Origin of the sequence: Lichenicoccus sp. (genome assembly GCF_965277665.1) — a bacterium.
In the GTDB taxonomy this organism is placed as follows: domain Bacteria; phylum Pseudomonadota; class Alphaproteobacteria; order Acetobacterales; family Acetobacteraceae; genus Lichenicoccus.
The window spans coordinates 1,656,974-1,769,086 of the sequence record NZ_OZ255835.1 but is presented as its reverse complement, the minus strand read 5'-3'; the positions used below and the strand labels follow the sequence as shown (position 1 = coordinate 1,769,086).

106 protein-coding genes, 1 tRNA gene, 1 other RNA gene and 3 pseudogenes (2 of these 111 only partly in view) are annotated in these 112,113 nt (G+C 68.8%); 35 read left to right on the top strand and 76 right to left on the bottom strand.

Going from position 1 to position 112,113, the window contains the following annotated elements; genetic code table 11:
• Window positions 1-27: the 5' end (the start) of a diaminopimelate decarboxylase gene (gene lysA / locus ACQY4O_RS08125; protein ID WP_428378143.1), read on the bottom strand. Its footprint begins 1,287 nt before the window's first position; the window shows 27 of its 1,314 coding nt (coding positions 1-27); its start codon is at window positions 25-27; its stop codon lies beyond the left edge, outside the window.
• A gap of 123 nt (window positions 28-150) precedes the next feature.
• Between lysA and ACQY4O_RS08120 the strand changes: the two genes are divergently transcribed.
• Window positions 151-549: a cytidine deaminase gene (locus ACQY4O_RS08120; protein WP_428375676.1), complete on the top strand. Its 399-nt coding sequence runs from the start codon at window positions 151-153 to the stop codon at window positions 547-549.
• Between the two features lie 133 nt (window positions 550-682).
• A complete protein-coding gene (locus tag ACQY4O_RS08115) occupies window positions 683-1,510 on the top strand; it encodes an alpha/beta fold hydrolase (RefSeq protein WP_428375675.1) in 828 nt (275 codons plus the stop codon).
• 103 nt (window positions 1,511-1,613) lie between these two features.
• Here ACQY4O_RS08115 and ACQY4O_RS08110 read toward each other — a convergent pair whose 3' ends face one another.
• On the bottom strand, window positions 1,614-1,781 hold the full coding sequence (locus tag ACQY4O_RS08110) for a hypothetical protein (RefSeq protein ID WP_428375674.1): 168 nt from the start codon (window positions 1,779-1,781) through the stop codon (window positions 1,614-1,616).
• A gap of 299 nt (window positions 1,782-2,080) precedes the next feature.
• On the opposite strand from ACQY4O_RS08110, the gene ACQY4O_RS08105 reads away from it, so the two are divergent.
• Window positions 2,081-2,860: a trypsin-like serine peptidase gene (locus ACQY4O_RS08105; protein ID WP_428375673.1), complete on the top strand. Its 780-nt coding sequence runs from the start codon at window positions 2,081-2,083 to the stop codon at window positions 2,858-2,860.
• Here ACQY4O_RS08105 and ACQY4O_RS08100 read toward each other — a convergent pair.
• A complete protein-coding gene (locus tag ACQY4O_RS08100; protein WP_428375672.1) occupies window positions 2,829-2,966 on the bottom strand; it encodes a hypothetical protein in 138 nt (45 codons plus the stop codon). The two genes, ACQY4O_RS08105 and ACQY4O_RS08100, sit on opposite strands and share 32 nt — an antisense overlap.
• Window positions 2,963-4,495: an argininosuccinate lyase gene (gene argH / locus ACQY4O_RS08095; protein WP_428375671.1), complete on the bottom strand. Its 1,533-nt coding sequence runs from the start codon at window positions 4,493-4,495 to the stop codon at window positions 2,963-2,965. The genes ACQY4O_RS08100 and argH overlap by 4 nt, the downstream gene beginning before the upstream one ends.
• Here argH and ACQY4O_RS08090 point away from each other — a divergent pair.
• Complete coding sequence (locus tag ACQY4O_RS08090; protein ID WP_428375670.1) at window positions 4,470-5,084, top strand: TlpA family protein disulfide reductase; 615 nt, start codon at window positions 4,470-4,472, stop codon at window positions 5,082-5,084. The genes argH and ACQY4O_RS08090 overlap by 26 nt on opposite strands.
• Window positions 5,085-5,097: 13 nt before the next feature.
• Here ACQY4O_RS08090 and ACQY4O_RS08085 read toward each other — a convergent pair whose 3' ends face one another.
• Complete coding sequence (locus tag ACQY4O_RS08085; protein ID WP_428375669.1) at window positions 5,098-5,934, bottom strand: transglutaminase-like domain-containing protein; 837 nt, start codon at window positions 5,932-5,934, stop codon at window positions 5,098-5,100.
• Window positions 5,935-5,968: 34 nt separating this feature from the next.
• Complete coding sequence (locus ACQY4O_RS08080) at window positions 5,969-7,006, bottom strand: transglutaminase family protein (protein WP_428375668.1); 1,038 nt, start codon at window positions 7,004-7,006, stop codon at window positions 5,969-5,971.
• A gap of 220 nt (window positions 7,007-7,226) precedes the next feature.
• On the opposite strand from ACQY4O_RS08080, the gene ACQY4O_RS08075 reads away from it, so the two are divergent.
• From ACQY4O_RS08075 to ACQY4O_RS08045, 7 genes and pseudogenes are all read left to right on the top strand, one after another.
• Complete coding sequence (locus tag ACQY4O_RS08075) at window positions 7,227-8,024, top strand: N-formylglutamate amidohydrolase (RefSeq protein WP_428375667.1); 798 nt, start codon at window positions 7,227-7,229, stop codon at window positions 8,022-8,024.
• A gap of 40 nt (window positions 8,025-8,064) precedes the next feature.
• Complete coding sequence (locus ACQY4O_RS08070) at window positions 8,065-8,973, top strand: shikimate dehydrogenase (RefSeq protein ID WP_428375666.1); 909 nt, start codon at window positions 8,065-8,067, stop codon at window positions 8,971-8,973.
• Window positions 8,970-9,566: a dephospho-CoA kinase gene (coaE, locus tag ACQY4O_RS08065; protein WP_428375665.1), complete on the top strand. Its 597-nt coding sequence runs from the start codon at window positions 8,970-8,972 to the stop codon at window positions 9,564-9,566. The genes ACQY4O_RS08070 and coaE overlap by 4 nt, the downstream gene beginning before the upstream one ends.
• The gene (dnaQ, locus tag ACQY4O_RS08060; RefSeq protein ID WP_428375664.1) at window positions 9,563-10,246 is read left to right on the top strand and encodes a DNA polymerase III subunit epsilon; all 684 of its coding nucleotides are present in this window, start codon (window positions 9,563-9,565) and stop codon (window positions 10,244-10,246) included. The genes coaE and dnaQ overlap by 4 nt, the downstream gene beginning before the upstream one ends.
• Window positions 10,194-10,674: pseudogene (locus ACQY4O_RS08055) on the top strand (DUF2721 domain-containing protein). Before dnaQ ends, ACQY4O_RS08055 begins: the two are co-directional and overlap by 53 nt.
• Entirely contained in the window at window positions 10,671-11,330 is a 660-nt protein-coding gene (locus ACQY4O_RS08050; protein WP_428375663.1) for a YoaK family protein, read from the top strand. Before ACQY4O_RS08055 ends, ACQY4O_RS08050 begins: the two are co-directional and overlap by 4 nt.
• A gap of 26 nt (window positions 11,331-11,356) precedes the next feature.
• The gene (locus ACQY4O_RS08045; RefSeq protein ID WP_428375662.1) at window positions 11,357-12,484 is read left to right on the top strand and encodes a carboxylate-amine ligase; all 1,128 of its coding nucleotides are present in this window, start codon (window positions 11,357-11,359) and stop codon (window positions 12,482-12,484) included.
• Between the two features lie 88 nt (window positions 12,485-12,572).
• Here ACQY4O_RS08045 and ACQY4O_RS08040 read toward each other — a convergent pair whose 3' ends face one another.
• The 9 genes from ACQY4O_RS08040 to ACQY4O_RS08000 form a co-directional block, all read right to left on the bottom strand.
• Entirely contained in the window at window positions 12,573-13,721 is a 1,149-nt protein-coding gene (locus tag ACQY4O_RS08040; protein ID WP_428375661.1) for a ferritin-like domain-containing protein, read from the bottom strand.
• 189 nt (window positions 13,722-13,910) lie between these two features.
• Entirely contained in the window at window positions 13,911-15,182 is a 1,272-nt protein-coding gene (locus ACQY4O_RS08035) for an MSMEG_0569 family flavin-dependent oxidoreductase (protein ID WP_428375660.1), read from the bottom strand.
• Window positions 15,179-15,460, bottom strand: a complete 282-nt coding sequence (locus tag ACQY4O_RS08030; protein WP_428375659.1) for an MSMEG_0570 family nitrogen starvation response protein — start codon at window positions 15,458-15,460, stop codon at window positions 15,179-15,181. Before ACQY4O_RS08030 ends, ACQY4O_RS08035 begins: the two co-directional genes overlap by 4 nt.
• Complete coding sequence (locus ACQY4O_RS08025) at window positions 15,453-16,604, bottom strand: MSMEG_0565 family glycosyltransferase (protein ID WP_428375658.1); 1,152 nt, start codon at window positions 16,602-16,604, stop codon at window positions 15,453-15,455. Before ACQY4O_RS08025 ends, ACQY4O_RS08030 begins: the two co-directional genes overlap by 8 nt.
• Complete coding sequence (locus ACQY4O_RS08020; protein ID WP_428375657.1) at window positions 16,601-17,560, bottom strand: sll0787 family AIR synthase-like protein; 960 nt, start codon at window positions 17,558-17,560, stop codon at window positions 16,601-16,603. The genes ACQY4O_RS08025 and ACQY4O_RS08020 overlap by 4 nt, the downstream gene beginning before the upstream one ends.
• On the bottom strand, window positions 17,557-18,120 hold the full coding sequence (locus tag ACQY4O_RS08015; RefSeq protein WP_428375656.1) for an MSMEG_0567/Sll0786 family nitrogen starvation N-acetyltransferase: 564 nt from the start codon (window positions 18,118-18,120) through the stop codon (window positions 17,557-17,559). Before ACQY4O_RS08015 ends, ACQY4O_RS08020 begins: the two co-directional genes overlap by 4 nt.
• Window position 18,121: 1 nt before the next feature.
• Window positions 18,122-19,228, bottom strand: a complete 1,107-nt coding sequence (locus tag ACQY4O_RS08010) for an MSMEG_0568 family radical SAM protein (RefSeq protein WP_428375655.1) — start codon at window positions 19,226-19,228, stop codon at window positions 18,122-18,124.
• Complete coding sequence (locus ACQY4O_RS08005; protein WP_428375654.1) at window positions 19,173-20,204, bottom strand: Nit6803 family nitrilase; 1,032 nt, start codon at window positions 20,202-20,204, stop codon at window positions 19,173-19,175. The genes ACQY4O_RS08010 and ACQY4O_RS08005 overlap by 56 nt, the downstream gene beginning before the upstream one ends.
• A gap of 5 nt (window positions 20,205-20,209) precedes the next feature.
• Window positions 20,210-20,692, bottom strand: a complete 483-nt coding sequence (locus ACQY4O_RS08000; protein WP_428375653.1) for an MSMEG_0572/Sll0783 family nitrogen starvation response protein — start codon at window positions 20,690-20,692, stop codon at window positions 20,210-20,212.
• A 270-nt stretch (window positions 20,693-20,962) separates the two neighbouring features.
• Between ACQY4O_RS08000 and ACQY4O_RS07995 the strand changes: the two genes are divergently transcribed.
• From ACQY4O_RS07995 to ACQY4O_RS07980, 4 genes are all read left to right on the top strand, one after another.
• Window positions 20,963-21,307: a hypothetical protein gene (locus tag ACQY4O_RS07995; RefSeq protein ID WP_428375652.1), complete on the top strand. Its 345-nt coding sequence runs from the start codon at window positions 20,963-20,965 to the stop codon at window positions 21,305-21,307.
• 31 nt (window positions 21,308-21,338) lie between these two features.
• Window positions 21,339-21,938, top strand: a complete 600-nt coding sequence (locus ACQY4O_RS07990; RefSeq protein ID WP_428375651.1) for a sigma-70 family RNA polymerase sigma factor — start codon at window positions 21,339-21,341, stop codon at window positions 21,936-21,938.
• Window positions 21,931-22,578: an NrsF family protein gene (locus ACQY4O_RS07985; RefSeq protein WP_428375650.1), complete on the top strand. Its 648-nt coding sequence runs from the start codon at window positions 21,931-21,933 to the stop codon at window positions 22,576-22,578. Before ACQY4O_RS07990 ends, ACQY4O_RS07985 begins: the two co-directional genes overlap by 8 nt.
• A gap of 85 nt (window positions 22,579-22,663) precedes the next feature.
• Complete coding sequence (locus ACQY4O_RS07980; RefSeq protein WP_428375649.1) at window positions 22,664-23,107, top strand: DMT family transporter; 444 nt, start codon at window positions 22,664-22,666, stop codon at window positions 23,105-23,107.
• Between the two features lie 12 nt (window positions 23,108-23,119).
• Here ACQY4O_RS07980 and ACQY4O_RS07975 read toward each other — a convergent pair whose 3' ends face one another.
• From ACQY4O_RS07975 to ACQY4O_RS07830, 30 genes are all read right to left on the bottom strand, one after another.
• Window positions 23,120-23,461 carry a DUF1488 family protein gene (locus tag ACQY4O_RS07975; protein WP_428375648.1) on the bottom strand — a complete coding sequence of 114 codons (342 nt, stop codon included), beginning with the start codon at window positions 23,459-23,461 and terminating at the stop codon, window positions 23,120-23,122.
• A gap of 28 nt (window positions 23,462-23,489) precedes the next feature.
• Window positions 23,490-23,624 carry a hypothetical protein gene (locus ACQY4O_RS07970; protein WP_428375647.1) on the bottom strand — a complete coding sequence of 45 codons (135 nt, stop codon included), beginning with the start codon at window positions 23,622-23,624 and terminating at the stop codon, window positions 23,490-23,492.
• 260 nt (window positions 23,625-23,884) lie between these two features.
• Window positions 23,885-25,972, bottom strand: coding sequence for an NAD-dependent DNA ligase LigA (gene ligA / locus ACQY4O_RS07965; protein WP_428378142.1), 2,088 nt, complete (start codon window positions 25,970-25,972; stop codon window positions 23,885-23,887).
• An 83-nt stretch (window positions 25,973-26,055) separates the two neighbouring features.
• Entirely contained in the window at window positions 26,056-27,786 is a 1,731-nt protein-coding gene (gene recN / locus ACQY4O_RS07960) for a DNA repair protein RecN (RefSeq protein ID WP_428375646.1), read from the bottom strand.
• A 30-nt stretch (window positions 27,787-27,816) separates the two neighbouring features.
• A complete protein-coding gene (locus ACQY4O_RS07955) occupies window positions 27,817-28,737 on the bottom strand; it encodes an outer membrane protein assembly factor BamD (protein WP_428375645.1) in 921 nt (306 codons plus the stop codon).
• Window positions 28,738-28,835: 98 nt separating this feature from the next.
• Complete coding sequence (gene lpxC, locus ACQY4O_RS07950) at window positions 28,836-29,969, bottom strand: UDP-3-O-acyl-N-acetylglucosamine deacetylase (protein WP_428375644.1); 1,134 nt, start codon at window positions 29,967-29,969, stop codon at window positions 28,836-28,838.
• Between the two features lie 217 nt (window positions 29,970-30,186).
• Window positions 30,187-31,899 (bottom strand): cell division protein FtsZ, encoded by a 1,713-nt coding sequence (ftsZ, locus tag ACQY4O_RS07945; RefSeq protein WP_428375643.1) that lies wholly within the window; start codon window positions 31,897-31,899, stop codon window positions 30,187-30,189.
• A gap of 142 nt (window positions 31,900-32,041) precedes the next feature.
• Window positions 32,042-33,580 (bottom strand): cell division protein FtsA, encoded by a 1,539-nt coding sequence (ftsA, locus tag ACQY4O_RS07940; protein ID WP_428375642.1) that lies wholly within the window; start codon window positions 33,578-33,580, stop codon window positions 32,042-32,044.
• Window positions 33,577-34,563: a cell division protein FtsQ/DivIB gene (locus ACQY4O_RS07935; protein ID WP_428375641.1), complete on the bottom strand. Its 987-nt coding sequence runs from the start codon at window positions 34,561-34,563 to the stop codon at window positions 33,577-33,579. Before ACQY4O_RS07935 ends, ftsA begins: the two co-directional genes overlap by 4 nt.
• Window positions 34,551-35,528 (bottom strand): D-alanine--D-alanine ligase, encoded by a 978-nt coding sequence (locus ACQY4O_RS07930; protein WP_428375640.1) that lies wholly within the window; start codon window positions 35,526-35,528, stop codon window positions 34,551-34,553. The genes ACQY4O_RS07935 and ACQY4O_RS07930 overlap by 13 nt, the downstream gene beginning before the upstream one ends.
• Window positions 35,525-36,457, bottom strand: a complete 933-nt coding sequence (murB, locus tag ACQY4O_RS07925; RefSeq protein ID WP_428375639.1) for a UDP-N-acetylmuramate dehydrogenase — start codon at window positions 36,455-36,457, stop codon at window positions 35,525-35,527. Before murB ends, ACQY4O_RS07930 begins: the two co-directional genes overlap by 4 nt.
• 5 nt (window positions 36,458-36,462) lie before the next feature.
• Window positions 36,463-37,893, bottom strand: coding sequence for a UDP-N-acetylmuramate--L-alanine ligase (gene murC / locus ACQY4O_RS07920; protein WP_428375638.1), 1,431 nt, complete (start codon window positions 37,891-37,893; stop codon window positions 36,463-36,465).
• On the bottom strand, window positions 37,890-39,047 hold the full coding sequence (locus ACQY4O_RS07915) for a UDP-N-acetylglucosamine--N-acetylmuramyl-(pentapeptide) pyrophosphoryl-undecaprenol N-acetylglucosamine transferase (protein ID WP_428375637.1): 1,158 nt from the start codon (window positions 39,045-39,047) through the stop codon (window positions 37,890-37,892). Before ACQY4O_RS07915 ends, murC begins: the two co-directional genes overlap by 4 nt.
• On the bottom strand, window positions 39,044-40,210 hold the full coding sequence (locus ACQY4O_RS07910; protein WP_428375636.1) for an FtsW/RodA/SpoVE family cell cycle protein: 1,167 nt from the start codon (window positions 40,208-40,210) through the stop codon (window positions 39,044-39,046). Before ACQY4O_RS07910 ends, ACQY4O_RS07915 begins: the two co-directional genes overlap by 4 nt.
• The gene (gene murD / locus ACQY4O_RS07905; protein ID WP_428375635.1) at window positions 40,210-41,547 is read right to left on the bottom strand and encodes a UDP-N-acetylmuramoyl-L-alanine--D-glutamate ligase; all 1,338 of its coding nucleotides are present in this window, start codon (window positions 41,545-41,547) and stop codon (window positions 40,210-40,212) included. The genes ACQY4O_RS07910 and murD overlap by 1 nt, the downstream gene beginning before the upstream one ends.
• Complete coding sequence (gene mraY / locus ACQY4O_RS07900; RefSeq protein ID WP_428375634.1) at window positions 41,544-42,632, bottom strand: phospho-N-acetylmuramoyl-pentapeptide-transferase; 1,089 nt, start codon at window positions 42,630-42,632, stop codon at window positions 41,544-41,546. Before mraY ends, murD begins: the two co-directional genes overlap by 4 nt.
• The gene (locus ACQY4O_RS07895) at window positions 42,632-44,053 is read right to left on the bottom strand and encodes a UDP-N-acetylmuramoyl-tripeptide--D-alanyl-D-alanine ligase (RefSeq protein WP_428375633.1); all 1,422 of its coding nucleotides are present in this window, start codon (window positions 44,051-44,053) and stop codon (window positions 42,632-42,634) included. Before ACQY4O_RS07895 ends, mraY begins: the two co-directional genes overlap by 1 nt.
• A complete protein-coding gene (locus tag ACQY4O_RS07890) occupies window positions 44,050-45,582 on the bottom strand; it encodes a UDP-N-acetylmuramoyl-L-alanyl-D-glutamate--2,6-diaminopimelate ligase (protein WP_428375632.1) in 1,533 nt (510 codons plus the stop codon). The genes ACQY4O_RS07895 and ACQY4O_RS07890 overlap by 4 nt, the downstream gene beginning before the upstream one ends.
• Window positions 45,569-47,671, bottom strand: a complete 2,103-nt coding sequence (locus ACQY4O_RS07885; protein WP_428375631.1) for a peptidoglycan D,D-transpeptidase FtsI family protein — start codon at window positions 47,669-47,671, stop codon at window positions 45,569-45,571. Before ACQY4O_RS07885 ends, ACQY4O_RS07890 begins: the two co-directional genes overlap by 14 nt.
• 61 nt (window positions 47,672-47,732) lie before the next feature.
• Window positions 47,733-48,584: a cell division protein FtsL gene (gene ftsL / locus ACQY4O_RS07880; protein ID WP_428375630.1), complete on the bottom strand. Its 852-nt coding sequence runs from the start codon at window positions 48,582-48,584 to the stop codon at window positions 47,733-47,735.
• Complete coding sequence (gene rsmH / locus ACQY4O_RS07875; protein ID WP_428378141.1) at window positions 48,581-49,567, bottom strand: 16S rRNA (cytosine(1402)-N(4))-methyltransferase RsmH; 987 nt, start codon at window positions 49,565-49,567, stop codon at window positions 48,581-48,583. The genes ftsL and rsmH overlap by 4 nt, the downstream gene beginning before the upstream one ends.
• A gap of 77 nt (window positions 49,568-49,644) precedes the next feature.
• A complete protein-coding gene (mraZ, locus tag ACQY4O_RS07870) occupies window positions 49,645-50,178 on the bottom strand; it encodes a division/cell wall cluster transcriptional repressor MraZ (RefSeq protein ID WP_428375629.1) in 534 nt (177 codons plus the stop codon).
• Window positions 50,179-50,574: 396 nt separating this feature from the next.
• An RNA gene (gene rnpB / locus ACQY4O_RS07865) (RNase P RNA component class A) lies at window positions 50,575-51,017 on the bottom strand.
• A 32-nt stretch (window positions 51,018-51,049) separates the two neighbouring features.
• Entirely contained in the window at window positions 51,050-53,131 is a 2,082-nt protein-coding gene (locus ACQY4O_RS07860; RefSeq protein ID WP_428375628.1) for a Hint domain-containing protein, read from the bottom strand.
• A 258-nt stretch (window positions 53,132-53,389) separates the two neighbouring features.
• Window positions 53,390-55,000, bottom strand: coding sequence for a SulP family inorganic anion transporter (locus ACQY4O_RS07855; protein WP_428375627.1), 1,611 nt, complete (start codon window positions 54,998-55,000; stop codon window positions 53,390-53,392).
• Window positions 55,001-55,055: 55 nt separating this feature from the next.
• Window positions 55,056-55,727: a ubiquinol-cytochrome c reductase iron-sulfur subunit gene (gene petA / locus ACQY4O_RS07850; RefSeq protein WP_428375626.1), complete on the bottom strand. Its 672-nt coding sequence runs from the start codon at window positions 55,725-55,727 to the stop codon at window positions 55,056-55,058.
• A gap of 66 nt (window positions 55,728-55,793) precedes the next feature.
• On the bottom strand, window positions 55,794-56,642 hold the full coding sequence (locus ACQY4O_RS07845) for a carbohydrate ABC transporter permease (protein WP_428375625.1): 849 nt from the start codon (window positions 56,640-56,642) through the stop codon (window positions 55,794-55,796).
• Window positions 56,639-57,547: a carbohydrate ABC transporter permease gene (locus ACQY4O_RS07840; protein ID WP_428375624.1), complete on the bottom strand. Its 909-nt coding sequence runs from the start codon at window positions 57,545-57,547 to the stop codon at window positions 56,639-56,641. Before ACQY4O_RS07840 ends, ACQY4O_RS07845 begins: the two co-directional genes overlap by 4 nt.
• Before the next feature lie 49 nt (window positions 57,548-57,596).
• A complete protein-coding gene (locus tag ACQY4O_RS07835) occupies window positions 57,597-58,895 on the bottom strand; it encodes an ABC transporter substrate-binding protein (protein WP_428375623.1) in 1,299 nt (432 codons plus the stop codon).
• 55 nt (window positions 58,896-58,950) lie between these two features.
• Complete coding sequence (locus ACQY4O_RS07830) at window positions 58,951-60,435, bottom strand: alpha-glucosidase/alpha-galactosidase (RefSeq protein ID WP_428375622.1); 1,485 nt, start codon at window positions 60,433-60,435, stop codon at window positions 58,951-58,953.
• A 107-nt stretch (window positions 60,436-60,542) separates the two neighbouring features.
• Between ACQY4O_RS07830 and ACQY4O_RS07825 the strand changes: the two genes are divergently transcribed.
• The 6 genes from ACQY4O_RS07825 (at window position 60,543) to ACQY4O_RS07800 (ending at window position 63,889) form a co-directional block, all read left to right on the top strand.
• Window positions 60,543-61,454 (top strand): AraC family transcriptional regulator, encoded by a 912-nt coding sequence (locus tag ACQY4O_RS07825; RefSeq protein WP_428375621.1) that lies wholly within the window; start codon window positions 60,543-60,545, stop codon window positions 61,452-61,454.
• A 169-nt stretch (window positions 61,455-61,623) separates the two neighbouring features.
• Entirely contained in the window at window positions 61,624-62,193 is a 570-nt protein-coding gene (locus ACQY4O_RS07820; protein WP_428375620.1) for an RNA polymerase sigma factor, read from the top strand.
• Between the two features lie 2 nt (window positions 62,194-62,195).
• A complete protein-coding gene (locus ACQY4O_RS07815; protein WP_428375619.1) occupies window positions 62,196-62,624 on the top strand; it encodes a hypothetical protein in 429 nt (142 codons plus the stop codon).
• Complete coding sequence (locus ACQY4O_RS07810) at window positions 62,621-63,121, top strand: periplasmic heavy metal sensor (protein WP_428375618.1); 501 nt, start codon at window positions 62,621-62,623, stop codon at window positions 63,119-63,121. The genes ACQY4O_RS07815 and ACQY4O_RS07810 overlap by 4 nt, the downstream gene beginning before the upstream one ends.
• Before the next feature lie 117 nt (window positions 63,122-63,238).
• Window positions 63,239-63,373 carry a hypothetical protein gene (locus ACQY4O_RS07805; RefSeq protein WP_428375617.1) on the top strand — a complete coding sequence of 45 codons (135 nt, stop codon included), beginning with the start codon at window positions 63,239-63,241 and terminating at the stop codon, window positions 63,371-63,373.
• A gap of 225 nt (window positions 63,374-63,598) precedes the next feature.
• Window positions 63,599-63,889 (top strand): hypothetical protein, encoded by a 291-nt coding sequence (locus ACQY4O_RS07800; RefSeq protein ID WP_428375616.1) that lies wholly within the window; start codon window positions 63,599-63,601, stop codon window positions 63,887-63,889.
• Between the two features lie 6 nt (window positions 63,890-63,895).
• Here ACQY4O_RS07800 and ACQY4O_RS07795 read toward each other — a convergent pair whose 3' ends face one another.
• Entirely contained in the window at window positions 63,896-64,342 is a 447-nt protein-coding gene (locus ACQY4O_RS07795) for a hypothetical protein (RefSeq protein WP_428375615.1), read from the bottom strand.
• Window positions 64,343-64,367: 25 nt separating this feature from the next.
• Complete coding sequence (gene zwf / locus ACQY4O_RS07790) at window positions 64,368-65,846, bottom strand: glucose-6-phosphate dehydrogenase (RefSeq protein ID WP_428375614.1); 1,479 nt, start codon at window positions 65,844-65,846, stop codon at window positions 64,368-64,370.
• Window positions 65,847-66,110: 264 nt separating this feature from the next.
• Here zwf and ACQY4O_RS07785 point away from each other — a divergent pair, with 264 nt between their 5' ends.
• Together ACQY4O_RS07785 and ACQY4O_RS07780 are read left to right on the top strand one after the other, a co-directional pair.
• Window positions 66,111-66,434: a DUF2312 domain-containing protein gene (locus ACQY4O_RS07785; protein WP_428378140.1), complete on the top strand. Its 324-nt coding sequence runs from the start codon at window positions 66,111-66,113 to the stop codon at window positions 66,432-66,434.
• A gap of 12 nt (window positions 66,435-66,446) precedes the next feature.
• Window positions 66,447-66,863 (top strand): hypothetical protein, encoded by a 417-nt coding sequence (locus ACQY4O_RS07780; RefSeq protein WP_428375613.1) that lies wholly within the window; start codon window positions 66,447-66,449, stop codon window positions 66,861-66,863.
• 157 nt (window positions 66,864-67,020) lie between these two features.
• Here ACQY4O_RS07780 and proB read toward each other — a convergent pair whose 3' ends face one another.
• From proB to rplU, 4 genes are all read right to left on the bottom strand, one after another.
• Window positions 67,021-68,175: a glutamate 5-kinase gene (gene proB / locus ACQY4O_RS07775; RefSeq protein WP_428375612.1), complete on the bottom strand. Its 1,155-nt coding sequence runs from the start codon at window positions 68,173-68,175 to the stop codon at window positions 67,021-67,023.
• Entirely contained in the window at window positions 68,172-69,176 is a 1,005-nt protein-coding gene (obgE, locus tag ACQY4O_RS07770; protein WP_428375611.1) for a GTPase ObgE, read from the bottom strand. The genes proB and obgE overlap by 4 nt, the downstream gene beginning before the upstream one ends.
• Window positions 69,177-69,288: 112 nt before the next feature.
• Window positions 69,289-69,558, bottom strand: a complete 270-nt coding sequence (gene rpmA / locus ACQY4O_RS07765; protein WP_428375610.1) for a 50S ribosomal protein L27 — start codon at window positions 69,556-69,558, stop codon at window positions 69,289-69,291.
• A 17-nt stretch (window positions 69,559-69,575) separates the two neighbouring features.
• Window positions 69,576-69,890: a 50S ribosomal protein L21 gene (gene rplU / locus ACQY4O_RS07760; protein WP_428375609.1), complete on the bottom strand. Its 315-nt coding sequence runs from the start codon at window positions 69,888-69,890 to the stop codon at window positions 69,576-69,578.
• Window positions 69,891-70,090: 200 nt separating this feature from the next.
• Between rplU and ACQY4O_RS07755 the strand changes: the two genes are divergently transcribed.
• The 4 genes and pseudogenes from ACQY4O_RS07755 to ACQY4O_RS07740 all read left to right on the top strand — a co-directional run bounded on the left by ACQY4O_RS07755 (window position 70,091) and on the right by ACQY4O_RS07740 (window position 71,499).
• Window positions 70,091-70,180, top strand: a tRNA-Ser gene (locus tag ACQY4O_RS07755).
• Window positions 70,181-70,407: 227 nt separating this feature from the next.
• Window positions 70,408-70,593, top strand: a pseudogene (locus ACQY4O_RS07750) (hypothetical protein); the annotation flags it as partial.
• On the top strand, window positions 70,567-71,094 hold the full coding sequence (locus tag ACQY4O_RS07745; RefSeq protein ID WP_428378139.1) for a tyrosine-type recombinase/integrase: 528 nt from the start codon (window positions 70,567-70,569) through the stop codon (window positions 71,092-71,094). The pseudogene ACQY4O_RS07750 and the gene ACQY4O_RS07745, both read left to right, overlap by 27 nt.
• Before the next feature lie 18 nt (window positions 71,095-71,112).
• A complete protein-coding gene (locus ACQY4O_RS07740; protein ID WP_428375608.1) occupies window positions 71,113-71,499 on the top strand; it encodes a tyrosine-type recombinase/integrase in 387 nt (128 codons plus the stop codon).
• Window positions 71,500-71,752: 253 nt separating this feature from the next.
• On the opposite strand, the gene ACQY4O_RS07735 is transcribed toward ACQY4O_RS07740, so the two are convergent.
• From ACQY4O_RS07735 to ACQY4O_RS07705, 7 genes are all read right to left on the bottom strand, one after another.
• Window positions 71,753-74,530 carry a TonB-dependent receptor gene (locus ACQY4O_RS07735; protein ID WP_428375607.1) on the bottom strand — a complete coding sequence of 926 codons (2,778 nt, stop codon included), beginning with the start codon at window positions 74,528-74,530 and terminating at the stop codon, window positions 71,753-71,755.
• Window positions 74,531-74,778: 248 nt separating this feature from the next.
• The gene (locus ACQY4O_RS07730; RefSeq protein WP_428375606.1) at window positions 74,779-75,705 is read right to left on the bottom strand and encodes an ATP-binding cassette domain-containing protein; all 927 of its coding nucleotides are present in this window, start codon (window positions 75,703-75,705) and stop codon (window positions 74,779-74,781) included.
• Window positions 75,702-76,715, bottom strand: a complete 1,014-nt coding sequence (locus ACQY4O_RS07725) for an ABC transporter ATP-binding protein (RefSeq protein WP_428375605.1) — start codon at window positions 76,713-76,715, stop codon at window positions 75,702-75,704. Before ACQY4O_RS07725 ends, ACQY4O_RS07730 begins: the two co-directional genes overlap by 4 nt.
• On the bottom strand, window positions 76,712-78,340 hold the full coding sequence (locus tag ACQY4O_RS07720; RefSeq protein WP_428375604.1) for a DUF885 family protein: 1,629 nt from the start codon (window positions 78,338-78,340) through the stop codon (window positions 76,712-76,714). Before ACQY4O_RS07720 ends, ACQY4O_RS07725 begins: the two co-directional genes overlap by 4 nt.
• Window positions 78,337-79,461: a Gfo/Idh/MocA family protein gene (locus ACQY4O_RS07715; RefSeq protein WP_428375603.1), complete on the bottom strand. Its 1,125-nt coding sequence runs from the start codon at window positions 79,459-79,461 to the stop codon at window positions 78,337-78,339. Before ACQY4O_RS07715 ends, ACQY4O_RS07720 begins: the two co-directional genes overlap by 4 nt.
• Window positions 79,458-80,561 carry a ketopantoate reductase family protein gene (locus tag ACQY4O_RS07710; RefSeq protein WP_428375602.1) on the bottom strand — a complete coding sequence of 368 codons (1,104 nt, stop codon included), beginning with the start codon at window positions 80,559-80,561 and terminating at the stop codon, window positions 79,458-79,460. Before ACQY4O_RS07710 ends, ACQY4O_RS07715 begins: the two co-directional genes overlap by 4 nt.
• Complete coding sequence (locus ACQY4O_RS07705) at window positions 80,558-81,709, bottom strand: hypothetical protein (protein WP_428375601.1); 1,152 nt, start codon at window positions 81,707-81,709, stop codon at window positions 80,558-80,560. The genes ACQY4O_RS07710 and ACQY4O_RS07705 overlap by 4 nt, the downstream gene beginning before the upstream one ends.
• A 232-nt stretch (window positions 81,710-81,941) precedes the next feature.
• Here ACQY4O_RS07705 and gcvA point away from each other — a divergent pair, with 232 nt between their 5' ends.
• Entirely contained in the window at window positions 81,942-82,865 is a 924-nt protein-coding gene (gene gcvA / locus ACQY4O_RS07700) for a transcriptional regulator GcvA (protein WP_428375600.1), read from the top strand.
• 92 nt (window positions 82,866-82,957) lie between these two features.
• On the opposite strand, the gene ACQY4O_RS07695 is transcribed toward gcvA, so the two are convergent.
• The 4 genes from ACQY4O_RS07695 to ACQY4O_RS07680 form a co-directional block, all read right to left on the bottom strand.
• The gene (locus ACQY4O_RS07695; RefSeq protein ID WP_428378138.1) at window positions 82,958-83,737 is read right to left on the bottom strand and encodes an ABC transporter permease; all 780 of its coding nucleotides are present in this window, start codon (window positions 83,735-83,737) and stop codon (window positions 82,958-82,960) included.
• A 91-nt stretch (window positions 83,738-83,828) separates the two neighbouring features.
• Window positions 83,829-84,782, bottom strand: coding sequence for an ABC transporter permease (locus tag ACQY4O_RS07690; protein ID WP_428375599.1), 954 nt, complete (start codon window positions 84,780-84,782; stop codon window positions 83,829-83,831).
• Window positions 84,779-86,401: a peptide ABC transporter substrate-binding protein gene (locus tag ACQY4O_RS07685; RefSeq protein ID WP_428375598.1), complete on the bottom strand. Its 1,623-nt coding sequence runs from the start codon at window positions 86,399-86,401 to the stop codon at window positions 84,779-84,781. Before ACQY4O_RS07685 ends, ACQY4O_RS07690 begins: the two co-directional genes overlap by 4 nt.
• A gap of 46 nt (window positions 86,402-86,447) precedes the next feature.
• Window positions 86,448-87,374 (bottom strand): 2-hydroxyacid dehydrogenase, encoded by a 927-nt coding sequence (locus ACQY4O_RS07680; protein WP_428375597.1) that lies wholly within the window; start codon window positions 87,372-87,374, stop codon window positions 86,448-86,450.
• Window positions 87,375-88,202: 828 nt separating this feature from the next.
• Here ACQY4O_RS07680 and ACQY4O_RS07675 point away from each other — a divergent pair.
• Together ACQY4O_RS07675 and ACQY4O_RS07670 are read left to right on the top strand one after the other, a co-directional pair.
• Window positions 88,203-88,315 (top strand): annotated as a pseudogene (locus tag ACQY4O_RS07675) (IS3 family transposase); the annotation flags it as partial.
• Window positions 88,316-88,331: 16 nt separating this feature from the next.
• Window positions 88,332-89,075 (top strand): dienelactone hydrolase family protein, encoded by a 744-nt coding sequence (locus tag ACQY4O_RS07670; protein WP_428375596.1) that lies wholly within the window; start codon window positions 88,332-88,334, stop codon window positions 89,073-89,075.
• A 35-nt stretch (window positions 89,076-89,110) separates the two neighbouring features.
• Here ACQY4O_RS07670 and ACQY4O_RS07665 read toward each other — a convergent pair whose 3' ends face one another.
• The 5 genes from ACQY4O_RS07665 to ACQY4O_RS07645 form a co-directional block, all read right to left on the bottom strand.
• Window positions 89,111-92,287: an efflux RND transporter permease subunit gene (locus ACQY4O_RS07665; RefSeq protein ID WP_428375595.1), complete on the bottom strand. Its 3,177-nt coding sequence runs from the start codon at window positions 92,285-92,287 to the stop codon at window positions 89,111-89,113.
• Window positions 92,284-93,609, bottom strand: coding sequence for an efflux RND transporter periplasmic adaptor subunit (locus ACQY4O_RS07660; RefSeq protein ID WP_428375594.1), 1,326 nt, complete (start codon window positions 93,607-93,609; stop codon window positions 92,284-92,286). The genes ACQY4O_RS07665 and ACQY4O_RS07660 overlap by 4 nt, the downstream gene beginning before the upstream one ends.
• Before the next feature lie 26 nt (window positions 93,610-93,635).
• Window positions 93,636-94,865, bottom strand: a complete 1,230-nt coding sequence (locus ACQY4O_RS07655) for a TolC family protein (protein WP_428378137.1) — start codon at window positions 94,863-94,865, stop codon at window positions 93,636-93,638.
• 37 nt (window positions 94,866-94,902) lie between these two features.
• Window positions 94,903-95,301, bottom strand: a complete 399-nt coding sequence (locus tag ACQY4O_RS07650; RefSeq protein WP_428375593.1) for a FixH family protein — start codon at window positions 95,299-95,301, stop codon at window positions 94,903-94,905.
• Window positions 95,302-95,401: 100 nt separating this feature from the next.
• Window positions 95,402-95,761, bottom strand: coding sequence for a hypothetical protein (locus ACQY4O_RS07645; protein ID WP_428375592.1), 360 nt, complete (start codon window positions 95,759-95,761; stop codon window positions 95,402-95,404).
• Window positions 95,762-95,986: 225 nt separating this feature from the next.
• Here ACQY4O_RS07645 and ACQY4O_RS07640 point away from each other — a divergent pair, with 225 nt between their 5' ends.
• Window positions 95,987-96,538 (top strand): hypothetical protein, encoded by a 552-nt coding sequence (locus ACQY4O_RS07640; RefSeq protein ID WP_428375591.1) that lies wholly within the window; start codon window positions 95,987-95,989, stop codon window positions 96,536-96,538.
• Window positions 96,539-96,996: 458 nt separating this feature from the next.
• Here the strand turns inward: ACQY4O_RS07640 and ACQY4O_RS07635 are convergent, their stop codons facing one another.
• From ACQY4O_RS07635 to ACQY4O_RS07610, 6 genes are all read right to left on the bottom strand, one after another.
• Window positions 96,997-98,115: an ABC transporter ATP-binding protein gene (locus ACQY4O_RS07635; protein ID WP_428375590.1), complete on the bottom strand. Its 1,119-nt coding sequence runs from the start codon at window positions 98,113-98,115 to the stop codon at window positions 96,997-96,999.
• A gap of 26 nt (window positions 98,116-98,141) precedes the next feature.
• Window positions 98,142-98,960 (bottom strand): carbohydrate ABC transporter permease, encoded by an 819-nt coding sequence (locus ACQY4O_RS07630; protein ID WP_428375589.1) that lies wholly within the window; start codon window positions 98,958-98,960, stop codon window positions 98,142-98,144.
• The gene (locus ACQY4O_RS07625) at window positions 98,951-99,886 is read right to left on the bottom strand and encodes a carbohydrate ABC transporter permease (protein ID WP_428375588.1); all 936 of its coding nucleotides are present in this window, start codon (window positions 99,884-99,886) and stop codon (window positions 98,951-98,953) included. The genes ACQY4O_RS07630 and ACQY4O_RS07625 overlap by 10 nt, the downstream gene beginning before the upstream one ends.
• A gap of 47 nt (window positions 99,887-99,933) precedes the next feature.
• Window positions 99,934-101,169: an extracellular solute-binding protein gene (locus tag ACQY4O_RS07620; RefSeq protein ID WP_428375587.1), complete on the bottom strand. Its 1,236-nt coding sequence runs from the start codon at window positions 101,167-101,169 to the stop codon at window positions 99,934-99,936.
• Window positions 101,170-101,258: 89 nt separating this feature from the next.
• Complete coding sequence (locus ACQY4O_RS07615; protein ID WP_428375586.1) at window positions 101,259-102,788, bottom strand: FGGY-family carbohydrate kinase; 1,530 nt, start codon at window positions 102,786-102,788, stop codon at window positions 101,259-101,261.
• Window positions 102,789-102,790: 2 nt separating this feature from the next.
• On the bottom strand, window positions 102,791-104,557 hold the full coding sequence (locus ACQY4O_RS07610; RefSeq protein WP_428375585.1) for a glycerol-3-phosphate dehydrogenase/oxidase: 1,767 nt from the start codon (window positions 104,555-104,557) through the stop codon (window positions 102,791-102,793).
• Between the two features lie 194 nt (window positions 104,558-104,751).
• Between ACQY4O_RS07610 and ACQY4O_RS07605 the strand changes: the two genes are divergently transcribed.
• On the top strand, window positions 104,752-105,573 hold the full coding sequence (locus ACQY4O_RS07605) for a DeoR/GlpR family DNA-binding transcription regulator (RefSeq protein WP_428375584.1): 822 nt from the start codon (window positions 104,752-104,754) through the stop codon (window positions 105,571-105,573).
• A 9-nt stretch (window positions 105,574-105,582) separates the two neighbouring features.
• On the opposite strand, the gene ACQY4O_RS07600 is transcribed toward ACQY4O_RS07605, so the two are convergent.
• Window positions 105,583-105,963 carry a hypothetical protein gene (locus ACQY4O_RS07600; protein ID WP_428375583.1) on the bottom strand — a complete coding sequence of 127 codons (381 nt, stop codon included), beginning with the start codon at window positions 105,961-105,963 and terminating at the stop codon, window positions 105,583-105,585.
• Entirely contained in the window at window positions 105,960-106,904 is a 945-nt protein-coding gene (locus tag ACQY4O_RS07595; RefSeq protein ID WP_428375582.1) for a VOC family protein, read from the bottom strand. The genes ACQY4O_RS07600 and ACQY4O_RS07595 overlap by 4 nt, the downstream gene beginning before the upstream one ends.
• A 189-nt stretch (window positions 106,905-107,093) precedes the next feature.
• On the opposite strand from ACQY4O_RS07595, the gene ACQY4O_RS07590 reads away from it, so the two are divergent.
• Together ACQY4O_RS07590 and ACQY4O_RS07585 are read left to right on the top strand one after the other, a co-directional pair.
• Window positions 107,094-109,511, top strand: coding sequence for a diguanylate cyclase (locus ACQY4O_RS07590; RefSeq protein WP_428375581.1), 2,418 nt, complete (start codon window positions 107,094-107,096; stop codon window positions 109,509-109,511).
• 98 nt (window positions 109,512-109,609) lie between these two features.
• Window positions 109,610-109,948 (top strand): DoxX family protein, encoded by a 339-nt coding sequence (locus ACQY4O_RS07585; protein ID WP_428375580.1) that lies wholly within the window; start codon window positions 109,610-109,612, stop codon window positions 109,946-109,948.
• Between the two features lie 53 nt (window positions 109,949-110,001).
• Here the strand turns inward: ACQY4O_RS07585 and ACQY4O_RS07580 are convergent, their stop codons facing one another.
• Window positions 110,002-110,283, bottom strand: coding sequence for a DUF3253 domain-containing protein (locus ACQY4O_RS07580; RefSeq protein WP_428375579.1), 282 nt, complete (start codon window positions 110,281-110,283; stop codon window positions 110,002-110,004).
• Between the two features lie 93 nt (window positions 110,284-110,376).
• Between ACQY4O_RS07580 and ACQY4O_RS07575 the strand changes: the two genes are divergently transcribed.
• Window positions 110,377-112,113, top strand: partial view of an ABC transporter transmembrane domain-containing protein gene (locus tag ACQY4O_RS07575; protein WP_428375578.1) — the 5' portion only. 36 nt of this gene lie beyond the right edge of the window; the window shows 1,737 of its 1,773 coding nt (coding positions 1-1,737); it begins with the start codon at window positions 110,377-110,379; its stop codon lies off the right edge, out of view.

The window sequence follows — 112,113 nt, the reverse complement described above, 5'->3', positions numbered from 1 at the left end:
CTCGTCGAGCGTCGGGTCCGGGTGCATCTGGACGAGCGGGGCGGCGCTGTGCATTCGCACGACGATACCGGCGCCTAGCCGCGCCACCAAGCGTCCTTTCCGTCATCCGGCAGCTTGGCTAGCCTGGCGGTTCATCGATGGGGGGACGCTGTGACCGATCCGCTGGTCAACGCCGCCGTGGCCGCGCGGCTGCGGGCGCATGCCCCGTATTCCCGGTTCCTGGTAGGAGCGGCGCTGCGCTGTGACGACGGCAGCGTGCATGCCGGGTGCAACGTGGAGAATGCCGCCTACCCGCAGGGTGTCTGCGCGGAAGCCGGCGCGATCTCGGCGATGGTGCTGGCCGGCCCCCGCCGCATCGCCGAGATCGTGATCGCGGCGCGCGGCAGCCGACCCTGCACACCGTGCGGCGGCTGCCGCCAGAAGCTGCGCGAGTTCGCCGGGCCTGAAGCCCGTGTCCGGATGGTCGACGAGCACGGGCAGGTCCTGATGCAGAGCACCCTGGACGAGCTGCTGCCGCACTCGTTCGGGCCGGAGGCTCTCGGGTTCTAGTGGCTGTCCGGGGGGCGTCCATCACGCCCCGGTGCGCCGGCCGCCCCGGCTGCAACCGGCTGTCGATGCCGCCGTTTCCGTGGAACGCAAGATCGGGCGCGCAAGGCCGGGAACGGCCAATGGGAGGATGGACATGCCGCACATCAAGACGCCGGACGGGATCAGCCTGTTCTACAAGGACTGGGGTGCGGCCACGGCCAAGCCGGTGGTGTTCATCCATGGTTGGCCGCTCGACGCCGACATGTGGGAGTACCAGATGACGCCGCTGGCCCGGCAGGGACTGCGCACCATCGCCTATGATCGCCGCGGGTTCGGCCGCTCCGACCAGCCGCTCGGCGCGTACGACTATGACGTGTTCGCCGACGACCTGAAGGCGGTGCTGGACGCGCTCGACCTGCAGGACACAACGCTGGTCGGCTTCTCGATGGGCGGCGGCGAGATCGCCCGCTACCTGTCGCGGCACGGCGGTGCGCGGGTCGGCCGCGTGGCGCTGGTCTCCACCGTCGTGCCGTTCCTGCTCAAGACGCCCGACCATCCGGACGGTGTCGATCGCGGCGTCTTCGACCAGATGGTCGGCGGCCTGGAGGAGGACCGGCCGCAGTTCCTGACCGATTTCGGCAAGCTGTTCTTCGGCGCCGGCCTGCTCGGCTCGCCGGTCTCCGCGGGGATCATGCAGTGGACCCTGTACATGGCGCTGCAGGCATCGCCGGTCGCCACCATCGACTGCGTGCGGGCGTTCTCGGAGACCGATTTCCGCCCGGACCTGGCGGCCTTCAAGGTGCCGACCCTGATCATCCACGGCACCGGGGACAAGACGGTGCCGGCCAACATCACTGCCGCCGCCGCCGCGGCCGCCCTGCCGGAAGCGACGTACCTGCGCTACGACAACGCGCCGCACGGTCTCTTCATCACCGACAAGGACCGCCTGACCGAGGATCTGTCCCGCTTCATCCGGTCGTAGCCGAAACCCAAGGCCCCAAACCCAAACTCGTAAGTTTCAGGATCTCAAAGGCTCCGCCTTTGATGGGGTCCAGGGGCAAAGCCCCTGGCCTTATTCCGTGCTGCTACTCGCTCAGGCGCACCGCATCGACGATGCGCCAGCCTTGGCCGTCGGCCACGAGTTGTTCGATCTCCTCCGGGTCGTCCACGAAGTCGGCTTCGTGATAGTGCGCGAAGGCATGCACGATGATGACGCCGTGCTGGCCGTCGGGCGACCTAATCGGCGCTCTCATCACACGGGCCCCCACAGATGTGCTGCGGGAACATGCGCTCGTAGAGTCGGTCGCGGGCCTGCTGCGTCATCGAGGGTGCGGCGCCTCGCGAGCCGAGAAGGCCGAGGGCCCGGTGCGCCAATCTCTCTTCCACCGGCGCCTGCCAAGGCTCCGGTCTGTCCTGTCTGCACACGAGATTCTCCTCGGACCGGGCTCTGCACCCTCGCTGGCCGATCTTCATGGGCTTCGTGGCAGGTTGATGGCACGATCATGTCGATCTCAGGCCTTGATGCTCCAAGCTAAGACAGTTTGAATACGGAATGATTAAGCCGGCGGGCATTTTCCTCCTGGCTGCGGCTTTCGCGCCATGCGCCCGGCCATTCCCGGCGCTGGCGCAAGCGCGATTCGGGCTGCCCGGAGAGGATGGCCGCCCGGCTGTTGCGGTGGCACTCGGGCAGGCGCCGTGGCGGGCACTGCTGCGCGTGCAGACCCGCTACGGCGTTCGCTGCACCGGCTTCCTGATCGCGCCGGCGATTGCGATGACCGCCGCGCACTGCGTCTTCGCCGCCCGCACCGGACGCGTGCTGCAACCCGGTTCGGTGCATGTGCTGCTGCGCTATCGTGCGGGGAGCTTTGCCGCGCACGCACAGGCTGCGCGCATCGTGCTGCCCGCCGGCTACGACCCGGCGCATGAGGCCACCGATGCGGGCCTGGACCGGGCGCTGCTGCTGCTTGATCACCCGATCGCGGCGCCGTCGGAGGTGCTGCGGGTCGCATCTCGGCTGCCGACGCCCGGTACTGCGCTGGCACTCGCCGGCTATGGTCAGGATCGCGAGGAGATCGCGGTGCAGGGTCCGCCCTGCCGCCTGCTGGGCATCATCCGGGACGGGAGTGAAGCGGTGCTGGAGCATGATTGCGCCGGCACACGCGGCACCAGCGGCGCACCGCTGCTGGCGCGGGACGGCAGCGGGCGCTGGGTGGTCATCGGCGTCCAGATCGAGGCGCGCCTCGGCGGCGCCGGCGGCCGCGCCTCGGCGCTGTCGGTGTCGCTGCCGGACCCTGCGCCCGCTATTCGGTCGGGTAGGCCTTCGGGTAAATGATGTGATCCGCCGGGCCCGGAGCATGCGGCGCGCCCTTGCGTCCGCAGGCCCCGAGCGGCAGGCAGAGCAGCAGGGCGGCCAGCGCCAGCAAGACGGTCCGGCTCATGCGCTGTTCTCCGACGATCGCTGGTCCGCCACGGCAGCATCCAGTTGCGCGATCCAGGCCCGTGCCGCGCGGCCGACATTGTTTGGAGCGGTGCCGCCTTCGCTGGTGCGCGAGGCGACCGACGCCGCGACCGTCAGCACCGAGAACACGTCCGCGGTGATGCGTGGCTCCTCGGCCTGCATCTCGGCGAGGTCGAGCCCGGCGAGGTCGGTGGCGTTCGCCGCCGCGCGTCCCACCAGCCGCCCGGTGACATGGTGCGCGGTCCGGAACGGCAGCTTCAGCACCCGCACCAGCCAGTCGGCGAGGTCGGTCGCGGTGGAGAACCCCGATCCCGCCAGCGCCTGCATGCGCGCGGTGTCGGCGGCGAGGTCACGCACCATGCCGTCGATGGCGGCGAGCGACAGGCTGGCGCTCTCGGTCGCCTGGAACACCGGCTCCTTGTCCTCCTGCATGTCCTTGGCATAGGCCAGCGGCAGCCCCTTCATCACCGTCAGGAGTGCGACCAGCGCGCCGGTGATGCGCCCGGTCTTGGCCCGGGTCAGTTCGGCGGCATCCGGGTTGCGCTTCTGCGGCATGATCGAGGAGCCGGTGGTGAAGGCGTCCGACAGCCGGATGAAGCCGAACGGCGACGAGCACCAGGTGACGATCTCCTCGGCGAGGCGCGACAGGTGCATCGCCAGGATCGCCAGCGCCGAGAGATATTCCAGCGCGAAGTCGCGGTCGGACACCGCATCCAGCGAGTTCGCACACGGACGGTCGAAGCCGAGGGCGGCGGCCGTCATGCGGCGGTCGATCGGGAACGACGTGCCGGCCAGCGCCGCGGCACCCAGCGGGCACTCGTTCAGACGCCGGCGGGCGTCGGCGAGGCGCCCGCGATCCCGCGCGAGCATCTCGACATAGGCCAGCAGGTGGTGGCCGAAGGTGACCGGCTGCGCGGTCTGCAGGTGGGTGAAGCCGGGCATCGTATCCGCGGCGTGCTCCAGCGCGCGGCGCGACAGGCTCAGCATCAGGGCCGCCGCCTGTGCATCGAGGCCGTCGATGGCGTCGCGCACCCAGAGCCGGAAGTCGGTGGCGACCTGGTCGTTGCGGCTGCGCGCGGTGTGCAGCCGGCGGCCGGCGTCGCCGATCCGCTCGGACAGCCGCGCCTCGATGTTCATGTGGATGTCCTCGAGTGCGGCGTCGAAGGTGAAGCGCCCGGCCGCGATCTCGCCTGCGATGCGCTCCAGGCCGCCCCGGATCGCCTGCTCGTCGGCGGCCTCGATGATGCCGGTGCGGGCCAGCATGGCGGCGTGCGCGAGCGAGCCGCGTATGTCCTGCCGCCACAGCGCCCGGTCGAAGCCGATCGAGGCGTTGATCTCCTGCATGATCGCCGACGGGCCGCCGGCGAACCGGCCGCCCCATTGCGTATTGGCCCCGACGCCGGATTGGGCGTCCGCCTGGACGTTCGACCGGGGTTTGGCGCCGGGCTTCCCCTGGCTGCTGCCCTCTTCTAAAGACATCGCCATGCCCCTGATAACGCCGACCGTCATGCGCCGCGGCCTGCTGGCGGCCGGCGGGACCCTACTGGCCGCGGTGGTCGCGCGCAATTCCTGGCACTCGCCGGCGCCGTCCTCGCAGGCCCCCGATCAAGGCGCGGACGTGCCGGCGGGACCGGCGCCGCGCGCGATCGCGGACCTTGCCGCGCATCCGCCGACGGCGCTGCCGACCCTCGCCTTTGCCACCGCGAACGGCAGCAGGCTGACGCTTGCGGACTATGCCGGCCGTGGCGTGGTGCTGAACTTCTGGGCGACCTGGTGCACGCCCTGCGTCTCCGAGATGCCGGCGCTCGATGCGCTCGCGCGCGCCCTGGCCGGCGCCACACCCGCGATGACGGTGCTGGCGGTGTCGCTGGATCGTGGCGGCGCCGGGGCGGTGGTGCCGTTCTATGCCGCGCACGGCATACGCAGCCTGCCGGTGCTGCTCGATCCGCACAGCGAGACGATGCTGGCGCTCAGGCTCGACGGCATCCCGACCACGCTGGTGATCGACCGCAACGGCCGCGAGGTGGCTCGCATCCAGGGACCGGTGCAATGGGATGCCGGGGCGGCGGTCGCCACGCTGCGACGGCTGGCCGCCTGAAGGCCAAGCTGCGTCAGGCGGTCGCGGCTGCGCTGTGCACGTCGCCGGTCTGCTCGTAGGTGATCACCTCGAAGCCGGCGAGCCAGGCGCTGCCGAAGGCGGTCGAGATCGCGACATCGGTCGCATCGCGGCCGCGCGCCATCAGCAGCCGCCCAATCCGCTGACGGTTGTGCCGGGCGTCGCAGGTGTACCACTGGCCGCCCAGATAGACGTCGAACCAGGCGGAGAAATCCATCGGGTTCTCGTCGAGCGGGACGCCGATATCGCCCAGGTAGCCGGTGCAGTAGCGCGCCGGGATGTTCATGCAGCGGCACAGCGTGACGGCCAGGTGCGCGAAGTCGCGACACACGCCCTGGCGCTCCATGAACGCCTCGTGCGCGGTGCGCGTCGAGCGGGCGAACTCGTAGCCGAAGGTGATGCGGTCGTGCGTGTAGTCGAGGATCGCCTGCACCCGGGCCCAGCCCGGCGCGGTCTGGCCGAACAGCGACCATGCGGTATCCGATAGCCGGTCGGTCTCGCAGTAGCGGCTGCCGAGCAGATAGACCAGCACGTCGGAGGGCAGGTCCTCCACCGGCACCTGCCTGGCATCGGGGGCGGTCGCGTCCGGCAGGCCGCTATCGGTGATGGTGAACTGGTTGGTGATGCGCAGCAGGCCCGGCGGCGCCACGACACGGGTGCAGATGTTGCCGAAGCCGTCGGTGTAGTCGCTGGCCGGCACCGGCGGATCGAACACCAGCGCGTGCGGCGTCTGCAGGTCGGGCAGGCGGCTCGGGTGCAGGCTGAGCATGAGCAGCAGGGGCGTCGGAACCGGGGCGTTGAAGGCAATGTCGAATCCGGCGCGGATCAGCATGGGGTCGTTCTCGCTTTCTCAGATGGGGCCTGCTTCAAATGGGAGCGGCGTAGTTCCGGTCGCGGCGGCGCTCGAACTGCTCGCTGTCGGGCAGCCCGGCCGGCGGCTTCTCGCGGTCGAGCAGCCGCACCACCGACCGCTCCGGCGCACCATCGCGCCGGCTGTCCGATGCCGCCGCGCTCGGCTGCGCTGCGTTGATGTCACCCGCGCCGACATGCACCGAGACGGTCATGCCGAGGCTGTCGGCCGGAAATCCGGTCCAGGTCCCGGCCAGCGGCACCGCCTGGCGCGGCTCGCGGACGCTGGCGATACGGATCAGGTCGCGCGAGCCGACGATGCCGTTGGTCGGGTCGAAATCCACCCAGCCGCAGCCCGGCACGAACACCTCGACCCAGGCGTGCGTGGCGCCGCCGCCCTGGTTCACGCGTCCCTCCACCGCCGGGGAATAGATGTAGCCGGTGACGAAGCGCGACGCCATGCCGAGGGCGCGCACCGCCTCCATCATCAGCACCGCATAGTCGCGGCAGGTGCCGGCCTGCAGCGCCAGCGTGCGCGCCGGGTCCTGCACGCCCTCCTCGTGGCGCGCGCAATAGGTGAAGTCGTGCTTGATCGCGCGGGTCATCGCCATCAGTACATCCAGCGTCGAGCCGGTGCGGCTCTCCGGCAGCAGGCTGCGCGCCCAGGCATCCACGCGATGCTCCGGGTCGGGATAATGCCGCTCCATCACCCGGGCGAGATCGATCACGTCGTCCATGTCGTAGGTGAACGGCCAGAGGCGGGCATACGGCGCCACCTGGGCGGCATCGAGCCAGGTCTCGGTGTGGTCCACCACCAGGCGGTTCTCGACTCGCAGCTCGCGCGCCCGGCGGGTGAAGCCGGCGAGCGTGATGACGTTGCCGAAGGCGTCCGGCACCGAGCGCAACAAAGCCGGTTCCGGCGAGATCTCGACCATCCAGGAGACCAGCCGCTGGTCGACGCAGTCGCGCGGCCGGAACATCATCCGGTGCTCGCCAAACCCGACCGGGCGGCGGTATCGGTAGGTCGTGACATGCTGGACAGACAGAACCGGCATGGAGATCCTTCTCCGGAGGTTTGGCCCGGACTTCGAACCCCGGGGGCCCCAGACCGGGGAGCAAGAACCCGGGACCAAGAACCGGGGGTGCGGCCCGGTTGGCTCGCGGGCCGCGCGTCGGCGGCGTTGGTATGGACGGGCGACATGATCGGATACGACCAGGGTGCTTGATAAGAACACGGTGCAAGATCACGGCCAAAACAAATCGGACCGGCCGGCGGTGTTGATCGGCCCGGACGATCCGCCGCCGGTGACGGTGCTGCGCGCCGGCTCCACTTCGCCGTTCGTGCTCGCCTCCGACCATGCCGGCCGCGCCATCCCGGCGGCACTGGGCGATCTCGGTGTCGCCCCGCGCGACCTCGACCGGCATATCGCATGGGATATCGGGGTTGCCGGAACCGGCGTGCGGCTCAGCGCGGCGCTCGATGCGCCGCTCGTGGCCCAGGCCTATTCGCGCCTGGTGATCGACTGCAACCGCCGGCCGGGCCATGTGTCGTCCATCCCGCTGACGAGCGATGGCACGCCGGTGCCGGGCAATCACGATCTTTCCAGCGGGCAGCGCGCGGCACGCGAACGCGAGATTTTTGCGCCCTACCACGCACGACTCGCTGCCGTGCTGGACCACCGCCGGGCCGTGCTGCTGCCGAGCGTGCTGGTGGCGCTGCACAGCTTCACGCCGCAGCTGGGATCGCCGGACCGTCCGACGCCTGGGGGCACCGCGCCGCGTCCCTGGCATGTCGGCCTGCTGCACAACCACGATCCGCGTTTCGCGCTGATCCTGCGCGACCTGCTGCGCGACGAGGGGGATCTGGTCGTCGGCGACAACGAGCCGTACGAGCTGTCGGATCTCGACGACTACACCGTGCCGGTGCATGGCGAGCAGCGCGGGCTGCCGCAGGTCGAGATCGAGATCCGGCAGGACCTGATCGGCGATGCGGCCGGCGAGGCAGCCTGGGCCGCCCGACTCGCGCGCCTGCTGCCGCTCGCCTGGGCGCGCACCCGGACCGCTGTCTCGTGATCCTCCCTGCATGAAGGCGGGCCTGCATGCAGGCGGGGCGATGATCTCAGGGTCTGCCCGCCTTGCCGGGGTGATCGGCCATCCGGTGTCGCACTCCCGCTCGCCGCTGCTGCACAACCACTGGCTGGCCCGGCACGGCATCGACGGCGCCTACGTGCCGCTGCCGGTGCCGCCCGAGCGGCTGGAAACCGCCTTGCGCGGCCTGCGGGCGGCGGGTTTCGCCGGGCTCAACGTCACCGTGCCGCACAAGCAGGCGGTGGCGGCGTTCTGCGACGAGCTCGACGAGGCCGCTTCGCGGACCGGCAGCGTCAACACGCTGGTGTTCACGGCAGATGGACGCTGTCTCGGAAGCAGCACCGACGGCGCCGGCTTCCTGGCCAGCCTGCGGGCCGCCGGCGTCGATGCGCGCACCGGCCCGGTGCTGCTGCTCGGCGCCGGCGGTGCCGCCCTCGCGCTGGCCGCGTCCCTGCTCGCGCACGGCATCCCGGTGCTGGTGGCCAACCGGACGCGCGAGCGCAGCGAGGCGCTGGCGCGGCGCCTCGCCACGGCAGCGGGTCCCGCGCCACGGCACGCGGTGCCGGGCCCCGGCGTGAGGGTACTGGATTGGGCGGCCTGGCCGGCGGCGCTCGCGGATGTGGCGCTGCTGGTCAACACCACCTCGCTCGGCATGCGGGGCCAGCCGGCCCTGCCGACGGACCTGTCGCGCGCCGGCGCGCGCCTGGTGGTGGCCGACATCGTCTATGTGCCGCTGGAGACCGCCCTGCTGGCCGCGGCCCGCGCGCGCGGGCTGCGCACGGTGGGCGGCCTCGGCATGCTGCTGCACCAGGCGGTGCCGGGATTTGCCGCCTGGTTCGGGGTGACGCCGGAGGTCGATGACGAGGTCACGGCGTTGCTGGCGTCCAGCGTCGCGGCATCGGGCCAGCCTGCCGCAACGGATGCATCTGGTTGAAGGTCATCGGCCTGACCGGCGGCATCGGCATGGGCAAGTCCACCGCGGCGCGGGCGCTGCGCCGGGCCGGCCTGCCGGTGTTCGACGCCGACCGCGAGGTGCACCGGCTGCAGGCGCGTGGCGGCGCCGCGGTGCCGGCGATCGCGGCCCTGGTGCCCGACGCGGTGCATGAAGGCTGCATCGATCGCGGCGTGCTGCGGGCGGCGGCGATCGCCAGCCCCGAGATCTTCACCGCGCTCGAGCGGATCATGCATCCGATGGTGCGCGCGGCGCAGCGGCGGTTCCTGCGCCGCGCGCGGTCGCGCGGCGCCCGCTTCGCGGTGCTGGACATCCCGCTGCTGTTCGAGCGCGGCGGCTGGCGCGCCTGCGATACGGTGGTGGTGGTGTCGGCGCCCCCCGCGACCCAGATCCGCCGCATTCGCCACCGTCGCGGCATGAGCGAGAGCGAGGCGCTGTCGCTGATCGCGCGGCAGATGCCGGATGCCGAGAAGCGGCGCGGCGCCGATGTGGTGATACGCACCGGCTTGTCGCGCTGGCACAGCCTGCGGCAGATCAGGCGCATGCTGGTGCGACTGCGGGAGACTCCACCATGAAACGAGCCGTGCTGTTCGATACCGAGACCACCGGGCTGGATCCGCGTACCGGCGACCGCGTCATCGAGATCGCTGCGGTCGAGCTGATCGACGATCTGCCGACCGGTCGGCACTACCATGTGCTGCTCGATCCCGAGCGTGACGTGCCGGAGGAGGCCTCGCGCGTGCATGGCTACACGCGCGCGCACCTCGTCGGCCAGCCGAAGTTCGCCGGCGTGGTCGATGCTTTTCTCGCCTTCGTCGGCGATGCGCCGCTGATCGCGCACAATGCGCCGTTCGATTTCGGCTTCCTCGACGCCGAGCTCGCGAAGCTCGACCTGGCAGCGCTCGACCGGGGCCGCATGGTCGATACGCTGGAGCTGGCGCGCGCGCGCTTCCCGGGGCTGCCGAACAGCCTCGACAGCCTGTGCCGGCGCTACGGCATCGACCTTGCCGAGCGCACCACGCACAACGCGCTGCTCGATTGCCGGCTGCTGGCGCAGGTCTATCTGGAGCTGATGGGCGGCCGGCAGCGCGGCCTGGCGCTGGCGGTCGAGGAGGGTGGCGGCCTGGCCGGCGTCTCGTACGCCGCGAGCGTCGACCGCCGTCCACGGCTGCTGGTGCCTGACGCGCAGGCCCTGCAGGCGCATGCCGCCTTCGTGGCGAAACTCAAGGATGCGGTCTGGCTCCAGGCCGGGTGACCGCCTGATGGCTTTTCCCTTCCCGACGCCGCTGGCGAGCCAGTCCGTCGACGATGTCGCCCACATCATCCAGGTGGCACTCACGCCGGTGTTCATGCTGTCGGGCATCGGCACGCTGCTGAACCTGTTCAACACGCGGCTGGCGCGCGTCTCGGACCACCTGGAGACGATCGCGGATCAGCAGTCCGGCGAGGCTCACGACGCCGCACGAGCCGTGTTGCGCCGCCACCTGCGGGGCGGCTCTCGTGCTGTTCCTCGGCAGCCTGCGCAACTCGGGCGCCGGTTCCTGGCTGGTGCTGCTGTTCGGTGTCGCCCTGCTCTGCACGATGGGGGCGCTTGCGGCCTTCATCGGCGACAGCGCGCTGGCCTGGCACGGGCTGCGCATGGAAGGGCCGTTGCCGAAGCCCACGCCAACGGCGGCGAAGTGACGCATCCTGGGCTCGTGGCGCTGCGCCATCCGGCCTCCCGCGCCTCCTGGCTCGCCCTGATCGCCGGTCTCTGCGACGGCCTCGGCTGGCTGCAGACCGGGCTGTTCGCGGCCCAGATGACCGGGAACACCGCACTCCTCGGCGTGGCACTCGCCCAGGGCCATTGGCGCGGCGCCGCCCAGAAGGCGACGGCGATCCTCTGCTTCCTGGCAGGCTCCCTGGCCGCCCGGCTGCTGCTGCGTTCCGAGAAGGAACCAGGCCGGGGCAGGGTGCTCGTCGTGCTGGTGGCCAGTCTCGTCATCCTGGTGGCGGCGTTCCTGCCCAAGCCGGTCAACGTCCTGGTCCTGGGGGCAGCACTCGGTGGCCAGAACGCCGTCTTCACCCGCTTCGGCGGCCAGAGCATCAATACCAGCTTCGTCTCCGGCGACCTGCAGAAGCTCGCCCAGGCGCTTGCCAGACGGATCACCCGGGGCGCCGCGCTCGATGACGGCGACCGGATCGTCCTGGTGACCGTGCCGTCGCTGTGGTCGACCTATGTGGCGGGCGCGGCAGTCGGCGTGTTTTGTGCGCGTGGCCTGGCATTGCCGCTGCTGGTTCCGGCGGCGATGCTGCCGCTCGTCCTGCTGCTGCCGAAGGATAGGAGCCAGGCCGGCTGAGCCCTGAGAATGACAGGAGGCGTGCGTTGGACAGCCGCTATCGTTTCGGGATCGAAGAAGAATATTTCCTCGCCGATGCCTTGAGCCGCGGCACGCCGTCTTCGGACGCGGCCAGGGCCTTCCATGTCGCCGCGAACGACAGGCTGCCGGGGTGCGGACGGGAAGTCCTGCAGAGCCAGGTCGAGGTTTCGACCTCGCCTGGAACCGATTTTGCCGAGGCGCATGATCGGCTGCGGTTCCTGCGCTCGGAACTCGCCGCGATCGGCCGCGAGCGCGGGCTGCTGGTGTTCGCGTCCGGCACGCATCCGCTCGCCGCATGGCCGGAGCAGGCGCAGAGCGAAGGCGAACGCTACGACCGGATGGTGGCCGAATACGGCATCCTGGCGACGCGCAACATGGTCTGCGCCCTGCACGTCCATGTCGAGGTGCCGGATCCCGCGCGCCGGGCCGAACTCATGCGGCGCATGGTCCCGTATGTGCCGATGTTCCTCGCACTTTCGGTCTCGTCGCCGTTCTGGGAGGGACGGCAGACCGGTCTCGCCGGCTACCGGATGGCGGCCTATCGCGAGTGGCCGCGATCGGGACTGCCGGACCTGATGGATGGTGCCGCCGACTACGAGCACTACCTGCAGGTGATGACGCAGTCGGGCGCGATACCGGATGCGAGCTACCTGTGGTGGGCGTTGCGGCCCTCGATGCATTATCCGACACTGGAACTGCGTGTCTGCGACAGCTGCGTCCGGGTGGGCGACAGTGTCGCGATCGCGGCGCTGTATCGCTGCGTCGTGCGTATGCTTGACCGTCGGTCGGATATCCACGCCAGGCTGACCGGAGCTTCGAGAGCGATCGCCAGCGAGAACTTCTGGCGCGTGCAGCGCGACGGGGTGCACGCCTCACTGATCGACGAGGCATCGCGCACGATGGTTTCCCTCAAGGACAACATGGAGACGTTGATCGCGTTGCTACGGGAAGATGCAGCGGCATTCGGCTGCGAGCGGGAACTGGAGGCGGCTCGCGGGATCGTGCGTCGCGGGACAGGATCCGACCGCCAGGTCGAAACATATGAACGCGGGCTTCGGGCGGGCCTGGAGAACGACGCCGCCCTGCATGGAGTGGTGGATTGGCTCGCGGCCGAGAGTAAGCGGCCAGGCTGATGCGTCAGGACCTCCTCACGCGTCCGAACGACCCGCCATGCCCACGAGCCGGGACTGTCGCGGAAGACAGTCCCGGCTTCAAACAGTTCTACGAGTTGATTGTGCCGTTCACGAGGTTCGGGAAGAAGCCGTAGTTCGCCGCAGCACCTCCGCCATAGGCGATGTTCAGCACCTGGGACGGCGTGCGGCGGAATGCCAGGCCGTTGATATCGTTCGGAACGAAGTTGTACGCGTTACCCGGGATCGTGGTTCCGAAATCGTCGGCGACGTCGGAGAGTGAGGCGCGCAGTGCAGAGATCGCATCGGTGGCCTGCCCGGCACCAAGATCCGACAGCAATGTGCGGATCATGCCGGCCTGGTAGCCTTCGGTGCCGAGAAGTCCAGCGGCGGCCGCGACGTTGGTCTTGCTCGTCAGCAGGGCAGCGGCTCCGGCAAGCGCGGTGACACAGACATCCTCGATCACGTAGGCGCCGAGCAGGAATGAGATCGGGTCGGCAAACGGGTTGAAGGTCTGGCCGGGAGCGATTAGGCCTGCCGCGATGGCGAGCGTGGTCCACGACGTGGACAGGTTGATCGACGGCTCGGCGATCGCAGCGGTCCCGTTCACGGCACGTAGGAACTCGACATGGGCGAGCTCGTCGACGGCGAGCCGCTGCGCATAATACTGGATCGCCGACCCGTTCCAGGGCACCACGCTGCCGCCCGTCACGGTGCCCTGGGTTCCGGTGCCGGTCAGCAGGGTCGCGGCGAGCCCCTGTCCGGTGATTGCGCGCAGATAGTATTCGGCCCCGAGATACTCGAAGTTCAAGGCAAAGTTGATGATGTCGGTGTCGGTGATGGCAGCGGCCTTCGCCGTGTCGCTGCCAAGCACGACGCCGGCTGCCGAAGCCATCACGGCGCCACCGACCACGCCTGCACCCATCCGCCGTATCAATCGTCTGCGGCCGCCCCCGGCGGGGGCTGCAGGACCCGGGCTCTCGCCGGAAGCGGGCTCGATAGCGACTTCATCAACCATGTTCTGTGCCTCGGATACACTGTCGGTCTTGTTTCCGGAGCAGCAACATCGAGGACGGGCCGCAGGTTCGGCAGCCCGATGCCGCCGGCGCATCACGTTTCGGATAACCGCTTCAGACGATCGAGGCGTAGGCGACCGGCAGGTGATGGGCCAGCGCTCCGGATGGTTGCCGAGCACGGTATCCTGGCGACGCGCACCATTGTCTGCGCCCTGCACGTCCATGTCGAGGTGCCGGATCCGGGGCGTAGGGCGGACCTCATGCCGCCTATGATTTCTGCAAACGCTCTCATGATGCGATTGCAGTATGGCTTATCACCACCAGATCAACACCAGAAGGGGTGGCGCGCGATAGGATATTTGGGAGGGAAACCTCGATGCTGCCTCTGTTGCGCTTAAGCGGATATGGTTGGATCACCGCCGGACGCGTCGCGCGATCTGATCGGCCAGGTGTTCGGAATCCCGCGCGATTCCCGAGAAGCGGCCGGAGCCCCAGCTATGCAGCCAGGGCAGGCCCAGGAAATAGAGGCCCTCCTGGTCGGTGACGCCGCGCCGGTGGCGCGGTGCGCCGCGCTCGTCGAACACCGGCAGCTCGACCCAGGAGAAATTCATCCTGAAGCCGATGCACCAGATCACGCTGGTGATCCCGAGTGCGGCGGTATCGATCGGCGTGCGCTCGGTCCCAGGACCAGATGGGGGGCGCCAGGGTGGCGTGTAGGCGGCCTCGACCGGCGCCTCGATCGCAGACTTGGCAATCCAGCCATCGATGCTGCGCTTGATGCTCTCGCCGACCTCGTCGGCGGCATCGAGGTTGTGCGCCAGATCGGGCGCCACCGCGACGCGGCCGCCGTGCATGCCGGTGAGCTTGCCGTAGAGCTGCATGCCTTCGGTGGCGCGCAGGCGTAGGTCGATGTCGCGGCCGCCATCGCGCCCGGTGACGTAGTGGTTGGTCTTGTCGCGCACGCCCTCGCGCAGCGGATGCTCGTCGACCGGGATGTCGTAGTAGCCCATCAGGTGCAGCCATTCGACGACATCGCGGCCGCGATAGCGCCGGGCCACGCGCGGCGCCTCGCCGACGCACAGATGCACCGCGCGGCCGGCCAGATGCAGGTCCTCGGCGATCTGGCAGCCGGACTGGCCGGTGCCGACCACCAGGACGGCGCCCTCGGGCATGCTGTCCGGGGAGCGGTACTCCGAGGAGTGGATCTGCAGGATCGTCGGATCCAGCGCACTCGCATAGGACGGCACGATCGGATCGTGGTAGCCGCCGGTGGCAACGATCACCTGGCCGGCGAGCATTTCGCCAGCCTCACTGCATACACGATACCCGGCATCGTTGCGCTGCAGCGCGACCACCTTCGCGCCCTTGCGAACCGGAGCGCCAAAGGAGGCGGCATAGCCCTCGACATAGGCCACGATCTCGTCGCGGAGCATGAAGCCGTGCGGGTCGCGCCCGGCATAGGGATAGCCGGGCAGGGTGCATTGCCAGTTCGGCGTCACCAGGCAGAAACTGTCCCAGCGCTCGTGGCGCCAGGCATGCGCGGTCGCGTGCTGCTCGAGCACGACATGGTCGATGCCGCGTTGGGTCAGCTGCCAGCTGGCGGACAGGCCGGCCTGTCCGCCGCCGATGATCACGACGTCATGCATCGCGGCTGGCGTGTCGCCCACGATCGGCCTGTCCTTCATAGGATGAATTCCGTCACTGCAACGGCGGTGTCCGGGGCGTACTGCGAGGCCAGCCTCTCGATGGCCCTGAGCTGCCCGATGGCGCGCGAGCAGGGCATGCCGTATTTTTGCTGCACGCGGTCACTCGCGATCCGCAGCGCCGTGCGGGCGCGGTCCAGGAAATCCGGCAGCGGGTAGGTGCCCCCGGCCGCAAGATGCTCGCGAATGACCAGGGATGGCGAATAGCACAGCGTCTCGCCGCCATCCGGCCAGCGCACCCTGAACCGCATCTCAGGCATCGGCCAGCTCCCGGTGGTGGTAGTAGCCGGCGAGATGCGCCGTCGCGACCTCGTCCCAGGCGAAGCGCGCCGCCCGCACCGGGCCATGCCGGTAGGCGCGCTGCGCGCATGGCGGCTGCAAGGCGCGCAGGATCGCCGACGCGATTTCCGCATCGTTGCGCGGATCGACACGCAGCGCATCCGGCGGGTCCAGATATTCGTCGAAGGGTGCCCCGTGCGGCGCGACCACCGGAATGCCGCAGGCCAGCGCCTCGAGGATGCAGAGCCCGTAGCCTTCCTGCAGGGACGCAAAGCACAACAGGGCGGCGGACCGGTACAGCGCCGGCATGTCCGCATCCTCGATCACGCCCGCCAGGATGACGCGATCCGCGTAGCCCGAACGGTCCAGCACGGCCGCGAATTCGCGTCGGTAGGCGCTGTGGTCGAGCAGGCTCGCGCCCCCCGCGATCACCAGCCGCAGGCCGGGATGGGTCTGCGCGCGCATGATGCGCAGGAAGGCGCGCAGCGTGCCGAGCGTGTTCTTGCGTTCCTCGATGCCGCCGATCGCCAGCACGAACCGTTCGCCGCCTGGCAGCAAGCGCGTCCGCAGCGCCGCATCGCGATGGTCCGGACGGGGCGTGAAGCGCCGTGTCTCGACGCCGTTGCCGACCACGACGCTGCGTCGCCCGTAACGCGCGGCGATGATCTCGCGCCACATCCTGCTGACACAGAACAGGCCACGCGCCCGTTGCACCGCCATGTCCTGCCATCGTGCCAGCACCGGATTGCGGAACGGATCGAGATGATGCACCGTGCGCACGAAGCTCCTGATGTGGCCGGCACCTTCCAGGTCCGACAGGGCCAGTGCGGAGATCGGATCCTGGGCGTGCAGCAGGTCGTAGTGCCGCGTGCCCAGGAAGTTCGTGATCTCGGCGCGCCGTGTGCGCACCAGCGTCTCGGTTCCGGCCTGGGCGACCGGGGCCGCGGGGATCAGCAGCGTCCGGCATTGCGGTGCGCGGAACAGCGACGCGCCGGGTGTCGCGGGCGCCAGCAGTGTCGCCTCGATGCCTCGCGCGGTCAGCGCCTCGGCGAGATTGAGCGCGTGCACGACGCCGCCGCGAGGATTGGTGGAATGCGCCAGGATGCCGACCCGCAGCCCGCTCATGCCGCGCCCACACAGCCGGTCAGCGGAGACCGCGCGAGGTCCCACACCGTGGCGCGGGCGCCGTGGCGCCGCAGGTCGACGCGCGAGCCGGCCTCGCAATGCCCGATCGCGGTGCAGGCGATGCCGCGTTGCCCGAAGCGTGCGATGATCGGCCCGGCATTGTCCGCCGTGCAGCTCAGCAGGAAACCGAACGAGGGAAAGGCGGTGAGCCAGCGTTCGAGGTCGGCGCCGTCCGGGCGTGGCACCGCATCGACCTCGATGGCAAGGCCGATCCCGGAACCCTCCGCCAGCATGATCGCGGTGCCGACCAGGCCGCCCATGCTGATATCCTTTGCAACCCGGCTCAGTCCGGCTTCGGCGATGGCCGGGAGCAGGTCGAGATCCTGGCGCAGGCGTGCGGCATCGGGACAGTCCGAGCTCGCGTCCCACCAGGCGAATGGCTCATGGTAGCGCCCGCGCAAGTCGATGGCGGCGAGCAGCGTCTCGCCCGGCCTGGCATCGAAGGAGGTCAGCAGCGCGCGCGCACGTCCGAGCACGGCAACGCTGAGCTGCTCATCGGCGGCGCGGGTGTTGCTGTGGCCGCCGACGATGGGCACGCCGTAGCAGGCGCCGGCATCGCGCAGGCCGTGCAGGATCGGCACGGCGTGCTCGCCGTCGCGCGCGAACAGCGCGTCCACCACGGCGAGTGGCCGGCCGCCCATGGCGGCGATGTCCGACAGGTTGACCATGACGCCGCACCAGCCGGCGAAATACGGCTCGCGCGCGATAACGGCCGGCAAGAATCCCTCGATGGCGAGCAGCAACCAGCCATCGCCGTCGGGAATGGCGGCGCAGTCATCGCCGACGCGCACGGCATTCTCGGCAAGCCCGAGGGACGCCACCACCGGCGCGATATCCTGCTTGTGCAGCAGCCCGATCCCTGCGCGCAGCGCGGTGGCAAGCGCCTGCAGGCTCACGCGGCAATCCGGCGCTGCGGGCGCACGAAGCCGAGCGTCTCGCGGCCATGCGGCAGATACCGGACAAGGTCGGCCTGCATGAGATGATGCGGGCGGCCGTGCAGCATGACCGCGTCCAGCGAGTGCCAGTGCAGCCGCTCGAAGAACGCGACATTCTGTGTCTGCACATGGGCGAGGAAGCGCTCGCAGCCGCGCGCGCTCGCGGTGCAGACCGCGAGCCGCACCAGCTCGGCGCCGATGCTGCCGATGCGCCGGAAATGCCGGTGTACACCCAGGCGCGAGCCCCACCACAGGCCCGGTTCCGGCTGGTGGATGCGCACCACGCCGACCACCCCGTCGGCGGCCCCGGCGATGCAGCTCAACGCCACGATCGGCGTGGCAACCTCGTCGATGCCATCCCGATCGTCACCCGCGAAGATGCCCTGCTCGTCGCAGAAGATCGCGCGGCGCAGCCGGTCGTGCCCATGCCGCTCCCACGCCTCGCAGGCGAGCTTGACGCGATACTCGCCCGGCACGAAGGGCAGGATCGCGTCCTCGTACAGGGTGAGACCGGGCGCCATCTCAGGCGGCGCTCTCGTATGCAGCCCTCTCGTAGGCGGACTGGGAGGAGCAGGCGCCGCAGCGGCTGCACCCGGCCTTCACGTCCGTCGAGAGCAGGTGCCCGTCGCGCAGCATCCGGCCGAGCGGCGCCAGCACCGAGCGCATGAAGGCCGGGCTCGGTGGTGCATGGGCTTCGAGCGGCGTGCCGCTGATCGGCACGAACGGCACCACGAACGGATGCACGCCGATGCCGACCAGGGTCTCGCACAAGGCGAGGATTTCCGCCGCGGTGTCGCCGAGGCCCGCGAGCAGGTAGGTGCTGACCTGGCCGCGCCCGAACACCGGCACCGCGTCGCGGAACGCATCGAGATAGCGCGCGACGCTGACCGTGGCCTTGCCCGGCATGATGCGTGCACGCACCGCCTGCGTCGCCGCCTCGAGATGCATGCCGAGGCTGTCGACGCCGGCGTCGCGCAGGCGCGAATACCACGCGGCATCGCGCGGAGGCTCGCACTGTGCCTGTACCGGGAGCGCCACCGCCGCCTTGATCGCGTGCGTGCTCTCGCACAGCAAGGCGGCGCCGCGATCGACGAGGTTCGGCGTGCCGGTGGTCAGCACCATGTGCCGGACGCCGTCGAGCAGTACCGCGGCGCGCGCGACCTCCGCCAGTTGCGCCGGCGTCTTGTGGGCGATGGTGCGGCCGGCTGCGAGCGACTGGCCGATGGCGCAGAACTGACAGGCGGTGCGGCGGTCGGCGGTGCGGATGCAGGTCTGCAGCACCGTGGTCGCCAGCACGTCGGTGCCGTGCAGCAGGGCGATCTTCCAGTACGGCACGCCGTCCGAGGTCTGCAGCCCGTAATATCGCGGCTGCGGCGGGAAGCTGATGCGGCCGACCGGGGCGCCGTCCCGCAGCAGCATCACGGCGCCGTCCTCACCGGGCGGCGAGGCGCTGAACGGCGAGCGGTGCGACGAGGCCGTATGGATCGGCACCATGACGGTCTGGCCGGCGAGCTGGATCGCCTTGTGGTCGGACGGTCCGGCGCCGCCGCGCCGTGACGCGGCCCCGTCGGTGTCAGTCAGCCGCATCCCGAGTGACTGCAGCTCGGTCAGCAGGCGGCTCGCTGGCATGGTCGACGAGGGTCGCGTGGCGGGCAGCAGCATGGTCGCTCCTCATCTCCTGGGTGGTGTGCGTCTCGCCCCTCGCATGCAGCAGCGAGAGCAGCTCGGGACGCGCATAGTGGCCGACGCTGTCCATCATCCGCTTGCGCTTGGTGATCAGCGCCATGTCGAGGTCGGCGATCACCATCCCCTCGCCTTCGCGCAACGGAGGTGCCAGATGGTCCCCTTCCGGCGAGATGATCGCGGAGAGGGTGCCGCCGCGCAGCGCCTTGTGCATCGCGATGTCGGGCGTGATGGCGTGCAGCTGCTCGGGGTCGAGCCAGCCGGTTGCATTGATGACGAAGCAGCCGGCTTCCAGGGCGTGGTGCCGGATGGTGACTTCCATCTGGTCGGCGAAGATCTGCCCGACCATCGAGCCCGGGAACTGCGCGCAGTGGATCTCCTCGTGCTGGGTCATCAGCGCGTAGCGGGCGAGGGGATTGTAGTGCTCCCAGCAGGCGAGCGCGCCGACGCGGCCGACCCTGGTCTCCACCACGCGCAGCCCGGCGCCGTCGCCCTGGCCCCAGATCATCCGCTCGTGGTAGCTCGGCGTGATCTTGCGGCGGTGGAGCAGCAGGCTGCCGTCGGCGTCGAAGACCAGCTGCGCGTTGTACAGCGAGCCGTGGTCGCGCTCGTTGATGCCGAGCACCACCACCATGCCGGCCTCGCGCGCGGCGTCGGCAACCGCGTCGGTGAACGGGCCCGGCACGCCGGGCGCGTTCTCGTACAGGCGAAGATGGTCGGGCCCGATCAGCACCGGCGCCTTCACGAACGAGAAATATGGATAGTACGGCACGAAGGTTTCCGGGAACACCGCGATCTGGACGCCCTCGCGCGCTGCGTCGCGGATCGCGGCCAGCACCTTCTCCTCGGTACCGGTGCCATCGTCCAGCACCGGCACCAGCTGGATGGCGGCGGCCCGGACCGTGCGCCTTGGAGCCGCCATCCGCGTCAGACCGTCCAGGTATCGATGATGACGGCGTTGTCGCGCTTGTGGATCAGCATGCAGTCGAGCACGTCGAGCGGGTTGATCGGGCGGATGCCTTCCATCAGCGACGGTTCGCCATGGCCGTACAGCGCCTGCAGCGAGAACCGGCAAGCATACACCTTGCCGCCTTCGTCCATGAACTTGCGGAGCTGGTTGTTGAAGTTCTGGTGGCCCGGGAAGGCCTCGTCGCCGAGACGCGGGAAGCCGCGCAGCACGCCCAGGGTGACGCCGGGGCCATACAGCAGGATGGAGGTCTCGTAGCCCTTGCGCTGCAGGCGGGTCGCCTGCAGCAGGTTCACCAGGCCGATCGAGCCCTCGAAGGCGACGGTGTGGAAGGTCACCAGCGCCTTTTCGCCGGGCTTCGCCTTCACGTCCTCGAAGACCTTCTCCTCGTAATCGACGAGGGCGTCGCCCAGCTCGTGACGCTTTGCTTCTACTGCCGGCATGTCTCGAAGCCTTTCGTTGCAATCACGGCATGGCCAGCAAGCGTTGTGCCAGGGCCGTCCTGGCGCACGGATCCCGGCAGTTTCCCCGCATTGCCCATATAAAGCTGTGGCTGCTGGGCGACCCTGCACCCGGATCCGGCAGATCCTGGCGTTGGCGGAGGCAACTGCTCCGCCCTCGGGCATATTTCTGCGATCAGGTAACCGAGGTGCGGCGCGGGACGTAGAAGGAGTGCGACTGTAACAAGGCGGGGCTGCGGCCCGGAGGCTTCGATGTTGAGATCCTTGCTGGCTGCGTCTGCATTCCTGGTCATCGCGGGCGCAGGCATCACACAAGCGAGAGCGCAGGCCGGCAGCATGGCGGCCCCGAATGCGACAAGTTCACCGAATGCGATCCAGCCATCGCCGAATGCGATGCAGCCGTCGCCGAACGCCATGGCCCCCGCACCGAATGCGGCTCCGAATGCCATGGCCCCCAACAGCATGTCGTCGGGCGGCATGTCGCCGGGCGGCATGTCTGCGAACACCATGGCGCCCAACACCATGGCGCCCAACACTATGGCGGCGCCGCGTGCCGCAGCCCCTGGCAACACGATGGCGGCTCCCCCGCACCAGTAGCCGGCGGCGCCTCTGCTGCTATGCTGGGGGAATGGAGACGCGCTTCGGGGCGGCGGTGACCGGCCAGGTCCCGGACGAGCAGATGCTTTCGCATCGCATGACGGCGGCGATCGGCGGCGACGCTGCCGCCTACCGCACCCTGTTGCGTGACTGCGTGCCGCTCATCGCCGGCATCGCCCGCTCGCAGGGCGTCGGGCGGGACCTGATGGACGACGCCATCCAGGAGACCCTGCTCACCCTGCACCGGGCCCGGGCAACGTATGATCCGGCGCGCCCCTTCCTGCCCTGGCTGCGCGCGATCGCCCGGCATCGAGCGGTCGACGTGCTCCGCCGGCAGGGGCGCGCCCGGTCGCGCGAGGTGCATGACCAGGCAGCCTACGAGGTGCAGCAGGACCCGGCGCCGCCGGCAAGCGAGATGATCGCGCGCCGGCAGGAAGGCCACGTCTTGCGCGGCATGATCGACCAGCTCCCCGCCGGGCAGCGTCAGGCGGTCGAGCATCTCGGGCTGGCCGAGCGGTCGCTCGAGGAGACGGCGCGCCTGACCGGGCGCAGCAAGGGCGCGCTGAAGGTGAATTTCCACCGGGCACTCGCGGCGCTGCGGCGGCGGTCGGGGAGCGGCCCTGATGTCTGACACGCACATGGCCGACCGGCTCATCGATCGCCTGTCGCTCGACCTGCGCCCGGTGCGGCCACTGCCCGGCCCGGGACGACGCGCGGCGCTCTGGCTGGCTGCGGTCTGCCTCATCGGCCTGGTGCTCGCGGGTTTTTCCGATCTCGGCCGGATGTGGGCCAGGCTGACCGCGACTCCGGACATGGCGATGGCCGCCGCCGGCGCCGCCGCTTCGGCCGCGCTGGCGGCAGTGGCGGCGTTCATGTCCAGCCTGCCCGATCGTTCCAGGCTGTGGTCATTGCTGCCGCTGCCGACGGTGGCCCTCTGGGTCGGCGCCAGCGGCCTTGGCTGCCTGCGCGGCTACGCCCTGCCTGGCACGATCGTCGAGCCGCCAGGCGACGGCATGTCCTGCCTCGTCTTCATCCTGGGTTTCTCGGTGCCGCTCTCGGCGCTGCTGGTGCTGATGCTGCGGCGCGCCTGCCCGTTGAACCCGAGCCTGACCGCGGGGCTGACCGGCCTTGCCGCCGCCGCCGCTGCCGCCACGCTGCTCAACCTGTTCCATCCGTTCGACGCAGCGGCCACCGATCTCGCGGTGCACGGGGTCGCGGTGGCGCTGGTGATCCTGCTCAACCGGGTCCTGGGCGGCCGGCTGCTGAATTAGGCAAGCATCCGCAAAGGGTGTTCGATCTTCCGGACGAGGCTGCCTGAGCCAGCCCGTCGTCCCATCCAGAGCCGGAGCCGGAACCATGCAGATCGCGCTCTACGCCTTTCCCGTCCTTGCCGGCGTGCTGAACGCGATCCATTCCGGCACCAACGCCCAGCTGACCAACAGCATGGGACGGCCCTGGTGGGCGGCGGCGTTCGTCTGCCTGGTGGCCGGGATCGCCATCCTGCCCGGCGTGCTGATCAGCCGGGAGACCCTGCCCTCGATGGCCAGCATCGCCGGCACGCCCTGGTGGGCCTGGCTCGGCACGGTGATCGCCGCGGTGCCGGTGATCACCACCCTGCTGTTCGCAGGGCGCCTGGGCGGGGCGGCGTTCAACGGCCTCGTGGTCACCTCGACCATCGTGACCTCGATCCTGCTCGACCATTACGGCCTGCTCGGCTTCAAGACCCACCTGGTCAACATCTGGCGCATCGTCGGCGCGGTGACGATGATCGCAGGCCTGACGCTGGTCTGTGTGTTCTGAGGCTTCAGGTTGTCAGGCGGCGACGGCCGGGTCGGGCGCGCGTCGGCCGAGGCTGCCATAGACCGGAACCCCGGCCACCGGCGGCACCAGCCGCAGGTCGCGGCTCGACAGCACCAGACGGCCGTCGAAGTCTGCAGGCATCGTGGCGAGCTTCAGCTTGGCCGCCGCCTCGATCAGCATGCGGAAACGGTCGAACGACCGGCGGCGCAGGCTCATGCTCGATGCGGCGTCGAGACAGGCCACCGCCTCGAGCGCCTCGTCGGACACGTTGCAGGTGATCAGGTGGATGCCGTTCCTCACCTGGAACCAGACCAGTTCCGGATCGAGCGGCGCGGGAACGGCTCGGGCTGCCATCAGGACCGGACTTTCATGGGCCAGGCTCTCATTTGCCGGAGTTCTTGGCGGGCAGCGGCCGCACGGTCTTGCTCTGGATGAAGGCCGAGGGCGGGACGACGACAGTCTTGGCAGCCTTGGGCTTCTTGATCTCGCGGTTGCCGCGCTTCTGTCCTTTAGCCATGAAACTCTCCTGCAATGGTATGCCACATGATCTAATCGATCACGATTTGCGTACCGTCCGACACAGGCAGCGCCGGCTGCGGCGCCGGAAGCAAGGCGCGCGTGATCGAACCGTGGCACGTTTCCGTGGAGGACTGAGACTGCGACGTTCCGGTACAGCGGATTGTATCGACTGCCGCATTGCCACAAGGCGCGATCAGGCGAATCCGTTGATCTGACACAATAGCGACACGGGCGACATATTACAATGCCAAAACATCGTCAGTTCGTGGCGCGCGGTCCGGCTGCGGGCAGGCCGGCGAGTTGCCGCCAGCCATCCTCGTCGAGGCTGGCGATCCCGAGTTCGGCCGCTTTTCTCGCCTTCGAACCGGCGTCGGCGCCCAGCACCACGATGTCGGTTTGCTTCGAGACGCTGTCCGTGACCTTGGCACCCAGCCGCTCGGCCATCGCGCGCGCCTCCGGGCGGGTCATGCTCGTGAGCGTTCCGGTGAAGACGATGGTCTTGCCGGCGAGCGCACCGCCTGCCACCGGCTTCTCGCTCTGGATCGTCAGCAGCCCGGCCAGTTCGTCGACGCCGTCGCGGTTGTGCGGCTCGGCGAAGAACGCCGCCAGCTCGTCGGCGATGCCGCCGCCGATGCCGGTGATCGAGCCGAGTGCGAGGCGCGCATCCGAGCCAATGACCGTCGCCTCCTGCATCTGCGCGCGCCATGCCGGATAGGCGACATAGTGCCGCGCCAGCAGGCGGGCGTTGGTCTCGCCGATGCGGCGGATGCCGAGACCGAAGATGAAGCGGGCGAGCGGGATCGTGCGGCGCGCCGCGATGGCGCGTGTCAGGTTGGCCGCCGAGATCGCACCCCAGCCCTCGCGGGCGGCGATCGCCTCCTGGTGCCCAGCCAACCGGAAGATGTCGGCCGGACGCCGGATCAGCCCCTCGGCATGGAACTCCTCGATGGTCTTCTGGCCGAGCCCGTCGATATCGAAGGCCGCGCGCGAGACCAGGTGGATCAGCCGCTCGACCGCCTGCGCCGGGCAGACCAGGCCGCCGGTGCAGCGCCGCACCACCTCGCCGGGCCGCCGCTCGGCGCGGCTGCCGCAGGCGGGGCAGGTTTCGGGAAACACGTAGGCCGGACCACGCGGCGGATCGTCCGCACCGGCTGGCATCACGCCCAGGATCTGCGGGATCACGTCGCCGGCGCGGGCAACCTGCACGCGGTCGCCCGGGCGCACATCCTTGCGCGCGATCTCGTCCTCGTTGTGCAGGGTCGCACGCGTCACCAGCACGCCGCCGACATTGACCGGCTGCAGCACCGCGACCGGTGTCAGCGCGCCGGTGCGGCCGACCTGGATGCGTATCTCCTCGAGCCTGGCGATCGCCTGCTCGGCGGGGAACTTCCAGGCGGTCGCCCAGCGCGGCGCGCGGCCGGCGAAGCCGAGCCGGGCCTGCAGCGCGAGGTCGTCGATCTTGTAAACCACGCCGTCGATGTCGTAGCCGAGCCCGGAGCGGTCGCGCGCCATGCGCTCCTGGAACGCCTCCGCCGCCGCCGCATCCTCCAGCCGCTCGGACAGCGGATTGACCGAGAAGCCCCAGGCCTCGAGCTGCCTGAGGAAGTCCCAGTGGCTGGCCGCGACCGGCTCGCCGGAGCGACGCCCCTCCTGGAAGCCACTTGCGTAGGCGAACAGCGACAGCGGGCGCGCCGCCGTGATGCGCATATCCAGCTGCCGCAGCGACCCCGCGGCGGCATTGCGCGGGTTGGCGAACAGGCGCTGGCCTGCGGCAGCCTGCGCCTCGTTCAGCGCCAGGAAGTCGGCCTTGGCCAGGAACACCTCGCCGCGTATCTCGATCAGCTCCGGACCGCCGCCATGCAGCCGTGACGGGACCGAGCGCATGCTGCGCACATTGGCCGTGACGTCCTCGCCGGTGGCGCCGTCGCCGCGGGTGGCCGCACGCACCAGGCGGCCGCGTTCGTAGGTGAGGCTGATCGACAGGCCATCGATCTTGGGTTCCGCGACCAGCGGCAATGGCTCCTGCGTCATGCCGAGAAAACGACGCGCCCGCGCGATGAAGCCGTCGAAGTCGGCGCGGTCGAACACGTTGTCCAGCGACAGCATCGGCACCAGGTGCGCGTGCTTCGCGAACCCCGCCTCGGGTGCCGCGCCTACACGCACCGATGGGCTGTCGGCACGCACCAGCGCCGGATGCAGCCGTTCGATCGCATCATTGCGCCGTCTCCGCGCGTCGTAGCCGGCATCGTCGATACTCGGCGCGTCGCCTCCATGATAGGCGCGGTCGTGCCATGCGATTTCGGCGGCGAGACGTTCCAGTTCGGCTGCTGCCTCGACTTCGGTCAACGCGTCCGGCGCCACCTCCGGCAGCGCCCCCCCGGTCTTCAAGCGGGCCGTCTTCAAGCGGGGCGCCTTCAAGCGGCCCGGCTTCAAGCGGCCCCCAGCAGGCTGTCGGCAGCGGCGCGGGCGGCCTCGGTGATGGTCTCGCCGGCCAGCATGCGCGCGATCTCCTCGCGGCGGGCACGGCCGTCGAGCGGCTCGGCGCGGGTCTCGGTCCTCTCGCGCGCCATGTGCTTGCTGATGCGCAGATGCTGATCGCCGCGTGCCGCCACCTGCGGGCTGTGCGTCACCACCAGCACCTGCACGTCGCACGCGATCGCCGCCAGCCGCTCGCCGACCGCCGCTGCCGTCGCGCCGCCTACGCCCGCGTCGACCTCATCAAAGATCAGCGTCGGCACCGCCGACCGCCCCGCCAGCACCACCTTCATCGCCAGCATCAGCCGCGAGAGCTCGCCGCCGGAGGCAACCCGCGCCAGCGGTCCGGGCTCCTGGCCGGGATTGGCGGCGATCAGGAAGCTCGCCTGCTCGGCGCCGCGCAGGTTCCAGGCCTCGGGGGCGAGTTTCGGCAGCGCGACCCTGAAGCGCGCCCGCTCGAGGCGCAGCGGCCGCAACTCGGCGGTCAGTGCCGCCTCCAGACGCCGGGCTGCCGCGGTGCGGGCGGCGGTCAGGCTGGCGCAGGCGGTCTCGTAGCCGGCGCGCGCCGCCCGGACCGCGCCGTCGAGCGCCTCGAGCTGCGCGTTGCCATCGTCGAGCGACGCCAGCCGCGCCTGCAGCTCGGCAAGCAAGCCCGGCAGCTCGACCACGGCAACGCCATGCTTGCGCCCGGCAGCCCGCAGCGCGAACAGCCGCTCCTCGGTCTGCTCCAGCAGTCCTGGGTCGGCCTCGTGGTCGCTGGCGAGCCGGTCGAGCAGCGTCTCGGCCTCGGCCAGCGCCTCCTCGGCATGGTCGAGGGCTGCCAGGGCGGCGTGCAAAAGCCCCTGCGGCGAGGCCGGATCGGCCTGGTCCGGCGGCGGATCGGACGGCGCGGGCAGCAATCGCTGCAGGGCGCGGCTGGCGGCTCGCAAGGCAGCCGCCGGCCCGTGGTCGCGGCGGTCGCGCGGCGTGATCTCGGCAAGTGCCGCCGCGATCGCCTCGGCGCGCCGTTCGCCCCGCTGCAGCGACTGGCGGGTGCCGGCGAGCGCCGCCTCCTCGTCCTCCTGCGGTGCCAGGTTCGCGAGATCCTGCAAGGCGTTGCGCAGCCAGTCCTCCTCGCGCGCGGCCTCGTCGAGCCGGGCGCGGGCGGCGGCCAGCGCCGCGGTGGCCTCGATCCAGACCCGGTAGTGCCGGGCGACCGTCTCGCGCAGCTTCGCGTGCGTGCCGTAGGCGTCGAGCAGGTCGAGATGCGTCGCGGCGTCGGCCAGACCCATCTGCTCGTGCTGGCCCTGTATTTCGATGAGCAGGGCGGCCGCGCGGCGCAGCAGCCCGACGCCCACCGGCTGGTCGTTGATATAGGCGCGCGAGCGTCCGTCCGGCATCACGATCCGGCGCAGCACCAGCGGCTCGCCGGCCTCCTCGGCGGCCAGCGCCATGCCCTGCTCGGCCAGCAGGGCGTGCAGCGGGTGGTCCGGCCCGATCTCGAAGCAGGCGGTCACGCTGGCCTGCGCCGCACCGTTGCGCACCAGCGAGGCGGCCGAGCGCTCGCCGAGGGCAAGGCCGAGACTGTCCAGCAGGATCGACTTGCCGGCTCCGGTCTCCCCGGTCAGCACGGTCAGTCCCGGATGCAGCACCAGGTCGAGCTTCTCGATGAGCACAACGTCACGGATCGAGAGCAGGGTCAGCATGCGGGTGCCGGTCTGACCGTCCCTTTTCCCTCAGAAAACGGAGTTCCAGGCGCGGCTGAGGAACCCCGGATGCGTGGCCCGGGTCGCCGTCGGCATCGGGCCGTTGCTGCCGGGCGCCGGCATGTTGGCAGCCAGCGCCTTCGCCGAGCGCAGCTCGCGATAGCTAGTCTGGTACCAGGGGCTGCCGGGGTAATTGTAGCCGAGCACGCTGGCGGTGCGCCGTGCCTGGTCGGTCAGCCCGAGCTTGAGGTAGAGTTCGACCAGCCGGGACAGCGCCTCGGCGGTATGGTTCGTGGTCTGGAAGTCCTGCACCACGCGCTGGTAGCGGTTGATCGCGGCCTCGTAGTAGTGCTGGCTCTCGTAGTAGCGGCCGACCAGCATCTCCTTGCCGGCGATATGGTCGCGGCACAGGTCGATCTTCAGCCGGGCGTCGCGCGCGTAGGCACTGTCGGGAAACCGGGTCACCACTTCCTGCAGCGCCGACAACGCTTCCACGGTGCCCTGCTGGTCGCGGCTCACATCGGCGATCTGCTCGTAGTAGCACAGCGACCGCAGGTAGTAGGCGTAGGCGGCGTCCTTGCTGGTGGGATGCAGCTGCAGGAAGCGGTCGAGCTGCGACACCGCATCCGGATAGCTGTTCTGCAGGTAGTAGGCGTAGCCCTCCATGAGCTGCGCGTTCGAGGTCCAGGCGGAATACGGGAAGTTCTGCTGGATGGCCTCGAACTGCGCCTGCGCCAGCTGGTAGCGCCCGCCGTGCAGGGCGTCGATGCCGTTATTGTACAATGTCTCCGGGCTCTGGTTCGGCTGGACCGCGATGTCCTTCTGGGAGTGCGAGCTGCTGAACGGGTTGATCGCGTTCAGCGTCGAGCAGCCGGTCAGCAACAGCGCCAGGGCGGCGGCCGGCACCGCCCTGGTGGCAAGTGTAGCGGAGGGTCGGGGGATGCGCGACATGCCGGCTCTTCCAAAAGGGCCCGCCTTATATCATGCAGCGCCCAAGCGAGAAGAGCCGGTCCGCCGTCAGCCAGGCTCTTTGGAGGAGAGGCGGTCAGTCAGGCGGCCAGGCTTACGTCCGGAAGAACCCCGCGGCCGCTGAGGCGCCACGCCGAGCTATCCGACAGCAGGGCGTGCAGCAGGCGGTTGTTCAGGCCGTGCCCGGACCGGTGGCCGATGAAGGCGCCGCGGATCGGCTGGCCGGCGAGGGCAAGATCGCCGATCGCGTCGAGCAGCTTGTGGCGGACGAACTCGTCGCGCCGACGCAGGCCGGCCGGATTGAGCACGCGGGCATCGTCCACGACCACGGCATTGTCCAGCGATCCGCCCCGCGCGAGCCCCGATGCGCGCAAGGCCTCGATCTCGCCGAGCATGGTGAAGGTGCGGCAGTCGGCCACTTCGTTGCGGAAGGCGCGGTCGGTCAGCGTCATGCTGCAGGCCTGCCGGCCGATCGCCCGTGCCGGGAAGGCGATCGAGAGTGACAGCGAGAGACAGGGCTGGGTCGCCGGGCGCAGCTCGGCGAAGGCCGCGCCGTCCTCGACCCGGATCCGCCGCAACACCTCGATCATGCTGCGCGCGCCCTGCTGCTCCTGGCGCCCGGCGCAGTCGAGCAGGAACACGAAGGGCGCCGCCGAGCCGTCCAGCACCGGGATCTCGGGTCCGTCGACCTCGATGATGGCGTTGTCGATCAGGCAGCCGGCCAGGGCGGCCATGACATGCTCGACGGTCGCGATCCGGGCCTCGGGCTGTTCGCGGCTGGCGATCACCGTGCTGAGGCGCGTGTCGATCACCATGTCGTGCCGGGCCGGCATGCGGATGCCGAGATCGACGCGGTGGAAGACGATCCCGCTATCGACCGGCGCCGGCCGCAAGGTCAGGCGGATGGTCCGCCCGGTATGCAGGCCGACACCGACACAGGAAATCGGATTGCGCAGCGTGTGCTGCCGGACCCGCCCGAAACGGATCGGCATGTCGGCGGCAAGCGACGGGAACGCCTCGGCGGAGCCTCCGAGTGCGGACTGTCCCGCCAGGTCCAGTCCCGCCAGGTCCAGTCCCGCCAGGTCCAGTCCCGCCAGGTCCGACCCCGCCAGGTCCGACCCCGCCAGGTCCAGCCCTGACCGGGCCAGGATGGTCTCCACGCCGTCGTCGCTGCCAGTCGGCTGCAGGCTCTCGAGCGTGGCCAGACCATCCATCAGCAAACCTCGTTTCCCGTGCATCGGTCCCGGGCCGCAGCGCGGCAGAAGGGTCCAATATCGTTGAGTCTATGTCTAGACGCAGCGACCAGCCGGTGACGAGTCAACGATTATTGCCGACTATTTCGTCCTAACCCGATGAACGCGAACGGTTTTTTGTATCAAAAACAGATCGGCCGGCTGGTTGCCCAGCCGGCCGGTTGTCCGGTGGCGCTGATCAGGATTGGCGACGCAGGAAGGCCGGGATATCGAGGCCGGCCTCCTCGGCTGCGACCGGGCGCACCGTCGCCGTCGGGGCCTCGGCGCGGTCCGGGCCTGCCTCGTGATGATAGGGATCGTTCAGCTGCGGCTCGGCGCGGCGTGGATCGTGCGTCATCTGCGGCGAAGCTCCCGGCATCGGTGCGGCGCCCCGGCGCAGCGCGCCGGTCACGATGCCGAACAGGCTCCGGCTCGGCGCCGGCGCCGGCGCCGGCTCGGTGTGGCCGCGCGGCGGCTCGGAGAACAGCCCCGAGCGTGGCGATGCGGCGCGCAGGCCCGAGGCAAGCTGGCCCGCTGCCTGCTGCGACGGCAGCGGGTTTGGCAGGGCGCTCGGCGAGGGTGCCTGCGCGTAGTCCTGCTCGTCATGCCGCGACCCGGCGCTGGCATAACCGCCATGCGACGACTGCGACGGGGCGGCGTAGTTCGGCGTCGGCGCCGGGGCTTCCGCCGCGGCCGCGAACTGCGACCAGTTGTCGCTGGCATGACCCGGTGCATGCCCCGGACGCGGACCCTGCTGGGTCAGCACCGGCGCACCGATCGGCCCGGTCGCCGGCACCGCCTTGCGCGCGGGACCGCCGAAGCGCGAACCGCCATAGGCAGGCTGCGGCGCGCCATGCCCGATCGCTCCCGGCGTCGGGTACGGGATCGGCTGGCTGATCTGGGCGGCGTCGTTCATGCGCGGCCGGTCGGCATGCACCACCGGCGTGTCGATGCCGGTCGCCACCACCGAGACGCGTATGCGCCCGGTCAGGCTCTCGTCGATCGCCGAGCCGAAGATGATGTTGGCGTCCTCGGCGACTTCCTCGCGTATGCGGTTGGCGGCCTGGTCCACCTCGAACAGCGTCATGTCGTCGCCGCCGGTGATGTTGATCAGCAAGCCCCGCGCGCCCGCCATCGAGGTGTCCTCGAGCAGCGGGTTGGAGATCGCGGCCTCGGCGGCGCGGATCGCGCGGTTCTCGCCGTCGCTCTCGCCGGTGCCCATCATCGCCTTGCCCATCTCGGCCATGACGGTGCGGATGTCGGCGAAGTCGAGATTGACCAGCCCGGGCGCCACCATCAGGTCGGTGACGCCGCGCACGCCCATGTACAGGACGTGGTCGGCCATCTTGAACGCCTCCTTCCAGCCGGTGCGCTCGTTGGCCAGGCGGAACAGGTTCTGGTTCGGGATGACGATCAGCGTGTCGACGAACTGCTGCAGCTCGGAGATGCCGGTCTCGGCCGCCTTGCCGCGGCGCACCCCCTCGAAGGTGAACGGCTTGGTCACCACGCCCACCGTCAGGATGCCGCGCTCGCGCGCCATCCGGGCGATCACCGGCGCCGCCCCGGTGCCGGTGCCGCCGCCCATGCCGGCGGTGATGAACACCATGTGCGCGCCGTCGAGATGGCGGGCGAGCTCGTCGGCAGCCTCCTCGGCGGCGGCGCGGCCGATCTCAGGTTTTGCACCGGCCCCCAGGCCCTGGGTCAGATGCGGCCCGAGCTGGATGCGGCGGTCGGCGCGGCTGTGGGTGAGCTGCTGGGCGTCGGTGTTCGCCACCACGAACTCGACCCCCTGCAACTGCAGCGCGATCATGTTGTCGACGGCATTGGTGCCGCCGCCGCCGACGCCGATCACGGTGATGCGTGGCGTGAAGTCCGAATAGGTCTGCTGCGGCAAGGTCAGGTTGAGGGTCATGAAGGCGTCACTCCGGGCTTGAGGACCCTGGGGTATTCTGGGGGGGCACCCTGGGGGTCAGTGTAGGGAGGCGTCCGTCTCGGGTCACCCGATTCGGTTGATGGCGCGGCGATGCTGCCGTCGGTCTGTGCGGCCGCGCGCATCAGACGTACTCGCGCAGCAGGTCGACCAGCCGGCGCAACAGGCCGGAGGGTCGCGGTTCGCTCAGGTCGATGTCGTGCAACGTGCGACCGCTGCCGGCGGCAAAGGCGAGCAGCCCGCTCGCGGTGGCAAAGCCGGGTCCGCCCGCGTCCGCCGGCAGGCCGCGTATGTTGGTGGGCACCCCCAGCCGTACCTTGCGGTCGAGCACCCGGCTGGCCAGCCGCTGCACGCCGTCGAGCTGGCTGGCGCCACCGGTCAGGACGACGCGCTCGGCCGCGGCGCGTCCGACGCCAGCGCTGTCGAGACGATCCCGCAGCAGTTCGAACGTCTCCTCCAGGCGAGGCCGGATCGCCCTGACAACCTTCGAGCGCGGCATGCGATTGAAGCTGTGCTCGTCGACGCCGATCTGCTGCACCTGCAGGATCTCGCGCTCGTCCTCGCTGCTGACCTCGGCGTTGCCGAACACCACCTTGAGCCGTTCGGCGCTGCCCAGCGGCGTGGACAGCATATGGGCGATGTCCTTGGTGACGTGCAGGCCGCCGACCGGGAGCTGCGCGGTGTGCAGCAGCTGGTTCTCGGCGAACATCGCAAGCTGCGTGGTGCCGCCCCCCATGTCGATGACCGAACAGCCGAGTTCGCGCTCGTCATCGGCCAGCACCGACAGGCCGGACGCGAACGGCGCCGCGACCAGCTCGGTGATGCCGAGGTCGCAGCGCGCGATCACCGCAGCGAGGTTGCGCAGCGCCATCGCGCCGGCGTCGATGACATGCAGCCTGGCCGCGAGCTGGTCGCAATGATGCCCTCTGGGATCCTCGACGCCGCCGACCTCGTCGACGATGAAGCCGAGCGGCAAGGCGTGGATGATTTCGCGTCCGTCGGTGGCGGCGCGATGGCGGCCCTCCGAGACGATCCGGCGTATGTCCGCGTCGGCGATGACGCGGCCGCCGACCGGCCAGCGCACGTTGAACAGCCGACTCTCCGGCTGGCCGCAGGTCAGGCTCACGGTGACGCTGCGCAGATGATGGTCGGCGGCCTCCTCGGCCTGGCCGACGGCGGCGCGTATGGCGCGCTCGGCCTCGCGCAGGTCGGTGATGCCGCCGAGCCGCACGCCGCGGCTGCGCTGCCAGCCGCAGCCCATGACCCTGAGCGTGCCGTCCGGCTCGCCGCGGCCGATCAGGCAGGTGACCTTGCTGGTGCCGATATCGAGCACGCCGAACATCCCCGGCCGCCAGTCGCGATGGCGACGCGGGTCGGGTGGCGACAAGGCGAGGGACCGCCGGCCACCGTCCTGGCCGCCGGCGCGCGCATCGGCCAGCGCCAGCGCGCGGGTCTGCGTCGCCTCGGCCGCCTCGGCCTTGCGGGCCAGCGCCTTGCGCGCCCGCCGCGTGCGGCCCTTGGGCGCCATCGGCTCCTGCGGGACGTGCACCTGCAGTTGCGTCCCGGGCTGGTCGCGGCTCTGGTGTGGCGGGACCTGGTCCTGCGGCGCCCGGTCCTGCGGCGCCCGGTCCTGCGGCGCAGGGGGGCGGGTGAGCTCGTTCAAGCCGGCCTCCTCAAGGTCGTGGCGCTGTCCGGCGCGGCCCGGTCCCGAGCCGGTGCAGGCCCGGGCTCCTGTTCGCCGGGCTCCTGCGCGTGGTCGAGCGGCGGCCGCCCGGCTTCCGGCATTCCAGGCGGCGTGTCGGTCGCCGGCGGCAGGCGGACGCGAAGCTGCAGCCGGTCCGGCAGGCGCAGGTCGATGTTCACCAGCGGGCGCTCGAGCAGGTGCAGGTGCGCCTCGAGCAGGGCCAGCCGGGCCAGCGCCGGCACCTCCTCGCCTTCCGGCAGCAGCACGTCGGCGCCGCTGCGCAGGGTCAGGTTCCAGCGGCGCTGCCCGACCCGCACCGCGGCCACGACGCGGCTGCGCACCGCCGGCTGCCCGTCGAGCGCGTCGATCAGATCGGCCGCAGCCGCAGGCGCGCCAGATCCGACCACCAGCGGCAGCTGCGCGAACGCCTCGGCATCCTTGCCGTTCATGCCCTGCTGCGCCACCACCTGGCCGCCGCGGTCGATCAGCACGAAGCGGCCCTGGTTCTGCCAGACCGCGAACGGCCGGCGCTCGACCAGCTGCACCAGCACGGTGCCCGGCAGCCGGCGCTCCACCGTCGCATGCTCGACAAAGGCGAGCCGGTCGATGCGGCGGCGCGCTTGCTCGACCGAGAAGCCGAGCAGCGGATCGCCGCGGGTCACGCCGAGGGCTTCGAGCACCGAGGCCTCGGGCTGCATGTTGCGGCCCAGCACCACGATCTCGTTGACGCGCAGCCCGCTGACCCGCCCCAGCTCTGCCCGCATCGGCGCGAAACTCTGCTCGCTGCGCATGGCATGCTCGACATGCACGGCAGCGCCGCCGGCCGCCAGAGCCAGTATGGCGAGCAGCGCCGGCTTGATCAGGCGGCGCTGGCGCCGGGCAAAGATGAGCAGCCGGGACGGGCGGTCCATCGCACCCGCGGCAGGGCCGTAGCCGGAGCGGACCCGCCTCACGCGCGGCATGCGGCGTGCTCCACCATCCACGCACAGAGCGCCGCGAAGTCCATGCCGCAGAACGCGGCCTGCTCGGGGAGCAGCGAGGTCGGCGTCAGGCCGGGCTGGGTGTTGACCTCGAGGATCACCAGCCGGCCCGGCGCCCCGTCGCCTGCTCCCGCTTTGTCAGACCGGGTGTCGTCGTAGCGGAAGTCGGTGCGGGTGGCGCCGGTGCAGCCGAGCGCGCGGTGTGCCGCCAGCGCGATCTCCAGCGCCTGCTCGAACGCCACCGGATGGATCACGGCCGGCAACTGGTGCTGCGAGCCGCCGTCGGCATATTTCGCGTCATAGTCGTAGAAGCCGTGGCTCATCGCCGGGTTGGGCGTGATGTCGGTGACGGTGAGCGCGCGGTCGCCGATCACCGCCACCGTCAGCTCGCGGCCGGGGATGAACTCCTCGACCAGCGCGTTCGGCCCGTAGCGCCAGCCGGCGGCGATCGCGGCGCGCGAGTTCGAGCCCTCGCGGATGATCTCGACACCGACCGAGGAGCCTTCGTTGACCGGCTTGATGACGAACGGCCGCGGCAGCGGGTCGGCGCTCGCGAGATCGGCGATTGCCACCAGGCCACCACGGGCGACCGGCAGCCCGGCGGCGGCGAACACCGCACGGGCCGCGTGCTTGTCCATGGCCATCGCGGAGGCCCGGATGCCGGAATGGGTGTATGGAATGCCAATCCAGTCGAGCACGCCCTGGATCGCGCCGTCCTCGCCGAAGCGGCCGTGCAGGGCGTTGAACACCACGTCCGGACGGTCGGCGTCGAGTTCGGCCAGCAGGCGGCGCAGGTCGGGTCCGGCGTCCAGCGCGCGCGCGTCATAGCCGCTCTCGTTCAGGGCGCGCAGCACCTGAGCGCCGCTCGACAGGCTCACCGCCCGCTCGGCCGACAGGCCGCCCATCAGCACGGTCACCTTGCGGCTCCGCAGCGCGGCGTGGCTCATGGCGGGACTCCGATGCGCTTGATCTCCCAGGCCAGTTCGACCCCGGACGTCGCCTGCACCCGCTCGCGCACCTGCTCGCCGAGGGCTTCCAGGTCGGCAGCGGTGGCGCGGCCGGTGTTGAGCAGGAAGTTGCAGTGCTTCTCGCTGACCTGCGCGCCGCCGAGCACGAGGCCACGGCAGCCGGCGAGGTCGATCAGTTCCCAGGCGCGGCGGTCGCTCTCCCTCGGGTCGGGATTGCGGAAGGTCGAGCCGCCGGTGCGCGCGCGCACCGGCTGGGTCGTCTCGCGCGCGGCGCGGATCTCGGCGATTCGGGCCGTGACCAGCGCCCGGTCGGCGGCCTCGGCGCGGAACCGTGCGCGCACCACGATGGCGCCGTCCGGCAGTGCCGAATGCCGGTACGAGAAGCCGAGCTGCTGCACCGGCAGCCGCAGCAGGTCGCCGCCGCGGGTCACGATCTCGGCCCAGTCGAGCACGTCGGTGATCTCGCTGCCGTAGGCGCCGGCATTCATCGCCACCGCGCCGCCGACCGAGCCCGGGATGCCGGCCAGGAACTCCAGGCCGCGCAGCCCGGCGGCCGCGGCATGCTCGGCGATCGTCATGTCGAGGCAGGCGCTGCCGGCGACGATGCCGTCCGGCTCCACGACAACGTCCGAAAAACCACGCGCGAGCTTGACCACGATGCCGCGCAGGCCGCCGTCGCGGATGATCAGGTTCGAGCTGGCGCCGATGGTCATCACCGGCAGCTCCGGCGACAGGTCCGCCATGAAGCCCGCGAGGTCGTCGGCATCCTCCGGGCGCACCAGCACCTCGGCCGGCCCGCCGACCCGGAACCAGCTCTGCGCCCCGAGCGGGGCGTTCGCGGTCACCCGGCCGCGCAGCGGCGGCAGCAGCGCGAGCAGGCCGTCCCCGGAGCGGTCGTGTGGCCGCATCGCGTTCATGCGGCGTGGCCGCCGCGCTGCTTCTGCAGCACCGCGAGTTGTCCAGGCAAGGCCTGGGCCCAGGCGGTGATGTTGCCCGCACCCAGGCAGATCACGAAGTCGCCGGGACGCGCGATGGCGTGCACCATCTCGGCCAGGTGCTCCGGGCCCGGCAGCGGCACCACGCTGCGATGCCCGCGCGCGCGCAGCCCGTCGACCAGGGCGTCGCGATCGATGCCCGCGATCGGGGTCTCGCCGGCGGCATAGACATCGGCGATGATCACCGTGCCGGCATCGTTCATGCAGGTGCAGAACTCCTCGAACAGCGCGCTCAGCCGCGAGTACCGGTGCGGCTGCACCACGGCGACCACGTCGCGCGCGCCGGCCTGCCGCGCCGCCTTCAGCACGGCGGCGATCTCCACCGGATGATGGCCGTAATCGTCGACGATGCTGATGCCGCCGGCTTCCCCGGTGCGGGTGAAGCGGCGCTTGACGCCCTTGAAGCCGGCGAAGGCCGAACGCATGGTGCCGTCATCGATCTCCATCTCGACGGCGACGGCGATCGCAGCCAGCGCGTTCGAGACGTTGTGGCTGCCCAGCATCGGCAGCCGGAACGGCCCCAGCCGCCGGTTGCGGCGGCGCGCGCGGTCGGTGACGGCGACCTCGAAGGTGGCGCCGCGCTTGTCGGCGACCAGCCTTTCCGCACGGATGTCGGCCTGCGGGCTGAAGCCGTAGGTGACGATGCGATGGTCCGACAGGCGCGGGATCATCTGCTGCACCGCCGGATGGTCCACGCACAGCACCGCGAAGCCGTAGAACGGGATGTTGGAGACGAACTGGTCGTACGCCGCCTGCATGGCTTCCGCCGTGCCCCAATGGTCCAGATGCTCGGGATCCATGTTGGTGACGACCGCGATGGTGGCGGGCAGGCGCAGGAACGAGCCGTCGCTCTCGTCGGCCTCGACCACCATCCAGTCGCCGGAGCCCATCCTCGTATTGGTGCCGTATGCCTCGATGATGCCGCCATTGATCACGGTGGGATCGAGCCTTGCCGCTTCCAGCACGGCGGCGATCAGGCTGGTGGTGGTGGTCTTGCCGTGCGTGCCGCCGACCGCGATCGACCAGCGCAGCCGCATCAGTTCGGCGAGCATCTCGGCCCGGCGCACCACCGGGATCAGCCGGGCGCGGGCGGCGGCGACCTCGGGATTGTCGCGCTTCACCGCGGTCGAGATCACCACCACCTGGGCGGTGCCGAGATTGGCCGCGTCGTGGCCGATCAGCACCGGGATGCCGGCCGCGCGCAGCCGCAGCACGTTGCCGCTCTCGGCGATGTCGCTGCCCTGCACCGCATAGCCGAGCGTGTGCAGCACCTCGGCGATGCCCGACATGCCGATGCCGCCGATCCCCACGAAGTGGATCATGCCGATATTGAGCGGAAGCGCCCTCATGCCGTCGTCTTCTCTCTGGAGGCAGGTGGCCTGGAAGCGGACCGGATGGCCGAGGATGCAGGCCGGCGCAAGGCCGCCTCCACCAGATCCGCGAGACGACGCGCCGCATCGGGTCGGCCAAGGCGGGCGCTGGCGGCGGCGGCGGAGGGCAGCGCCAGCGGATCGGTCAGCAGCGTCGGCAGCAGGGTGGACAGTCCGGCGGCATTGAAGTGCGGCTGCGCCACCAGCCAGCCGCCCCCCGCCGCGACCAGGGCGGTCGCATTCGCGGTCTGCTCGTCGCCGGCCGCGATCGGCAGCGGCACCAGCAGCGCAGGCCGTCCGGCCACGGTGATCTCGGCGACACTGGAGCCGCCGGCGCGGCCGATCACCAGATGCGCCGCGGCGAGCAGGCTGGGGATGTCGCGCAGGAACGGCGCCACCTCGGCCGGGATTTTTGCCTGCCCGTAGGCGCCCCGGACCCGGTCCACATCCTCGGCGCGGGCCTGCTGGGTGACGCGCAGCCGGGCGCGCAGCCCCGGCTCGAAGTTTCCCAGCACGTCGGGCATGATGTCGGCGAACACCCGCGCCCCGAGCGAGCCGCCCCAGATCAGCAGGTTGATGGTCTCTCCCGCAGGCTCGTAGGGCTGGCCGGCGAGAGCGGCGATGTCCGGGCGCACCGGCATGCCCGTGAGCGTGACCTCAGCTCCCATCGGCAGCCGCGCGGTGTTGGCAAAGCTGGTCGCCACCGTGTCGGCGAAGCGGGCGAGCTGGGCGTTGGCCATCCCGAGCACCGCATTGCCCTCGTGCAGCACGATCGCCGGCCGCCGCGCGCCGAGCAGCCTCGCCGCGAGCAGCGGCGGCACCGACGGGTAGCCGCCGAAGCCGACCACGGCGGCGGGGTTGAGGCGCCGCAGGATGCCGCGCGCCTCGAGCACGCCGGCGCCGATCGCGGCGAGGGAGCGCACCCGGCCACCGAGGCCGCGGCCGGCGATGCCGGCGCCGGGCAGCACGTGCTGCGCTCCCCTGGTGAACACGCCGGCCTCGCGCTGGCCGCCGCGCCGGTCGGTCATCAGCACCAGCCGGTGGCCGCGCGCCAGCAGTTCCGCGCCGAGCGCCTCGGCGGGGAAGAAGTGCCCGCCGGTGCCGCCGGCGGCGATCACGATGGCCTCGCTCATGCCGCGCGACCCTGGTGCAGCGAGACGTGACGTCCCCGCCCCTGCAGCACGCGCACGCGCGGGCGCCGGCGTGTCAATGCCAGCACCATGCCGATGGTCAGCGCCACCGACAGCGCCGAGGAGCCGCCATAGGAGATGAAGGGCAGCGTCATGCCCTTGGTCGGGATCAGGTGCAGCGTCGAGCCCATGTTGACGAAGGCCTGCAGGCCGAAGCCGGTCACCAGCCCGCAGCTGGCCAGCACGATGAACGGGTCATCCTCGGCGAGCAGCTTGAGCAGCGTGCGGATCACGATGAAGCAGAACACGCCGATGATGAACAGGCAGACCAGCAGCCCGAATTCCTCGCCCGCGACCGCGAACACAAAGTCCGCATGCGCGTCGGGCAGCAGGTCCTTGACCCGGCCCTCGCCCGGTCCGCGGCCGAGCAGGCCGCCATTGCCGAAGGCCTGCAGCGCGGTGTCGATCTGGTAGTGGTCGCCGACATTGGGATGCAGGAAACGCTCGACTCGGCTGCGCACATGCGGGAAGGCGAAATAGGCGCCGATGAAGGCGCTCACCATCGCGCTGCAGCCGACGCCGACGAAGAACAAGTTGAGTCCGTCGATGAACAGCTGCGCCATGAACACAAGGGTGATCACGGTCAGCATGCCGATGTCGGGCTGCGACTGCAGCAGCATCAGGATCACCCCGAACACTGCAAAGGCGATCGCCATGCCTGGAAACAGCCGCAGCCGCCGGCGCTCGGTGAGCAGCCAGGCGGTCACCACCGCAAAGCACGGCTTGAGGAACTCGCTGGGCTGCACCGACATCATCGGCAGCGCGATCCAGCGGCGCGCGCCCTTGATCTCGATGCCGTGCACCAGGGTGAGCGCGGTGGCGGCGATCGCGATCAGGCAGCCGGCGAGCGACAGCCGGCGCACCCCCTTCGGCGGCAGCATCGATACCGCCATCACGATGGCGCCGGCGATCGCCAGGAAGATCACCTGCTTGAGGATGAACATGTCGCGGGACGCGCCGATGCGGGCCGCCACCGCCGGGCTCGCCGCCAGCATCAGCACGTAGCCGAAGCCGATCAGCACGCCGATGCAGCCGAGCGTCCAGCGATCCACGGTCAGCCACCAGCGGCCGATGAGGGAGTTGTCGATCCGCGACAGGCTGCGCATCAGGCGGCGCTCCCTGGCCGCTGCGACAGGCTTTGCACCAGGGTGCCGAAGGCCTGGCCGCGCACCTCGAAATTCGGGAACTGGTCGAAGCTGGCGCAAGCCGGCGACAGCAGCACCACCGGTGCCGCCTGGGATCGGGCCGCCGCGAAGGCGGCCGGCACGGCTGCCTCGAGCGTGTCCACGATCCGGTGGCGGACGCCGTTGGCAGCCAGGGTGCTCGCCAGCATGGGGGCGTCGCGCCCGATCAGCAGGACCTCGGCGATACGAGGGAAATGCTCCGAGAGCGTTTCGATCCCGCCCGACTTGGCGATGCCGCCGGCGATCCAGACGATCCGGTCGTAACAGGCGAGGGCGCGGGCGGCCGCGTCGGCATTGGTCGCCTTGCTGTCGTCGATGAAGTCGATGCCGTCGATCGTGGCGATGCGGCGCTGGCGGTGCGCAAGGCCCGGGAAGCTTGCCAGCGCCGGCGCGATCGCCGCCTCCGGCACCCCGAGATGCCGCGCCATGGCGATCGCGGCGCGGGCGTTCTGGGCGTTGTGCGGGCCGGGCAGCGCGGGCGCAGGAGCGGGCAGGCCGTCCTCGCCGCTGACGGTGACCAGGACCGCCGGCCCATCCTGCAGGTGCTGCTCCTGTTCACAGCACCAGGCATCGTCGAGCCCCAGCACCGCAAGATCGGACCCGGTCTGGCGCTCGAAGATGTGCCGCTTGACGTCGCCGTAGGCTTCCAGATCGCCGTGCCGGTCGAGATGGTCGGGGGCGAGGTTGAGCAGGGCGGCCGCATCGAAGCGCAGCGCTGCGAGCCGCTCCAGCATGTAGCTCGACATCTCGAGCACATAGACGCCACCGTCGCCGAGCAGCGGCAGCGACAGCGCGGCCGGCCCGAGATTGCCGCCGGCCGCATTCGGGATGCCGGCCTCGGCCAGCAGGTGGGCGAGCAGGGCGGTCGTGGTGGACTTGCCGTTGGTCCCGGTGATGCCGGCGAACCGCGCCCGGCTGCCGGTGCGCCGCACCGCCTCGAACAGCAGCTCCGCGTCCGAGAGCACCGGCACGCCGGCGGCGAGCGCCCGGGCCGCGACCGGGTGCGGCACCGGCAGGCGGTGCGGAATGCCCGGCGACAGCACGAGTGCCGCGAGGCCGTCCATGCTCGTGATCGGCTCGACGCTTATGCCGGGGGCGGGGTCGGCGAGCGACGCGCGCGCGGCCTCGCCATCATCCCAGGCGATCACCTCGGCGCCCATTCCGGCCAGGGCGCGCGCGGCGGCGGCCCCGTTGCGGCCGAGGCCGAGCACCGCATAGCGGCGCCCCGCGAACAGGTCCGGAGGAAATGCCCCGCTCATCGTATCTTCAGCGTCGCCAGCCCGGCGAGGCCGAGCATGATGGAGACGATCCAGAAGCGGATGACGATCTTCGGCTCCTGCCAGCCCTTCTTCTCGAAATGATGGTGCAGCGGCGCCATCAGGAACACCCGCCGCTTGGTGCGCTTGTACCAGAAGACCTGGATGATGACGGACAGCGTCTCGACCACGAACAGGCCGCCGACGATGCACAGGACGATCTCGTGCTTCACCGCCACCGCCACCGCGCCCAGCGCCGCACCCAGCGCCAGCGAGCCGGTATCGCCCATGAACACCTCGGCCGGCGGCGCGTTGAACCACAGGAAGCCCAGCCCGGCGCCGATCAGCGCGGCGCAGAACACGCCCAGCTCGCCCGCCCCCGGCACCGGATGCAGCTGCAGGTAGTCGGCAAAGATGCGGTTGCCGACGAGATAGGAAATCAGCGCGAACACCAGGGCGGCGATCACCACCGGCACGATCGCCAGCCCGTCCAGCCCGTCGGTGAAGTTCACCGCATTGCCGAAGCCGGTGATCACCAGCATGGCGAAGATCGGAAAGGCGTAGCCCAGCGGCAGCAGCAGTTCCTTGACGAACGGGAACGCCACCGTGCCCTCGAGCGGCACCGGCATCAGGCTGTTCAGCCACCAGCCACCGAGCAGGGACGCCGCGAACTCGCAGCCGAGACGCATGCGCTTGCTGACGCCCGCGGTGTTGCGGCGCGACAGCTTGAGGTAGTCGTCCGCGAAGCCGACCGCACCGAACGCGGCGGTGATCGCCAGCACCGCCCAGACGAAGCGGTTCGACAGGTCCGCCCAGAGCAGGGTCGAGAGGAACAGCGACAGCAGGATCAGCACGCCGCCCATGGTCGGCGTGCCGGCCTTTTCCAGGATGTGCCGCTCCGGGCCCAGGGCGCGTATCGGCTGGCCGTCGCGCTGCACCCGGCGCAGCCGGGCGATCACGCGGGGGCCCAGCCAGAGCGACAGGAACAGCGCCGTCAGGCAGGCGGCCCCCGACCGGAAGGTGATGTAGCGGAACAGGTTGAACAGCGCGAACTGCTCGGCAAACGGACGCGCCAGGTTGTAGAGCATCAGCGCGCCGCATCGCCGGATACCACACTCGCCGAAGGCATGGGACGTGCCGAAGGCATGGGCGCAAGGGCGGCCACGATCTCGCGCATGCGGCTGCCGTAGCTGCCCTTGACCAGGATCACGTCGCCCGGCCGCATCGCCCGGGCCACCACCGGCGCCAGAGTCGCCGCATCCGCTTCGCACGCGCCTTGCAGATCCTGCGGCAAGGCCTTGTAGAGTTTGGTCATCATCTCGCCGCAGCAATAAACGATGTCCGCCGAGTCGCGCACGAACGGCAACAACGATAAATGCTCGGAAACCGCGAAATCGCCGAGTTCCAGCATGTCGCCCAGGACCGCCACGTGGCGCTCCGCCGGCACCAGCGCCAGCAGCTCGAGGGCGGCGCGCACCGAGGCGCTCGAGGCATTGTAGCTTTCGTCCAGCAGCGCGGCGCCGCCTGCGAGCCGCCGCAAGGCGCCGCGGCCGTCGCCGGGCGTGAAGCCGGCGAGTGCTGCGGCAGACGCGGCCAAGTCGGCGTCGATGGCATGCACCACGGCAAGGCAGGCCAGCGCGTTCATCGCCATGTGCCGGCCCGGCGCCAGCAGGGTCACGGGCAGAAACTTTCCTGCAAAATCAGCTACAAAGGCCGTTTCGTTCGCGTGCAATTGCAGGTTCCGGAGGCTGGCATCGCCCGTCTCGCCGAACCGCAGCAAGCGAATGCCGGCCTCGCGGGCGCGGCCGGCCGCCGCATCGAGGCCGGTGGCGTCGGCCGGGATCACCGCGACACCGCCCGGCTGGAGTACCGCGAGCAGCGCGGCCTTCTCGGCAGCGATGGCGTCGAGGCTGCCCATATGGCCGATATGGCTGGCGCCGATGGTGGTGATGACCGCGATGTCGGGACTGACGAGGGCGGCGAGCGGGGCGATCTCGCCCGGATGGTTCATGCCGATCTCGCAGACGCAGAACGCCATTGAAGGATCGAGCCGGGCCAGGGTCAGCGGCACCCCCCAGTGGTTGTTGTGCGAGGCGCTGGCCGCATGCGTCGCCCCGAGCGCCGACAGGGCGGTGCGCAGCATCTCCTTCGTCGTGGTCTTGCCGACGCTGCCGGTGACGGCCACCATCCGGCCCTGGAAGCGCGCGCGCGCAAACCGGCCCAGATCGGTGAGTGCCGACTGGGTGTCGCGCACGTGCAGCAGGCGCGGATCCCGCGCGAGGCCGGCCGGCAGTGCCGACGCGTCATGCAGCACGGCTGCGGCGGCGCCGAGCCGCAGCGCCTGTTCGACATGCGCATGGCCATCGTCGTGCTCGCCGCGCAGGGCGATGAACAGGTCGCCCGGCTGCAGGCTGCGGGTGTCGATCGACACGCCGGTCGCCGCGATCGGCCCGCCGGCGATGCCGCCGGTCGCCTGCTCCAGCGTCTGCCGGGTCCAGAGCAGGCTCACGGCGTGCGCTCCGGCTCGGGTGATTCCGACAGGCCGGCCAGACGGCGGATCACCCCGCGATCGTCGAACGGCAGCGTCTCGTCGCCGATGGTCTGGCCCTGCTCGTGGCCCTTGCCGGCGACCACCAGCACGTCGCCGGGGCGCAGCGCCTGCAGCGCCGCCGCGATCGCCCGCTCGCGTCCGCCGACCGCGACGCCGTTGCCGCAGGCGGCCATGATCTCGGCGCGTATCGCGGTCGGCGCCTCGCTGCGCGGATTGTCATCGGTGATGATGGCGACATCCGCCAGCCGCTGCGCCACCGCGCCCATCATCGGCCTTTTGCCGCGGTCGCGATCGCCGCCGGCGCCGAACACCACCACCAGATGGCCACCGGCCGCGTGCGGTCGCAGTCCGTGCAGCAGTCGCTCCAGCGCGTCCGGCGTATGCGCATAGTCGACGTAGGCCGCCGCTCCGTTCGGCAGGGTCGCGGCCAGCTCCATGCGGCCGCGCACGCCGGCGAGGGCGGCCGCATGCGGCAGCAGGCGGGTCAGCGACGCCTCGTCGGGATCGGCGAGTGCCAGTGCCAGCAGCACGTTGTCGGCCTGGGTGCGGCCCGGCAGATTGAGGGCGATTTCGTGCCGCTGGCCGTGGATTTCGAGCTCCAGGACCTGTCCGTTCGCCTGCGGGGTCGCGCGCAGCAGCCGGATGGCGGTGCCGCGCTCGCCCACGGTCCGCTGCTGATGGCGGCGCGTCCCGGCGATGGCGGTGAGCCGTTCCAGGGTCTGCGCGTCCATGTCGGCATTGACCACGGCCAGGCCGCCCTCGGGCAGCAGCGTGTCGAACAGGCGCAGCTTGGCGCGGCGGTACTCCGACAGGGTGCCGTGATAGTCGAGATGGTCGCGTGTCAGGTTGGAGAAGCCGGCGGCGGTGATCGCCACCCCGTCGAGCCGGTACTGGTCGAGCCCGTGCGAGGAGGCCTCGAGCGCCACCGCGCCGATGCCGTCTTGGCGCAGCTCGGCCAGGATACGGGCGAGCGCGATGCTGTCCGGGGTGGTCATGGACGGACCAGTGACCTGCGGCGTGCCCCCCTGTTGAGACGCCGCCTGTTTAGAGGGGGGCGCGATCACGCCAAGCGTGCCGAGGCTGGCCGCGGCCACGCCGTCCAGCGTCCAGAGCTGGCGCAGGAACTCCGCCGTGCTGGTCTTGCCGTTGGTGCCGGTGATCGCCGCGATCCGCTCCGGCTGGGGTCCTGCGAGGCGGGCGGCCAGCAGCGCCACGGTGTAGCGCGGCTCGCTGTCCAGCAGCAGCGGCCGCTGCGGCACGCCTTCGGGCCAGAGGGTGCCTGTCGGTGCCAGGACGGCGGCGGCGCCGGCGGCGACCGCGTCGGCGATGTAGCGCCGTCCGTCGCTGCTGCGGCCGGGCACGGCAACGAACAGGGTGCCGGCGCCGACCTGCCGGCTGTCCAGGGTGAGGGCGGCTATCTCGGTGCTGCCGGTGCCGGGTGGGACCGATAACCCGATCTCGCCACCGGCCAGTTCATCGAGACGCATCTCGACTCTCCGGGGCCGCATCATGATAGGCGATCGTCTGGCGCAGGCGGTCGAGGTCCGGCTTCGTTGCATGGCGCGCCGCCTCGTGCGTGCGCGAGCGCTCCTCGTCGTGCCTGTCGCCGGGATCGTTGCCCGGGCCGAGCTCGCGGGCGCCCGCAGGGGCGGCCGGCTGCATCGGGATGTCGAGTTCCGCGTCGATCCGCGCCGCGTCGACGGTGTTCGGGAACAGGCCCAGCATCGGCCCGATGCGGGCCACGATCTTCGACACCGTGGGCGCCGCATTCCACGACGCGGTGGTCCAGCCATGCGTCGCCTTGGTCGCCTTCGGACTGTCCAGCATGACATAGACCGCAAAGCGCGGCGTGTTCATCGGAAAGATGCCGGTGAAGGCGGCGACGTTGATGTGCTTGAGGTAGCCGCCGTGCGGGCCGATCTTCTCGGCGGTGCCGGTCTTGCCGCCGACGAAGTAGCCAGGCACCTCGGCGCTCTTGCCGATCCCCTTGGTGACCACCAGGCGCAGCATCTTGCGCAGCAGCAGCGAGTTCGCGTCCGACAGCAGCTTCGGCCCCTCGGGCACGATCTCGGCGTCGCCGCCGACCACATCGGCATTGTCGTCGGACGCAATCTCGCCGGCAGCGGGAGGACCGTCGCTCACCGGCAGGTTTGCCGAGACATCCTGCAGGTTGGCAGCCCCGTTGGTGGAGAACATGCCGCCAGCCTGGCTGCCGGCCTGGCGCTCCGGCTCGGGACGCGCCTGCAGGGTCGGCGTGACCAGCACGCCGCCATTCGCCGCCGCCGCGGTGCCGCGCACGATCGCCAGCGGCGGCTCGGCGACGCCATGGCCGAAGCCCACCGTCATCACCGTCGACTGCCCCCAGCGCGCCAGGCCCGGGATGATCGGGTGGCCGGCCTCGGGCAGCTCGATCGGCACGCGCGAGAAGAAGCCCATGCGGCGCAGCCAGTCCTGCTGGCGCTTGGCACCGACATCGAGCGCGATATGGGCCGCCGCCGGATTGGACGAATACGCCATCACCTCGGGCATCGACAGCCAGGGCGCGAAATGGTCGGTCTTCATGTCGGAGATGGTGTAGCGGCCGACATGGATCGGGATCGTCGAGAAGCGGTCCCAGACATGCGCCACATCGTCCTGCAGCGCCATCGCCGCGGTCTGCAGCTTGAAGGTGGAGCCGGGCTCGTACATGCCGGTGACCGCGCGGTTGAAGCGTTGGTCGTCGGTGGCGTGGCTGAACAGGTTGGAATCGTAGTCCGGCAGGCTGACCATGGCGATGACCTCGCCGGTGCGCACGTCCATCACGATGGCGCAGGCGCCGATCGCCTGGAACTCGGCGCGGGCGGCGGCCAGTTCGTCGCGCACCACCGCCTGCACCCGCACATCGAGCGAGAGCCGCAGCGGCGTGGCGTCGCCGGTCAGGCGGCGGTCGAAATAGCGCTCGACGCCGGCGACGCCGTGATCGTCGACATCGACCGCGCCCATGATCTGCGCCGCGGTGCGGCCGAGCGGATAGCGCCGCTTCTCGCCGGGCTGGAAATAGATGCCGGGAATGCCGAGATCGTTGATCGCGATCTCCTGGTCCGGCGGGATCTCGCGGGCGATATAGACGAACTGCTTCTTCTCGGAGAGCCGCCGCACGACGTCGTCGACATCGAGCGCCGGCAGGATCGCGCGGAGCTTCGCAGCCGCCTCCCTCGGGTCCATCAGCTCGAGCGGATTGGCGAACACGGTGGCCATCGGCAGCGAGATCGCCAGGATCTGGCCGTTGCGGTCGGTGATGGTGGCGCGCTTGACATGCGACAGGCTGAGATCGTCCGCCATCAGCCCCTTGGGGTCGGCGCCGGTGGTCGGCAGCTTCGGTACCTGCGGCGCGATCTGCCGAGGGGCCGGCGCCATCGGATGCAGCACCGTGGCCAGCGTCAGCTTGAGCCCGACCGCGCCGAACAGCACGCCGAAGCCGCCGGCGACGCTGAGCAGGCGCACGCGCATGCGCTCCATCAGCGCGCGGTGCGCAAGATCGCCCTGGGTCACGCGGACGACGGTCTCGCCGCCAGGCGGGGGCGTTGCCTCGGTCACGTCTCGGTCTTGTGCAGGGGGCCGGTCTTGCGCAGGGGGCGGGTCTCGGTCGGAACCATGCCTAGTTGCCGTCCTGCACCGGCACCGGCGGCGGCAGGGCCGCGTGCGAGAAGCCGAGCGACGAGCCGATGCCGTAGCTGGAGGCCTGGTAGGCGGGAACCTGGGCCGAGGCGTAGCGCTGGGCCGGGCGCCAGGCCGCGATCGGCAGCGGCGCCGGATGGGTCATGCCGGCGTTCGGGATCAGGCGGCGCAGCGGCGGTGGCGAATACTCCGCCATCTGCACCAGGGGCGCGGTCCGGGTCGGGCGTGCGGTCGTGCGCGCTGCCGGACGCGCCGGCTGCGTCGCCGCCAGCACCACCGGGTGCTGCGTGCGCAGGTGCGTGACCGTGCGATGCGGCTGGGCCGGCGTCGCGGCGGCGTAGAGCGGCGCGTGCGACACCGGCTCCTGCACGGCGCGCGCGTCGGCCGCCGCGTCCCCGGCGGCCGCGCTGTCGGCGGTCCGGACCTCGGGCGCACGCGGCGCATCGGACAGGGTGTCGGGTTCCGGCGCCAGCGTGGCCCGCGCCATGACCTGCACCGGGGCAAGCTCGGCGGGCTGGACCGCGGCGGCGGCCACCGGCGGGGCCTCGTCGGGCAGGCGATGCTCGACGGCGGCGAGCTGGACGAACTGCGTCGGGTCCAGCGGATGCAATTGCGGCAGGAAGCGCTGCGCCAGCGACTGCAGCCGGTCCGGCTGGTTCAGCAGCGCCCACTCCGCGCGCAGCATCGAGGTGCGCTCGCGGATCTGCTGGGTCTCCTGCACGACCTTGGAGATCTTCTGGTCGAGCACCGTGGTCTGGTGCTTCTCGGTGTACACGTACAGGCCGGAGGTGCCGGCGAGCACGACACAGAAAAAGGTCAGGGGACGGATCATGCGGGGCTTCCTGCCGGCAGGGTCGGTGGTGCGGACGGTATGGTCGAGGCGCTGTCGAGGCGTTCGAGCCCGCGCAGCCTGGCGCTGCGGGCGCGCGGATTGCGGCCTTCCTCCTGCTCGCCGGGACGAGCGGCCCGGTTGGCGAGGAGCCGGTAGCGGGGCGGTGCGAGGTGCCCACCGAGTCCCCGCGGGTCGTGCCGCGATGGCAGCGGCAGGCGGCCGGCGGCCTCGATCATGAAGCGCTTGACGATGCGGTCCTCGAGCGAATGGAACGCGACCACGACCAGCCGGCCGCCCGGCGCCAGCAGCTCGGCGGCCTGGGCGAGGCCGCGCTGGATCTCGCCGAGCTCGTCATTGACGCGCAGGCGCAGGGCCTGGAACGAGCGGGTCGCCGGGTCCAGGCGACCGGAGCGATCCGGCGGCACCACCGCGCGGATGATGGCGGCGAGCTGCAGCGTGGTCTCGATCGGCGCCTCGGCCCGGGCTGTCACGATGGCGCGTGCCACGCGGCGGGACAGCCGTTCCTCGCCAAGAGCGTAGAGCGTGTCGGCAAGGTCTGCTTCCGGCAGGGTGCGGATCAGGTCGGCGGCGGTCTCGCCGTGGCGGCTCATGCGCATGTCGAGCGGTCCGTCGGCGCGGAACGAGAAGCCGCGCCCGGGATCGTCGAGCTGGAACGACGACACGCCGAGATCGAGCACCACGCCATCGAGCTGATGCACCCGGCACTCGGCCAGCAGCGCCATCATGCTGCCGAAACTGCCTTCGATCAGATGCAGGCGGGCCGCCCGGTCGCCATCGTGCAGCGCGACCTCATGCATGATTGCGGCGCCGCGCTCGATCGCCTGCGGGTCGCGATCGATCGCCCACAGGGTGCAATGTGCTGCCGCCAGGATGCCGCGCGCGTAGCCGCCGCCGCCGAAGGTGCCGTCGAGATAGACGCCGCCATCGCGCGGCCTGAGCATCCCGATGACCTCGGGCAGCATCACCGGCGCATGGCCGGCGGCGTTTCCTGCAGTCCGGGCCAACGATTTTGCCGTCCGAGGGCGAGTCCGGCGCGCGTTCACGACTGATCTCTCGACGACTGATCTCTCGACGACTGGCCGGCCCCCCCGGCGCGCGCGCCCGGCAGGCTGACCGCCCGTGCCCGCACGCGGGCCTCGTTGCGCCGGGCCTCGGCCGCTTTCGGTTCCCAGATCTGGAAGATGTGGCCTAGCCCCATGAATGCGACCGAATCGATCAATCCCGCATGCGCGGACAGGATCTCTGGAAGCATGATTCGCCCCTCCTTGTCCGCATCGATAGGATAAGCATCCGCATAAATCGCAGCGGCGAGGTCGTCATGGTCTTCCGAGAACATGTCGAGCTGGTCGAGCGGGCTCGCGAGCGATGCGAATGCTGCGGGCGGCCAGGCCTCTATGCAGGGATGCTTGTGCGACGGGCGGAGAACGATCTGCACCGGGCCCGGCACGTCGTCGATCGCAATCCCCTGCTGACGTGCGGCACGCTCGCGCAGCGCGTTGCGAAATCCGGCGGGCACCGAAACCCGGCCCTTGGCATCGAGGCGATTCTGGTGGGTGCCGAGGAACACGCTCATACTGTGCGACGCCCCCCTGACACCCCGCGCCCGTCATGCGGCGCAGCTCCTGCCCACGGACGCTGCATTTCGCGAATTCCCGCGAACCGGCGCATCCGGTCCGAGCATTCGCTGAAACGCTCTGTATCGTGGGCATCCTTGGGATATCATGGGCCAACATGGGCGGTCAAACAAGAAAGCATGTTCTTTCCACGACTTGTGCGGTTTTGCGTGGGTGTCGGAAGAACAGCAGGTTGGGCGTCCAACTGTTGCGGAACCGCTATAAAACGAGATGTCTGTTCTTGAATCGTTCTGGTTATGCGGCGGTCTGTGCCGCATGTGTGAACCGCGCCTAGTCGAATCGACGCCGTAAGGAGAACCCAGACTGTCTTCGAACAGGCGGGGGGCGTTGGAAAAGGTGCCAGACGGCCTGTAAGCCGGGTTCTGTCCGCACCCGAAGCTGCGGGACGGTCATTCCTCTGGGACACGCATTGCTGCGTGCCTCGCGCGACCAACCCGGGCGGCGAGGCGAAAGACCTCCGGAGCCGGTTCGCGACCGTGATCGCGAACCGGTCCCGCCGCCCCTATTCGGTCTTGCTCCCGGTGGGGTTTGCCCTGCCGCCGCCGTTGCCGGAAGCGCGGTGCGCTCTTGCCGCACCGTTTCACCCTTGCCTGCAGGCGGCCCCGGTTGCCCGGGTCGGCGTGCAGGCGGTCTGTTCTCTGTGGCACTTTCCCTGGGGTCGCCCCCGCCGGCCGTTAGCCGGCACCGTTCCTTCGTGGAGCCCGGACTTTCCTCCACCGACCCTGGCGCCGTCCTTGCGGGCGGCGCAGAGCGCGGCAGCGACCGTCCGGCCGTCTGGCGGGCGGACCCTGGGGCCGGGCGGGTGCTACGTCAAGCAGCAGGGCGCGATGCGTGGTGATGCGGCGCATAAAACGCGATGCCGGCGAGTTCGATCTCCAGGATCGCCGGTCGCTGCAAGATCGCCGGCAGCCCAAGCTCCGCCTGCCCGTCGGTCCAGCGCGCCGTGGCGGCCGTCTCGCTGGCGTGCCAGCCACGCCGCCTGCCATCGGCGAGCGGCAGGCTCTGCGTCGCAAGTCCGGTCCAGAGCAGGGCGCGGGTGACCTGCACGCCGAGCTGGCGGCGGTCATCGACGAACGGCCCCTCGATCTCGGCGGGCACCCCGGATCGTGACAGCAGCGTGGTCGAGGCGGTGCCGGCCGGCAGCACGAAGAAGTGCCGCGGCCCGCGTCGGTTGCGCGCGCGCACGACGCTGCCGTCCTGCAGGCGCAGGCGCAGGTCCGGATCATCGGCGTGGTCGACCGCGCGCACCGGCGACGCGGCGCCGGCGCGTTCGCACAGCCGGCGCCAGATCGGCTCGACGATCGCGCGCGCGGTGGTCAGGGGTGCCGCGGCGTCGGCCGTCCAGTCGGCGGCGGCGCGGTCTTGGGTGCCGAAGTTGCCGCTGGTCCCGGTATCGAGATAGCTCTCGGTGGTGAGACCGTCGGCGAACAGGATGACATGCCGCTCGCACTCGACATGATGCACCTCGTAGCGTCCGAGACCCGGCTCGCGCAGGATGCTGGCGCCGTTCACCAGCATGCGGGCCGGGATCAGGCCGCCTTCGACCAGGATGCAGTGCTCCGGCGTCACCAGCAGGTCGCGCCGTGGCTGGTCGGGGGCGAAGGCGTGCGCGCGTATGCGGATCGGCGCCGCCTGCTCGCCGCCGACGGCGGCGTCGATGACGCTGTGCCCCAACCACCGCACGCGCGAGGACCCGCGCATCCCCGCTTCGAGCGTCACCACCTCGTCGCCCTCGGCCAGCGCCTCGATGGCGATCTCGCCGCGCCTGGTCTCGATGCGGGTGCCGGCCAAGAAGCAGCTCACGGTCACCGTCGTGCCGCCGTCGGCCGCCGTGCTCAGGCTGAACGAGGCGCTCGTCAGGGCGGTGCCGGTGACGTTGCCGAGCGTCAATGTCTGGCCTGGGCCGGTGAGGGTGAGAACATGGCCGGCATAGCTCGCGGAGGTGTATTTCTGGGTGCCGACCTCGAAGCTGTCCCCGGCCATGACGCCGGTGATCGCGTAGCCGAACGTGCTAGCCGTGCCGGTACCGGTGATGGCGGCGTTGCCGAGCCAGAACGATCCGCCTCCGTAGGTCACGCTGGACCCGAAATTGAAGGTGGCAGCGAGCGCGTTCGCCAGCGACACGGTGGCGTCCAGCTTCACCGTGCCGCCATCGATGTTGAAGGTGCTCGGCCCGTCATTGGCGGTAAGGCTGTTGATGGCGCCGGTTATTTCGAGACTGCCGCCTTTGTTGATGGCGAAGATGTCGGTCCCGCTATAGGCGATCTTGGTCTGGCCGGTGATGGCAAGGCTGCCGCTCTTGAGTTCAAGCGTTCCGATGTTCGCCGTTCCGGCAATGCTGAGAGTATCGCCGTTCAAGGTCAGGATGCCGGTCTCGACGAGACTGCCGCCGGCCTGGATGGTGGTGCCGGCAACGCCACTCAGGTCGAGGCTGGCAGCGGTCAGCGTGCCGCCGCTATTCACCGTGATGTTGGAGGCGGTGCCGGTCTGGGTCGCGAAACTGAGCGCACTGGCGGTCAGGGTGCCGCTGACATTGACCGTGTTGGTGAGGCCGAATTCGGTCGTGGCCCCGGTAAAGTCCAGGCTGCCACCGGCGGCGACCGTCGTGGTGACGTTGGCGGCCAGGGTCGCGAGCGTGGTGGCGGTCAGGGAGCCGCCGATCAGCAGCGTACTCGGGCTGCCGCCATTGTTATAGGTCAGCGTGCCCATGACGGCGGCATCGTCCACCGCAATGGTGCTGCCCGACAGCAGGTTCAGGGTCACGGCCGTCGTGGAGCTGTTCGGCGCCGCACCGCCGGACCAGTCCGTCAGGGTCGAGAACAGGTAGTCCCCGGCATACGGACCAGTCGTCGTCCTGGTGGTCTCGGTGTAAATATCCGATGCCAACGGCATGCCGCGCCCGCTTCCATTGCTGATCAATAACGAGCACCCACAACCGGACCAGTGGGAAAATCTGACGGAACAGTTCGTCAGGTTTTACCACTGGCCTTTGATTTGATGGACCGATTGAACCTGCCGCTCGGGTAGTGAGCGTCAGGATCGGACCACTAGGTCGGGCATCAGGCGAAGTTTCGGCGCGAGACCTGTCCCTTGTGCGGATCTCTGTTGCAAAAAGCAATCGAATACGCCGCCATTACATGCCCAGCGTGTTCATCCCGCGCGTTCGAGCGCGATTGCCAGCGTCGAGCAGTAGCGGCGCGGGCCGCCGCGCGGCAACAGGCCGGCGCGCAGCAGCTTGCGCAGCACCCGCATGTTGGCCTCGCAGAACACCACCTTGACGCCGCGTCGTTCCAGGTTCCCGGCTGCCTCCTGCAGCGCCTGGAGGCCGGTGATGTCCATGAACGGCACATGGCCGAGCCGCAGGATCAGGCAGCGCGGATCGGTGCGGGTGTGGCCCAGTGCGCGCTCCAGCGTGTCCACCGCGCCGAAGAAGAACGGGCCCTCGATCGCATAGACCAGCACGCCGGGCGGCAGCGGCACCGACAGCGTGGCCGCGTCCTGCGCCACTATCTCGACGCTCGACGCCATCCGGCGCAGGAACTGCAGCATTGCCAGGATCACGCCGATATTCACCGCGATCACCAGGTCGGTCATCACCGTGAGCCCGAAGGTGATCAGCAGGATCCCCGCATCCGCCCGCGGCGCGGTGCGCAGCATGCGCACGCAGTGCGCGGCCCCGCTCATGTTCCAGGCCACCACGAACAGGATCGCCGCCAGCGCGCAGAGCGGGATCATGCCGGCGAGCGGGGCTGCCACCAGCAGCACCGCCACCAGGGTCAGCGCGTGCACGATGCCGGCCAGCGGCCCGGTGCCGCCGTTGCGGAAGTTCGTGGCCGTCCGCGCGATCGCCCCGGTGGCGGCGATGCCGCCGAACAGGGGGCTGATTATGTTGGCGAGGCCCTGGCCGATCAGCTCCTGGTTGGAGTTGTGCCGGGTGCCCGCCAGGCCGTCGGCCACCACCGCCGACAGCAGGCTCTCGATGGCGCCCAGCATGGCGATGGTGAAGGCGGACGGCAGCAGCGACATCACCTGGTCGAAGCCCATCGCGGGCAGGGTGAGGTGCGGCAACCCGCGTGGAATGCCGCCGAAGGCGCTGCCGATGGTGGCGACGCCCGGCCAGCGGAACGCCGCCTGCAGCCCGGTCGCCACCACCAGCGCGATCAGCGGCCCCGGCAGGCGCGCGAGGCCGGGGATGCGCGGCCCGAACAGCAGCAGCGCCATGCTTGCCAGCGCCAGCGCCGTGGTCGCCGGATGCAGGTGCGGCAGCACGCGCAGCAGCTGGCCGAGCTTTTCGTAGAAATGCTCGCCCCCGGTGTGCGGCAGGCCGAAGAAGTCGTGCCACTGTCCGACCCAGATGATCACCGCGATGCCGGCGGTGAAGCCGCTGATCACCGGATCCGGGATGAAGCGGATGGCGGCGCCGAAGCGGGCGAACCCCATCGCCAGCAGCATCACGCCGGCCATCAGGGTCGCCACCAGCAGGCCGCCCGCACCGTGCCGCGCCACCACGCCGGCCAGGATGACGATGAAGGCGCCGGTGGGACCCGCGATCTGGATCCGGCTGCCGCCGAACAGCGACACCACGAGGCCGCCGATGATCGAGGTGTAGAGGCCCTGCTCGGGCCGCACCCCGGAGGCGATGGCAAAGGCGAGGCCCAGCGGCAGCGCCACGACGCCGACGATCAGGCCGGAGACGATGTTGGGCACCCATTGCGAGCGGGCGAACAGCCCGGCCCGCCAACCCTCGACGACCGCGATCATGCCCGGTCCGCAAGCCTCGGGTCAGCGGCGGCTCCGGACGTGGCGGCGTTCCCTTCTAGAGCTGGCGGATGGTGTCGAAGTCGAAGTCGAGATCGTCCGGGCTGAGGCCGATGCGCAGGCTGGTCTTGGTGGGCATGGAATAGGGTGGCACCGGCAGGTTGTACTGCGCCGGCGCTCCCTCGAAGACCCGGCCGGCGAGGTCGAACTTGGAGCCGTGGCAAGGGCAGGCATAGCCGCCCGGCCAGTTCGCGACCGGCTCGGTCGGCGACGGGTTCGGCACGTAGCCGGGCACACAGCCGAGATGCGTGCAGATGCCGACCATGACGCCGTATTCCGGGGCGAGCGAGCGGTGCCAGTTGACCACGTAGTCCGGTTGCTGCAGCTCGCGCGAGGCCCAGTCGCGCAGCCGGTTGGTGAGGTTGGTGTCCTGCAGGGCAAGCAGCGCCGCAGGCGTGCGGTGCACCACGAAGACCGGCCTGCCGCGCCAGACCACGACGATCTGCTGGCCGGGTGCGACCTTGCTCAGGTCCACGTCCACCGTGGCATCGGCGCTGTCGGGGCCGCCGACAGGTGAGAGGCTGTCGAGAAACGGGAACACGAAGGCGCCGGCGCCGATGACCGCCGCCGCCCCGGTCAGCAGGGTGAGGAAGTCGCGGCGCGGCCCAGACTCCGGGCCGTGACCCGCAGCGCCGTGGCCAGCAATCGGGGGGTCCGTCTGAACAGCCATGTCGTCTCCAGCGCGCTGCCGCCTGTTCTGCCGCTTCGGCAGCCCCCGGACAAGAGCCGACGCGGCTCAGCCCTTCACGGCGCCTGCTGCAAGTCCCTCGATGAGATAGCGCTGCAAATAGAGGAAGCAGCCGGCCACCGGCACCACCGCCAGCACCGAGGCCGCCATCAGGCTGCCCCAGTCGGTGACGTGCGCGCTGCGGAACAGCATGATGCCGGGGGTGAGCGTCCGGTGCGCGTCGTCGTTGATCAGCACGTAGCCGAACATGAACTCGTTCCACGCATTGATGAAGGCGAACGCGGCCGCCGCCAGCAGGCCGGGGGCGGCCAGCGGCAGCAGGATGCGTCCGATGATGCCGGTGCGCGTGCAGCCATCGAGCTCGGCGGCATCCTCGAGTTCGCGCGGGATGGCGTCGAAGAAGCCCTTCAGCATGAAGCTGCAGAGCGGGATGGTGAAGCTGCAATAGACCAGCACCAGGCCCAGGTAGGAACTGAGCAGGCCGAGCTGCCGGATCAGCATGTAGAGCGGGATCAGCAACAAGACGCCGGGGATCATCTGCGAGAGCAGCAGGGCACCGCCGACCGCGCGCGCGAGCTTCATGCGCGGCCAGCGGCTGAGCACGTAGGCGGCGAAGATCGAGACACTCAGCGCCACCAGGGTCGACGCGCCGGCGACGATCAGGCTGTTGCGGAAATAGATGCCGAATTCGGTCTCCAGCAGCACGTGCCGGAAGCTCGCCAGCGTCGGGTGGCGGATCAGCAGCGACGGGCTCAGGCTCTGCACCTCGAGGGTGGGCTTGAGCGCCGTGTCGAGCATCCAGACGAACGGGAACAGGCAGAACAGCGAGAGCGTGACCAGCACGATATAAGTGAGCCGGTCATGCAGGCGGTGCTCGCGTCGTCCGGCGACGATCATGCCGCAGGTCTCGCGCGCGTGGCGTAATATTGTACGAACACGATGCTCGCCATGAAGCCCATCATCATGCTGGCGAGCGCGCAGGCGGCGCCGACGTCGAACTGCTGCATGGCGTAGCGGTAGATCATGATCGGCAGCGTCTCCGAGGCGTCCAGCGGGCCGCCCTGGGTCATCACCCAGATGAAGTCGAAGTTGATCGCGGTCCAGATCACGTGGATCAGGATCAGGGTCAGCGACACCGTCCTGATGTGCGGCATGGTGATGACGCGAAAGCGCCGCATCGGTCCGGCACCATCGACGGCGGCGGCCTCGTGCAGCTCGCGCGGGACCGCCTGTAGGGCGGCGAGCAGGCTGATGGTGTAGAACGGGAACGAGCGCCAGATATTGACCAGCGTCACGGTGAACAGCGCCGTCGCGGGCTGCCCGAGCCAGGCGATCGGCTGGCGGATCACCCCCGCCTGCACCAGCCAGTGGTTCAGGATGCCGTATTCCGGGGTCAGCATCCAGGTCCAGGTCAGCCCGGCCACGACGATCGGGATCACCCAGGGCACGATGATCAGCGCCCGGAAGACGCCGCGGCCGCGCACGTTGCGGGCCAGCGCCAGGGCCGAGGCCAGGCCGAGCGCGTATTCGCCGGCAACCGAAAGCGCGGTCCATATCGCCGTGTTCTCGAGCGCCGGCACGAAGTCGTCGTCGGCGAGCACGGTCCGGAAGTTCTCGAGCCCGGCGAAACCCTGCACCGTCGGGTTCACCAGGTTGACGAAGCGTACGCTCTCCCACAGCACGCGCAGCAGCGGGTAGGCGATCAGCACCAGCAGCAGGAGCACCACAGGGGCAGTGAACAGCGCCGCCGTCCTGATGATCTGCGTGCGACGGCCGGCCTCGGCGCGCCTTTCAGGCCGCACGATCGCGGCCGTTCGCCGCAGCTTGAGGGTCGCCGAGTGCCGCATGCGCCTACCCGGACGCGAGCTCGCCCGATTGGCGCAGCGCATGATTGACCGCGCGGCCGAAGCGGGCCGCCACCGCCTGCGGCTCCTCGTGCCGCAGCAGCACGCGGCCGATGGCGTCCTGCATGTCGCGGGTGATCTGGCCGAGGGCGACAGGCGGAAACGGCACGCCGGTCGCGGCCAGGGCGCTGAACGAGGTGCCCCACTTGCCGGTGCCGACCACGTCGGTGCGCGGGCTGTCGGCCGGGCGGGCGGCGGCCTGGTAGTCCCTGGTGATCAGGAAGTGCGCGAAGTCGGTGGCCTGCTGCAGGTGCGCGGACGCCTTGTACACATAGAACGGATTGATCTCGAAATAGGTGCGGCGGTTGCGTAAGCCGGGCGGTGGCGTGATCTCGACGTCGCGCATGCTGTCCGGATACTGCGCCTCGTGCAGGTGCATCCAGGAGCCGTTCATCACCATCGCGTACTGGCCGAGCGCGAAGTTGTTGTCCTCCTCCTCCCAGCCCCAGCTCGTCGAACTGGGTGCGATCGCACCGCGCGCGAGCAGGTCGCGATACAGCGCCATCACCTCGCTGCCCCGCCTGAGCTGCGCCGGATCGCGGTCCCAGTTGTTGCGGTACAGGCCGGCGGCGACAGGTTCAGCCAGCGGCGCATCGTTCTGTACCAGCAGCATGAAGAACTCCTGCGGCGCGCGCACCGCGTCGTTGGCGACCGCGAAGGCGTATTTGCCGGTTTTGGTGTGGATCGCCGCGGCCTGGTCCAGCAGCTCCGCCCAGCTCTTCGGTGGCGCTGCGATGCCGGCCTTGGCGAGCAGCGCCTGGTGGCTGAGCAGCGCGCGTATGCCGAGATAATGCGGCACCGCCTTGATGCGGCCGCGGACGGTGAGCCCGGTCCAGACGTTCGGGTAGATCGCGGCCTTGTCCGGCCAGCCAGCCACCGCGTCGGTGAGGTCGGCGAGTGCTCCCATGCGGTCGAACTCGCCGAGCCATTCGGCCAGGCCCCAGCTCACGTCCGGGCCCTGGCCGCCGGCGATCGCGGTCACCAGCTTGTCGTGCATCGCCTCGAACGACATGTTCTGCAGCTCGATGGTGACGCCGGGATGCGCCGCCTCGTACTGCGCGATCTTCGCCTGCGCGATCTTGCTGTCCGGCAGCGCCGGGTCCCAGGCGACCCAGAACTTGAGCGAGACCGGATCGGCGGCGCGTGCGGACGGCATCCCGGCGGCCAGCATGGCGCTCGCCGATATGAGGGCGGCGCCGGCCTGTCGCCGGGTCATCGGCATGGCGGCTGCTTTTTGAGTGGCCATCGTTTCCTGTTCCTGGCGCATCTTGGGAAAGCCTCTTGCGGGCCTGTTGTTCGCGTCAGCCGGCCAGTTCGGACGGCGAGTGGGCGGCGTCGCGCGGCGCCCGTGCCTCGCGCAGCTCGGCGACGCTGCGCACCGACAGCCGCGCGGCACCCGCGGAGGCCTTGGCCGAGGGCCGGGCCCGTCCCATGCGGTCGCGTGCATCCGGGATCGCGTGCGCGAATTGCGGCAGCCACTGTGCCTGCGCCACCAGCAGCTCGTCCACCATCTGCCAGACCTCCTCGGGGTTGCATACCGCGCCGATCAGCGGGTCATGCAGCATCGCCAGGCGCAGCATGTCCAGGTCGCCCTCGACCGCCGCCTTGAGCGCCATGCGCTGCACGTTCACGGTCACGCTGCAGGTTGCCGCACACGCCATCGGCAGCGTGATGCCCGCAACCATGTTCAGCCCGAACCGGTCGACGGTCCCCGGACTTTCGACGATGCAGTCGGCAGCGAGGTTGGTCACCAGGCCGGCATTGCGCACGTTGAAATGGCCGCGATACGACTTGCCGGTTTCCAGCGCCTCGATGATGTGGCTGCAATGTTCGTCCGACCGCTGGTAGTGTTCGAGCGGCGCGCCCGCCTCGCCGAGCCAGCGCGGGAAGTCGGTCTCGAACCAGTTGCGCTGCTCGGTGCAGTAGCGCAGGTAGCCGCCGGTCTCGCCGTTGATCCAGTTGGTGAGGTCGATCCAGCTCGGGATCTCGTCGGGGCGCTTGCGATACCAGGGCAGGTATTCGCTGAGATGGCCGTTGCTCTCGGTGGAATAGACCCCGAATCGGCGCAGCACGTCGATGCGCACCTTTTCTTCCTGGCTGTATTGCGGGTGCCGCTCGAAGGCCTCCAGCAGTTCGCGGCAGTCGATGCGGCGGCCGTTCCAGCGCAGGTCGACATACCAGGTCTGGTGGTTGATGCCCGCGCAGATATACTCGAGCTCGTGCGGGTCGGTCGCCCCGAGCACCTCGGCGATCTGGCGCCAGCCATGCTGCACCCCGTGGCACAGCCCGACCGTGTTGGCGACGCCGCCATGCTCGATCGCCGCCCAGCTGTTCATCGCCATCGGGTTGGCGTAGTTGAGGAACCACGCGCCCGGCTCGGCCACTTCGCGGATGTCGCGGCAGAACGCCAGGATCTCCGGTACCGTTCGCATGCCGTACATCAGGCCGCCGGCGCAGATGGTGTCGCCGACGCACTGGTCGACGCCGTAGCGCAGCGGGATCTCGATGTCGTGGTGGAACGCATCGAGGCCGCCGATGCGCACGCAGCAGATCACGTAGCGGGCTCCCGCCAGCGCCGCGCGACGCTCGGTCGAGGTGCTGACACGGGTCGGCAGGCGGTTCGCCGCGATGTCCTTGCGGACGATCTGGGCCACCATGTCGAGGTTGGCGGCACTGATGTCATGCAAGGCGAACTCGGTGTCCCGCAGCGCCTCGACCTTGATTATGTCCCGCACCAGCTTGCGCGTGAAGCCGACGCTGCCGGCTCCGATCACCGCGACTTTCATGAGGTCGTCCTTCTCACAGGGAAGTTTTGGGACAGGGAATTTCTTGCTACCCTGCTCAGCGACACGACCGGCGGAAAGAGGAAAGCTGTGCTTATACCAGCAATTGCGTGCTGAGCAGCCTGGTCGCGGCCGGTCCGCGTGCGGTATCGCTGGCGTTCCCCAAGGAGCGCTACCGGCTGCACGCCATGGTCACCAGCGCCGGCTACGACCTGCGCCGCTACGATCCGAGACAAGGCCGCTTCTATGACTGGGACGGGCTCAGGCGTGGCGATGCGCCGTTCGTGCTGCTGCAGCACACCCTCTCCGGCCGCGGGCGCTTGCGCTATGGCGGCATCCAGCACGAGGTGCTGCCCGGCCAGACCATGCTGCTCGCCTTTCCGCACGACAATCGCTACTGGCTGGCGCCCGGTGACGCGTGGGAGTTCTTCTGGATCTGCCTGAACGGCTCTGAGGTGCTGCGGCTGTGGCGGCAGCTGCTGGAAGTCGGCCCGCTGGTCCGGTTCGGCCCCGCCAGCATCGACCGGCTGGCACGCGCCTGCGGCTCCGTGCTGGACGGCGAGGCCTCGTCGCCGGCGCGCAGCTCGCAGCTCGCCTATTCGATCGCCATGCACCTCGCCGACGAGATGCTGGCCTGGGGCGAGGTGCGGGCGAGCTCGAAGCGTCCGGCGGCGATCGAGCGGGCGGTGTCCTTGGTGCATGACGGCGGCGGCGCCCCTGTCGATGTCGGGCGGATGGCGGCGGTGAGTGGCTACAGCCGCTACCATTTCAGCCGCCTGTTCAGCGCGAGCGAGGGGGTGCCCCCGGCGCGCTACCGGCTGCGGGTGCGCATGGAGGAGGCGGCGCGCCGGCTGCAGACCGAGCCGGACCCGATCAATGTCATCGCCATGCGCTGCGGCTTTGCCGATGCGAACTACTTCACCAAGCTGTTCCGGCGATTCTACGGCGTGACCCCGCGGGACTTCCGCCGCAGCGGCATGTTCGCGGGCGGCCCGGCGCCGGCCATCCAGACCGCCCGCTGATGGGCGCGTCACGCCGACGATTGTCGCGACGGATCGGCGGTGCTGGCGCGTGCAAGACCTGTACGGGTCAACCCGAAGGGCGTGGATGCACGGTGCTGCACTTCTCATGGCGAGCGGAGCCCCGGCTTCGACCGGGCCTCGCGGCCGCCGCGACCCGGCCGGGGGATTGATGCGTCGCGTCGTCCGGGCGACAGCGGGAGCAGGGGTGGCCGAGGATCCCGATGCGTCCCTGGTCGCGCGGATGGCGAGCGGCGACGAGGCGGCGTTCCGCACCCTGGTCGACCGCAAGCTGCCGCGGCTGCACGCGCTCGCCCAGCGGCTGCTCGGCGCTGCCGGGGAAGCCGACGACGTCGCCCAGGAGGCGCTGCTGCGGGCCTGGCGGCAGGCCCGGCACTGGCAGCCTGGTGCCGCGCGCTTCGAGACCTGGCTGCACCGGGTGGTGCTGAACCTCTGCACCGACATCCAGCGCAAGCGACGCGAGGTGGTGATGGCCGAGCCGCCGGAGCGCGTCGATCCCGCACCGCGTGCCGACCAGGCGCTGCAGAGCGAGGAGACCGCCCGGCGGGTCCGGCAGGCGCTGGCCCGGCTGCCGCCCCGGCAGCGCGAGGCCATCGCCCTGCAGACGTACCAGGAGCTGTCCAATATCGAGATCGCCCAGGTGCTCGAGATCAGCGTGGAAGCGTTGGAAAGCCTGCTGTCGCGGGGCCGGCGCATGTTGCGCGACCTGCTCGGAGAATGACCATGACGCCCGAACGTTTTGCGGCACTCGCGGATGCCCATGGCGGCATGCTCGAACGCTGGCCCGACGACCTGCGCGAGGCGGCCCGGGCGCACCTGCTGCTGCACCCGGAGGCGGCCGGCATTCTTGATGCAGCAGCCCGACTGGACGCCGCACTCGCGACCTGGACGGTGCCGGGTCCCGGAGCGGCGCTCTCCGGGCGTATCCTGATGCAGGCCGCATCGCGTCACCGCCACGCAGGGCGCCTGCGGCTGTGGTTCTCCGGCCTGGGCGCCGCCGGGGTGCTGGCCGGGGGCGTGGCCGCCGGCGCCGCTTTCGTCACCCTGTCGCAGCCGGGGCCCGACCAGGTCGGCGATCATCTGTACGAGGTGAGCGTTCTGGGAGCGCCGCTCGATCCAGAGGAACCCGCGACCACGGAGGTCCAGCCATGATGTCACGACAGGTCACCCTGCTGCTGGCGGCGTCCCTGCTAGTCAACGTGTTCGCGTTCGGGGCGATCGGCGGCGGGTTGTTCATGCTGTGGCAGCAGGGCGGCTTGCGGGCGCATCCGATAGCACGCCAGCCATTGCGCGCGGCAGGGGACGACCTGCCGGCGCCCGACCGGGCCCGGTTCCGCGTCGCGATCCGGACCGTGCTGCGCGACAGCCGCGACCTGCCCGCCACCGCCCGTGACAGCCGGGCCGCCGCCGCCGCGCTGTTCGTGCAGCCGACGTTCGATTCTGCCGCGGTGCTGGCGGCGCTGGATCGCGCGCGCGCGGCGGATTTCGAGCTGCGCCGCCGCCTCGAGACCGCGGCGGTGCAGGTCGCGGCGACCTTGCCGGCGGACGAGCGGGTGTTCCTGGCGCGTGGCCTCGCCCGTGGCGGCCCGCTGCGTCATCCGGCACGCCGGGCAATCGCGGCACCCGCGTCCGCGCCGGCCCCGCGATAGGCGATGGCCAGCAGCTCTTTTTGATCAGGCGCCCGACGGATTTCCTAACAAGCCCCGTTCAAGGAACACGAGCAGGGCATCGGCTCGCTCGCAACGAAGCAGCGGAGCACACGAGATATGCGAAATCGTCTGATCCGGCAGCTATGCGCTGCCATCCTGGTCGCGGGCTGCGGCATGTCGGTCTCGGGTTGCATCATCGCGCCGGGCCATGGCGGCGGCTGGTGCTACTGGCACCCGTATCGCTGCCGCTGAGAGCCGATTTGCAAACACCTGCTGCTGGCGATCCCCCGCTTTCTAAGACTGGGCACCGTTTTTGCGCTCCGGTGCTCACGGCCATGAAGGCCGCTCCGCTCCGGTGCTCGAAACGGCACGCCGGGCGCGACCCTGCGGGTCGCTCTCATCCAGCATCAGGCGTTTTCAAACAGGCTCCGAGCCGACTTCACCGACCGCCCTCCCGACGTTCGAAAGCACTTTGATATGCAACGATTTGCCGCCTGCGCGCTCATTGCTCTCATCGGCGCCGCGACCCTCGCACTGCCGCAGCGGGCCCAGGCACAGCCCTTTCCGCCGGTGCCGCCGCCGCGCTACGAGCCTGTACCGGTCGCTCCCGGTCCCGGCTATTCGTGGCGGGGCGGCGGCTGGCGCTGGGACGGGCGCGGCTATGCCTGGATGCCGGGCGCCTACGTGATCCGGCGCCCCGGCTACCATCAGTGGGTGCCGGGCCACTGGGGCCGCTTCGGCGGCTGGATCCCGGCGCACTGGCGCTAGATCAGCTCAGGGCGTCACCGGCATGGCGTGGAACTGGCCCGGGCTGCCCTGGTCGGTCTCGACCACGCCGTGCTCGCGATCGACCCGCAGCGTGAACAGCAGCGGCAACTGGCCGCGCGCGCCGGGACAGGTGCCGCTGTGCTTCTCCATCACCTGGAAGCGCTGGGCGGCCGGCGGATCGTTGCCGTTGATGATGAACAGCAGGCATTCCTTGGCGTCATGGGTGAGGCCGTTCGCCACCACCTGGCCGCGCAGGTGCTCGACCGTGCTGTAGTCGTTGTGCCAGTCCACCGGGTCGGGAAAGAAGCGCTGCTGCAGGCGTGGCAGCACGCCGGTGAAGTGCAGCACCACCACCAGGGCACCGGCAAGCACGATGGCGGCGATGCGGGTGCCGAGTTGCCGTCGGGTGGTGCGCGGAACCGGTGGCCGCGGGCCGGAGCGCGGTGTCCGCATGGTCGTGTTCGGTCGCGCCAAGCCGCTATTCCACATCCTCGTGCCAGCACCTGCCGTCCTGCGCGAGCAGCCGCCGTGCTGCCTCCGGACCCCACGAGCCGGCGGAGTAGTAATGCAGGGTGTCGGGGTGCCTGGCCCAGCCATCCAGCACCGGCTCGACCCAGGTCCAGGCTGCCTCGACCTCGTCGCGCCGCATGAACAGCACCGGGTCGCCGCGAACGGTGTCCATCAGCAGGCGCTCGTAGGCGTCCGGATAGCGGGTGGAAAACGCCTTCTCGAACGAGATGTCGATTTTGGCCGGGCGCAGAACCATGCCGTCCGGTCCCGGATCCTTGCTCATGATCGAGAGCTGGATGCCCTCCTCGGGCTGCAACCGGATGATCAGGCGGTTGGATTGCAGCTTGGACTTGAAGATCGACCAGGGCGTCTCCTTGAACTGCACCACGATCTCGCTGGACTTGTTCGGCAACCGCTTGCCCGAGCGCAGGTAGAACGGCACCTTGCCCCAGCGCCAGTTGTGGATTTCCGCTTTCAGCGCCACGAAGGTTTCCGTCTTGCTCTGCCGGCCTTCGCCGAGTTCCTCCATGTAGCCGGGCACCACCGCATCGCCGATGCGGCCGCGGCCGTACTGGCCGCGGATCGCAACGTTGGGCACCTCCTCCGGCAGGATCGGCTTGAGGGCCCGCAGCACCTTGAGCTTCTCGTTGCGCAGGCTGTCGGCGTCGAGCGCGCCGGGCGGTTCCATCGCGACCAGGCACATCACCTGCAGCAGGTGGTTCTGGATCATGTCGCGCAGCGCGCCGGAGCTGTCGTAGTAGTCGCCGCGGCCCTCGACGCCCACGCTCTCGGCGGCGGTGATCTGCACGTGGTCGATGGCATCCGACGTCCACAGGCGCTCGAACACCGGGTTGGCGAAGCGCAGCGCGATCAGGTTCTGCACCGTCTCCTTGCCGAGATAATGGTCGATGCGGAAGATCTTTTTCTCGTCGAAGACCTGGCCGACTTCGTTGTTGATGCGTTCCGCGGACGCCAGGTCGGTGCCGATCGGCTTCTCGAGCACCACGCGCGATTGCGGGGTGACCAGCCCGTGCTGCGCGAGGTTGTGGCAGATATCGCCGTACAGGCCAGGCGAGGTGGCGAGGTAGAACACCCGGGTGCGGGACGCGACGCCCGCATCGAACAGCCGCAGCAGGTTCTCCCAGGAGCTGTCGGACTCGGCGCCGTTCACGCTGGCGTAGAAGATCTGGCCGATGAAGCGCCGCGCCACCGCCTCGTCGAGGTCGGGCGCCTTGATGAAGCGGGCCAGCGCCTTCTCGGCCCGGCCGCGGAAGTCCTCGTCGGACAGCTTGGACCGGGCGGCGCCGATGATGCGGGCGTCGCTGGGCATCTGGCCGTCGCGGAACCGGTAGTACAGCGCCGGCAGCAGCTTGCGCATGGTGAGGTCGCCGGTGGCGCCGAAGACGATGTAGTCGAACGGTTCGACCGGACCGGTTACACTTGGCATACTGGGTCAGCTCCGTCGGATGCCGCGGGTGCGCCGTGGCGAGGGACGCGGGGGGCCAGGGACGCGAGGGTCAGGGACGCGGCGGCCCGGGCGCGCGTGCAAGATTGTGCTTTGCGGCACGTCCTGCAAGCTCCGTGCGGTTGCAATGGGATGGAGATGCCGATTGACCCTTACCGGCGGGTCTTGGTAAGCCGCCCCTCCCTGGCGACGACCCGAGAGGGGACCGGATTGGGGGGCGAGTGGATGGGGCCGGACGACATGACGCTGGACACGGCCGAAAGGCCAGGCTCGCGGGCCCAGGACCCGGCCCAGGGCCCGGCAACGCCGGATGGCCCGGCGGATGACCGCGCGGCCACCGGAGGCATTGCGGCCGACCGGCTGCGGAGCATCATCGAGCGGGTCGAGCGACTCGAGGAAGAGCGCCGCGCGTTGTCGAGCGACATCAAGGACATCTTCGCCGAAGCGAAATCGGCCGGCTTCGACGTCAAGGTGATCCGCCAGATCATACGCATCCGCAAGCAGGAACCGGCCGAGGTAGAGGAGCAGGAGACGCTGCTCGACATCTACCGGCGCGCGCTCGGGATGTAGGGCCAGGCCGGCATGACGTTGTCGCCCATCCTGCCTGACTGGGTGCCGTGGTGGGCGCAGCTGGTCCTGGTCGTGCTGTTCGTGCTGTTCGCCTGCGCGTTCCTGATGATGCCGTTTGCGGTGTTCGGGCTGCGGGGCAGGCTCGACCTGCTCGAGGCGCAGCTCGACGACATCCATGCCGAGCTTCGCATGCTGTCGATGCGGCTGCCGGATGCCCAGGTTGCGCACCAGGGGGCGCGCAAGGCGGCGGAGCCCGCAGCCCGGCCCGAGCCCCAGTTCGAGGACGAGGCACCTGCGGCGACCCGGCGCGGCGTCCGCATCGATCCACGCGACGTGTCCGAGGTGCGGCGGGTGCCGCCGGAGCGCCCGGCTCCGGAAGAGCGTAGCGAGCCGCGCCTGCGCTGGCCGCCGCGCGACGACTTTCGCTAGCAGGCCGCGGAAGGACCAAGCGCAAGGGCTCCGCCCTTGACCCGCTGGGGCCCCAGACCCCGATTCTGTAAAAGAATGGATTTCAAAGGCTGCCTTTGATGGGTCCAGGGCAAGGCCCTGGCCTGCTTTCGCTTCATAGCAAATGCATCGTTCTAGATCAGAGAAGCACGAGGTCGTCGCGATGGATCATCTCGTCGCGGCCGCGCCAGCCGAGGAGTGCCTCGATCGCGCCCGAGCGATGGCCGGCGATGCGGCGCGCGTCCATGCTGCCATAGGCGGACAGGCCGCGCGCCAGCAGATGCAAGTCGCCGTCGAGCACCTCGATCAGGTCGCCGCGCTCGAAGTCGCCTTCGACGCTGCGTATGCCGGCCGGCAGGAGCGAGCTGCCCGACCGCAGGGCGCGGGCGGCTCCCGCATCGACCTGCACCCGGCCGCAGGGCTGCAAGCCGCCGGCGATCCAGCGCTTGCGCGCCGACCGGCCGTCCGGGACCGGCAGGAACCAGGTGCAGCGGGCGCCGTCGAGCAGGGCCTGCAGCGGGTGCAGCCGGCTGCCGAGCCCGATCGCCATCGCGCAGCCGGCCCGTGTCGCGATACCTGCCGCGACCAGTTTGGTGCGCATGCCACCCGACGAGTAGCCCGGCGGCGGCGCGCCACCCATCGCCTCGATCGCCGGTGTCAGCGCCGGCACCAGTGGGATGTGCGCGGCCGACGGATGCCGGCGTGGATCGGCGGTGTAGAGGCCGTCGATGTCGGACAGCAGCACGAGCTGGTCGGCCTGCACCATCTCGGCGACCCGCGCCGCCAGCCGGTCATTGTCGCCGAAGCGGATCTCGGCGGTGGCGACGGTGTCGTTCTCGTTGATCACCGGGACGCAGGCGAAGCTGGCCAGCGTGCTCAGGGTGGCGCGCGCGTTGAGGTAGCGCCGGCGATCCTCGGTGTCGCCCGGGGTGAGCAGCAGCTGCGCCGCGGTCAGCCCGTGCGCCGCGAGTGCCGTGCTCCAGGCCTGGGCGAGCCGGATCTGCCCGACCGCGGCGGCGGCCTGCTTCTCCTCGAGGCGCAACCGGCCGGGCGGCAGGCGCAGGGCGTGGCGGGCCAGCGCGATGGCGCCCGACGACACCACGATCACCTCGATGCCGCGACGGCGCAGGGTGGCGATGTCGGCGGCGACGCTGTCCAGCCAGGCCTGGCGGGGGGCGGCTGCGGCCGGGTCGACCAGCAGCGCGCTGCCGATCTTGACCACGAGGCGCCTGGCCTGGGCGAGGTTCGGGGAGTTTTCGGGAGCAATCCCCGGCGCTGGCCGCTCCGCGGTCACGCGGCCGCGCGCGCCGCGGTGATGCGGTCCTGCAGGGCGCGCAGCACCTGCGGCACGCCGCCCAGTGTCGCAGCCGAGAGCAGCAGCACCGGATTGCCGGTGGCCTTTTCCAGGGCCCGCTGCCGCGACGAGATCTGCCGCGGCGTCATGGCGTCGGTCTTGTTCAGCGCGATGAGCTCTGGCTTGTCGGCAAGGCCGCCGCCATAGGAGTGGAGTTCGCTGCGTATCGTGCGCCAGGCCCGCACGACATTGCCGGCGGCGCCGTCGATCAGGTGCAGCAGCACGGCGCAGCGCTCGACATGGCCGAGGAAACGGTCGCCGAGGCCGGCGCCGTCATGCGCGCCCGCGATCAGCCCGGGGATGTCGGCGAGCACGAACTCGTCGGACATCGACAGCCGCACCACGCCGAGTTGCGGGTGCAGGGTGGTGAACGGATAGTCGGCGATCTTCGGCCTGGCTGCCGAGGCGACCGACAGGAGGGTGGACTTGCCGGCGTTCGGCAGGCCCACCAGCCCGGCATCGGCGATCAGCTTGAGGCGCAGCCAGACCCAGCGTTCCTCGCCGGGCCAGCCCTTGTCGGCGCGGCGCGGCGCGCGGTTGGTGCTGGTCTTGAAGCTCGCATTGCCGAAGCCGCCATCGCCGCCGCGGCACAGCAGCACGGTCTTGCCGGGCGCATCCAGGTCGGCGAGCATCATCTCGCGCCCGTCGTCGAAGATCTGCGTGCCGATCGGCACCTGGATGCGCACCGTCGGCGCGCCGGCGCCGGTGCGGTCGGAGCCGGCGCCGTTGCCGCCTTTGCGGGCGCGGAAGTGCTGCGTGTAGCGGAAGTCGATCAGGGTGTTGAGGTTGGCCACCGCCTCGAACACGATGTCGCCGCCGCGGCCGCCATTGCCGCCGTCCGGACCGCCGAATTCGATGTATTTCTCGCGCCGGAACGCGATCACGCCGTCGCCGCCGTCCCCCGACTTCACGTAGATCTTGGCCTGGTCGAGGAATTTCATGGCGTGCGGGAGAACTTCCGGCGGGTCGAACGGGTGGGAGGCGCCACAACGACAAAGGGCCGGCCAACGATGGCCGACCCTGCATCCGGAGGTGCGTCGCGGGCGGTAGGCGCTACTCGGCGGCGACCGCCAGGCTGTCCACGCTCACCTGCACCCGGCCCTCGGCGCGGGTCTCGAACTTCACGTGGCCGTCGACCAGGGCGAAGATGGTGTGGTCGCGGCCGAGGCCGACATTGCGGCCGGGCTTCACCTTGGTGCCGCGCTGGCGGATGATGATGTTGCCGGCGATCACGCTCTCGCCGCCGAACTTCTTGACGCCGAGGCGGCGTCCGGCGGTATCGCGGCCGTTGCGGGACGAGCCGCCTGCCTTTTTATGTGCCATGGGTCAGTCTCCTCGCCTCAGGCGGTGGTGATGTCGGCGATGCGCAGCACGGTGACCGGCTGGCGATGGCCGTTGCGGCGGCGGCTGTTCTGCCGGCGGCGCTTCTTGAAGATGATGACCGTATCGAGCCGGTCCTGGGCCACGACCGTCGCGGTGACGGTGGCGCCGGGCACGAACGGCGCCCCGATGCTGGTGCCCGCCTCGCCGCCGATGGCGAGCACCTCGGAGAAGGTCACGGTGGCGCCGGCCTCGACATCGAGTTTCTCGACCTTGAGCACGGTCTGCGGGGCCACGCGATACTGCTTGCCGCCAGTGCGGATGACTGCGTACATCTTTGTCTCTGCTTTCCGATCTCTAGGCTCCCGGATGCCGGACCCGGGTGCCTCAGTCGCTTCTTGTCATGGGCCATGCGGGCATGGCGACGCCCCGGCGGAACCGGTGCGGGAGAGGGGGTTATAGAGCGGCGCCTTCGTCTGTCAACAGGATTGCGCCGGGCGGGGCGGGCTTCTATAACCCGCCCGCCGCGTGCGTCGGAGAGGTGCCAGAGCGGTCGATCGGGGCGGTCTCGAAAACCGTTGTGCGTGCAAGCGTACCGTGGGTTCGAATCCCACCCTCTCCGCCAGAACGCTCAGTTCGCCAAGATCCGTGATCATCCGCAGGCCTGCAAAACTTTTCCCTCATTGCAATGCCTTAGCTCCATTTTGTGTCCGCCTCCGTCCGCTTGCGGCTGTTTTCGTTCGCAACGATGATGAGGGGACAGACAAGGGGACGGTCAGGCCGGTCCGGGCACCGGGCTTGTCGGCACAGAGGGTCAAGCGCGCCCTGCCGGGTTGATACGGCGACGGGGACGGCCTGTATCTTCTCGCTCGCGGTCCCGAGAAGGCCTTCCGGGTGTTCCGATACACTCGCAGCGGCCGGCTCAGGGAAACGGGGCTGGGCCGGGCACGAGGCAACGACAAGGTCGATCTGGCCGATGGCCGCCAGCGCGTGCGCGAACTGCGCGCGGTGATACGCGCAAGCCAAGATCCGGTCGAGCAGCGCAGGGCGGGCGTCGAGGAGGCGAAAGCGAGGGTTCGGGAGGATGCCGTCAAGCCGATAACGTTCAGGTGGGTTGCGACGCTCGACACCTATGTCCATCCGTACCTCGGCGACGTGCCGATCTCGAACGTCGCGACGGGGCACGTTCTTGCTGCCCTGCAACCGATCTGGGCCACCAAGTTCGAGACCGCCGCCCGTGTCAGGGGTCGCTTCGAAAGCATTCTCGACTACGCGAAGGCGATGGGCTCGCGCTCGGGAGAGAACCCGGCAAGCTGGCGCGGCCACCTCGTCAAGCTTCTGCTGTCGCGGGCTCGAGTTGCCCCTGTGGTCCATTATGCCGGACTGCCGTGGGCCGAGACGCCGGTCTTCCTGTCGAGCCTGCGAGAGCCGGGCGGAATCTCGGCCATGGCCGTCGAGTTCACCATTCTCACTGCGGCGCGCAGCGGCGAGACACTCGGAGCGACCTGGAGCGAGATCGATCTCGATGCCATCGTCTGAACAATACCGGCGACCCGCATGAAGGCACGACGTGAGCACCGGGTCCCGCTATCGACCGCGGCGATCTCCCTGTTGCTCAAGGCAGCAATACTTCGGGAGACAGACAGACGCGACGCCTACGTCTTCCGGGGGGCTGCGCCAGGGAAGCCCCTGTCGATTATGTCGATGACAATGGTCCTGCGCCGCATGAGGCAGGGGCACATCACCGTGCATGGCTTCAGAAGCACATTTCGAGATTGGGCGGCCGAACAGACGAGTGTTTCAAATGAGGTGGCAGAGGCAGCTCTGGCGCACGTCGTAGGAGACAAGGTGGAGGCTGCCTACAGACGTGGTGATCTCTTCGAGAAACGATGTAAACTTATGGACGCCTGGGGAGTGTTTTTTGTCCTCCCGAGGACGTTCTGAAGGCCTCCGGCTTTTCCTCATGGACCGTCCGCGTGGGCGGCTAGCCCTGCGATTGAGCGGCGTCACGCGCAGGCGGTCTGCTGGGTACAAGTCAAAAAGAATGACACATTCTGGCGTCCCGATCCCAAGGCAGGGCTTGGCGACAGCAGAATGAAAGTCGTGGCTCAGGTCGATATTCCAACATCACCCAGTCGATCCCGATGTTGGATGACGACCGGCTGCGACGTGCGATGATGTCCGCAGTGTATGCAGATCAGAAGTGGGCCGTAGCCGTGAACGTGATGGCGAACGGCTCGCCTGGTATTCCGTCAGCGAACTGCGGGGTGCAGCTGTAGAGGCTGGCCTGCTTGCCGGCGAAGGGACCACTCTTGAGAGTGCCGCAGTTAGTCGGAACAATCTGCTGATAGTAGTACTGGAAATACCTGTTGTTGAAGAGGTTCAGGACGTTCAGGTCGAACCCGAGCGTCTTGAGCGGCCCGATATTCCTGACTGGAACCTTGTAGTTGAGGTCCAGGTTGAAGATCACGAAGGGGCTGATTCCCCCGTGCGGGTCGTAGGTCGTGTCTCCCTGCAACGCGCTGTAGTACGTATACGACCCGGGCTTCGCGGTGATGCCGGGGATCAGCCCGACATTCTCCGTGCCGATCAGGTCATAGGTGGTGGACTGGTGGCCGGTATACTGGCCTTCGAAGCGGATATTAAAATCATCTCCTTGCAGAGCCAGGTTCCGGTGATTGTAATCGACGCCGAACGTCGAGAGCCAGTCCGGCACACCGGTGATCGGCGATCCCTTGGTGGCGATCCCGAACTGATCCTCCTGGACGGTGACGTAGGCCAGCGACGTCGCGAGATACTTGGCCAGCGTGTGGGAGACGTTGGCAAAGAGCTGCCATTGGCGGTTGACCTGCCAGGTTGCTGCCGCCTCCACGCCCTTGAATTCGCGCTCGCCGTCGTTGGTGTAGACTTCATCTCCGCTCAGAGGGCCGGACTGGTAGACGAAGAATCCGTAATCCCGGTCGACCTTCTGGTAGAAGTAGTCTGCGGACAGAACAAGATCCGAGATGTTGTACTTCACCCCGCCTTCGTAGAGGTGGACGATCGAGGCACTCGGCGGACCGCCGGTGAGGTTTGGGCCGAAGTCCGTGACAGGCGCGAACAATGCGGACTCGCCGTAGCTGGCATAGAGCGAGACGCCCTTTGCCGCCGGAAGCAGCTTGTCGAGATCATAGCTAACGTTGAAGAACGGCAGCAGATCCCGGTCCCACTTGGTCGCCTTGAAGCTTCCGAAGTTGCACGAATTGCCGGCCTGGCAGTAGGGCTCGGCCTCAAGGGCTTTCGACGGCGTTCCGCCGAACACGTCCCCGCCCACGAAGCTGGAAGCCGTCCCCTCGAAGGTGAGGCCGGGTGTCATGTGGAGCGTGTTCTGCAGGAAGTCGATCTTGTCCTGCAGGTAGCCCAGATAGATCGTCCTCTGAACGTTGCCCTGGTCAGATCCCGGGAACCCGGCGCCGCTGACCATGTTGCCTGCGGTCTGGGGGACGTCCGGCGTGCCGCCGGCGTAGTAGAGCGAGTTCGGCTGCGTCTCGTTTGCGACCAGCGCGCCGCCCTTGATCGTGTTCGCGATCCCGAAGACCTCGGGCAGTGTGACGGTGAAGCGCGGCTGGATGCCGTACGTGTCGTTGTGCGTCCTGGACAGCAGGGCATTGTAGCCGCACGGGCTGACCTGGCCGATCTTGGCCCATTCGGCAGCGACGCTTGCCGGGCATGCGGCAGTGCCGGGGGGATACGCGGCGTTCCCGTTGTAGTTGAATGTCAGCGGGTTGTAGTAGAGGCCGCCCGGCGAGTATCCCGACTGCTGGCCGAAGCCTGCGATGTTCTGGTTGAGGGGTGCCGCGCCATCGATTGTCGCCGAACCGGGGATGCCGGGTGTGGTGAAGACGCTCGGGTTGCCGTAGCTCGTGTTCTCCGTGTCGGAATGCAGGTAGAATGTCGTCAGCCCGAAGTTCAGGTAGTCGTTGACATAGGTGTCGTCCTTAAGGATGACGCTGAGATAGTCGTTCTCCTGGCGGTCGAAGAGCTGGTCGGGGGAGTAGTTGCTGTAGGTCCCGTTCTGCTCCAGATAGGGAAGTGGTACCGGCTCGAAGGAGTAGAGGCCGCTGCCGGTGTTGTAGAGGACCGTGGCCTGCACCTTGGACAGCCCCTGGTCGTAGGGCTTGTCGATGGCGAAGAGCATGTTGTTGTAGCGGGCCGGCGTGTAGTCGATATAGCCGTTCGTCTGGAGGTTCGAGTATTTCAGGAGGAACTTCGGGGCATCGTCGCCCGTGCCGAGGAAGCCGTTCAGGCGTCCCGAGTTCAGCTCGAAGCCTTCGTTGTAGGTCCCAAACGAGCCAATCGAGCCAAAGGCGTCGGCAGATCGGTCATCGGTCGGGCGCAGCGTGTTGTAGGCGATTGTTCCTCCGATCGTCCCGAAGGTGTTCTTGTCGGGATAAGCCACACCGGGATAGATCGACACCCCGCCGATCTGGTCGAGGTTGAAGCGTCCGCCGATGACGTTCTGCAGGTAGCTCCCGGAGCCGCCGTTGAGCAGATCCTGCATCGGCACGTCGTCGAGCGTCTGCGCCGTCTCAAGGCCGCGTGTTCCTCGGATCGAGAGCACCGGCTCGTTGTTGCCGATCCCGGACTGGTACACGTAGACGGAGGGCGCTGCGCGAAGCAGGGTCGCCACGCTGCCCTGTACCCCGGTCTGCGCGATCTGCGCCGCCCCGAGCTCGGTCACGGCACTCGGCGAGTCCTTCTCCTTGAGCAGCCTCCGCTGTGCGCGCACCGTGATGCTCTCGCTTGGTCCGGAAGGCCTATCCCCCGCGGGCGGAATTGCCGCGGCAGCATTCTGGTTTGCAGCCGTCCCCTGCTGTCCAGGCTGTGTCCCGGCAGTCTGTGCCAGCGTCGGTGCGGCTCCCAGCAACGAGACCAGGGCAACGGACGCTGCAAGCTGCCGGCGGTGCGCGATGATGCCGTGGCGATTGACGCGCATGACTATGTCGCCGGGCTTATTTCCATGGAACGCTGGAGGACAGGCCGGCATTGCGCGGAGCTCCTTGCTTGACTTGAGGATTGGAGCCAGCCGGGAGCTCGCCTGCTCTCCGAAAAAGTTCCCTTCCTCTCACTCAATTCACTCAATTCACTGCACGAGGCGCAAGCTCACATTACCTTCTTGCAACATGAGCCCAGCGCATGCGGCTAAGCTCTGCAGTCTCCCGCCTGTCGGGCATCAAGAGGCTGCTAGTCACTGCAGAGGGCGAATTCGGCAACGAGGTGACCGGGATCGCAAACCCGCATGGGTAGTGGCAACGCGGAGCCCGTTTCGACCGGAACCCACCGCTGGGCGATGCCCTTTGCCACAGGACGGCGGAGCGTTGGATGCGCCACCGGCACCGCCTCGAGCAGGCTCTGCGTGTAGGGGTGCATTGGCTGGTTGAACAGCGCCTCGGTCAGGGCGATCTCGACGATGCTCCCGCGGCACATGACAATGACCCGGTCGCAGACCTGCCGGATCACGGACAGGTCGTGCCCAATGAAAAGAACCGAAAGACCGCGTTGCTCCTGCTGTTCCAGGAGCAGGTTGAGGATCTGTGCCTGTATCGACATGTCGAGCGCGGACACCGGCTCGTCAGCGATCAGGAACTCGGGTTCGACGGCGAGCGCGCGCGCGATCCCGATACGCTGGCGCTGCCCGCCGGAGAATTCGTGCGGATAGCGCCGGGCCGCGTCCGCGGGGAGCCCCACCTGCCGCAGCAGGGCCACGGCTCGGTCGATGGCCTCCACACGGTTGCAAGCGCGCTGGAGCAGCATGCCTTCCGCAACGTTGCGTCCGGCAGTCATGCGCGGGTTGAGGCTGGTATAGGGGTCCTGGAAGATCACCTGCATCCGCCGGCGCAGGCGCGCCATGCCGGCCCTGTCCAGCGCCAGCAGATCAAGACCATCGAAATCGATCGAGCCCGAGGAGATCGGCTGCAACCGCAGCAGAGCCCGCGACAGGGTGGTCTTCCCGGAGCCGGACTCGCCGACCAGGCCGACAATCTCGCGCCGACTCACGTCGAAGCTCGCATGGCGCACTGCATGGAATGGCGGTGGTCGCCGCCACGGCAGCAGGCTCTCGCCGGGGAACGTTACCTCGAGATCCCGTACCTGGAGGATCGCCTCGGTCATGCCAGCTCCTGCGAGCGCAGGCAGCGCGCCTGGTGAACCGCGGAGAGCTGCGCCACCTGAGGTACCGCAGCCCGGCAGGCAGCTTCCGTGAACCCGCACCGGTCGGCGAAGCGGCAACCGGTCGATTCACGCGCATGCTCGAGCGAGCCGGGAATGACGGGAAGCCTTCGCCGTGGCCCGATGCTGCGCTGCAGGCCCGGAAGGCTGCGCATCAACGCCTGCGTGTAGGGATGACGCGGTGCGTCGAACAAGGTCGTTACCGGCGCGGACTCGACCACCTGGCCGGCATACATGACCTCCACCCGGTCGGCGATCTCTGCCACCACGCCCATGTCGTGCGTGATGAACAGCACGCCCATCCCGAGTTCGTCCTGCAGACCCCGGATCAGCCTGAGGATCTGGGCCTGCACGGTGACGTCCAGTGCGGTCGTGGGCTCGTCGGCCAGCAGCAGTGTCGGCTTGCAGGCGAGCGCCATCGCGATCATGACCCGCTGGCGCATGCCTCCCGACAGGTGGTGCGGGTAGCTCTCGGCGCGCCGGGATGCATCGGCGATCTCGACAAGGCCGAGCAGACGCACTGCCTCGGCCGCGGCGGCTCGCGCTGAGATGCGCCGGTGCAGGCGCAGGGTCTCGGCGATCTGCCATCCGACTGTCTGCGTCGGGTTCAGGCTGGTCATCGGATCCTGGAAGACCATGCCGATCTCGTTACCGCGCAGCGCCCGCATCGACCGGTCATCGAGGCGCGCCAGGTCCCGGATCGTGCCCTCGCGGCTCCGGAACAGGATCTGCCCTGAGGCGATGCGCGCGTACGGCGGCTTGAGCAGGCCCATGATCGAAAGGGTGGTGGCGGACTTTCCCGATCCGCTCTCTCCCACCAGTGCGACAGTCCGGCCACGGGGGATCTCGAGACTGACCCCATCAACCGCTCGAAACCAGCCGGACCTGGTGCGGAAGGCACTGACCAGGTTGCGCACCTCGAGCACCGGCGGCTCGAGCGGAGGCTCCGTCACTTCAGCAGGCCGTGACCTGCCATCGACTCCTCGATCGCTGCCATCGGCACATGGCCAAACTGAAGCAGCGTGTCGTGGAACGACCGGGTGTCGCCTCGCCACCGCCGGCGCAGGGCGCGGATCGCTTCCACGCCCGCCCAGTACATCAGGCGGCTTCCCGGGAACATGGTGTTGCGGACCACCTCGGCGCGTGCGCGCTGCGGAGGGAACCCGGCCTCATCACGGTAGAAGCGCTCGGCTTCCGCCTCACTCCATATGCGCAAGTGAAGCCGGACATCCACCAGCACGCTTGCAGCGTTGCGTCGCTCGTACTGCTTGAGCAGCAGAAGCTCTGCCGGATCGTAGAAGCCGGGCACCTCCGCCATCAGGTCCTCGGCGTGGCAGGCCCAGCCTTCCACCGCCATGCCCCCGGAGAGGAACGCGATCCCGAGGGCGCAGTCCGTGCCGGCAACCCGCGCCAGCACGCTGCCCGCTGTCCGCGCGCGCGCGTTGTGGGTGTGGTGGCCGATGCTGCCATGATGCACTGCGTGCACCAGCTTCACGAGCGACTCGTTCTGGCTGCGCAGATAGGCCTGCGCGTCGCCAGCCGACGGCATCACCCAGTAGACGCTGCCCGTCCCGGCAGCCGCCGGAGGCGGAGACCGGTAGAACAGGAAGTACATCTCGGCCGCGACCTGCTGGAAGGGCGATGAAAGTGGGCGGTAGTCGAGACCGTATTCCAGGGCCGGCGTCACAAGGCTTGCCGCCTGCTGCTGGGCCTCCTCGTGCCAGTGCCGGTAGCGCGACACTACGTCGTCCGGGTGGGCCGGAAAGCGCTCCCCCAGACCCGCCGTGATGTGCTGCCACTCCTGACCTGGGCCGAAGGCCCTGGCATCCTCCTCCAGCTCAAGCGTCAGCCGCTCGAAGGCGGCCTGCGCCGCCGCCGCCAGGGCCACCGGACCCGCATCGAGCCCGTGCTGGGCACGCATGACAAGGTCGAGGTGGGCAGCGCCTGCCGCCGCATCGCATGGGTCGAGCTGATCCAGGCTGCTGGCGAACGCCTCGAAAGCCTCCGCCGCGGCCTTGGCAGGCTCGTGCCAGTCGGTGCGCCACGTCTCGTGCAACGTCAGGCCCGAGGCGAGGAAACTCGCGCTTGCGCGCGCCTCCCGTCGCGCCCGCTCGCACCAGCCGGCGGGTGCCCGTCCGCGCTCGCGCAGCCGCGCCCGCCCGTCGGCAAGGAAGTCGGGAATGGCGTCCAGCCGGGCAGCGATGGCTTCGGGATCGTAGGGGGCCGCCTGCGGCAGCAGCAGGCTGATGAGACCGAAGGCCGCCTCCCCGGTGAACCAGGCCGGGTTGTGCCAGCGGGGCCGCGCATCGAGCGCCGCCTCGGCGACATCGAGTTCGCCGGTGATCATGCGCGCATCGATACGGGCGGCGTTTGTGTCCCTGGTTTCCCGCGCGAGGCGCGCACGCAAGGCGGTGATCGAGCGCCGCTCCTCGGCGGCCACTCCGGCATCGGCACGTGGCAGCATCCGGTCGTAGCCGCGGATGCCCATGAAGGTTGCATCTACCGGGTGCAGGGTGAGGTGATGGTCCAGGAAGGCGTCCGCGATACCGACATCCGAGGCGAGCGTGGCGCCGCTCATGCCGATGCCCCCCCGAGATCCACCCAGCGACGCTCGAAATGGGCGGTCACCAGTGCATCGACGATCTGCTGGCTCCTGGCGCCGTCGAGGAAGGTGCACTCCTCGGAACGATCCTCCACGATCTCGTCGACGAAGTGCCGGATCAGGTTGCGGTAGTACAGCTCGGGCCATGGGGTGCCAAGACTTGTCCCCGGCGGGAAATGCTCGTCACCGAGGCGGACCGGCTGGAACTCGACGACGTCCGCCTCCGCCCGATGCAGGCTTTCCGCGACGCCGAACTCGGAGATCAGCCGAGCCACGGCCGCCCCGCGCGAGCCATAGATGCGGATCTCGACGCCCGGATAATTCCCGACCGCAATGTAGCTGGACTGCAGCAGGCCCTGCGTTCCACTGGCATATTCGACCAGTCCCACGGTGCCGTCCTCGATAGGGATACGCTGCCGTCCGGTCATGCCGCGCACGATGCGCTCGGGCACGAAATTGCGCATGCTGGCGGCAACGGAGGCGAACTCGCCGCCGAGCCAGCGCATCAGATCGACCAGATGTGATCCGTATCCCACGACGGACGACGGGATCAGTCGGTCGCGCGGCTGGTCCGGCGACACCTGCCGCAACGGGAAGTCCGGGTCCAGGAACTGCGAGTTCTGCTCGAATCCGTGGATATGGAAGATCTCCCCGAGGGAGCCGTCCTCGATCCAGCGCTTGATCTGTCGGATCGCCGGCGAGTAGCGGAAGGTGAAGCCGAGCTTGGTGCGCACGCCCTGGCGCGCCGCCGCCGCCGCCGCCTCGAAGGCTGGAGCCGCCGCGGTGGCGAGCGGCTTTTCCGACAGCACGTGCCGTCCAGCCGCGATCGCGTCCAGGCTGAGCGGCAGATGGGTGTGGGTGGGAGTGCAGACATCGACCAGTTGCACCGCCGGGTCGGCCAGCAGGTCATGGTGGTCGTGGTAGACTGTCGTGATCCCGAAACGGTCCGCCATGGCGCGGGCACGCTCCGGCACCACGTCACAGATTGCTGCCAGATGCACCCGCTCATGCGCGGCATATCCTGGCAGGTGCGCCTTCTCTGCCCAGTCGTGCGCCCCGATCAAGCCAACGCCGATCTTGCCCGATACGGCGCTCATGGCAGGCTCTTCCCGATCTCGGCCACGTAAGCCTCCAGTTCCAGGTAGTTGGCGAAACCGAGCGGACGGACACCGTTCTCGACCTCGTAGATCATGTCGCACAGCCTTGCGTTCAGCCTGGTGTCGGCTCCGGCCTGTCGGCCATATTCCACCAGCTTGCCGTTCGACGCGCGCACCTCGGACGGCCGGTTGCGGTAGACGATGTCCCACCAGATGCCGGAGCCGCGCTTGCGGAAGCGGTAGCCGGTGTTCTGGTCCTTCTTGAGCAGCCAGATCGCGTGCTGGATGTTGCGCAGCAGCCGCTCCGTATCCTGTGCGGTCACCGGCCGGTAGTTGTCGGGATCGAAGAAGTCGAAGGCCTCGACGACGATCCCGTTGGCTTCGGCAATTTCCAGCGCCTCACGGACGACTGCGCCGGCCACACGCGCGTAGCGTTCCTGGCCGAGCGACTCCGATATCGGCGCATCCACCAGTGCAGAGAACACGACCTGCGCGGAGTAGACCTCCTTGGCCCAGATCTGCCCCCAGATGTTGTCCGAGAGCTGCACGTCGGTCAGCGCGGACAGCATCGATTCCAGCTTTCCCAGCCGCTCCGTACGGGGCCCGAGCATCTCGCCGAGCTGGATCGGTCCCTCGTGCACGAACTCGATCTGGCCGGGGTCGAGCAGCGCTCCGCCGTAGTTAGGGATCGAGCCGATCACCTGATGCATGCCGCCCAGGCCGGCGTGCTGCAGGAGGTCTGCAATGGCAGGCTCGTTGAAGCCGTTCTGGAACGAGACAATGAATGAGTCGGGTTTCAGCAGCGGCAGGATCTGTCGCATGGCCTCGAGCGTGTGCTGCGATTTGGTGGCCACCAGCACACCCTCGAGCGGAGCCTTGAGATGCTCGGGAAGCATCGCGCGCACAGGCACCGTGAGGGCCCCTCGCACACCGTCGATCGCCAGGCCGGAGGCGTTCATCGCATCGACATGCTCGCGCCAGCGATCCACCAGTACTACGTCGTGCCCTGCCTGCGTCATGTAGGCGCCGGCGAGGCCGCCAATGGCACCGGCGCCGATGATCGCGAGCCGCAGCGGCCCGGCGGAGGGACTGGCACTCATGCCGAGACTGTGGCGCTGGGTTGGAACAGGTCCAGGCTGCTCGGGGAATGGGTATTGGCATAAAGATACTCGATGAACTCGCGCCGGTGCTCCGGCCGCGTGCGCTCGCGCACGGCCCGCACTGCCACGGCGCCGCCCCAGTAGGAGGCAATGAACGGACCGCGGAACGGATGTGCGGCCATGCGCAGCCGGCCCTCGATCCACGGCTCCTGGCCGGCCGCCGTCTGCCGCAGATAGTCGGCGACAGCGTCGGCGTCCCATCCGTCATGCATCAGGTACCAGGCGGCCGAGGTCTGTGCGGCACTGCGCAGGCGACGCAGCTCCGCCTGGATCATGTCGTTCTCGTCCTCGATCCAGTCGAGCAGTTCGACGGACTCATCGCCGATGCCCTCCTGGACGCAGCCGAGCACGGAATTGGCCGTGCAGAGCAGGACCTCCGGGTAGGCTCGTCCCTCCAGCAGCCGCGCCTGCGTGTAGAGCAGCTGGGTCGCATGGCCGGGAAAGACCTCGTGTGCCACCAGATGCTTCATCCCGGCACGGGTGAAGTCATGGTCGACGTTCAGGTCCATCTTTCGTTCAGCGAACGAGCATCGCGCCGAATATGGCGCATCGCGGATCGGGTTCAGCGCCATGTCGAACGTTCCGCAGTCAAAGATCATCCGCGCCGTCCGATCACGGGCCTGGTCCATGAGTGTGCGGAATACCCCCTCGAGCTGCGCAGGAGGCACGAAGTCCGACTGCTCCCATTCCGCAATCCGTTGCGGCAGGTCGCCGCGAACGATGCCACGACGGCGCAGCAGCCCATCGAGCGTGTCCCGCAGACCGTCGATCACCTCGGGATCTACGGCACCTGTCGGCCCTCCCACCAGGTCGCGCACCTTGACCTCGAACGACGGGCTGGACCCGGCGAACAGGCGGACTGCAACCCTGAGCGACAGGATCATCTCCGTCGCGAAGACGTTCCGGTGATGAGGGGTCACCTCCCCGAGGCGATCCTGGAGCGCGTTCAGGTCGTCCTCGACATGCCACCAGTTGTCGTAATTGCGCGGCTCGACAAGGTCCTCGCCCAGGTAGATCGGGACCAGCCCCTCGGTGTCGAGCAGCCCGCTCTCGCGGCTCTGCCGTCGTTCGAGACCGTCGATACCCATGGTGACCGAGGTCAGGTCCTTGCCGAAGGCCTCTTGAGGACCTCTTTCTGGGCTCGTCATTTGTTCTGGTTTCTCCCGCGTCAGGACTTGGCGCTGCTTCGGATACCTGCGGTGCGGATCTTGCAATGAGGACCGCGACGGCGACGGATTGGCGCTTCACAGGCTAGAGCTTGGCGACGCCTGTGCAAGCGCACTTAGTTCCTGCCGTCATGCCGTAGGAGAATGATAGGCCATGCGTCGACGCCTGCTCCCATCACTCAGCGCCCTAAGGACTTTCGAGGCGGTTGCGCGACACGAAAGCTTCACGATGGCTGCGGCCGAGTTGAACGTCACGCAGAGCGCGGCAAGCCGGCAGGTTCGCACCCTCGAGGACTACCTGGAATTGCCGCTGTTCCGGCGCACCAGTCGTCGCAGCGAGCTTACACAGGGCGGTCGCTACTACTTCAACCTCGTGCGGGATGCCTTCGATCGCGTGGAGGCCGGCACCAGCGAGCTCATCGCGACACGCAGGGGTGGCGGCACGCTGACGGTCGGCATGCTGCCGACCTTCGGGACGCGCTGGCTCATCCCGCGGCTGGAGAGGTTTCGGGAGCGGCATCCCGAGATCCTGATCAACATCATCAGCAGTGACGGGCAGTTCGAGCTCGACGCGCCGAAGCTGGATGTCGCCGTGCAGTTTGGTACTGGGAGTTGGGCGGATGCCGTCGCCGAGCCGCTGCTTTCCGAGGAGATAGTGATCGCGTGCAGCCCCTCGCTGATCGAGGGCTCCCGCCGACTGCGTAGCCTCGAGGACCTCGCCAATTTCGTGCTGCTGCAGCACACCACCCGGCATCACGCCTGGCCACACTGGTTCCGGTCGGTCGGCTTCGATGAGGAGGGTGCCCGCTGGGGACCCAGCTTCGAGCACTTCTTCATGCTGATCCAGGCGGCGCAGTCCGGCATGGGAGTTGCGCTGCTGCCCCGCATCCTGATCGAGGATGAGATTGCGCGGGGCGTTCTCGTGCTGCCACTGCCGGTGCGCGTCAGCGGGCCAGGCGCCTACTACCTGGTGACCCCGAAGGCGAAGCAGGATCTGGCACGCGTCAAGCTGTTCCGCGGGTGGCTGCTGGAGGAGGTGGCACGGCTACCGCGGCCCCAACGCAATGAGGCGGCCTAGCGCGGCGAGCCTTATCTGCGCTCGCATTGCAGCGGCCCCAACCCGCCGGCTACTGCCCGGGGACTACGGCGGCCTGATCGGCTGACCGGAGCCTACCGACCGTGATCGCGCGCGCCGCGAAAGCCGTTCCCAAGGAGGTTGACGCTCAGGGTCGTCGCGAAGATCAGCAGGCCGGGCGGCAACGCCATCCAGGGTGCGGTCCCTAGCCACGGTGTCGCCGATTTGAGCATGTTGCCCCAGCTCGGGACTGGCGGCTGCACCCCGAAGCCGAGGAACGACATTGCCGACTCCAGCATGATGGCGCCTCCGACGGCAAGCGTGGCCGAGACGATGATCGGACCTGAAGCGTTCGGCAGTATGTGGAGCAGCATCAGCCTCGCATTGCCGGCGCCCAGCGCGCGCGCGGCGTCCACATAGTTCATAGATCGCAGCTGCAGGAACTGCGAACGTACCACCCGCGCCGTGCTCATCCAGGTCAGGCCGCCGATGACCAGGACCAGGAGCGGCACGTCAGGCCGGAACAGCCCGGACAGCAGCAGGATCAGGGGCAGCAGAGGTATCGAGAGGATGACGTCGGTCAGGCGCATGAGGGCCTGGTCCACCAGCCTCCCGTAGAACCCGGCCAGACCGCCGACCAGCGTCCCGAGCAGGGTCGAGACGAGGGCGCTCGCCAACCCGACCGCCAGCGAGATGCGTCCGCCGACCAGCAACCGCGTCAGAAGGTCGCGACCCAGCTCGTCGGTGCCGAGCCAATGCTGTGGCCCGGGAGCGGTCGGACGTCCGATCAGGTCCAGGTCCTGCTGGTCGAAGCGGTACGGGGACAGGACGGGCCCGAGCGCGACAAGGATCGCCATGCCGAGCAGAAACAGCACTGCCAACGTTGCAGGACGCGGCGGCGTCAGCCTGCGCGTCCAGGGTCTGCGGGTTGGAGCGAGACTTGCCGCGTCAGGGACAGCCTGAACCTCAGTCATACCGGATCCGCGGGTCGATAAGCGCGCATGCGATGTCCGCAGCAAGATTGGCCAGGACCAGGGCGAGCGAGCCGAGCATCATCAGACCCATGAGGACCGGATAGTCGCGGCCGTTCATGCTCTCGACGAACAGCCGGCCGATGCCCGGCCAGGCAAAGACCGTCTCGGTGATCACCGCGCCGGATATGATGCTGGCGAGGTCAAGGGCGGCGACCGTCACGAAGGGGATCGCTGCGTTGCGCAACCCGTGCCACATCACCACTCCGGCAAGGCCGCGACCCTTTGCGTATGCGGTCCGGACATAGTCCTGTTCGAGAATGCCGATCAGGCTCGCCCGGAGAAAACGGCTCCAGGTCGCGGCGGTCGCCAGCGCCATCACACCGGCAGGCATGACGAGGTGGGCAAGCCGATCCGTCATCGATGCGTCGCCGAAGACGGTGTATCCGGCAGCCGGGAGCCAGCCGAGCCTGATGCTCAACAGCAATTGCAGGAGCAGACCGAGCCAGAAGACGGGAATGGAGATCCCCGAGAAGGAAAGCAGGGTAACGAACTGGTCGATGGCCTTGCCGCGCTGGCAGGCGGCGATGATGCCGACCGGCAGCGCGAGCAGCAGCGAGAGCAGCATCGAGGAGACCCCGAGCAGCAGTGTCGCTGGCAACCGGTCGATAATTTCTGCCAGCACGGGTCGGCCGGTCCGGATCGAGTAGCCCCATTCTCCTGCAATCATGGCGTGCAGCCACTTGAGGTATTGCACCGGCAGAGTCTGATCCAGCCCATATGCTCTGCGGATCTGCTCCAGCGCCGCCGGCGTCACCGACGGGTTGTCGGCGTAGACGTCGAGCGGACCGCCAGGAGCCATGTGCACGATCGCGAACAGGATCAGCGAGATCGCAAGCAGCAGCGGTATTGCGCCGAAGCCGCGACGGAGCAGATAGCCGAGGCTCAACGCGACGCCACCCTTGGCGGGTCCGGCTCAGCCAGATACCACGTCGCCGCGGTGACGAAGTCCGTCATGTTCGTAGGGTTCACCACGTAGTTTCTCAGGCGCACGGTCTTCGTTGCCAGCGACACCGCGCTGACCAGAGGGATCGTCGGGACGTCCTGCGCCAGGATTCTCTGCATGTCCGCGGCGGCTTCCCGCCTGGCCTGCGGTTGCATGGCGGTCTCCATACGGGCCATGGCCGCGTCCAGCGCCGGATTCGTATAGCCTTGCCCGTTGTCAGGACCGTGTGTCCCGAAGAAGACGCTGTAGACCGGGTCCGCTGCGGTCACCCAGCGGCCATAGAGCAGATCATAGTCGCCGTGATAGCGGGCCTCGCGAAAGCTTATCCCGGTCTTGTTGTCTGCTGTCAGGCCGATGCCGATCGCCTGCAGCTGCGCGATGATGACCTGCTCCGCGATCTCGTCGTCGACCTGCCCGCTCTGGGCGGTGATGCGGAACTCCAGACGGTGCCCGTTCTTCGCCCTCACGCCGTCGGAGCCTCGGCGGTATCCGGCAGCGTCCAGCAGGCGGTTCGCCTCGGCGGGGTCATAGGCTTCGCCCTGCGCGGCGGGATCGAAGAGTCCGGCCAGGAGCGGCACCACCACCGAGTGGATCGGCTCGGGGTAGCCGCCGGCGGCACGCACCAGGGCGCGCCGATCGATCGCGGACGCGACCGCTCTGCGGACCGAGATGTCGCGCAAGGGCGCCGGCCCGCGGAAGTTGAAATCGAGATGTTCCCAGCCCAGGGAGGGGCCCTTCTCGACGATAATCCCCCGCGCGCCCTCGATCTGCTCGGCGAGCATGTAGGGAACCAGCGGAGCGAGCCCGATCTCGCCGGCGCGGATGAGTATCCCGAGGGTATTGGTGTCAGGGATGATCCGGAACACGATACGGTCGAGATACGGCAGCGCCTCGTTGTCGGGGCCGTGTCGCCAGTAGTGCGGGTTGCGATCCAGAACCAGGTAGTCACCGCGCCGGAACGCGTGCACCATGAACGGGCCCGTGCCGATCGGTCGCTCGTTGTACTGATCGTGGTTGAGATCATGGCCGGCAAGCAGGTGACGAGGCAGGATCCCAAAGGTGAACAAGGTGGAGGCGAAGGCGGCCGAGCGGCGGGTGTAATGCACGACCACTGTCAGATCGTCCGGTGTATCGATGCTGGCGATGTTCTCCGACCCGTCCTTCGACTCCGCCAGGAAGGCGGGATCGCGAACCGCCTCCCAGGTGAACTTCACGTCAGCCGAGGTGAAGGGCGCGCCGTCCTGCCACAGGACGCCCGGACGCAGGTGATAGGTGACCTGCATCCGGTTGTCCGGCTCCAGCAGGATGCCGCCGTTCGCCAGCGTCGGCACCACGGTGGCCAGCACCGGCACGTATTCCGCCCGCGCGTCCGGTGCCAGCAGCCCTTCCACCACAGCCGCCTCCGCGTAGCCGAGGAAGCCGGTCGAGTAGACGTTCAGGGTGTCGATGTCCTCCGACAGCCCGACGACGAGGGTGCCTCCGCGTGGCACCTTCTGCGGCGAGGATCCGGCCGCCGCATTTGATTGCGCTGCAAGAAGACAGGGCAGGGCAACAATCGGCACCGCCAGACAAAGGCGTCGCAGCTCGATGGAGAGGTGGGAGGCTCGCCTAGTAGCCACGGACGCGGTCCACGATGTCGGACATCGGCAGACCGGCCTCGTGGCGGCGGATGTTCGCAGCGATCGTGGCCACGGCGGACGCCGCATGCGTGGGTGCGGCGACGTGCGGGGAGATGAAGACGCGCGGGTGACGCCAGAACGGGTGCGACAGAGGCAGCGGCTCCTCGCGGAACACGTCGAGCACCGCGGCGCGCAGATGCCCCTTGTCCAGGAGCGCCAGCAGCGCCTCGTCAACGACGTGACGCCCGCGACCGCCATTGATCAGCACGCTGCCGCGGGCCAGGGCGCCAAGCACCTGCTGATCCAGCAGCCCGTCTGTTTCTTCTGTCAGGGGGAGAAGGTTGATCAGGATCTCGGCCCTGGCGACGGCAGGGTGCAGGGCCTCGCGTCCCGCCAGGCAATCCACTCCCGCAAGCTCCTTGGGCGTGCGAGACCAGGCCCTGACCGGGAAGCCCAGGCGTGCGAGCGCCTGTGCGACCGGCGCGCCGAGATGACCTGCTCCAAGCACGGTAACGGGTCGCTCCGAAGACACTCTCTCCGGCATCGGCGCCCAGCGCATTTCGACCTGGCTTGCCCTGTAGTCGAAGAGGTTGCAGTGCCAGGCGAGGGTCTGCGCCAGCACCCATTCCAGCATGCCGGCCGCGAGCGCACCGTCGGCCAGCCGGACGATCGGCACGTCATCTGGAACCGTTCCCGGCTGCAGCAACGCCTCGACGCCCGCGTTGACGCTGAACAAGGCCTCGATGCGACCGAGCGCCGCGAGCGCGCCGGCCGGCGGCTTGCCTGCCAGGGCATAGGTGATCGCACCCCGGGCTGCCGACGGATCCAGCAGGACCTCATGATCGGGGAGTGCCTGCTTCAGGAGCTCGAGCCACTCTGACGCGTTCGCGCGCAGCATGACGATCAGTGTCTTCATGCCGGAAACCCTATCATGCGGGCGTGGCGCGGCAACTTGCACAAAACTCCCCGAGCCATGAGTGCCGGTTCATGACACTCGTCGCTTTGCCCCCGGAGTACGCCTACTCATGCAACCTGACCTTTATCTGCTGTTCATGAGCGTGCGGACGAATATCTTGAGAAGGGTCGGCGACTGCCGCGATGTCCTGGAGCGTGCTGAGCGCCTGCGTCACTGCCGCATGGCCACCATCAACCGATCGATCGGAAAAGGGGCAGCCACAACACACGCCGCCTCTGACGCCCGGCCGCGATGCACCCGGCTGATGGGTGGTGGCTCTAGGGTGGGGCGCCTCAGGAACGCACCGACGCCACCGACAGCGTCGCTGCGATCGGCATCCCCGTTGGACGAGCCAAGTCCCGTCAGCGGCTCCCAGACCGGACCAGCGCAGCGCGTTGTTGTCGCCGGGCGACTCGTGATGGCCCACATGGGACGGCCTGTCGAGGTTCCCTAACATCGACTATTAAAAGCGAGCTGGCCCGAGGATCAGCTTCGGCTCAAGAAGATCTCCTGTGGGGACGGATAAGGGGACAGGGGCAGTGCTAAGCTCTAGTAGACTGATAAGAAAGACTAATATTCGGACACCCTCTCCGCCAAGCGGAGCCCATAAGTTCCTCAAATCGTTTAGAACATTCGTCCCGAAGCAAGACCTGCCCCCGGCTCTACCCGCTTAACTGCGATGTTCTTGGGTCTAAGGGTTGATCGGCGTGAAATTGTCGAAGCCTTCCTCGGAAGCGCACGATCGCGGTGGTTGCGCCGGCTCGGACGAAGCAGGGACGCCGTCCCGGTCGGTGCGAGGTGGCGAAGCTCAAGACGGAGCGCGACAGCCTAAGAAAAGCCGCGGCCTACTTCGCGAGGGGGTCGACATGAAGTTCGGCTTCGTTGCGAAACATCGAGCAGTCCGGGTAGGAGCACATTGTGCCGAACGAGCAGATCACGATCCGAACGCGCGACGGTGAATGCCCCTCGCACGTCGCGACGCCGGCGGGCGAGGGGCCGTGGCCCGCCGTCATCTTCTACATGGACGCAGGCGGCATCCGGCCTGTCGTTACTGAGATGGCGCAGCGGCTTGCGGGCGCCGGCTACGTCGTGCTGCTGCCCGATCTCTTCTACCGTTGTGGCCCGTATGGGCCGCTAGTGCCCAAGGAGGTTTTCGCGGGCGACGTCCGTGCGATCCTCGGGCCGTTGATGGCCACAACCGGCAACGACAAGGCCGCCGAGGATACGGAGGCCTTCCTCGTCTGTCTCGACGCGCGCGGCGACGTCGCTGGCCGCAAGGTCGGCGCGGTGGGCTTCTGCATGGGCGGCGGCATGGCACTTGCCGCGGCGGGAACCTATCCTGATCGCTTCGGGGCGGTCGCTAGCTTCCACGGCGGCAATCTCGCAACCGACGCGCCAGCCAGCCCCCACCTGTTCGCGCCGGAGCTGAAGGCCGAAATCTATGTCGCCGCTGCCGAGAACGACGGCAGCTACCCGACTGAGATGGCGGAGCGATTGGAGAAGGCACTGGCGCAAGCCGGCGTGCGCTACCGGGCGGAGACCTACCCCGCAGCGCACGGCTGGATGAAGCCAGACTTCCCCGTTTACGATCATGCCGCCGCTGAGCGCGGCTGGACCGAGATGCTGGCGCTCTTCGGCCGGACCCTGCACCGAGGTCAATGACCGGCGGCGGGGCTAATCGAGCGTCCGCTCTCGGCTCACGCTCCGTGTCGGTTCGATGATAGCTCCCGGGTCGGAACTGGCGGCCGTGCGCGGTGAGGCAGCCGCCATCCTTTGACGATCGCGTAAATCGCGGGGATGACAAGCAAGGTCAGGATGGTGGACGACACCATGCCGCCCACCATGGGAACGGCGATCCGCCGCATGACCTCGGAGCCGGTGCCGGTGCTCCACAGGATCGGCAGCAACCCGGCCATGATCGCGACGACCGTCATCATCTTCGGCCGCACGCGCTCGACCGCGCCGTGCATGATGGCCTTTTGCAGATCTTCGCGGCTCAAGATCGCACCTTCGAGACGGCGCTTCTTTCGGATCTCGGAAAGCGCGTGGTCCAGGTAGATCAGCATGACCACGCCGGTTTCGGCCGCGACCCCCGCAAGCGCGATGAAGCCGACCGCCACGGCGACGCTCATGTTGTAGCCGAGCAGCCACATCAGCCAGGCGCCGCCGACGAGTGCGAACGGGACGGACAGCATCACGATGAAGGTCTCGGTCAGCCGGCCGAAGTTGAGGAACAGCAGCACCATGATCACCACCAGGGTTGCTGGGACCACCACCCTCAGCTTGGCCTCGGCCCGTTGCAGGTACTCGAACTGGCCACTCCACTCGAGGTGGTAGCCAGGCGGCATCTTCACCTGCCCGGCCACCTTCCGGGCGGCCTCCGCGACATAGCCGCCGAGGTCGCGCCCTTGCAGGTCGATATAGATGTAGGCGACCGGCTGCGCGTTCTCCGTACGGATGCTGGGCGGCCCGGTGGTGATGCGGATGCTGGCGACCTGGCCCAGTGGAACCATGGCGCCACGCATCGCCGGCACCAGGACCTGGCTGGCGATGGCTTCCGGGTCCTCCCGCAGGCCGCGCGGATACCGCACGTTCACGCCATACCGCTCACGTCCCTCGACGGTCGTCGTGACCGTTTCGCCGCCGAGGGCGGTTGCCACCACCTTCTCTATGTCCTGGACCGAAAGCCCGTAGCGGGCAGCCGCTTCGCGGTCCGGCTCGATCTCCACGTAGCGACCACCTTCCAGCCGCTCGGCGAACGCGCTCGTGGTGCCGGGCACGTCGCGGACGACGCGCTCGACCTCGGTTCCCAGGCGCTCCAGCACGTGCAGGTCCGGCCCGAAGACCTTCACCCCGACGGGCGTCCGGATGCCGGTCGAGAGCATGTCGATGCGGGCCTTGATCGGCATGGTCCAGGCGTTGCTGACACCGGGCAGCTGCAAGGCGGCATTCATCTCCGCGATGAGCTGGTCGAGCGTCTTGCCGGCGGGCCACTCGAAGGGCGGCTTCAGGTTGACCACGGTTTCGCTCATCTCGACCGGCGCCGGGTCGGTCGCGGTCATCGCGCGGCCCGCCTTGCCGAAGACTGATTGGACCTCCGGAAACGACTTGATGATGCGGTCCTGCGTTTGCAGCAGCTCGGCCGCCTTGGTCACCGAGAGCCCCGGCAGCGTCACCGGCATGAACAGGAGCGTGCCCTCGTTGAGGCTTGGCATGAACTCGCTGCCGAGCTGCATCGCCGGCCAGGCCGTGGCACCCAGGATCGCGATCGCGGCGACCACGGCCAGGACCGGCACACGCAGGACGAGGCGGATCAGCGGGCGGTAGAGCCAGATCAGCGCGCGGTTGATCGGGTTCTTCGCCTCGGGGACGATGCGCCCCCGCACGAAGAACAGCATCAGCACCGGCACCAGCGTGATCGACAGCAGGGCACCGCCGGCCATCGCGAAGGTCTTGGTGTAGGCCAGTGGCTTGAACAGGCGTCCTTCCTGGTCCTCCAGCGCGAACACCGGCAGAAAGGCGGCGACGATCACCAGCAGGCTGAAGAACAGTGACGGGCCGACCTCCTTGGCGGCGGCGATCAGCGCCGGGCCGCGCGGCTCGCCCGGCTGGAGACGCTCGACATGCTTGTGGGCGTTCTCGATCATGACGATCGCCGCATCCACCATTGCGCCGAGGGCGATGGCGATGCCGCCCAGGCTCATGATGTTGGAGCCGATGCCGAGCGCGTGCATGCCGGCGAACGCGATCAGGATGCCGATCGGCAGCGTCAGGATCGCCACCAGGGCGCTGCGGACGTGCAGCAGGAAGATGATGCACACGGCGGCGACGATCAGGCTTTCCTCGAGCAGGGTGTGCTTGAGAGTAGAGATAGCGCTGTCGATCAGCTGCGAGCGGTCGTACACCGGTTCGATCGACACGCCTTCGGGCAGACCCGGCGTGATCTCCGCCACGCGGGCCTTGATGTTGTCGATCGTGGTCAGCGCGTCCGCGCCGTCCCGCTTCAAGGCAATGCCGCCGACCACCTCCCCCGTGCCGTTCATCTCGGCGATGCCGCGGCGTTCGTCCGGGCCGAGTTCGATGCGCGCCACGTCCCGCAGCAGCACCGGCGTGCCGGAGCCGTTCGGATCGGCCGTCAGCACGACCGCCTCGAGATCCTTCATGTTCCGCAGGTAGCCGCGACCGCGGACCATGTACTCGGTCTCGCTCATCTCGATCGTCCGGCCGCCGACATCGTTATTGCTAGCGCGGATCGCGTCCGAGACGCGGTCCAGGGGGATGCCGAAGGCCTGCAGCTTCCGGGGATCGACGACGACCTGGTACTGCCTCTCGAAGCCGCCGACGCTGGCCACCTCGGCCACGCCCTTGGCCGTCACCAGGCCGTAGCGCACGATCCAGTCCTGGATGCTGCGCAGCTCGGCCAGCGTCCGGTTCGCGCCAAGGACCACATACTCGTAGACCCAGCCAACGCCGCTCGCGTCCGGCCCCAAAGTGGGCGTGATGCCCGCAGGCAGGCGTTTGGCCGCGAAGTTGAGGTATTCCAGCACGCGCGAGCGCGCCCAGTAGAGGTCGGTGCCGTCATCGAACACGACATAGACGAACGACACGCCGAAATTCGAGAAGCCGCGCACGACCTTGGCGTGCGGCACGGCGAGCAAGGCCGTGGTCAGGGGATAGGTGACCTGGTCCTCGACCACTTGCGGGGCCTGCCCTGGCACCTCGGTATAGACGATGACCTGGGTGTCGGAGAGGTCCGGCAGGGCGTCAAGCGGCGTGTTGGCGACCGACCACACGCCGATGCCCACCATCATCAGGGTGGCCAGCAGCACCAGCGTCTTGTTGCGAGCACACAGCTCGATCAGACGGCCGATCATCGCTTGGCTCCCGGCTGATCGGCCTGCGGTTTGTCGCCGCTCCCGAACCCTTGCAGGGCCGCACGCAGATTGCTTTCAGCGTCGATCAGGAAATTGGCGCCGACCACGACGCGGTCGCCCGGCTTGATGCCGTCCGTCACCTGCACCCAGCCATTGCCAAGCACGCCCAGAGCGACGGTTCGGGGCTGGAAGCGGCCTTCCCCGGCCGCGACCAACACGACCTGCCGCGTGCCGCTGTCCAGGACGGCGGAGTCCGGCACCGCCAGCACAGGCGCGCCGGCGGGGGCGGCCGCGATCTGCACGCTCGCGAACATCGCGGCGCGCAAGACGCCGTCTGGATTGGGCAGCACGATGCGCACGCGGGCCGTACGCGTGTCGGCCGATAGCGACGGATAGACGAACTCCACCCGGCCCTCGAAGCTCCGGCCGGGAAACGCGACGAAGCTGGCGCGGGCCATCTGCCCGGGCATGATCGCGCCGAGGTCCTGCTCCTGCACCTGGGCAATCAGCCACAGGCTGGACAGGTCCGCCGTCCTGTAGAGCGCCTCTCCGGCATCGACCCGCATGCCTTCCTGCACCGGCTTGTCGATCACGACGCCATCGACCTGGGCCACGACCGGGATGCGCCGAACAGACCGGCTGGACCGGCGCAAACGCGCGATTTCGTCATCAGGAATGTTCAGCGCGCGCAGGCGCTGGAGCGAGGCGGAGCCGATCGCGCCGCCCATGCGGGCGGCGATCAGGTACTCCTCTTCCGAGGCGACCATGTCGGGTGAATAGATTTCGGCCAGCACCTGACCGCGCTTGACCGGGTCGCCGTTCGCCGCCACGGCCAGGTGCTCGATCCAGCCCGGCACCCGCGTCGTGACCGTCGCCAGCCGCCGCTCGTCGAACTGGAGCATACCGATCGCCCGAACATCGCGGCCGGCAGGCGGCCGCATTTCCGCCGCCTCGGTCCGCACGCCGAGCGTCTGCAGGCGGCCCGGCGTGATCCGGACGGTGCCGGGGGGGCCGTCCTGGCTTCCCTCGTCGGCATAGACCGGGATGTAGGCCATCCCCATGCTGTCGTTCCTGGGCCTGGGCGAGGTGTCCGGCAGACCCATCGGGTTGCGGTAGTAGAGGATGCGATGATCGCCGCCCGGTGGCTTTGCCGCCGCGGCCTGTGAGGCGGCATCATCGAAGACCGGCTGATAGTCCCGCCCATCCGAGGTCTTCTCGGGGCCGCCCGCATAGAACGGCTTGCCATCGGGGTCCTGGTAGAACAGAGGCCGGCGAGGCTGATCGTCAGCTCGGGCGAGGCCGACGGCAGCGGCGCCAGCCAAAGCCGACGCGAGCAGAAGATACCGCATCACAGGTCTCCGCCGATCAGGCGCTCGATCGCGGCAAGCTCGACCTGTTCGTCGAGCTGTGCCTGGAGCACGCGGAGTTCGACGTCGTGCGTCTGGTGGTCGGCAGTGATCGCGCCAGTCAGATCTCCCCGTCCCTGGCTGTAATTGGCCAGCACCGTCTGGAAGGCCGCGCGTGCCTGCGGCACCGCCTCCCGCTTCAACAGCGCCTCCGTCGCCCGCGCGGCCCGGAACCTGGCGAGGCTCTCGGCCAAGGCGCCCTCGATCTCGAGCCGGGTCGCGTCATAGCGTTGCTCGGAGGCGCCGAGCTGCGCTGCCGCCTCACGCTGACCGGCTGCCTCCCGCCCCCAGGGAAGGGGAATGTTCAGGCCGACCGTGGCGGCAAAGCCGACAGGGCGGTTGTTGGTCGGGACGAGCGGTCCCGCCCCGACGGTCACGTCCGGGTACCAGGCCTTGTCCGCCAGGGTGCTGCGCGTGCGCGCCGCTTCGATGGTGGCGGTGCTGGCGGCCAGCGTCGGATTGGCCGCTTGGGCACGCTCCACCAGCATCTCCAGGGCGGGTTCCGCGGCCGGGATCGGCCTTGCGCGGGTGGGTTCGGCGAGGGGCGCGCTTGCGGGACGGCCGACCAGCACGTTGAGGCGATCGCGGGCGGCTTCATATGCGCCCGCAAGCCTGACTTCCTCGGTCTTGGCCGTCGTCTCCTCGCCGAGAGCCTGGATGACGGCAACCTGGTCGCCGCCGCCCTGCCCATAGCGGGCCGATGCGGCAGCCCGCATCCGGCGCGCCAACCCGGCAACCTCCCGGTTCACCGCCAGGTCGCGCGCGGTCAGGTCGTATTGCGCGTAGGCGACCTTGATCTTCTCATCCAGCTCATCCTGCGCCGCACGTTCCCGGCCGCGGCTGGCCTCCACGTCCGCAAGCGCCGCCGCCCGGCGCAGGCTGCGCTTGCCCCAGAGCGGGAACGCCTGGGTCAGCATCACCGTGTGGGCGCTGAAGACGTTCGGGTCCTTGTAGGTGGTGTAGCTGTCGGTGATGGTCGGATCATCGAGCGCGCCGGCGCCTCCGGCCCGGGCGGAGGCCGCTTCTGTATCCAGGGCGACGGCCCGCAACGCCGGACTGAGGCTTCGCCCGGCCGCCAACAGGCCATCAACGGTCGCGCCCAGGGGGGCGGCTGTATGCGCCCGGGTCTGCGCATGAACTGGGGCGTGCGTAGCGAGGCCGAGAGCCAGCACGCCGCCAGCTCGCAGACGCACCCAACGGGCGGTCACGTCACTTCACCAGGTCGGCGGTAATCGTGCCCCGAACCGTCTCCGGTTCGCCTTGCACCTTGGCCGCCAGATGCAGCGCCCAGGTGCCGGTCATGCCCGGCTCGACCTCGAAGCCGTAAACCCCGGCCTTCGCCGGCATCGCCTGCACGGGGGCCGTCATCGTCGGCATCCCCATCGGCCCCATGTCGGCAGCGCTTTCGAAGATCACCGCATCGGGTACGGGCTTGCTGTCGGGAGCGTGGACGAGGCGGACCTGCACGATGTCGCGGCTGGCCTTGGCTTGCGGTTTGCCGACCAGCTCGAAACGATAGTCATCGGCCTTGGCGAAGGCCGGCAGGGTGTTGAGCGCGCAAGCGCAGACGAGCGCCGCGGCGCTCGCGAAAAGACGTGTACAAGTCATCGAAAATACCCTTCGTGACCCGCTGATGCACGCAACATGCATCGCGGGCAGTGAACAACCTGTTTCGACTGGGCGCACCTCGGGTGCGCGCCGGTTGAACTCAGACTGTTCGGGGCGGAAGGGGCTCGGGTTCGCGCACGAAGTCGGCCAGCTTGGACCAGGCCGACCAGTAATCGACGTCGCTGCCGCGTACAGCGATGTCGAGGCTCACCGCCCGCGCAGGCAAGGCGGCATCGGTGACACAGCCCATTTGCTTGATGCAGTCTGGCGTCATGCCCTTGCATGGCGGCATGGGCTTCTCGTTCGGCATCCCAGCATGCGACATCGTCTTGTCGCAGGGCATGCCTGCCATCGCCATCGGCGCGGCATACGCCGCCGAGCGCACGAGCTGGGACGACGTGCCGCCGATGAAGGCGAACGCGATCAGCACGAGCAGAAGCTGGCGCAGTCTGTGGACCATGGAGTTGATAGATAGCATCGTAGCGGCTTGCGGCAAAGGTGGCTCAGAGGCTGTTTGCAAACGCCTGCTGCTGGCGATCCCCCTCTTTCAAAGGTGGGCGGCCTGACCGCGCTGAACATTTCCTGCACGGCCATCTACGGCCCGTAAGTGCGCGGCAGCGCGCCGCCGGCTGGCGTTCGGTAGCGGGACCGGCATGATGTACGGTCTGACCCTTCGGAGCCACCGATGCCGCGCCACCTCATCTTGACCGCCGGCCTGCTCGCCGGCCTCACATGCCGTGCTGCCTACGCCGTGCCCCTGGTTCCAGGTCAGGACTTCCAGCGCGAGCAGGGCGAGTACAAATCAGCCATCGATGGCCAGGTCGGCGGCTGGACCGCCGGCCGGCTTCTGGATGACCAGGGTCGGACCATGCTCTGCGTGGCGACGGATGACCGCCAGCGCCTCACTCTCACCGCGAACAGGAGCGCTCTGCAGCTTCGTATCGACGATCCGTCGTGGTCACTTGCGCCGGGCGTTATCTATCCGATGACCCTGAAGGTCGGCCCGCTGGCGCAGAGCTTCGAGATGGAGACGGATGGAGCGACCACGCTGCGAGCCGATCAGATCGAGCCCACGGACCTGATCGCGCTGCTGGACGCCATGGGCAAGGCGTCGCGCGTCAATCTCGACCAAAGCGGCGCGTCAGAGCGAATGATCGCGCTCGCCGGCAGCACGAAGGTCCTGAGCCTGTTCCGGGCCTGCGCAACCAGGGCCGGCTTCGCCAATCTGGCCGAGTAGCTGGTCACCGCGATCGAGGCGCCCGGCGCGGCGGGCAACGATCCGCTCGAGCGGCAGAAGGCGGGTATCGAGGCAGCAAAAGCGCGGGCTCGGCAGGATGCCGTCAGGACAGTGACGCTCAGGTCGGTTGCGGAAGGCGACCTGAGGGCCTACGGGCCGGCTGGCGAAACGCTAAGCTTTCAGGCCAATGGACGGCGACCCTTGACACCTATGTCCATCCGCACCTTGGCGACTTGCCGGTTTCGAAGGTGACCACCGGTTAATCGGCTCTGTCAGAGCCGATCTTGCTCTAGCAGGATGCCGAGAAACCGACGCCGGGGATCTGCCCTGGTCCCGCTGTGGCCCCACACCCCGATTCTTTAAAGTCAAAGATTTCAAAGGCGAGCCTTTGATGGGGTCCAGGGGCGAAGCCCTTGGCCTGCTTTGGTTTCATAGCGACTGCATCGTTCTCGGGTTTTTCAGCACCCTGCTAGGCGAAGTTCGGTGAGACGATCGAACAGATGCAGCCGGTCAGGGCGGAACATGATCTGCATGGACTCGGACAGCTCGGGAGCCTGGCTTTCGTCGACCAGCATGGAGATTTCCTGGTCGCCGACCTTGATCTGGACCAGCGTCTCGGGGCCCATCGTCTCAGACAGAACGAAGCGAGCGCAGATCCCGTCAGCGGACAAAGGATCTGCGATACGAACATCGCGCGGCCGTATGCCGAGAAGCACCTCCTGGTCGGGTCTCAAGCCTGCATGCGGCCGTTGCGGCAGCCGGACCACAAAGCCATCACCTTCCAGGCGAACCCGGGCACCGTCGTTCACGACACGCACCGGAAGGAGATTGATCGCAGGCGACCCGATGAAGCGTGACACAAAGACGCTGCGCGGCTCGTTATAGACCTGCGTCGGTGATCCGACCTGCTCTACGCGGCCGTCCTTCATCACCACGACCTTGTCGGCAAGCGTCATCGCCTCCAGCTGGTCATGTGTCACGAAGACTGTCGTGGTCTTGATGAGCTTGTGCAGCTTCTTGATTTCGATCCTGAGCTGATCGCGGAGCTTCGCATCCAGGTTGGACAACGGCTCGTCGAACAGGAACACCTTCGGTGTCTTGACGAGCGCGCGGCCCATTGCAACGCGTTGCTGCTGGCCGCCGGAGAGCTGCTTCGGCAGGCGGGCAAGCAGCGGATCAAGCCCGAGCATCGAAGCCGCCCGGGTTATGCGGCGATCGATTTCCTCGCGAGCCAGGCCCAGGCGACGCAGCCCGAACGCCATGTTGTTGTAGATGGTCATATGGGGGTACAGGGCGTAGTTCTGGAACACCATGGCGATGTCCCGATCCCGCGCCGGCCTGTCGTTCATGGGCGCGCCGTCGATGTAGAGCGTGCCGCTCGTGATGTCCTCCAGGCCGGCGATCATGCGCAGCAAGGTCGACTTTCCGCATCCGGATGGTCCCAGCAGCGCGACGAACTCGCCCTTGCCGACCGTCAGGTCAAACTCATGCAGGACCTCGACCGAGCCATAGCTCTTGGAAAAGCGCTCAAGGACTATTTCCGCCATGACAGTCTTTCGTTCGGAGTGCTGGAGCATGATCCGCTCATCGTTTGCAGGCTGCTCTAGAGCGCGGTCCTCGGCTGGAAGAACCGGTTCAGGAAGCGTGTCAGAAGCCCGATGAACAGCAGGGGCGGCAGGCACAGCAGAATGGCCGAGGCGTTGATCACGCCCCACGGGACCTCCATGCCAAGCGTGCTGAAACTCGACGCCACGACGGGAAGAGTGACGTTCTGCGCCGTCAGGACCAGGGCTATGAGAAGTTCGTTCCAGATCACCACGAAGGTGAACAGCACGCCGCCGATCAGCGACGGGGAAGCTATTGGCAGGGCGATCTTCCAGAACACGGCAAACGGTCCATAGCCATCCAGCTCGGCCGCCTCCTCGGTCTCGCGTGGCACATTCTCGAAAGCCGGGATCGACATCCAGACAATGGTGGAGATCGTCACCAGGCTGTAGGTGAGGATCAGCGCCAGATGGGTGTCGTTGAGCCCGAGGCCGAGATAGATGGCCATGAACGGGATCGCGATCGCGACCGGCGGCATGAAGCGGATCGAAAGGACATAGAACAGCAATTCGTTCTTCGCACGTCCCGAGAGGCGCGCAAGCGCGTAGGCTGCCGGCCAGCCGAGGAGCGTGCCGATCGCGACCGAGCCGCCCACGGCAATGATACTGTTCAGGATTCCCATCTGCACGGCTGGTGTCGCGATGACGTCCAGGTAGTTCTGCAGCGTTGGCCGGAACAGCAGCACCGGCACCGGCGAGACGATGTCCTTGAGCGACTTGAAGGAGCTCAGGAACGCCCAGGCAACCGGAAAGAGTGCCACGATGAACAGCGGTATCGCGACCAGCAGGATCTCCGCGCGCGTTCGCTTCAGCTCCATCGACGTGTCCTCTTCCAGACGATGGAAAAGATGATCGTCGTCACGATCGTCAGCAACACGCTCATCGCCGCCGCGTAGGAGAGCCGCCCCGATATACCGATGCCGACCTGGTAGGCATACAGATCGAGGGTCTCTGTCGCGACGCCAGGACCGCCGGCAGTCATGGTGTAGATCAGGTCGAACGACCTCAGGCTCTCCACGCCCTTTACGAAGAGCATCGTGATGATCGTGCCACGCAGGGCCGGCAGGCTGATAAACCAGTGTATCTGCCAGACCGAGGCATGGTCGAGATAGGCTGCCTCGATGGGGCTGCGCGGCAGCGTCTGAAGAGACTTCAGCACGATGACGGCGAAGAACAGACCCCATTGCCAGACATCCACCGCCGCTACCGCGTAGAGCGCCACGTGGGGCTCCGACAGGAAGGCCACCGGGCGCATCCCGAGCAGGCTCATCGGGTAGTTCATGATCCCCATGAGCGGCGAATACATGAATCGCCAGATCAGGCCGGCCGAGATGCGCGGCAACAGGATCGGCAGCAGGAAGGCGACGCTGAGCGCATCGCGCGCGCGTCCGCGCACCCGCTCATACAAGGCGATCCCGGCCAGGACCGCCACGAGCATGGTCCCGGCCACCGTGATCAGCTCCCAAAGCAGCGTGATCTCGAGCGCGTTCCACAGGCGCCGGTCGCCCCACATCCGTACGAAGTTCGCGAACCCGACCCAGTGGCTGGTCGGGCGCTCGAGGGACATGTTCCGCAAGGACAGGACCAGCGCCCCGACCGTCGGCGGGATCGACAGCAGGGCCAGAACCATGAAAGCCGGGGAGGCCGCCAGCAAGGCAAAGCGCCGCTGCTGGAGGTAGCGGTGCCGGCGCCCGACCATGGCCCCAGGGGCGCGTGTCACCTCGGGTGGGGATGCAGAATTCATCCCGATGGCCGCCGGTCGACCAGGCTGGCGTTCATCGCCGTAATCTCCTACGGGCTGGTCAGCTCCGTGAGGTCCTGCGCGGTTCCGTCGAGCGTCTGCTTGATGTCGGTCTGCTGGCCGGTGAAGACCCCCTCCAGTGCCAGGCCGAGCTCATCGCCGAAGCGTGGCCAGTTCGGGCTGTTCCAGATCAGCAGGGATGTCGTGGGCGCCGTCTTCAACAGGGCCTGGACGTATTCAGGGTTGACCTTTGCGCGGTATTCGGCGCTGTCAAGCGTGCTCTTGCGCCCGTAGTCGCTCAGGATCCCCGCCTTGATGCGCCCCATCTCGTTCTTCCGCCCGGTGGCCCAGGCAATGAAGGCGCCCGAGACGATCTTCGAGCATTCGGTCGGGTTGCCCTTGGCGGCAATCGCCAGGCCGTGGGCGAAGCCTGCGGACGGCAGGGGTGCAGGTGGCGGTGCGTAGCCGACCTTCCCGACGATGCTCGACTTCTGGGGGTCTTCCGCCCACGGCCCGAAAACGTCGCTCTCGATGATCATCGCCACGCGTCCCGAACGGAAGCCCTCGATCACCTCGCTCCAGGTGTTCGTCGCCGACCCGGGTGGCGTGTACTTCATCAGTTCCATGTAGGTCTGGGTCGCCCTGACGCCGGCCTTGGAGTTGAAGGCCGGCTTTCCGTCAACCACCCACTGGCCGCCATCGGCGCGGAAGAACGGCGTCCAGCGCCAGACATTCATGCCGGATCCGCGTCGTCCGCGCAGAGAGGTTCCATAGATGCCCTTGCCCGGGTCGTTCAGCAACGCAACGTCCTTGACGTACTCGTCCAGGTTTGTCGGCGGCTGCATGCCCTTGGCCGCGAGGATGTCCTTGCGATACATCATTACGTCGCCGCCTCCCTCGAACGGCGCGAAATAGGGCTTGCCGTCGAAGGTTGCAACCGAGCGCCGGCCTGCCAGGAAGTCATCCCAGTCCCAGCCTTTCGGCATGACGCTATTGTCGAGCGGCAGGATCCATTTGTTGGTTGCGAATTCTGCCACATTGGCCTCGTCGACGACATAGACCTGATAGGCGCCGCTGCCCTGCGACGCATCCAGCCGTGACTTGGACCGGCGGTCGTTCTCGCCGAAGTTCTGGAAGCTGACGCTGGTTTGCCACTGCTTCTCGAACTCGCCGCGGACGCTGTTCATGTAGTTGGTCGAGGGGATCGGCTCCGACAAAACATGGATCGCCGGAACCTTGCCGACGCAGGTGTCGCCGTCGGCGTAGGCGGGGTGCGTTCCGGCCACCAGCGCCGCACCTGCGCCGGCAAGTATCAGAGACAGCAGGCTCTCGGCAGTTCTTGTTTTCATTTCGAATATCCTCCCGGTCTTGTTGTTTAAGCTGGAGCTGCTGGCTGGACCCGTTGCTCAAATGAACCCCAATGCGGTCGCAAGGCCTTTCGCATTTCCAGGAATACCTCGTACTTCTGCTGATAGATGCGGCCGACCGATGCATCTGGCTCGAAGGAGCGAGCCACGCGCGTCATGGCGTCGACGGCGATCTCCAGTTCGGCATGATGACCGACCGCCGTAGCGGCGCAGACGGCGCAACCCAGGGCGCCGATTTCGGTGCTGTCGCTCACCTCGATTCGAAGGCCAAGGACATCAGCGAACATCTGCGACCAGACGTCGCTTCGCGTGACTCCTCCTGACAGCCGCCCGCATGCAAAAGGCTGACCCGTCACCGACCGGATTTGCCCGGCATGAAACCGGTGCATGAAGGCGTTGCTTTCGTAGATGGCACGCAGGAGGTGGGCGCGACCGACATGGCCGGTAATGCCCAGGAAACCACCTTGCTCGGCACCGGCGCTGCCGTTGATGCAGGGGAGATGAACCAGCTGCGAGTCGGCGGCCGACAACGAAGACACCAACCTGTTGATCTCCGGCCAATGCGGATCGGACATCTCAAGGATATCGCCGAGCAGCCAGCTTAGGTTGGCGGCACCCGTCGGGCTTCCCTCCGCCAGGAGATAGCGAGTGCCGTTGCGGCACAGCGACTGCATGAGCGGCAACGGGTCCAGGCACGGATGTTCCGTCACCTGCATGTCGATATTCCAGGTTCCGGCCGACATCACGAGATGGGCCGTGTCCAGGACACCGGAACCGAGGGTCACGGCCTCGAGGTCCATCATGCCCGCCGCTACTGGCGTCCCCTCCAGAAGCCCGGTCTGCGCGGCAGCGGCAGCGCTGACGCCTCCGCATAGGTCGGTGCTCAGGCGAAGTGGCGGAAGCTTGGGCAGCCAGTGGGACAGGCCGAGCCTATGGAAGTTCTCCTCGTCGTAGCCATGATCGGCGATATTGACCAACGCGGCACCGGAAGCGTCGCAGAGGTCAGTCTCGATGCGGCCGGTGAGCCGAAGTCGCACGTAGTCCTTGCACATGACGAGGAAGGCAGCCCGACGCACCAGATCTGGTTCGTGCCGGTCCATCCATGTCATCAGCAGGGAGGGTTCGGCGATGCCGAAGCGCTGTCCGCGACGCCGGGTGACAGACGCGGCATGCGGATGCATTTCAAATTCGGACAGCAGCGAGGACGCCCGCGTATCGGACGAGACAATACCGCTCCCCAGCGCTTGCAGCCTCTCGTCCAGAAGATAGAGGCCATTGCCGTGACCTGCACAGCATAGCGAGGCGACGCTTCCGGGACCGCCGGGCAGTATTGCGACAACCTGCCGCAAGGCTGCAGCGGCCGCCTGCCACATCGCCTCCGGATCTCGCTCATTGCGGCCCGGCATCGGATGCGTGCTGGCTATCCGACGGCTGCAACAGGTAACCTCGAACCCCCGTGCGTCGAATGCAGCAGCCTTTACCACCGAGCCGCCGATATCGACGCCGATGAAGACCTTGTCATCGAGGCCGTCCGGCATGATCAGGCTACCGCCGCGGGAGAGGCCGCAGCGCCAGCGAGATGTTGCAGGTCCAGGCCGAAATCGATCCCGTTCTCGCGTCGAAGGCGCAGGACCGGCAGCCGCAGCACCTCAGCGATTGTGGCCATCCGGTCGTTCGTCGGGGCTCGCTCCTCGACAATGATACCGGCAATCTCGATCATCAGGTCGAACGTCAGCCGACCGTTCAGCGCCAGGGTCGTGCGGCGGTAGATGAGGTCCTCCAGGGTTCGCACCATCTCGAACCGGATCAGATACAGCATCTCCCGGATGGAGTATTCCGGCGCCGCGCGGAGCGGTGCATCCGGTACCTCCGCGCAGAAGGCGGCGATCGAACGTGCTGTTGTTCCGTAGCGCACCAGCAGAGTTTCCATCCGCTCGTCAGCGATGTCCGTGTCCGCCGAAGCGTCGGCGATCCATCGCTTGCGGTCTTCGTCCCGGAGCGGGAAACCGCGACCGCCGCCTATTGCGAGAGTGCGCGTCGACTGCCGGCGGGGAATTCCAAGTTCGCTCAGGACGCGATCGGCCGCTTGTTCCGCGAACGCGCGGAACGTCGTCCACTTGCCGCCAATAAGGCAAAGCACCGGGAACGGCCGGCCAGGTTGCGGATCAAGCCTGCGGATCGAATGGTCGCGGCTGATGTTGACGGTGTCCTTGACGTCGGCAACGGGGAGCGGGCGGACCCCGCAAAAGCGGTAGCGTATCTGCGTGTGATCAACCGCGATGGTCGGGAAGATCAGGCGGATGCTCGCCAGGAAATAGGCGACCTCCGCTTCATCGCAGACGGCCTGCCGCGGATCGTCCACCCGGATGTCGCTGCTCCCGAGCAGCACCAGACGGCCGATGGCATACGCGACGCACATCCGGCCGCTGCCATCATCATAGGAGAAGCAGCGCCCACCGAGGGCGTCCCGCAACTCCGGGTTGTCGATCATGATGTGCGAGCCTTTGGTCCCGGCAATCAAGCGGGCGGATGAACCCAGCGCCGTGTTCACGCCGTCGATCCAGGCGCCGGCGGCATTCACCACCAGTTTTGGCCTGATCCCGAAGACAGCTTCGGTCTCCTCATCACGGATGGAGACACTGTCGCCGGCTGCTCCCTGGACGCGACAATGATTGATAGCCACGGATGCCGGGTTGGCCGCGAGACCGTCCGCGACGAGTTCGAAGACCAGGCGTTCGGGATGGCTGATGCGAGCGTCGTAGTAGGAGGCGATCCCGCTCAGGGCAGGATGCAACCTTGGCAAGAGGCGACGAACGCCGCGGCCGCCGGTCATTTTGTGCCGTGGCAAGGCGCGCTCCGAACGGCCAAGCCAGTCGTAGATCGTCAGGCCGATCCTGATCAGAACCAGGCCGCGGGAGCGCATGGGTCGCTGCAGGCCGAAGAGCTTGCCGAAAGCGGGTGTGAGCCCACCCAGATGCGAGAAGGACGGGATCGTAATCAGGAGCGGCGCGACATAGTGCGGCGCGGTCCGCAACAGGCGGTTCCGCTCCCGCGTTGCCTCAGCAACCAGGCGGAACTCGCCGTTTTCAAGATAGCGCAATCCGCCATGGGCGATCCGGGTCGACGCGCCCGTGGCGCCGGCGCCGAAATCCTCGGCATCCACGAGAAGGCAGGTGATCCCGTTGAGGCAAAGATCCCGGAAGGTCCCCGCGCCGTTGACGCCGGCGCCGACGATCAGCACATCGACCTCGCCGAGGGCGGAGGCCCGACGTACGGCGTCGTCACGCTGGGGCGGGGTGTTCACCATGGCAATTCCACATGTCGGGCGGCTGCTTGGATGCTGGCTCGCCGACCGGTCCGGACGGTTTCCTTGTGAGCACCGGCATTTGATCCACAGGCACCCGACGACCTAAGCTGCGCCAGAAGGTCTCACAGATCAACCATAAAACGCCGCTTACGATCAGACTCTATCATCCAGGGCTTGCAGGCATGTCGAAACCAATGGCGACCCGTCCTGACCTCCTGCCAGCGCAGCGCAGGGCAAGACTGCTCGATCTGGTCCGCGAGCGCGGTTCGGCATCGATCCACGAACTGGCGGAGGATCTGCAGACCTCCCTGTCGACGATCCGGCGCGACCTCGACCAGCTGACCGAGGCAGGCTATCTGGAGCGGACGCATGGCGGCGTTCTGTTGCGGCGGGTCGAACCCGCCACCTTCGAGACGGAAAGCGCGCTCAACGCTCAGCTCGCCCTGAAGCAGAAGCAGGCGATCGGCCTCGTCGCGGCTCAGCGTTTCGAGACGGGCATCAGCGTGCTCTGCGACAGCAGCACGACTGTACTCGAGGCGATGCGGATCGTGGTCGAACGCAAGCTCCGCCTGACGGTGGTCACCAACAGCCTGCCGATCGCAACGCTCTGCGCGCCGAGCTCGAACATCCGCGTCGTGGTGCCCGGCGGCACGGTCCGGGCCGGAACAGGCACCTTGTTCGGGGCACCCGGCGAGCTCTTCCTCGAGAGCATCCACGCCGATCTCTGCCTGCTCGGCACGCATTCCATCACCGGCACCGTGCTGACCGAAGCGTCAGTGGAAGGCGCCGTGGCGAAGCAAACGATGATCCGCTGCAGCCGCCGCACCGTCCTGCTGGCGGACAGCTCGAAGTTCCGGCTGCCATCGTTCTGCACCATCGGCGAAATCACGCAACTCGACGAGATCATCACCGATGACGGCGTGGCACCCAGGCACCTGCAACCGTTCGAGGGGAGCGCGCTGAAGGTCACGGTCGTAACTTGTCGGACCGGCTCGGAGCCTCACCGGGTGCGTTAGACTGCTGGGCTAGCGGCCGTGACCGCCGCCGCCGCCGCCATGACCGCCGCCGCCATGACCGCCGCCACCCCCGTGACCGCCGCCGCCGCGGGAGCCTCCGCCCCCGCCGGGACGGCCGCCGCCGCCACGGCCGCCGGGAAGCGACGGGACGCCGCGACCGCCGCCGCTTGGGCCATGCCACGCGCGGGAACCGCCGCCGCGATAGTAACCGCCGCCGCCGTAGGGGCCGATCGCGAGGCCCGGACCCCAGCCATAGTCGCCGCCGGAGCCTTCATAGTAGCCGCCGCCGACATCGTAGCCGCCATAACCGGGGGCCACGCAGCCCGACGCCAGCAGCCCGAAACCGCCCAGCGCGAGCGCCGCACAGGAACGCAGGAGCAGGGTTCTCATTTCGCATCCGCCTGGCTGCCGGTGTCGGACCATTCCATCAGCCCCAATGGCGCGCCGAGCGGGTCGGCGATGACGGCGATGCGGGTGCCGCTATGGTCGAGCCGTGGTTGCACCAGGATGCGGCCGCCTAGCGAGGCGGCCTTTGCCGACGTCGCCGCGACGTCATCGACCCGGATGTAGTTCAGCCAGCGCGGATGGGCACCGGGACGGCTCGACGGCAGGGCGTTGACGCTGGCCCGTGCATAGCCGCCTGCAGCCAGGATCAGATGCCTCGGATCCGCCGCCGCCGCGGTCACGTCATAGACGTCGTCGCCGAGCAGCGTCTGGTAGAACGCGGCGTCGTTGTCAGGATCAGGCGTGATCAGCGAGCGCCAGATCCAGTCCCCGACCCCGGCGGCCTGGTCCGGCGGGTCGCCGCTGGCCGAGGCGAGGACGGCGAACACCGCACCTTGCGGATCCTGCAACACCGCCTCGCGCCCGCGATCGGGGATCGTCCGCGGCCCGAACAGCACATGCGCGCCATGCTGGATGGCCAGTGCCTTGACCGCATCGACATCCGTCGCCGAGAAGAAGGTCAGCCAGGCCGACTGGCCATGCTCGCCGGACTGGACGCTGCGCTGATAGAGGCCCGCGACCGCCCGGTCGCGGAGCCACGCGGTCGCGTAGGGAACCTTCGCATCGGGCAGCGCCCGGAATGTCCAGCCGAACAGGCCACCATAGAACCGCTCGGCGGTCGCAAGGTCCGGCGTGACCAGCTGATCGAGGATGACCTTGCCCGGGTGCCGCTCCGTGGTGGATGGCTGCAGCAGCGGCGGCAAGGTCGGCGGCGCGGCCAGGGCCTCCCGGCCGGAGAGACCGGCCAGTCCGGAAAGCAGCACACAGGCCGAGACGATCGCCTGTCGTGTGTGACGCCGCCTGGCGTGCAGTGGTCGTTCAGGCACCAAAGCCTCCATGAAGACGAGCGATCGACGCAGCCCGATCGGCCTGCACCTTACGTTGCAAGCCCGTTCCGGTTGCCGGAAGACCGGCGGGAGCGCCAGATTGTTACGTCTTGCGAATTACCTTGATCGTAAACAAATCGTTAATTAGGTCTGTTGCCGAATGATCTACCGATGGGTGAAAGCTCCAGAATGATGACAGGCAGGTTCCCCGGCCGGAGCACCGGCCTCGTTGCGCGTGGGCCGGCCCTGGCCATGGTGCTGCTGATCGCAAGCTTCGCCATCGTGTCCCTCGTCATGCTCGTGCAGCTGCGGCGCGACACCTGGGGCCAGGCGGTGAACGGCGCGCAGAACCTGAGTACCGCGATGGCGGCCGACATCGCGCGCACGATCGGCGAGTACGACCTGTCGCTGCAGGCGGTCGCCGAAGGCCTGCGTGAGCCCGAACTGGCCGGCCTGTCGCCCCGCATGCAGCGGCTCATGCTGTTCGATCGCGCGGCGACGGCGCCCTATCTCGGCGCCATCCTGGTCCTGGACGAGCAGGGCCGCGTCGTGCGCGACGCCACCCGCGACCAGCCCGCTCCCGCCGCCGGCCTGGGCAAAACCGCGTTCTTTGCCGCGGAACGCCGGAACGCCGATGCGGGCCTGCGGGTCGGCATCGATGCCGCCGGCACGCTCGGGCGCGGGCCGGTCCTGATTCTCAGCCGGCGCCTGAGCCACCCGGATGGCAGCTTCGCCGGGGTGATCGTGGGCACGCTCGGGCTCGACTATTTCAAGGGGCTGTTCGGCCGCTCCAGCCTCGGCTCCAATGGCGCGGTCAACCTGTTCCGCACCGACGGCACCTACCTCGCGCGGATGCCGTACAATCCGGCGCTCACCGGGCGCAGTATTGCCGGCAGCGCCAACTTCCGGCGCTTCCGGCAGGCGCCGTCCGGCACCTTCGCGGCGCCGTCCGGCCTCGATGGCGTGCGCCGGGTGTACAGCTTCACCCACGTGGCGACGCTGCCGCTGGTGCTCGACGTGGCCCTCGGGGAGGCCGACATCTTCGCCGTCTGGCGCAGCCGCGCGCTGGTGATCGGCCTCGTCCTGGCGGCGTTGTGCGGCACGTCCGCTGGCTTCGGTTTGTTGCATCGCAACGAGACGCGGCGGCGCAGGCAGACCGAGACCGCGCAGCGGCGGAGCGAGCAGCTGTACCGGCTGCTGGCCGACTATGCGAGCGACGTGATCATGCGCCTGGACCAGAACCACGTCCGCACCTACGTCTCGCCGTCGGTGCGGCCGCGGCTCGGCTACGAGCCGGAGGAGCTGGTCGGGCGGCATCCGCACAGCGTCTTGCATCCCGATGACTGGCCGCGTGTTGCCCAGACCCTGGACCAGGCGCAGCAGACGCTGGGCGATGCCGAGGCGACCTACCGCGTCCGGCACAAGAATGGCGACTATGTCTGGATGGAGGGGCGCTACAGCTTCGTGGCAAAGGATGGCGGCTTCATCGTCGTGCTGCGCGACATCTCCAGGCGCAAGGCGGCCGAGCAGCAGCTCGAGGCGGCCAACGCCGAGCTTGCCCATCTGGCCAGCAGCGACGGCCTGACCGGCCTCGCCAACCGCAGGCAGTTCGAGACGGTGCTGGCCCGGGAGTGCCGCCGCACCGCGCGTGAAGCGGTGCCGCTGTCGCTGCTGCTGCTCGATGTCGATTCCTTCAAGAGCTACAATGATCGCTATGGCCACCAGGCCGGCGACCGCTGCCTGCAGGCGGTCGCAGCCTCGCTGGGCGGCATCGCCCGGCGTCCGGCCGACCTCGCCGCGCGCTATGGCGGCGAGGAGCTGGTGCTGCTGCTGCCCGGAGTTCCCGAGGCCGGTGCGTCGCTGGTGGCCGAGCGGGTGCGCGGCGCGATCGAGGCGCTGAGCCTGCGCCACGAGGGCAATCCTCAGGCCGGTGGCGTCGTCACCGTCAGCGTCGGCAGCGCCACGATCTACCCCTCGCAAGAGGATCCGCGCACCGACGGCCCGGAGCTGGTCGCCGCGGCGGATCGCGCGCTGTACGAGGCCAAGCGGCTGGGCCGCAACCGCGTCGTCAGTGCCGTCGCGACGCAGGCGGCCGGCGGCCCGCCCGTGCTGGCGGACGAGACCCTCCGCCTGCAGGCGCTGGCGCGGTATGCGCCGGTGGCGGCGCGGCTGGCGGGCGAGAAGCTCGACCAGCTTGCCAAGCTCGCGGCCGGCCTGTTCGGCACGTCGTCCGCCTACATCTCGCTCGTCGGCGCCGACGAGGTGAAGCTGGTCGGGCGCTACGAGATCGCGCTGGAGAGCACGCCGCGCAGCACCGCGCTCTGCGCCCATACGATCGCGGGTTCCGACGCGCTGGTGATCTGCGACGCGGCGCGCGACCCACGGTTCGCCGGCAACCCGCATGTGTGCGGCGCGGACGGCCTGCGCTTCTACGCCGGCGCGCCGCTGTTCAGCGCGCTGGATGGCCACGTCCTGGGTGCGCTGTGCATCATCGACCGCCGGCCGCGTCCCACCCTCACCGGCGAGCAAAGGACGCTGCTGATGGATCTGGCGGCTCTCGCCGTGGACCACATGGAGCGCGCGCGTACCCTGCCGCACGATCACTGATCCCCCAACCACGCATCACGCCACGGCGAGGTGCCTCCGGCGTAGCAGCGAACCGGGCTCGCGCGTGCGCGTTCGAGGTACAAACGGGAGCACCTTGCATGTCCAAGTACCGGCCGTCGATCTGGCACAGCATCATCGGACTGGGCTTTGCCGCCGCGGGAATAAGCAAGCTGCTGGCGCTCGAGCCGCAGCGTGCGCTGTTCAGCAGCTGGGGCTGGAGCAAGCGCGACATGCAGACCATCGGCGCCTCGGAACTGCTCGGGGCGGCGCTGGTGGTGACGCGCTCGACGCAGCAGGTCGGCGCGCTGCTGCTCAGCGCCTCCTCGCTCTGCATCCTCACCACCGAGCTGCGGCATGGCGACGACAAGCTGGTGACCCCGCGGGCCGGCATGCTGCTGGCGGCGCTCAGCGGCTTCCGCAAGGCCGGCAGGGCCTGAGACAGACTCCAGAAGGCCGGCCGGGCCTGAGACAGACGCCGGGACGAGGCGGCTCAGGCAGGGTCCGGGCGCAGCCGCAGCCGTATCACGCCCTTGATCTCGGCCCCGGCCTGCGGCTCGACGGCGGCCAGCGCCACCGGCCGTCCCTTGCGCAGGATGTCGATGCGGCCCTCGCGCATGAGGGTGATCGCCACGTCGCGCACCCGCTTCATCAGGCCGTGCCATTCCGGCGCAAGCGCGCGCGCGACCTCGCTCGGGCAGATCGACTTTGCCACGCCACGGGCCTGCAGCTGGCGTAGCATCTCGATGCGTATCGCTGCAGCGTCGGGGATCATCGCATGAGGCTGCTCGCTCGCACCGGTGCCGGCAAGCCGGAAGCTGCCGCCCCGGGGCTGGAGGTTCGCTGATGCGCTGCAGGATCATCGCGTTTGCCGGGTAGGGCGAGCCGCCTGAGCCGCCTGAGCGCGGTGGCGTTGCTGGCCAGCTATCTCCGGCCGTACCGGTGGCGGGTGTTCGCCGCCTCTGCTGCGTTGCTGGGTTCGGCCGCCCTCGTGCTGGTGCTCGGCCAGGGCGTGCGGCGGCTCATCGATCTGGGTTTCGCCACCGGCAGCCTTGCCCGCCTCGATGCGGCGGCGCTCGCGATGGCGGCGGTGGTGGCGAGCCTGGCGGTCGCGACCTCGCTGCGCTCCTACCTCGTCTCCTGGCTCGGCGAGCGGGTCGGCGCCGATCTGCGACGCGAGATGTTTTCCCACATCCTGTCCTTGTCCCCGGCCTTCTTCGAGACCGCGCGCACCGGGGACGTGCTGACCCGGCTGACCGCCGATATCTCGGTCCTGCAGGCGCTGGTCGGCTCCGCCGTGTCGCAGTGGCTGCGCAACGCGATCCTGGTGCTCGGCGCCCTGGTGATGCTGGTGGTGACCAGCCTGAAGCTGGCGGTCCTGGTGATCCTGGTGGTGCCGCTGGTGGTGCTGCCGCTGGTGCTGTTCGGGCGGCGCGAGCGCGTACTCTCGCGGGCGGCGCAGGACCGGATCGGCGATCTCGGCGCCTATGCCGAGGAGACGGTGAACGCGCTGCGCACCGTGCAGGCCTTCACCCACGAGCCGATCGACCGGACGCGCTTCGGCCGCGAGGTCGAGCGCTCGGTGAGCGCCGCGCTGCGACGCATCCGCACACGCGCCACGCTGGTCTTCGTCGTCATCCTGCTGGGTTTCGGTGCGATCGTGTTCAGCCTCTGGGTCGGCGGCCGCGACGTGGTGGCCGGCCGGCTGAGCGGCGGCGACCTGTCCGCCTTCGTGTTCTACGCGGTGCTGGTCGCCACGTCCGGCGCGCAGATGAGCGAGCTCTGGGGCGAGCTCGCCCGGGCCGGCGGTGCCGCCGACCGGCTGCGCGAGATGCTCGCGGAGCAGCCGACGATCCCGGTGCCGGAGCATCCGGTGCGGCTCGCGGCGCGCTCGGCCGGCCATGTCAGCTTCGAGGCGGTGAGCTTCCGCTATCCCGGCCGGCCCGACCAGAGCGCGCTGTCCGGGTTCTCGCTGGAGATCATGCCGGGCCGCACCGTGGCGCTGGTCGGCCCGTCCGGCGCCGGCAAGACCACGGTCCTGCAGCTGCTGCTGCGCTTCTACGACCCGGCCTGCGGCAGCATCCGGCTGGACGGCGTCGATATCCGGCAGATGCAGCCGGCTGACCTGCGCCGCCGCATCGGCATCGTGCCGCAGGACCCGGTGATCTTCAGCACGACGGCCATGGAGAACATCCGCTACGGCCGTCCCGCCGCCGGCGATGCCGAGGTGCGGGCGGCAGGGTCCGCGGCACGGCTGGACTTCCTCGATGCGATGCCGGACGGCTATGGCAGCTTCCTCGGCGAGCGCGGGGTGCGGCTGTCCGGCGGCCAGCGCCAGCGCATCGCGATCGCGCGCGCGATCCTGCGCGACCCGGCGGTGCTGCTGCTCGACGAGGCCACCAGCGCGCTGGATGCGGAATCCGAGCGAGCGGTCCAGGAGGCGCTCGCCATCGTCTCGCGTGGTCGCACCACCCTGGTGATCGCGCACCGGCTGGCGACGGTGCGCAGCGCCGACCGGATCATCGTGATCGAGCAGGGCAAGGTGGTGGCGACCGGCACGCACGACACGCTGATCGCGGCGGGCGGCTTGTATGCAAGGCTGGCC

Excerpts from the sequence above, each read along its gene's own strand:
- ACQY4O_RS08085 (WP_428375669.1), bottom strand. The coding sequence starts at position 5,934 with ATGCTGATCCGCGCCGGATTCGACATTGCCTTCAACGCCCCGGTTCCG.
- argH (WP_428375671.1), bottom strand. The coding sequence starts at position 4,495 with ATGACGGTCGGCGTTATCAGGGGCATGGCGATGTCTTTAGAAGAGGGC.
- ACQY4O_RS08070 (WP_428375666.1), top strand. The coding sequence starts at position 8,065 with ATGATCTCAGGGTCTGCCCGCCTTGCCGGGGTGATCGGCCATCCGGTG.
- ACQY4O_RS07600 (WP_428375583.1), bottom strand. The coding sequence starts at position 105,963 with ATGAGAACCCTGCTCCTGCGTTCCTGTGCGGCGCTCGCGCTGGGCGGT.
- ACQY4O_RS07845 (WP_428375625.1), bottom strand. The coding sequence starts at position 56,642 with ATGATCGTCGCCGGACGACGCGAGCACCGCCTGCATGACCGGCTCACT.
- petA (WP_428375626.1), bottom strand. The coding sequence starts at position 55,727 with ATGGCTGTTCAGACGGACCCCCCGATTGCTGGCCACGGCGCTGCGGGT.
- zwf (WP_428375614.1), bottom strand. The coding sequence starts at position 65,846 with ATGCCAAGTGTAACCGGTCCGGTCGAACCGTTCGACTACATCGTCTTC.
- ACQY4O_RS07715 (WP_428375603.1), bottom strand. The coding sequence starts at position 79,461 with ATGAGCGCCGTATCGGGCAAGATCGGCGTTGGCTTGATCGGGGCGCAC.
- ACQY4O_RS07910 (WP_428375636.1), bottom strand. The coding sequence starts at position 40,210 with ATGCGCAGCCTGTCGCGGATCGACAACTCCCTCATCGGCCGCTGGTGG.
- ACQY4O_RS07975 (WP_428375648.1), bottom strand. The coding sequence starts at position 23,461 with ATGGCAGCCCGAGCCGTTCCCGCGCCGCTCGATCCGGAACTGGTCTGG.
- ACQY4O_RS08030 (WP_428375659.1), bottom strand. The coding sequence starts at position 15,460 with ATGCCTGAGATGCGGTTCAGGGTGCGCTGGCCGGATGGCGGCGAGACG.
- ACQY4O_RS07625 (WP_428375588.1), bottom strand. The coding sequence starts at position 99,886 with ATGAATTCTGCATCCCCACCCGAGGTGACACGCGCCCCTGGGGCCATG.
- ACQY4O_RS07615 (WP_428375586.1), bottom strand. The coding sequence starts at position 102,788 with ATGCCGGACGGCCTCGATGACAAGGTCTTCATCGGCGTCGATATCGGC.
- rplU (WP_428375609.1), bottom strand. The coding sequence starts at position 69,890 with ATGTACGCAGTCATCCGCACTGGCGGCAAGCAGTATCGCGTGGCCCCG.
- ACQY4O_RS08090 (WP_428375670.1), top strand. The coding sequence starts at position 4,470 with ATGCCCCTGATAACGCCGACCGTCATGCGCCGCGGCCTGCTGGCGGCC.
- ACQY4O_RS07735 (WP_428375607.1), bottom strand. The coding sequence starts at position 74,530 with ATGCGCGTCAATCGCCACGGCATCATCGCGCACCGCCGGCAGCTTGCA.
- murC (WP_428375638.1), bottom strand. The coding sequence starts at position 37,893 with ATGAGGGCGCTTCCGCTCAATATCGGCATGATCCACTTCGTGGGGATC.
- ACQY4O_RS07830 (WP_428375622.1), bottom strand. The coding sequence starts at position 60,435 with ATGAAAGTCGCGGTGATCGGAGCCGGCAGCGTCGGCTTCACGCGCAAG.
- ACQY4O_RS08080 (WP_428375668.1), bottom strand. The coding sequence starts at position 7,006 with ATGCCGGTTCTGTCTGTCCAGCATGTCACGACCTACCGATACCGCCGC.
- ACQY4O_RS07890 (WP_428375632.1), bottom strand. The coding sequence starts at position 45,582 with ATGCGTCTCGATGAACTGGCCGGTGGCGAGATCGGGTTATCGGTCCCA.
- mraZ (WP_428375629.1), bottom strand. The coding sequence starts at position 50,178 with ATGAGCGTGTTCCTCGGCACCCACCAGAATCGCCTCGATGCCAAGGGC.
- ACQY4O_RS08005 (WP_428375654.1), bottom strand. The coding sequence starts at position 20,204 with ATGGCGGCTCCAAGGCGCACGGTCCGGGCCGCCGCCATCCAGCTGGTG.
- ACQY4O_RS07995 (WP_428375652.1), top strand. The coding sequence starts at position 20,963 with ATGTTGAGATCCTTGCTGGCTGCGTCTGCATTCCTGGTCATCGCGGGC.
- lpxC (WP_428375644.1), bottom strand. The coding sequence starts at position 29,969 with ATGGATGGTCTGGCCACGCTCGAGAGCCTGCAGCCGACTGGCAGCGAC.
- ACQY4O_RS07915 (WP_428375637.1), bottom strand. The coding sequence starts at position 39,047 with ATGAGCGAGGCCATCGTGATCGCCGCCGGCGGCACCGGCGGGCACTTC.
- ACQY4O_RS08035 (WP_428375660.1), bottom strand. The coding sequence starts at position 15,182 with ATGAAGGACAGGCCGATCGTGGGCGACACGCCAGCCGCGATGCATGAC.
- ftsL (WP_428375630.1), bottom strand. The coding sequence starts at position 48,584 with ATGATCCGTCCCCTGACCTTTTTCTGTGTCGTGCTCGCCGGCACCTCC.
- murB (WP_428375639.1), bottom strand. The coding sequence starts at position 36,457 with ATGCGGCCACACGACCGCTCCGGGGACGGCCTGCTCGCGCTGCTGCCG.
- ACQY4O_RS07740 (WP_428375608.1), top strand. The coding sequence starts at position 71,113 with ATGAAGGCACGACGTGAGCACCGGGTCCCGCTATCGACCGCGGCGATC.
- dnaQ (WP_428375664.1), top strand. The coding sequence starts at position 9,563 with ATGAAACGAGCCGTGCTGTTCGATACCGAGACCACCGGGCTGGATCCG.
- ACQY4O_RS07680 (WP_428375597.1), bottom strand. The coding sequence starts at position 87,374 with ATGAAGACACTGATCGTCATGCTGCGCGCGAACGCGTCAGAGTGGCTC.
- ACQY4O_RS08040 (WP_428375661.1), bottom strand. The coding sequence starts at position 13,721 with ATGGACGTGCAGGGCGCAGACAATGGTGCGCGTCGCCAGGATACCGTG.
- ACQY4O_RS08015 (WP_428375656.1), bottom strand. The coding sequence starts at position 18,120 with ATGGCGCCCGGTCTCACCCTGTACGAGGACGCGATCCTGCCCTTCGTG.
- ACQY4O_RS08000 (WP_428375653.1), bottom strand. The coding sequence starts at position 20,692 with ATGCCGGCAGTAGAAGCAAAGCGTCACGAGCTGGGCGACGCCCTCGTC.
- ACQY4O_RS07720 (WP_428375604.1), bottom strand. The coding sequence starts at position 78,340 with ATGAGCGGCGCCACGCTCGCCTCGGATGTCGGTATCGCGGACGCCTTC.
- ACQY4O_RS07780 (WP_428375613.1), top strand. The coding sequence starts at position 66,447 with ATGACGTTGTCGCCCATCCTGCCTGACTGGGTGCCGTGGTGGGCGCAG.
- ACQY4O_RS07610 (WP_428375585.1), bottom strand. The coding sequence starts at position 104,557 with ATGGTGAACACCCCGCCCCAGCGTGACGACGCCGTACGTCGGGCCTCC.
- ACQY4O_RS07860 (WP_428375628.1), bottom strand. The coding sequence starts at position 53,131 with ATGCCGTTGGCATCGGATATTTACACCGAGACCACCAGGACGACGACT.
- ACQY4O_RS07640 (WP_428375591.1), top strand. The coding sequence starts at position 95,987 with ATGCCGCGCCACCTCATCTTGACCGCCGGCCTGCTCGCCGGCCTCACA.
- ACQY4O_RS07810 (WP_428375618.1), top strand. The coding sequence starts at position 62,621 with ATGATGTCACGACAGGTCACCCTGCTGCTGGCGGCGTCCCTGCTAGTC.
- ACQY4O_RS07730 (WP_428375606.1), bottom strand. The coding sequence starts at position 75,705 with ATGACCGAGGCGATCCTCCAGGTACGGGATCTCGAGGTAACGTTCCCC.
- ACQY4O_RS07795 (WP_428375615.1), bottom strand. The coding sequence starts at position 64,342 with ATGCGGACACCGCGCTCCGGCCCGCGGCCACCGGTTCCGCGCACCACC.
- ACQY4O_RS07645 (WP_428375592.1), bottom strand. The coding sequence starts at position 95,761 with ATGGTCCACAGACTGCGCCAGCTTCTGCTCGTGCTGATCGCGTTCGCC.
- ACQY4O_RS07605 (WP_428375584.1), top strand. The coding sequence starts at position 104,752 with ATGGCGACCCGTCCTGACCTCCTGCCAGCGCAGCGCAGGGCAAGACTG.
- ACQY4O_RS07815 (WP_428375619.1), top strand. The coding sequence starts at position 62,196 with ATGACGCCCGAACGTTTTGCGGCACTCGCGGATGCCCATGGCGGCATG.
- rpmA (WP_428375610.1), bottom strand. The coding sequence starts at position 69,558 with ATGGCACATAAAAAGGCAGGCGGCTCGTCCCGCAACGGCCGCGATACC.
- ACQY4O_RS07990 (WP_428375651.1), top strand. The coding sequence starts at position 21,339 with ATGGAGACGCGCTTCGGGGCGGCGGTGACCGGCCAGGTCCCGGACGAG.
- ACQY4O_RS07970 (WP_428375647.1), bottom strand. The coding sequence starts at position 23,624 with ATGGCTAAAGGACAGAAGCGCGGCAACCGCGAGATCAAGAAGCCCAAG.
- rsmH (WP_428378141.1), bottom strand. The coding sequence starts at position 49,567 with ATGCTGCCCGAGGTCATCGGGATGCTCAGGCCGCGCGATGGCGGCGTC.
- ACQY4O_RS07800 (WP_428375616.1), top strand. The coding sequence starts at position 63,599 with ATGCAACGATTTGCCGCCTGCGCGCTCATTGCTCTCATCGGCGCCGCG.
- ACQY4O_RS07835 (WP_428375623.1), bottom strand. The coding sequence starts at position 58,895 with ATGGCCACTCAAAAAGCAGCCGCCATGCCGATGACCCGGCGACAGGCC.
- ACQY4O_RS07955 (WP_428375645.1), bottom strand. The coding sequence starts at position 28,737 with ATGTCGCGCATCCCCCGACCCTCCGCTACACTTGCCACCAGGGCGGTG.
- ACQY4O_RS07855 (WP_428375627.1), bottom strand. The coding sequence starts at position 55,000 with ATGATCGCGGTCGTCGAGGGTTGGCGGGCCGGGCTGTTCGCCCGCTCG.
- ACQY4O_RS07710 (WP_428375602.1), bottom strand. The coding sequence starts at position 80,561 with ATGAGTGCCAGTCCCTCCGCCGGGCCGCTGCGGCTCGCGATCATCGGC.
- ACQY4O_RS08115 (WP_428375675.1), top strand. The coding sequence starts at position 683 with ATGCCGCACATCAAGACGCCGGACGGGATCAGCCTGTTCTACAAGGAC.
- ACQY4O_RS07935 (WP_428375641.1), bottom strand. The coding sequence starts at position 34,563 with ATGCCGCGCGTGAGGCGGGTCCGCTCCGGCTACGGCCCTGCCGCGGGT.
- ftsZ (WP_428375643.1), bottom strand. The coding sequence starts at position 31,899 with ATGACCCTCAACCTGACCTTGCCGCAGCAGACCTATTCGGACTTCACG.
- ACQY4O_RS07635 (WP_428375590.1), bottom strand. The coding sequence starts at position 98,115 with ATGCTCCAGCACTCCGAACGAAAGACTGTCATGGCGGAAATAGTCCTT.
- ACQY4O_RS07630 (WP_428375589.1), bottom strand. The coding sequence starts at position 98,960 with ATGGAGCTGAAGCGAACGCGCGCGGAGATCCTGCTGGTCGCGATACCG.
- gcvA (WP_428375600.1), top strand. The coding sequence starts at position 81,942 with ATGCGTCGACGCCTGCTCCCATCACTCAGCGCCCTAAGGACTTTCGAG.
- ACQY4O_RS08110 (WP_428375674.1), bottom strand. The coding sequence starts at position 1,781 with ATGAGAGCGCCGATTAGGTCGCCCGACGGCCAGCACGGCGTCATCATC.
- ACQY4O_RS07820 (WP_428375620.1), top strand. The coding sequence starts at position 61,624 with ATGCGTCGCGTCGTCCGGGCGACAGCGGGAGCAGGGGTGGCCGAGGAT.
- ACQY4O_RS07705 (WP_428375601.1), bottom strand. The coding sequence starts at position 81,709 with ATGGGTATCGACGGTCTCGAACGACGGCAGAGCCGCGAGAGCGGGCTG.
- ACQY4O_RS07585 (WP_428375580.1), top strand. The coding sequence starts at position 109,610 with ATGTCCAAGTACCGGCCGTCGATCTGGCACAGCATCATCGGACTGGGC.
- ACQY4O_RS07665 (WP_428375595.1), bottom strand. The coding sequence starts at position 92,287 with ATGATCGGCCGTCTGATCGAGCTGTGTGCTCGCAACAAGACGCTGGTG.
- ACQY4O_RS08105 (WP_428375673.1), top strand. The coding sequence starts at position 2,081 with ATGATTAAGCCGGCGGGCATTTTCCTCCTGGCTGCGGCTTTCGCGCCA.
- ACQY4O_RS07590 (WP_428375581.1), top strand. The coding sequence starts at position 107,094 with ATGATGACAGGCAGGTTCCCCGGCCGGAGCACCGGCCTCGTTGCGCGT.
- ACQY4O_RS07930 (WP_428375640.1), bottom strand. The coding sequence starts at position 35,528 with ATGAGCCACGCCGCGCTGCGGAGCCGCAAGGTGACCGTGCTGATGGGC.
- ACQY4O_RS07580 (WP_428375579.1), bottom strand. The coding sequence starts at position 110,283 with ATGATCCCCGACGCTGCAGCGATACGCATCGAGATGCTACGCCAGCTG.
- ACQY4O_RS07650 (WP_428375593.1), bottom strand. The coding sequence starts at position 95,301 with ATGACTTGTACACGTCTTTTCGCGAGCGCCGCGGCGCTCGTCTGCGCT.
- ACQY4O_RS08025 (WP_428375658.1), bottom strand. The coding sequence starts at position 16,604 with ATGAGCGGGCTGCGGGTCGGCATCCTGGCGCATTCCACCAATCCTCGC.
- mraY (WP_428375634.1), bottom strand. The coding sequence starts at position 42,632 with ATGCTCTACAACCTGGCGCGTCCGTTTGCCGAGCAGTTCGCGCTGTTC.
- ACQY4O_RS07980 (WP_428375649.1), top strand. The coding sequence starts at position 22,664 with ATGCAGATCGCGCTCTACGCCTTTCCCGTCCTTGCCGGCGTGCTGAAC.
- ACQY4O_RS07805 (WP_428375617.1), top strand. The coding sequence starts at position 63,239 with ATGCGAAATCGTCTGATCCGGCAGCTATGCGCTGCCATCCTGGTCGCG.
- ACQY4O_RS08010 (WP_428375655.1), bottom strand. The coding sequence starts at position 19,228 with ATGCCAGCGAGCCGCCTGCTGACCGAGCTGCAGTCACTCGGGATGCGG.
- ACQY4O_RS08100 (WP_428375672.1), bottom strand. The coding sequence starts at position 2,966 with ATGAGCCGGACCGTCTTGCTGGCGCTGGCCGCCCTGCTGCTCTGCCTG.
- ACQY4O_RS07985 (WP_428375650.1), top strand. The coding sequence starts at position 21,931 with ATGTCTGACACGCACATGGCCGACCGGCTCATCGATCGCCTGTCGCTC.
- murD (WP_428375635.1), bottom strand. The coding sequence starts at position 41,547 with ATGAGCGGGGCATTTCCTCCGGACCTGTTCGCGGGGCGCCGCTATGCG.
- obgE (WP_428375611.1), bottom strand. The coding sequence starts at position 69,176 with ATGAAATTCCTCGACCAGGCCAAGATCTACGTGAAGTCGGGGGACGGC.
- recN (WP_428375646.1), bottom strand. The coding sequence starts at position 27,786 with ATGCTGACCCTGCTCTCGATCCGTGACGTTGTGCTCATCGAGAAGCTC.